The sequence below is a fragment of the Parcubacteria group bacterium genome, assembly GCA_041659505.1.
In the GTDB taxonomy this organism is placed as follows: Bacteria; Patescibacteriota; Minisyncoccia; order Moranbacterales; family UBA2206; genus UBA9630.
In genome coordinates this window covers 1-115,343 of the sequence record JBAZYF010000004.1, presented here as the reverse complement: position 1 = coordinate 115,343, position 115,343 = coordinate 1, and the positions used below count along the sequence as shown (strand labels likewise).

The window sequence follows — 115,343 nt, the reverse complement described above, 5'->3', positions numbered from 1 at the left end:
ACCTGTGGATAACTTTCTTGCAGCTTTTTTGAAAATATAGTATAGTTTAAGTAAGATTATTTATTGTAATTAAATCAATTCTTTAATTAGTTAAAAAAATAAATTGGAGGATAAAAAAATATGAAAAGTAAAATAGAAATGAAAACCGCAAAAAAACAGTTGGTTTTTTTGTGCATGCTTCTTGCTCTATTCGCTTTCGGAGCCGGGCAGGCCTTGGCTGGATCGGCGCACGTAACTTGGAACGCCAACTCCGAGGGTGATTTGGATGGCTACAAAATTTATTACGACACTGCTTCCCACTCGTCGGCGACTGATCCGGCCGATGATGATTATGCTAACTCCTATGATGTAACGGACAATGGAGTTTCGCATTGGTTTGATGCACTCACTCCCGGACAGACCTATTATTTCCGTCTGACGGCCTATGACACTTCGGCTAATGAGAGCAATTATAACGCGACTGAGGTTTCGAAATTGATTACTTATCGAGGAGATATAAATATCGATCGTGCGGTGGATGTTTCTGATTTGGGTATTATAGCCGGTTTATTCGGCCAAACTATTGAACACGCGGCGGATATTAATCGAAGTGGAACGGTTGATGTGAGTGATTTGAGTATTCTGGCGGGGGAATTTGGAAGTTCTTTCGAATAATCCTAAACAATATCTGTAAAAAATATGAAAAATATGAAAAATAAAAAAGTACTTTCCATGAAAACGTTCAAAACGCTTACTATCGCTGTTATTTTTACTCTCACAACCTGTTGGCAATTTTCCCAAATTAAAACTGCTCGCGCGACAGATGATGATGCGGAACTACTTTTTACTCCGGCAACAACGACAGTTGCGGCGGGCGCTGATTTCAATCTTGTTGCGAGTGTTGATCCTAATTCAAATGATGGAAGTGAGGGAAACCCCGGGATAAATGCAGTCGAGCTGCACATTACGTTTGATGAAACAGTGTTGCAGATTAATACTAATGGAATAACTGTCAATACGACTGCTTTCTCTTCCCTCGAAGGCTATCCGACCTTTGACAATGTCGCTGGAACAGCTACAGTAGTTGTTTATACGTCGACCCCTGAGATTATTCCGACGGACGTGGCGACAATTTCTTTTCATGCTGTTTCCGCGGCAACTAGTTCTCCTGTTGTTTTTACGACTGCGTCAAATGCAGCGGTTAATGACGGAAATGGAACGCAAGTTGTGTCAACACGGACTCCTGCCGCTGTTACGATTACTGGAACGGATGGTGTAGCACCGACGGTGACAGCCTTTGTAATTCCAGCCAATTCAGCCTCTCTCACTGTTCCGATTACCACATTCACAGCGACTGATGCGATTGGCGTGACCGCGTATCTGCTTACTGAATCATCTTCCGCTCCTGCGTCTGATGACGCTGATTGGGGTGCTGTTCCGACAGAATTTGTTTTCGGAACAACAGGCACCAAAACGCTGTATGCTTGGGCGAAAGATGCGGCGGATAATGTTTCCACAAGCCGGAATGATTCAGTCACAATTGATATGGCGGCACCGACCGGTGGATCCTTTACGATCAATAGCGATGCGGCACGTACGGCTTCAACTGCGGTGACTTTGAATGTGACTTGTCCGACGGACAGTTGGACTCCGGTTGAGATGGCTTTCGGTAATTCAGCTAATCCGACCAACTGGACGACTTGTGCAGCGACGACAGCGCATACGCTGTCTGCTGGAGATGGCACAAAGACAGTTTATATGAGTTTTCGAGATGGTGGACAGACTGTGACAGCGAGTGATGTGACCGACACGATTGAACTCGACACAACGGCACCGACGGGGGGATCTTTCACAATTGATAATGGTGCTACGGAAGCAGTTACGACTGCCGTTACGCTAAATATTACTTGTCCAACTGATGATTGGGCAACGGTGCAGATGGCTTTTGGGAACACCGCTAGTCCGACTAATTGGGCTACTTGTGCCACAACCGCGTCGCATACACTGACCAGTGGAAATGGATCAAAAACTGTCTATATGCGCTTTCGAGATGGCGGGCTAACTGTGACAAGCGATACTACAGATACAATCACTTTAAATATACCTGACACAACCCCGCCAGTGCTTTCCAATGGAACACCAAGCGGAACGTTGACTAAGGGAACGACTTCGGCGACTGTCGGGGTGACAACAAATGAAAATGCTACTTGCAAGTACTCTACTACCGCCGAGACGGCTTATGCTTCTATGACTGATGAATTTACTACCACTACCGGAACAACCACGCATTCTTTTTCCGCTACCGGATTGATTGACGGTGGTAGTTATACCTACTATGTGCGTTGTGCGGATGAAGCGTTGAATCCGACTGTCAGTGACTATGCAATTTCTTTCTCTATTTCAAATGCAACAGCAATTTCAGATAATCACAAATCAAAATCTTCAAGTTCAAAAAAGAAAGAGCAAACAAGAAAAATTACCAATTCGCGAAAAAACGTACCTCGAGGAGGATTGCTAATTGAGCGGGGAAATAAATTTACCAAAAATTCAATGGTAGCACTGTACTTCTCCAAATATGGCGGAGGGTATTATAAACCGATGTTGGTTAAGACTTCCAAGACTGGCTATTTTCGAGTGGATTATTATGCGGCCAAGCCGAAAGGAACCTATAATTGGTACGCGGTTAATCTAAAGACCGGGTGGAAAAGTAAAAAAATCTATTACCGGATAAAAAATTAAAGATAAGGGGAGAAAAGCGATTCAGAAAGGAAAAATATGAAGTTAAAGATTGAGAATAAAATTAAATTTTTCACAGTCATTGGGGCGGGCATAATTTTAATCGCTGGCTTGACCACACTAGCTGTTCAGATTAGCCGAAAACATTCATCATTAAAACCAGCTTCAGTTAATTCTGAAGCTGGTTCTGTTTCTATTCAAGATGAAGTTGTTATTCCTGATAAAAAATTGCTAGTGGTGGCAAACGATGCTGTGGAAAAAGTCGATCTTCTTTCTGGGAAAGTTGAGGCGACAAGTCTTTTGGAACAATCTAATTTTGACAGTTTTGAAGGTTTCCCGGTTCTGGGGGACAATAAAAATGAGGATGTTGAGCAGGGCGTAACCTTACTTTCTCCAGATGAACGCCAAGCACTTGTTACCGTTACAACTTATAAGTCAGTCGCGCTATTGCCTAAAGATGCAGACCAGCCCGTACTTTCTGTGAGTGATTATCTCTGTGAAATTGAAAATAAAAGCTGTTCTCCGTCTACGCTTCTTTCTGAAATATATCAAGGAATAGACCCTGAGCTACAAAAAAGAGGGACTTCTTTGTCTTGGTTCAGATGGAATTCACAGCGCAATTTATTATTTGGACATTTGACCTTTGGTGATTTGGGTGATGTTTCTCCTGTTTATGCTTGCGATACGCAAATTAAAATTTGCAACAAGACGGAAGGTTTCGATTCTTTGAAAGTTGGCGATGTGTCGGCAGTGGTTCCGGCGGGCGCATTCAGTCCATCGTTAAAAAGTTTTATTATGATCAACCAGCATGCCAAGCCCAATGTTGAGATAGGAAAACAATGGGAGCTTTTGCTGTATGCTAGTGATGATCTTTTGAAACCTGAAAAGACCTATGATATATCCGCAGCAATCAATCAGGATGAAGATTCGGGGTATGATAGCGTGCGTTCAGTGGCTTGGAGCAAAGACGAAAAACGGCTGGCATTGGCTACGAATAATCGAATTTTTATATTTAATTTCGAAACGGGAGTATTAGCTCCTATTTATACTGATCCAGCAACCGGAGAAGATGATCCGAGCTTGGACAGTAGCGCCCTGTTTATATCTTCTGATGGAAAATACGTTGCTTTTATTGATTCTGTCGATACGACAAATGAAATTGAGGATGAGGCTTATAATGTTTTGAAAAAAATTGATCTTGAAAATAATAATGAGGTAACGGAGATTTTGGGGGATTATGGTTTGAGTCTAAAGTCCCAGTGATCTTTTTTGTTTGAATACAGGGTTCAAAAAGACCCTGTTTTTGTGTCAAATCGAGCCAGCTGTAACTATAATTCCAACTAACGCATATGCAACAAAAAACAAAAATAACTTTTCTCTCGTTGCTGATTTTGAGCGTGGTCATCTGGCTTCTGGCTGGATCTAGCTGGTTGAAGGTTGATCCGCCAAAAGGAACAGCTAATCTTTCCTGGAATTTGAGCAGTGATGGAAATACGACCGGCTACAAAATCTATTATGGTACCAACCCAAGAAACGGCGATTGTCCGTCGGGAGGATATGCTAAAAATCAAACAGTCGGAAAGGTTGGTCAATTCAAATTGAGTAATCTTGAGCCCGGAAAGACTTACTATTTCTCTGTCAGCGCGCGAAATTCTTCCGGAAAAGAAAGTTGTTTTTCCGAGGAAATGCATAAAAAAATCTCTTCTGCGCCGGTTCTTTATCTGCAAGCGCTGTGGCAAAAAGTGCAGGGCAAGTAGCTTTTCTCGCATCTACAAATTTTCAATATAGTGCTATAATGGTTGTATAACTAGAAAATACAATATTTATGAATTTGGAAAAAATGTTCAATCCGCAGTCGATTGCCATTGTGGGCGCTTCGCCGGAAGTTGGGAAGGTAGGCAATGTGATTGCCAAAAATATTTTGGAGCTGGGATATGTCGGCAAGATTTATTTGGTTAATCCAAAATATGACCAGATTTTTGAGGCCAAGTGCTATAAAAAACTTTCTGAAGTGGAGGGCGAGATTGATTTGGTGATTATAGCAATTCCGGCCAAGTTCGTGGTGGCTGAGATTCGAGAAAATGTGGCGAAAGCAAAAAACTTTGTGATCGTCTCGGCTGGTTTTTCTGAGATGGGTGAAGAAGGCAAGGCGCGCGAAGCCGAGCTTTTGCAACTGGCCCAAGAGAATGGAATAAATATTTTAGGTCCGAACTGTTTGGGCTTTATTATTCCCAAATTGAAACTGAATGCGTCTTTTGCCAGCGGTCTTCCGGGCGCAGGCAATGTGGCGTTCGTGACCCAATCCGGAGCGCTCGCCGTAGCGCTTACAGATCTGGCTCAATCGGAGAAGATCTATTTTTCCAAACTGGTTTCTATTGGCAACAAACTTAATATTTCTGAAACCGAGATGCTGACATACTTGGAAAATGATCCTGATACGGCGGTAATCGGGATGTATCTGGAAGGGATCAAGAATGGCACGAAATTTATCGAAGTGGCGAGTAGAGTTTCAAAGAAAAAACCGATTGTAGTTTTGAAAGCGGGAAAGACGGAGCGTTCGCAAAAAGCCATTTCTTCCCACACAGGCGCTCTTGCCGGTAGTGATGTGATTATGGAAGCAGCTTTTCGCAAAGCGGGGATTATGCGTGCGCGGGACTTGGAGGAATTTTTCAATCTGATCGGATTTATTTCGCACAACAAAGCGATGGTTTGTAATCGGATTGCTGTTATCACCAATGCCGGAGGTTTAGGTGTACTTACGACCGATGCTTTTTCGCAAAAAGAAATTATCCTTGCTGAACTGAGTGATAAGACAAAATTGGCTCTGCGAAAAATTTTGCCTGAAGAGGCTTCAATAGAAAATCCGATTGATCTTTTGGGGGATGCGAAGGAAGATCGCTACAAAAAAGTCTTGCAAATTATTGACAAGGATCCGGAAATTGGCGCAATCATCTTTCTTTTGACACCGCAGGATCAGACGCCGGTGGAAAAAATTGCCCGAGTGATTGCAAAGTTCAACGCTAAAAGTACAAAAGCGATCGTGGCATCATTCGTCGGTGGAAAGAAAGTGGAAAAGGGCGTGAAAAAACTGCGCGCAGAAAATATTTTCAACTTCGCTTTTCCGGAAAGTGCCGTTTCCGTGTTGGATGCCTTTTTTCTCTGGAAGTGTAAAGAAAAAGTACAGGTTGAAAATCTAGCTGGCGGAATTAATCAAGAGCGAAAAGCCAAGGCCACGGCAATTATAGATTTGGCAAAAAAAGAAAATCGGCGCGCGCTTTATTTTTCCGAAAGCCAAAAGTTGATGGGGCTCTATGATATAAAGACAATTTCAGCTGTAGAAATAAATAGAGGTGCAGCGTTGTCTATGCAAAAAGATTTTCCCGTGGTACTTAAAGTTGATAGCGATGCGGTTTTGCATAAGACAGACAAGCAAGGATTAATGTTGAATCTAAGAAACCAGCTTGAATTAGAGATGGCCTTCCGGAAGATGCGGATTAATTTTCCTGAAGCGAAATTGATCATCCAGCCGATGCTGGTGCGGGATATGGAAATAATTTTGGGTGTAAAATATGACGTTAATTTTGGTCCGGTTGTCGTTTATGGCCTGGGCGGAATCTACACCGAAGTTTTCAAACTGGCCGAGATGCTTATTCCGCCATATTCAAGAGAAGCGGTAGAAAAATCACTTATTGAGGGAAAATTAGGCTTTCTTTTCCGGGAGACTCGCGGGCAAAAAGTCTACAATCTTTCAGAATTGGCGGGGATAATTACTGCTTTGGGAGAATTTTCGCAGGAACTGGGCAGTATCTCGGAGTTTGATATCAACCCGCTTTTAGTCTATAATAATGGCAGTGCGGCGGTGGCGGTGGATATTAAGGTAATTATTTAAATTTTAATTTTATGGAAAAAAAATATAAAATTTTAATTGTGGATGATGATGCGGATTCGCGCGGAATATTTGCCGAGGTTTTCAAGACGGAAGGCTTTAAAGTGATTGAAGCGGTAGATGGCCTTGATGGCGTGAATAAAGCAATGGCAAATGTGCCCGATGTAATTCTCACTGGGATTATTATGCCGAAAATGGATGGATTTGGCATGAAAGATGCGCTTTCTAAAAATGTTACGACGAATAATATCCCGGTTGTGATGTCATCGCATATGGGACGCGAAGAGGATCGCAAAAAAGCGGAACTGGCTGGCGTGAGGGATTTTTTTGTGTCTGGCATGGTTACGCCAAAAGAAGTGGTGTCGCGAGTGCTAAGCTTGTTCAGTTTGGAAAAATATAATTTGAAGCTGAACGTCAATGGCGGAGATATTTTCAGATTGACACGGGATTTGAAATTAAAAGAAGATTTTTCTTGTGCTAATTGTGGAGAAGATTTGGTAATAAACATAGAAATAACCAATGCGGAAAGAAGGGAATTCACGGGTAGAATAGTTTGCCTGAGATGCGACTATGGGAAATCTGAATAAAATAAACGATGCAAAAGAAATGGGAGCTGAAAGAAAAAATAACCACCGAAATTGATTTTTCTAAGTTTGGTGAGTCTGAAAAGTACAGTCCGCTTGTTTTAGAATTATTGGCCGGTCGTGGCATTGTGTCTCAAGAATCTCTTGAGGATTTTTTCAGTTTTAATTATGCGGTTTGCGAAAATCTGGAGAAAATTTCTGGAATGGCAGAAGCGGTGGAGCGGATCAAAAGAGCGCTAGAGAAAAAAGAAAAAATCGCTATTTTTGGTGACTATGATGCAGATGGAGTGACTGCGACAGCCCTCCTTTTTGAAACTTTGGAAAGCTTGGGTTTTACCGATCTGACTTATTATATCCCTGACCGTCAATTGGAGGGTTATGGAATGAATGATGCAGCAATTGAATTTTTAGCGCACGAGGGCGTAAGCCTGATCATTACGGTCGACTCAGGAATTACCGGTGTAGCTGAGGTAGAAAAGGCAGGAAATTTAGGGATGGATGTGATTATTACCGACCATCATCATGCTCCAGAAATTTTGCCTAAAGCCACGGCAATCATTAATCCGCACTTGAAAAATTCGGGTTTTAAATTTACTGATTTGGCTGGCGTCGGCGTGGCATTTACGCTGGCCCAAGCACTCTGCCAAAAATTTGCTCCGGAAAAAATCGATCAACTCAAATGGATGCTGGACTTGGTGGCCATCGGAACAATTGCCGATTGTGTTACATTACTCGGAGAAAATCGTATGTTAGTCAAATATGGTCTCGTGGTGTTGTCTAAGACGCGTCGTTCTGGGCTACTTGAGATGTTTAAAGTCGGTCGGATTGAAATTTCTGAAGACCATATCCCCGATACGCAAAAAGTTGCTTTTCAGATTGCGCCAAGAATTAATGCCGCTGGCCGGATGGATCATGCCAGTGTAGCCTATAAATTAATCATAGAAAAAGATCCAGTGCATGCGCGAGTGTTGGCGCTTGAAGTGGAGGGTAAAAATCAAGAGCGCCAAAAAATGACAGGGGAGATAGTGAAAGAGATTGAAGGGCTGGCTTTGCGTGATTTTTCCGATAAAAAATTTGTGTTTGCTAAAAGCGAACATTGGCCGGTGGGAATTTTGGGATTGGTGGCTGGCAAGGTGGTGGATAAATTCCAAAAACCGGCCGTTGTTTTCCAGATCCAGGAAAAAGAATATGTCGGATCGCTCCGGAGCATTCCGGAGATCAATATCGTGGAATGTTTGGAAAAATGTTCCGAATTACTTTCCAAATTTGGCGGCCATTCTCAGGCAGCCGGCGTGCGGATCTCGCCGGAAAACGTCGACCGCTTCTGCGAGAAAATGACAGAACTGATCGAGGCACAACTTGAGGAAAAAGAAATTATTTCCACCTTATCCATCGATCTGGAACTTAAGGCTCAAGATATCGATTGGGAGTTTATGACAGATCTAAAAAAGATGGAGCCGTTTGGAATGGGTAATAAAGAACCGATTTTTCTGCTTAGGCAGATGCGAGTGAGCGATGTGCGGATCGTGGGCAATGGGACGAAACATTTGAAACTGGCGCTAAGAGCAAATGACGGAAGTCCGAAAATATTTGATGCGATCGGATTTAAATTGGGTGATGAATTTATTAATTTAAAAAAAGATGATTTAATTGACATTGTTTTTAATCTTAACGAAGATGAATGGAATGGGAGTAAAAAAATTCAAATGAAGCTAGTCGACCTTAGATTGGTAAGTTAAATTTTATGGCTAAAAAAAAGTTGATCATTTTTGATTTTGATGGCACATTGGTGGACTCTTTTCAATTAGCTATCGCGGCCTTTAATAGTATTTCCAAAAGGTATGGTCTCAAAAAAGTGCCCCTGGATGAACTGGATCGTCTGCGCAATCTCTCTTCTCGGGAGCTTATAGCTAAATGGAATGTGCCCTTTTGGAAAATGCCTTTTGTGATTCGCGCTGCAAGAAAAGAATTTGGTACGCAGATAGACAAGGTGGAACTTTTTCCCAAAATGGAAACAACCCTTCTAGAACTAAAAAAGAGGGGCTACGCGCTTTGTCTTTTGACGGCTAACTCTCAGGTCAATGTTGATTATTTTTTGCAAAAACATAATTTAAATATGTTTGATTGGGTATATGGCGGATGCGGACTTTTCGAAAAAAGTAAAGTGATGCGAAAAATTTTGCAAAAATTCAATTGTGAAGCGAGTGAAGCATTGAATGTTGGGGATGAAACGCGGGATATTGAAGCAGCGAAAAAATGCCAGATTCCTTCCGTGGCAGTTAGCTATGGATTCAATGCGAAACAAATTTTGCAAAAATTCCAGCCAGATTTTTTGATTGATCGGCCGGAAGACTTATTAACCATAAACTTCTAAAAATATGTCAGAAAAAATCGTAATGTTTACCGATGGCGGATCGCGAGGTAATCCTGGTCAGGCTGGAATTGGCGTCTGGATAGAAACGCTAAATAAAAAATACGGCGAGTGTATCGGTGTCGCTACGAACAATGTGGCGGAATATGCCGCGCTAATTTTTGGTCTCAAAAAATTGAAACAGCTTTTAGGCAAAGACAAGGCTAGACAATATACCATTGAATGTTATTTGGACTCAGAATTGGTCGTCAAGCAACTCAATCATGAATATAAGTTGAAAGAGGAATATATTCAGAAAAATTTCATCGAAATATGGAATCTCACGCTTGATTTTAAATCGGTAAAGTTCTATCATATACCTAGGGAGAAAAATACTGTTGCCGATGCGTTGGTAAATCAGGCGCTAGACTGTGAAAAAACTCAAAAAAGTTATTATGAAAACTAAAATTTAATTCCTCCTCTCCCTTAGGGAGAGGATGTCCGGAGGACAGGTGAGGGAAAGGGCTAAAAATAAACAGTAACCTATCTATAAAATAAGTTTTTCCTACACAGAAAGGCTTCTCCCTCATCCGGCCTTCGGCCACCTTCTCCCTAAGGGAGAAGTGAGACTAAAAAAGATGCTAAAATACAAAAAAACCATTGCATTTATACTCATACTGATTATTGCTGTTGGCTACTTTTTCTACGCGCGGTCTAAAAAGCCAAAAGTTGAATATACGACCGCGACAGTGGAGAGGGGTAATTTGGCGCAAACAGTTTCTGCGACTGGGGATCTGAAAGATGATTCAGAGATTGTGCTCAATTTTGAATTGGGCGGTAGGATCAGTAAGATATATGTCAAAAAAGGCGACAAGGTAGCGATTGGTGATTCGATCGCGATGCTGGACAGCACAGATCTGTCTGGGCAAGTTGCTCAGGCGAAAGCGGCACTGGACAAAGCCACTGCCGATGCAGGCTCAAATAATGATGCAGTTCGCGAAGCTCAGGTGGCGGTTGATAATGCGGAAAACAGCTTGGATGACACAAAAGATCTGCAAAAGCAACAAGTCGACGCGGCAGATTCCGCCTATTCCAATGCTAAGGATTACTATGACGACGCGCAGGCTTTTTATGACGATACTCCGAGTAAGGCCAATAAATTGACCTTGACTCAAGCGCTTAATGCTAAGGAATCAGCTCAGGAAGCTCTCGATACGGCCAAAAAATCTCGTGATCTTTCAGTTACGCAGGCGGAAAATTCTGTCGATGCGGCGAAAGCCAGGCTCAAAACGACTCAGTCGGACTTTACACGTGATTCGAAGAATGCTCAGGTAAATAGTGCGAAAGCCGGATATGAAGTGGCACTTAATGATCTGTCCAAGGCCGTGCTCAAAGCGCCTGTCTCTGGAACGATTGTTGAGGTGAACAATAAGGTGGGAGAAATCTTGGGCACTGGCGTGATCAAGGAATCTTTCGCGCGCATCATCACTGATGATTTTATCATTGAATCAAATATCCCCGAATCGGACATCGTAAAATTGAAGTTGGGGCAAAAGGCAAATATCACTTTCGATGCGCTTCCGGCGGACACAAATTTTGATGCGGAATTAATCCAGATCGATCCGGCCGAAACCGTCATTCAAGATGTGGTTTATTATGGAGTTAAGTTGAGACTGGCAAATTTTGATCAACGGTTGAAGGTTGGCATGAGCGCGAACATCGATGTTAAGACGAATGACAAGGCGGACGCACTGATGATTCCTCTGCGCGCAATTAAAATTGTGAATGGGGAAAAATTCGTAGATGTTTTGAAAGCGGACAACACGACACAAGAAGTGAAAATTACTACCGGTCTCGAGGGTGATGGGGGAATGGTGGAAGTGAAATCTGGCCTGAACGCCGGGGACAAAGTGGTTACTTTTACAAAAGCGGTCTAATTATCAGAACCACTGATTAGCACATGATTTTACTGATTACACATGATTGAATTCTAAATTCAGTGAAATCACGTGCACTCAGTGAGAATCAGTGGTTCAGACAAAAAGAAAAAGCACATCCATGTTGTTCGTAGCAATTTTTTGCTGACGCATGGATATGCTCTTGTCGCTATTGGGCGACGGTTATTGGTGCGTTGATTTTTGCGGGTCATTTTGATTTGACCTGTCGTCGTTTGATTTTTCCGCAACGGTAGGAATATTATATGCACCGTGTGGCCATTGCGGAGTTTCTGGAATGCCATCTTTCCCCCCTCTGTCTTTGATGTAGAAGATTACGCCAGGCATAGATTACCTCCTTCACCTTAGTTTGTGTTTGTGTTAAAACAACTTTCCCCTTGACTTCATAATAGTCTAATCATTTTTTATGTCAAACCCCCTAATTCAAGTTCAAAATCTTTGTAAAACTTATTCCAGTGAAGGCGTGGAAACGCGGGCGCTTTGTGGCGCGACCTTTGAAATTCAAAAAGGGGAATTTATTTCCATCATGGGTCCGTCCGGTTCCGGTAAATCGACTTTGATGCAAATTTTGGGACTACTTGACCGGCCGACGGAAGGGAAATATTTTTTTGAAGGACGTGACACTTTTTCTTTCGATGATGATACGTTGGCGAAAATCCGGAACAAAAAGATTGGTTTTGTTTTTCAATCTTTTAATTTACTTTCTCGCACTTCGGTTTTTGAAAATGTGGAGTTGCCCTTGCTCTATGATGAAAAGCCGGGAAAAAGCAATGAAAAAAAAGTGATGGATGCGCTGTTGGCTGTTGGGATGGAGCATCGCGCGAAATATTTTTCCAATCAACTCTCGGGCGGCGAAAAGCAACGCGTGGCAATTGCGCGGGCGCTGGTCAATGATCCGGAAGTGATTTTTGCTGATGAACCGACAGGGAACTTGGACTCGAAATCCGGCCTCCAGGTGATGCGGATTTTACAAAAACTGAATGACACAGGACATACCGTAATTTTAGTCACGCATGAAACATATACTGCCGAACACGCCAAACGTATTATCTACGTCAAAGACGGCAGTATTATTGCTGATGACCCGGTGAAGCATCGGCGGATTGCGGATGGAGAGAATGAGTTATTGAAATAATCAGAACCACTGATTATCACTGATTACACTTGATTTCACTGAATTTTAAAAACCATAATCACGTGCAATCAGGAAAATCAGTGCTAATCTTGTGGTTCAGACTTTATGAATATATATTCTCCCATTAAAATTTCAGCGAAATATTTGTTGGCGGCCAAGCTCCGCTCTTTTTTGACGATTCTGGGAATCATTATCGGTATTGCCTCGGTAATTGTGGTGATGGCAATTGGTGGGAGTGCGCAAAAATTGATTCTCAATCAAGTTTCTGGTGTCGGATCGAATTTGATCGGAGTTTTGCCTGGTGCCTCAGACGAAAAAGGTCCACCAGCGTCGGCGATGGGAATTGTAGTGACCACTTTGAAATATGCTGATCTGGTCGCCTTGGAACAAAAACGCAATGTACCGAATTTGGTCGATGCTGTCGCTTATGTCAGTGGATCAGCCACGGTCAAAAATGCCAATGGCTCATATCAGACCAGCTATCAAGGCGTTTCATCCAGTCTCTTGGATGTTGAAGATATTAAATTGCAAGCTGGACGATTTTTTATGAAAGATGAAGATACGAATTTGGCACATGTTGCCGTGCTGGGATCGAATCGCGTACATGATCTTTTTCCGAATGTCGATCCGATTGGGAAAACGTTCACTTTGAAAGATGTGAATCTGACGGTAGTTGGAGTTTTGGCAGAGCGAGGGTCGGTCGGTTTTTCTAACACGGATGATATGATTTACGTCCCGCTTTTTACTGGGCAAAAGTTATTGCTCGGAATCGATTATCTCAACTTTATGCGCATCAAAGTTGATTCCAAGGACAATCTTGATCGCGCCGTGGCGGATGTTAAAACGACCTTGCGTGAACAACACCGGATTAAAGCCGATGCCAGTGATGATTTTTCTGTGCGCAACAGCGCTCAAGCAGTTGAGACGCTTACGACCGTAACTAATGTGCTCAAATATTTTCTCACCGCTGTTGCGGCCATTTCACTTGTTGTTGGCGGAGTGGGAATTATGAATATTATGCTTATCTCGGTCAATCAGCGGGTGCGGGAAGTAGGTTTGCGAAAAGCAGTCGGTGCCAGAAATGTGCACATCATCTCTCAGTTTTTGATCGAAGCGATTTTCATCACACTGATCGGCGGAATCCTGGGGATCATTTTTGGCATATTTGTTTCATTTTTAGCAGCCGTTATCATAAAAAGTCTCGGCTACGACTGGGAATTTATCGTCACGCTCAGTTCAATGCTCCTGGCCACATCTGTCTCAGTTGCGATTGGACTAATTTTTGGAATCTACCCTGCCCGCAAAGCATCAAAAATAAGTCCGATGGAAGCACTTAGATATGAGTAATATTTTTTATGCATGAACTAATCATTTCAATCAAACTAGCCTTCAAAAATCTTCGCTCTAATCTAGGGCGGACGATTTTGACTTTGGTTGGAGTGGTGATTGGTGTGATTGCTGTGATTTTGGTGAGCTCGTTGGGGCAGGGTGTGAAAAATTTTATTTTAGATCAAGTTGGTGCCTTCGGAACGGATCTGATTCAGATCGAAGTAAAAGTGCCGGCGACGGGAAAGGCGTCGACGCAAAATGCAGTTGGTCAAGCAACGGGAATTCAGATTACGACGATGACAATTGATGATGCGAAAGATATTGCCAAATTGCCTAATATTGCTGCATCTGCCCCAGGCACAATGACGCAAGAATTAGCCACCTATCAAAATACCAATAAACGCGTTTTTCTGTTTGGTGTCGGAGCGCAGTATAATCAAATTGATCAAAGTACGAAACTGTCCGAAGGCGCATTTTTTTCGCAGAGTGATGATGAGAGTTTGGCGCAAGTGGCCGTAATTGGTAGCAATATTCGCGATGCTTTTTTTGGTTCGGATGATCCGTTGGGGAAAAATATCCGCATTAGTAACCAAAACTATAAGGTGGTGGGCTTGGCTTCTGAGCGGGGAGCGGTGGCGGGTTTCAACTATGACGATTTGATTTATGTTCCGGTGCAGACGATGCAAAAAAAACTGCTCGGTATTGATTATGTCCGTTTTATCATGGTCAAAGTCAAGGACGAAAAAATGATTGATGTGACTGTGGCCGATCTAACGGATGAGATGCGACGACTGCATAAAATCACTGACCCGAACAAGGATGATTTTGGTGTAACTTCCATCAAAGAAGCGCAGGCGACGATTGCCAGTGTGTTTAGCACGATCAATATTTTACTCTTGGCACTGACTTCGATTTCTCTGGTGGTGGGCGGTGTGGGAATTATGAATGTGATGTATGTGGCAGTAACGGAGCGCACCTTCGAGATCGGTCTGCGAAAAGCGGTTGGCGCCAAAGCGAAAAATATTTTGCGCCAGTTTCTTTGGGAAGCGATTTTCATCACCTTTTTCGGTGGCCTCGTGGGAATAATTTTAGGTTATCTACTATTGCTATTGCTATCCTACATCGTCGCATCGTTCGGTTTTGCGATTAACTTTGGCCTGAGTGTGAGCTCAATTAGCCTGGCTGTTGGATTTTCCGTGGCAACTGGTGTAGTTTTTGGCTACTATCCCGCCCGCGCCGCTTCACGGCTCAGTCCGATGGAGGCGCTCAGGAAAGATTAGGAATAAAATTACACAATAAATCCCAAAAAGCGCAAGTTGTAGCGCTTTTTTGTTTGTGGTAGACTGCTAAAAAGGAAATCTTAATGTGTCATCCCCGCGAAGGCGGGGATCCAGGCACCTCAGGCTAAAAATATCGATAAAACAAATTATTTTGAAATAAACTTTATATAATAAAAAGCTAGAAGATTTATAATTCGGTTTTCTAAAATTTAAAACTAGTGGAACCTGGATTCCCGCCTTTGCGGGAATGACATGGACTGAAAATTATGGAAACTAACGAAGAGGGTAAGATTCAGGAAGCGCAAATCGTTTCTGGGACTGTAAATAATGGTGTGCAAAAGGATATAACTGAGAATGTAGAAAAACCGGAAGATGCTTTTGTTGGATTGGACGAATTGGATGAAGAAGACGTTGCTAAAAAAACTAAATCAGAATTTCGTTCACGTCTGATGTTGGTTTTTGTTTTAGGATTTCTCATCGGCATCGCACTCAAAACTGAGGCACTTAAAAAAATCACGATTGGCTATGATGATTATCTAATGAAGATTAAATCGCAGAGTTATAACATTAATGATGTTCAGGTGAAGTTGCAAGCAGAAAGAGACGCCGCGACGCAAGCGCAAACTCAGCAGCAAGGAACTCTGCCTGACTCTGGCGCTACGGATGATTCTGGTAATACGGCAGACCCAGGAAGCGCACCTGTTGATACTGATGGGCAATCTGATCAAGGCGGAGCAGTAAGTAACTCAACGGGAATTTAATTTTTTTTAAATAATAATCAATCCTAATTCAACTTTATGGAAGATGATATGCAAAAAGAGCTAGAAGCTGACGAAAAGGCGGAGCAGAAAAAAAAGCAGCAAAATTTAATTTCTGCCGTCATTTTACTTTTGGGAATGTTCCTCGGCAGCCTTTTTATTGACACTGCCCAACTTGTGCAAAAGAGCGGTTTTTCATCCAAAAATCTCAGTAAATCAGATATTTTTGAAGCCAACGGAAAAACGTGGGTGGCTTACAGCGAACCGGCCGTTACAGTGTCCGTGATCAATGATGACTCTTGTGAAAAATGTAATGTTTCTGAGGTTTTGGTGTGGCTGCGACGGATCGTACCGACCATCGCGACCGAGAAAGTGGACTATAAATCCGATCAAGGAAAAGATCTGATTGATAAGTTCGGCATTAAAACTTTGCCCGCGTTTGTTTTTGATGGTGCTGTTGCGAAGACTGATTTCTATGCTCAAGCGCAGACGCTTTTTGATCAGAAAGGTGATCAATATTCTTTGCGAACCGGAGATATTGGTATCCCAGTCGGTAAATATGTCACAACTCCAAAAATAAATGATGGCGATGCGGTAGCAGGAGCGAAAGATGCTAAGGTGAAAGTGGTGGTTTATTCTGATTTCCAATGTCCATATTGCAAGATTTTTCACAAAGCAATGGAAGATGCGATCAAAAATTATGGCGACCGCGTTGCCTTTGATTATAAATTCTATCCACTGACTGACACGCATCCGCAAGCCAACAACGCCGCATTGGCCGCAACTTGCGCCTTGGATCAAGGAAAATTCTGGGAATATGCTGACAAATTATATGCTGATCAGACTATCTGGGGAGCAACAAAAGATACGGCGAAATTCAAAGAATATGCCAGAGTTTTGAAACTAGATAGTGGCAAATTCAATGATTGCTTGGACAATAAAAAACATCAAGACATGATTGATGCTGACAAAAAAGAAGCGGAAAGTTTCGGTATCTCCGGAACACCTGGCGTTTTCGTCAATGATCAGTTCCAAGAAGGCGCAGTTTCCTATGATCAACTAAAAACTTCGATTGATGCGGAATTGGCAAAATAAAATATAAATATTAGGCTTATGTAGAGACGCCCCGTTGGGGCGTCTTTTTTGTGCCTAGCAATAATTGTAGAGACGAGGCACCACCTCGTCTAAAAAACAAACAATATTAGAGCATAAACCAATAATGCCAAGACGAGGCAATGCCTCGTCTCTACAACCAATTTAAATTTTATGCTATACTAATCCTATGAAATATCATAAAGACACAATGGAGATTATCTTTTTTGCGCGGGGTGGGCAAGGGGCGAAGACGGCCGCGGAAATTATTGCGCAGGCAGCGGTTGCTGAAGGCAATTTCGTGCAAACTTTTCCCAATTTTGGTCCTGAGCGGAGCGGTGCGCCGACCAAGACTTATTTGCGCATTTCTGACAAACCGATTCGCACCAAAGAACCGGTAGTTGATCCGGATGTGGTTGTGGTTTTGGATGATACACTTTTGGAGAGTCAAAAGGTGACGGAAGGCTTGGACAAGAATGAAGCACTGATTATTAATTCTACTAAACATCCGCACGAAATCAGAGATATTATCCGTTTTGAAGGAAAAATTCACGCCGTCGACGCTAATGGAATTTCTATGGCGATTGTCGGGCAACCCAGGCCGAACACAGTAATCTTGGGGAAAATCATCAAAGTGACGGAAATCGTGAAATTGGCAAGCATCTTGGAAGAATTCCGCAAAATTTTTGAAGATAAGATCGGCAAAGAGAATTGTGAAAAAAATATCCTGGCGATTGAGAAGGCGTACGACGCAATATAAATCAGAACCACTGATTAGCACCTGATTATCCTGATTTCACTGATTTTTATTCACGTAAAATCACGTGCCCTCAGTGCTAATCAGTGGTTCAGACGAATTTTATGGAAAAAGGCGCAATCATCAAACATAATATCAAAAAATCTCCCCGGACTGGTTCTTGGCGGTATATGAAGCCGGAAGTGGACAAGGACAAATGTATCGGTTGTACGACTTGTGTGCCGTTTTGTCCCGATGCCTGCATTGAGATGAAAAAACATAAAGACGATAAGAAGGATAAAGCGGATATTGATTATGAATTTTGCAAAGGCTGTGGTGTTTGCGCGCAAGTTTGCCCAGTGAAAGCGATAACTATGAAAAAGAACTAGTTTATGACAAATAATAACAACAAGGTGAATTCCGAAGGAAGAGAGGGTGCCCTGGGGCAAAAATTAGCATTGACCGGGGGATATGCCGCGGCTTATGCTCTCAGACAAATTGAGCCGGATGTGATGCCGGTTTATCCAATCACCCCACAGACGCCAATCATCGAAACGTATGCTAAATTTGTGGCGGACGGCGAGGTGGAGACGGAAATGATTGAGGTGGAATCAGAGCACAGCGCAATGAGCGCGGCCATCGGCGCATCAGCCGCCGGAGCACGCACCGTGACCGCTACAAGCTCACAGGGCTTGGCGTACATGCACGAAATGCTCTATGTGGCTTCCGGGATGCGTTTGCCGATTCTGATGGTTGTGGCGGCGCGTGCGCTCTCAGCTCCGCTTAGCATCCACGGTGATCACAGCGACGTGATGGGTTCTCGTGATTCGGGTTGGGTGCAGATTTTTTGCGAGAATCCGCAAGAAGTCTATGATAAAACAATTATTGGGATGAAATTGGCGGAAGCGTGTGGACTGCCGGTGATGGTGATTATGGATGGCTTCAATACTTCACACTCTGTGGAAAATTTAGAAATATTGGACGCCCAAATTGTCAAAAAATTTATTGGGGAATATCAGCCGGAACATTCACTGCTCGACATTGAAAATCCAGTAACTTATGGACCGGTGGCACTGCAAGAGTCCTATTTTGAATTCAAAATTGATCAAGAAGAGGCGATGGAGAAAGTGGCGGAAGAATATCTAAAGATCACCAAAGAGTATGAAAAAATTAGCGGAAGAAAATATACTTTGTTTGAAGAATACCAAACAGAAGATGCGAAAAAAGTTTTAGTATTGATCGGTTCAGTCGCCGGCACAGCCAAAGATGCGATTGATGAATTGCGCAAGAAAGGGGAGGAAGTTGGACTTTTGAAGGTTGAATTGTTTCGTCCGTTTCCGTTTTCGGAAATTGCAATTGCGTTAAAAAACGCCAAAGAAATAATTGTAATGGATCGCGCGCAATCAATTGGTTCGCATCCACCGCTCTATTCAGAAATTTCAGTCAGTTTGCGAGACAATAGCGACGCAAAAATTTCCAGTATAGTTTATGGCTTAGGCGGACGGGATGTATTCAAAAAACAGATTGAGAAAATTTTGGAGGGGAAATTTAAGGAGAAATATTTGACCTAGTAATAGCCTCTTCTCTCTCCGGGAGAGGATGTCACGTACTCGTGACAGGTGAGGGTTCTTGCCAATACAGAAAAAACAATCAATTAAATTAAGCTTTTGTGTTTCTGAGGGCACCCTCATCCGGCCTTTGGCCACCTTCTCCCGGAGGGAGAAGAGAATTTAAATAAAAAATCGCGATATATTTAGCAGAACTAATAGAAAATAGATGAACAAAAATTTAGCAAAAAACCTAGCCCCCGGTCATAGCGCTTGCGCGGGGTGTGCGTTTCCTTCAATTGTCAGGACGATTTTGGGCGAGGCGACTACGCCGGTAGTGATTTCCAATGCAACAGGATGTCTTGAGGTGACTTCGACTATCTATCCCTACACCGCCTGGAACGTACCATATATCCACAGCGCATTTGAAAACGCGGCGGCGACGATTTCTGGTGTGGAAAGAGCTTATCAGTTTATGCGAAAAAAAAGCAGGATCAAAAAGAAAATTAAGTTTGTTGCCTTTGGCGGAGACGGGGGAACCTACGACATTGGACTGCAAGCATTGTCCGGTGCACTTGAGCGCGGGCACAATTTTCTCTACGTTGTCTATGATAATGGGGGGTATATGAACACGGGCAATCAAAGATCGTCCGCGACGCCTTATGGCGCGGGAACAGAAACGACACCAGTCGGAAAAGAATCTTTTGGCAAAGTCGAGATGCGCAAAAATTTGATGGGCATTGTGGCGGCGCATAATATCTCCTATGCCGCACAAGCCAATATTGCAAACATTGCGGACCTCAAAATGAAAGCCAAAAAAGCCTTAGCAGTCGATGGGCCAAGCTTTCTCACAGTCTTTTCACCGTGCACGAATAATTGGAAATTTCCCACCTCGCAATATGTGGCGATTGCCAAATTGGCGACAGAAACAAATTTTTGGCCGCTCTATGAAATTTCCGCCCAAGGCGGATCCGCCTTGGGCGGAGAAAGCAGAAAGTATACGCTAAATTATGAACCAAAAACCCTAAAACCAGTGAGCGAATTTTTGAAAACCCAAGGCCGATTCAAACATCTTTTCTCGGAAAAAAATAAACCGGTTCTGGCGCGGATGCAAAAAATCGTGAATGAAGAATTTGCAAGACTTGCGAGTCTCAGTGAACTTTAAATTAGTATGAAGCGCATTTCTAATAAATCTACCAAATCTTTTTCTGATTTTGTTTACGCCAAAACTAAATTAATTCCACGCGGAAAAGTGGCAACTTATGGTCAGATTGCTCAGGCAATCGGAAGGCCCAATGCCTCGCGGGCGGTAGGCAACGCACTCAATTGCAATCCCTACGCACCGGTCGTTCCATGCCATCGTGTGGTGCGCTCTGACGGCCGAATCGGCGGTTTTGCGCAAGGGGCGAAGGTCAAGGCTGGACTTTTGGCCAAAGAAGGAGTAAAAGTAAGAGACGGGGAAGTGGTTGATTTTAAGGAGAAATTGTTTGATTTTAGAAGTTGAATTTTTTCTTTCGTGTCATTCCCGCGAAGGCGGTAATCCAGGTTCCACCAGCTATAATCTCTGAAAAATCGAGCTGCAAGTCGGATTAGTTTTCTACTTCAGTAAACCTTGAATTTTAGTAATTTGCTTTCTCTTTATTTTAAAACTTGAGGTGTCTGGATTCCCGCCTCCGCGGGAATGACACTAAATTATTTATGCAACTCGAAAAACTAAAAAAAATCCTCACTGACAATGGCGAGCTGAAATTTCGCTTGAGCCAGATCCAAAAAGCCATCTATCAGGATGGCGTTTCTGATTTTTCAGAAATCTCAACGATTTCCAAAAATTTACGCGAGACACTAGAGAAAGAAATGAAAATTTTATCCTTCGAGGTGGAAAAAGTTTTAGTATCAAAAGATAAGAGTTCTTTGAAAGCTCTTTTGAAATTAGCTGACGGAAACAAAATCGAATCTGTTTTGTTATCTCCAATGCCTGCCCGCAATGCTACGCATAGCGTTGCAGGCGGGGAAAAAAAGTGGTCGGTCTGCATTTCTTCGCAAGTTGGCTGTCCTTTGAACTGTAGTTTTTGTGCAACAGGAAAAGGCGGACTGCAAAGAAATCTGACGGCGGAAGAAATCACGGATCAGGTTTTGTTTTGGAGACAGTACATCAGAAAACAGGGAACAGGGAACAGTGAACAAGAAAAAAATGCACCTCACCCCTCTGATTCTGTCACCTGGCAGAATCAGAATCTCCTTATCAAGGAGAGGGGGCAGATTAGTAATATTGTTTATATGGGAATGGGGGAGCCTTTTTTGAATTGGGAGGAAGTGAAAAAAAGTTTGCGTGACCTCGTGGATAAAAATTTATTTGCATTTGGTTCGCGCAGCATTTCCGTTTCAACAGCTGGAATTCCTGAGGGGTTAAAAAACTTGGCCGAAGAATTTCCGCAAATCAATCTGGCAATTTCTCTGCATTTCGCGACCGATGAAAAAAGAAACCGGTTTATGCCGATCAATAAAAAATACAATTTAGAAGAGTTGAAAGGAGCACTCAAGGATTATTTTTCCAAAACAAATCGGCAGATATTTTTTGAGTATGTACTGCTTTCCGGCATCAACGACAGTGAAGAAGATGCCTACGCGCTTTCGACCTATCTCAAATCAATCGGTCATCGTCAACTTTTGCATGTAAACCTAATCGCTTATAATGAAACCGGAGAAGAATTTAAAGCATCATCTGGCAATAAAACACACCTTTTCAAAGACTTTTTAGAAAAAGGTGGAATGAGTGTAACAATCAGAAAAAGTCTGGGGCAAGAAGTGGCAGGGGCATGTGGGCAATTAGCTGGCAATAAACTCAAAATATTTTAGTGTAGGAAGAATATTCGGCGCTAGATTTTCTTTTTCTAGATCGGAAAGTGGAATCCATTTACACTCTCGGATGTCAGCGCCTGGTGTGATCTCGCCGCGGCGTTTGGCAAGATAGTGAACCAGAATAACATCAACAAGCCCATCCGTTGTTTCTTTTGTCGTGTGAATAAGAAAAGGTTTTTCATCCAGAATTTCGATTTTGATTCCTAGCTCTTCCTTGGCTCGCCTTTGCGCAGTTTCCTTAAGAGCTTCTCCTTCTTTAGTCTTTCCTCCACAAAACTTCCAAAAATTATCGTCTCCTTGCAAATCAAGAAGAACTTTATTATCTTCCACAATAACTGGACCAGACGCGATGATGATTTTTGAGTCCATAGTATTAAGTTAAAAATAGAAATTTATACTCCAGTGATTTTTTTCATTTACAATCTTCCCGGCAAACGCCTTTTTCTTTTTCGATCGGTTGACAAATTCCGTCTCCGCATTTTCCTTGTGTCGGCGTAGTCGGGGATATTGGCGTTTGGGATGTTGCTGTTGGAGGCATTGGTTTTTTGGTGTCGGTGGGTGCAGGGTTGGCAGGGGGCGTACTTGGAGTTGAGCCGTTTGTTAGATCTTGTTTTATGACAGAACTGGAAAGAAAGTCAGCTACGTAGAAAACATTGTTTTTAAAATCGAAAAACGTGTTGGCGATTTCTCCTAAGTCATCAATCGTCCATTCTTTTTTCGCAGTACCATCAGAATATTCAAAGATTTTCAAACTCATTTTGTTTTTACTATTTTTATCGGCAAGCAAGTCTTTCAAATAGACTGAACCGGTGGTAGTATTAATGGCTTCAACTTTTTGTCCGCGAGAAAAACTGCCGCTTTTTTCCAGAGTAGTCAGATTAAAAATGGTCCTGCCGAGGTATAGCTCGTTCTTTTGCGGATTAACCGTCAAGGTTTTCTCTCTTTTTTCAGTCTCTACTTCCATCACTTCCTTTTTTAGCTGAAAAGTGTTTCCGTCAAAAGCGAGTAGTTTTTTTTCATTGAATAGGTGGACAAAAAGGGAGCCATCTTTTTCACTGACTGCGATACTGATCTGGCCCGGTCCTCTATTGGCCGCTTTGGATTTATTGAAGCCGTAGTTTTCAAGGTTGATCGTGCCTAGAGTTTGGCTATTTTTTCCGTCAGCAATTCCAACTAATCCTAATTCGGGCCAGATCGCATAAATTCGATCCCTGGACTTGTCCAAGGTCATACTAGCAATGGAATCAGTTCTGGGCTTGAGTGTTGGGTTGAAGTTAATTTTGCTGGTCACCTTGTTAGAATTTGTATCAACAATATCAATCAGTGCACCGTAATGGCTCAAAACATAGAGTCTTTGTTCATCTCCACTTAGTGCCATATCTGTCGGCCACATTCCCAGTGCCATTTCGCCGTGCCAATTATTATTCCAAATCGAGGCATTTTTCGAAAGCTGATTTTCATTTTCAATTATGGTGAAAGTTTTGGTCGATTGGTCATATTTGAAAATTGTGCTTCCGCCCAAGCGATTTCGGACATAAAGATTACCATTCGAATCAGCAATTACTTGATCGGCAGAATCGCCGACATTGATTTCCTTGACTAGACAACTATTTTTTTCACAAAAATTGGTACTCTCCAGCTTGTTCAGATCAAAAACCGAAAGAGAGCCATCTCCTGTATTGGTCGCGTAGAGTTTATTCGTTTTAGAATCGATGGTGAAAAAATTGGCATCGGGACCGTGAACAATCTCGCCAACCTTTTTTCCAGCAGAATCACTTATTTCAATGACCCCATAGGCGCCGTTCAGATTTTGCGTCCAGTCTGTCGGGAAGCCGGTTGTTCCGTCAGAAAAAGATCGATAGCCGGTTTCCAAAAAGGAATAGCTACCGGCTTTTTTCGGTTTGTCCTTGTCTTGTGGCGCAAGGCTAGTGCAAGTGTCGAAGGAGATTTCCGTCGCTTTTTTATTTATCGTATCGATTGCATAACATTTACTCCGGCCAAAATCAAAGGAATAGAGTTTTTGGTCATTGAATATCAAGAAGCCTCCAAAAACACCGATGTCAAATGTGTCAATCAATTCATCTTTATTCAGATCAATGACACCTATGGAAGTTGTTTTTGAGCCAACAACATAGAGTTTTCGATTTTTTTCATCGATTACTGGGTTAAAAAGCTTTAAGATATTTCCAAATTCTTTTCCTGCAGAAAGTTTGTGAAAGTTAATCACTCCTGTCGCGGATAGCTCGTCTTTAGTTTGGGGCAGTTGCTTTTCAGAAATGCGTTTTGTGAAAAATAGATAACTGCCGATACTTAATGCGATGATAATTACTATGGCGCTAATATTTTTTTTCATTTTTTTCTGCAAATCATGTTGCTTAGTGTATGTATTTTACCATATAACTATCTTTTAAGCGATAACCAAGTTTGCGATAATATTCCCTCGCGCCGATGCCGGAAATGATGGCGATTTTTTTGAGGCCGAATTCCTGCCGGGCAATTTTTTCCGCTTCTGCGATCAGTTTTTTCCCGAGGCCGATATGTTGCGGGGATTTACTATTTTTCTTATCGATCTCGGTCATTGTTCCGTATGTATGCACTTCGCGGATGATGGCGGAATTTTTGAGAACTTGTGGAGGTTCGACCTCCGTTATGTAGGTCGAATCTCCATTTATCCTCAGGCGTAAAAGGGCGAATATTTTTTTTCTATCACTTGTTGTATATTCCAAAAATATTTCTTTTCCATCCGAGGCGTCATAGTCGATGCGGTTTAATATCAGTTCGTCTTGTAAATTGAAATTTCCACCGACTTCTCGACAGCGAATGCATTGGCACTGAGATTTTTCGGCGATCATTTGGCGCAAATTGGAAATGATCGGTCCTGCAATGATCGATTCGGCAGGCACATCCCGCACGAGTCGCGCGATGCGGACGTAGGGCGGGATGAGATTTTTTTTGACGCGCAAGATGAATTTTTCAAACTGCTGATCATCGAGGCCTCTATAGAGGCCTCTATTCCAGATGTCATAGAGCGTGCTGTCACGCAGAACGACTGTCGGATAAATTTTGAGCATATCCGGCTGAAAATCCGGTGAAGAAAAAAGCGTTTTGAACATCTGATAATCTTTCTTCTCGTCTGATCCATAGAGTCCGGGCATAATGTGATAGTTGATTTTGAAGCCGGCGTTTTTGAGAAGCTTGGTGGCGCGGATTGTTTCGGCCACATCGTGTCCGCGATTATTTTTCGTAAGCACGTCATCAAAAATGCTTTGCACACCGAGCTCCACTCGGGTGCAACCCAGCGTGCGAAAATTTAAAATTTCTTTTTCATCGATATAATCCGGGCGAGTCTCGAGGGTCAATCCAATGATCCGTCGCTGGGCCTTTTCGTTTTTTTTCTGTTCGCGGCCTAACGTGGTAGAGACGCATCGCAATGCGTCTCTACGGGCTACATGACCATAATCATTCACCGCGCGAAAACATTCTGTGACAAACCAATTTTGATATTTTTTGGGAAAATAGGAAAACGTTCCGCCCATCACGATCAGTTCGATTTTGTCCGTCTTGTGACCGTTCAGCTCTAGCGCGCGCAGGCGTTTTTGCACTTGCGCGTAGGGATTAAATTTGACCGAGATGGCGCGCATCACCGCCGGTTCGTTTTTTAGGTAACTCTTGGGCATGGCTTTTTCGCTCGGACAATAAAGACACTTTCCCGGACAAGGGTAGGGCTTGGTGAGCACAGCGATGACCGCCACGCCAGAACGGGTGCGGATTTTTTTGCTGATCAGGATGTTTTCAAATCCCAAGTCACGCTTAATTTTTTTCTGGGCGACTAATTTTTCATAAGCCTCGCGCAGATTGGCATTGGTTGGCACGGGGATTTGTAAAATTTTGGAAACATTTTTTTTAACACGCAAAAATTCTCCCGGCGTAGTGACGGACTCTTGCATTGCCAGTTTAACAAAATTGTCGTAAGCTTTAATCATGAGACTTTTTAATTTAAAAATGTTGTCATCCTGAGCGAAGTCCTGTACTCAGGACGAAGTCGAAGGATCTGCCTACCGATACCCCAAGCTTTGCAAATATAAATTAAGCTTTGGATAGTGTTAAGAAGATCCTTCGACTCCACTTCGTTTCGCTCAGGATGACATTATTTTTTTATGCAGCAAGAAATAATAAATAAAATACTGAACGAAACCGAATCTGGCTATGATCAAATGGCAGAGAAATTTTCCCATACGCGGAAAAATTTCTGGTGCGATCTGGCTTTTATCGCTGATTATGTTGAGGACGGGGACAAAATTCTGGATTATGGCTGTGGCAATGGCCGGCTTTTGGAAATTCTGAAAGACAAAAAAATAGAGTATGTCGGCGTGGATGTTTCCCAAAAACTGATTGATCTAGCAAAGGTAAAATATCCCGAGCACAAGGCGTCCTTTTCTAAGATTTCAAGTCTTGCCAGTCTAGCATTTCCCGACAATTATTTCAATAGGATTATTTCCGTGGCGGTTTTTCATCATTTTCCCGAAAAATATGCCAGAGAGATGGCTAGGGAACTGTTCCGCATTACAAAACCGGGCGGAACAATTGTCATCACAGCTTGGAACCTTTGGCAGAAAAAAAGACGGAAAAATATTTTTAATTTTTCCTCTCTCTTGGGAAAAATTTTTCAAATCGGAGCGTATCGCGGGTTTGGTTTTGGCGATATCTTGGTGCCGTTTCAAGATAATGAGGGTGGCGTTTTCAAGCGCTACCATCGGGTGTATACTAAAAGTAGCCTCGTAGAGATTTTTCAATCTGCTGGATTTGAAATTGAAAAATGTTTTTTGGCCAGCGGTAAAAATATTGTTTTGATTGCGAGAAAAAAATGAGTAAACTATTATCATGAAACTAAACCTAGAAATCAACAATACCGACAAGAGTCCGGTGAAAAAAACTTTTGTCAAAAAAGTTATCACGGAAACGCTTGCGAAGAGCGGTTATGTTGAGTTGGCTAAAAAAAGCCTAAGCTTGAGCCTCGCTTGGGTATCGGAAAAGGAAATTCGGCGGCTCAACAAGCTTTATCGCAAAAAAGATCGCACGACAGATGTGTTATCCTTTTGTGAATTTGAAGAAGCATCTGAATTGAAAAAAGCGACTGAGCAGGAGCTATTTCTCGGCGAATTGATTTTGTGTTATAATTATATCAAACAATCCGCAAGTGAATGTACCTCGGAAAATGATTTGCAAAAAGAACTGGCAAGAATCATTGCGCATGGCGTTTTGCATTTGCTCGGATTCTCGCATGGCAAAACAATGTTTGCTATTCAGGATGCTATTTATGATGAAGCTTTAAACTGAACACTAATCTCTTATAAAATAAAAATGAACCGGATCAATCAATTTGTGAAAAGCATGTCTTGTGCGATGCGAGGGCTGGGGTATATTTTGCGCAACGAAAAAAATTTTCAAAATGAGCTGGTAATATCAATCATGGTGATTATTGCCATGGTCTATTTCCATGTCACCCGGATGGAAACAGTCGCCCTAGTTTTGGTGATTGTGGGTGTTTTGATCATGGAACTTTTGAACACGGTCGTGGAGCGAGTAGTGGATATTTTGAAACCTCGGGTCCATCCTTATGCGCGACTCATCAAAGATATGATGGCGGCGGTGGTGCTTATTTCAGCCATTTTTGCGGTAGTTATCGGTCTGATCATTTTCCTGCCATATATTTCCGCTCGCCTGAGTTTCTGACTTAGGCTTCGCCACGCCATAGTCACGCAGTAGCGGGACGAAGGCGGGTTGTCGAATGTTGCCAGATGTAATATAATTTAAAAATGCAAGTTAAAAAATAAAAAGCAAAGCATGGCTAAAAAAGAGATTATTGTCGGATTGGATATTGGGTCTTCATTTGTGCGAACTGTCATTGCCCAAATTATCCCTTCCGAAGAAAATTTGCGAGTGATCGGTGTGGGAATCGCGCCGGCTTTTGGCGTGAGACGCGGAATTATTGTCGACTTAGAAGAGGTTATCAAATCGATCAATGAGTCCATCGCTCTAGCCGAAAGGACAGCTGGGGTGGAAGTGAAATATGTGATTTCCGGTGTCGGTGGCAACCATATTTCTTCCCAATATTCCAAAGGCGTAATCGCCGTCGGTCGGGCAGACGGTGAGGTTGTGTCAGATGATATTTCTCGCGTGATCAATGCAGCGCAAGCGATTTCGATTCCCGCCAATAAAGAGATTATTCATATTATTCCGCGAAGCTATTCCTTGGACGATCAAAAAAGTATCCGCGATCCATTAGGGATGAGCGGGGTGCGCCTGGAAGTTGATGCGATGATTATTGAAGGTTCGACGCCGCATATCAAAAATTTGAATAAATGCATCGAAGAAGCTGGAGTGCTGGCAGAAAGCTTTGTGCTTTCCCCTTTGGCTGCGGCCAAGGCAGTGCTTTCCAAAAGACAAAAAGAGCTAGGCGTGGTGTTGGTCGATATCGGTGGCGGATCAACCTCAGTGGCCGTTTTTGAAGAGAATGATCTCTTGCGTGTTTCCGTTATTCCGATCGGAGGCAATCACATCACCAATGACATCGCGATCGGCCTGCGTACTTCCATCGATGTGGCAGAGAAGATAAAATTGGAATTTGGCAATGCAAGTCCGCGAGAAATCAGTAAGAAAGAAAATATCGATTTGTCGCAGATGGATTCTAGCGAAGAGGGAATTGTTTCCCGCCACCACGTGGCAGAGATAATCGAAGCGCGGCTAGAAGAGATTTTCACGATGGTGAATAAAGAATTGAAATTGATCGGTAAGGAGCGGCTGCTTCCAGCCGGGGCGGTCATCACTGGCGGCACAGCAAAGCTGCCGGGTTGTGTGGATTTGGCAAAGAATATTTTGGCACTTCCGTCTCAGACTGGTTTTCCTGTTCCACTTGGCGGTTTGGTGGATAAGATTGACGATCCGGCTTTCGCGACAGCGGTCGGATTGCTTTTGTGGGGGCAAGAAGAGGAGCAAGGGCAGAAAAGAGGCGGGAATGGATTTGGAAACAAGATGGTCGGTGGCGTCATCTCGGAAATGGGCGGAAAAATGGAAGGAATGAAGAAGTGGTTTGGGAAATTTTTGCCTTAAAATAGGCCTTAAAAAGAGTTTTAGGTGTTTTTAATTCTTGGTTTGACATTCATTGCGCTATTATGCTAGATTTAATTAACGAAAAGAGGGCTAAATGCCGATGCCGATTGGCAGTAGATAAAACCAAAATAAAAATAAAATTTTCAGAATAGATTTTCCCAAAATCTCTGTTTTTGTTTATTTAAATTTTCTATACATCTATAAAAATATATGGCAGAAATAAAACCACCGGTAGAAACTTTTGCGCGCATCAAGGTGATTGGTGTCGGCGGATCAGGAGGACATGGAATCAGTCGCATGATTGAAACGAAAATCAAAGGTGTGGAATTTGTGGCGATCAATACGGATGCGCAAGATTTGCATCACAATAAAGCGGCCGAAAAAGTGCATATCGGAAAAAATTTGACCAAGGGCTTGGGTGCTGGAATGAATCCGGATATTGGACGCCAAGCAGCGGAAGAAAATCGCGATGAAATCCAGGAAGTCCTGAAGGGGACAGATATGGTTTTTGTCACGTGCGGACTGGGTGGCGGAACTGGAACAGGCGCCGCACCGATCGTAGCCGAATCTGCCAAAGAGCTAGGCGCATTGACTGTGGCGGTGGTCACGAAACCTTTCAGTTTTGAAGGCGCGCAAAGACGGGCGATTGCCGAAGAAGGTCTGGCCAATTTGCGCGAGCGCGTGGACACATTGATTACGATTCCTAATGATAAGCTCTTGCAAATCATCGACAAAAAAACGACTCTGATCAATTCTTTCAAGATTGTAGATGATGTGCTGCGCCAAGGCGTTCAGGGAATTTCCGATCTGATTACTAAACCAGGAATCGTGAATGTTGACTTTGCCGACGTGCGAGCGATTATGAGTAATAGCGGATCGGCTCTCATGGGAATCGGAATCGGAACAGGCGAGAACCGCGCGGCGGAAGCTGCCAAAGCCGCCATCAATAGTCCGCTTTTGGAACTTTCAATCGATGGAGCAAAGGGCGTGCTGTTTAATGTTTCTGGCTCTTCTGATCTTACTATGCTTGAAATTAATGAAGCGGCGAATATCATCACCGAAGCGATCGACCCGAATGCGAAAGTGATTTTTGGCGCCGTGGTTGATGAGACACTCAAAAAGGGCGAGGTGCAAATCACAGTTGTAGCGACAGGGTTTGATGAGGATCGAATAAATGAATCGCGGATGTCTCCGATGGAACGTTTGACAAGGAATAAACCGGTGATTGAACCGGAGATTGAAGTTGGCGAACCAGAAGAAGATCTGAGCCGTACTTTTGCCGTCAGAGAGGAACCGAAAATGATCATCGAAGAAAAAGTGCCACCAAAGATCCAAAGAACAACTAATTCCTTTATGCAAAAAGACAAAGTTTTGACTGACGAGGATGACGATGATGAGTTGGAAATTCCAGCTTTCATCCGCAGAAAGATGGGGAAATAGGCTGATTTTTATAAAACTTATAATTCAGGCCTCTCCGGCCTGAATTTTTTTGCCAAAGCGGATAAATTGTAATATGATTTAAAAGTCATTCGGAGATCGTCTAACGGCTCGCCTTCGTTCCGAGAGTACTCGGAACTACGGTGGCACGCCGCCAAAGGCTATGGCCGACGGAGCGCGGAGCGAGTTACGCCAATAGGGACTTAGGTTTATTGATTAGTTTGAGTTATAAAATATAATATTCGGAGATCGTCTAACGGTAGGACAACAGACTCTGACTCTGTTAATTGGGGTTCGAATCCCTATCTCCGAACACTTTAGTTTTTTTCGGCGCGAAAGCGCCTGTTTTAGTTTTGAATGAAGCCTTTCCTTCTGCCATTTAGCAATCTTGAGTAATTGCATGCTTGGTGGTATTATGAAAATAATTAAAGGTATAAAACCCCAGAGTTTTTCCTGGACCCTATTCGTGGCAAACTGCGGAGAATTTGCTCAAAATTAGCTCGTCCGTCGGAGCTTTAGCGTAGGTGGATTAAAAATTCAGGAACTAATTCAGTAATAAAAAATTAAAATAAATAAATGAAAAAAACATACAAACTCATTATCTCGCTTCTTGTCCCACAGTTGGCGGGAGGAATTGGGAGCATTTTTACTGTCGGTTCGGTGAAAGGTTGGTATCCGGTACTGGTGAAACCCGCTCTCAATCCGCCGAATTGGGTGTTTGGTCCGGTCTGGACGACGCTTTTTCTCTTGATGGGCTACGCACTCTATATTATTTGGACAGATGAGAGTGAAAAAAGCAAACGCTTGGCCTACTGGGCTTTTGGGATTCAAATGGTTTTGAATGCACTTTGGTCGATTATCTTTTTTGGCCTGCACAGTCCGGGCGGCGCGCTTTTCGAGATGATTTTCCTTTGGCTGGCCATTCTTGTCACTATCATTACTTTTGCTAAAATTTCTCGCCTGTCAGCCTGGCTTCTTCTGCCATATATTCTCTGGGTGAGTTTCGCCGGCTATTTAAATTATTCAATTTGGATTCTAAATTAAGATGCCAAAACAAAAAAGAAAAATAGTTATTGTCAATGATAAGATGCAGCGGGGTTATGCATATGAGTTGAGTGAGTCGACAGGCAGGAATTTTGATCCAGCATTCAAACCGGAACTGACTCCGAAAGAGATGCTGGCGCTGGGAGTTTTTGGTGGAAAATATATGACTGATTGCCGAAAAGAATTTCCGGCTGATTGGTTTGAAAAAGCCAAACTCAATTCCGAATTTAACGATCCAAAACTTAATTTCTTTGGCATCAATGCTTCACAACCCCTTTCAGTCTGGAAAAAGAAAGGTTGGATCTGGGCAGATGATCCACGGGGCTGGTTTCAATGGTACTGTCGATATTATCTGGGTCGCCGGTGCGAAGACGATGCGAGGCAAATCAAAAGATGGAAAGCTATCATTCGGCATATCGCGCAGATAAAAAAGAATTGTCCTTCGACGAGGCTCAGGACAAGCCGGAAGGGAGACTTGAATTGCCGAGCCCGTCAAAGACAAGCGGTTCTGCATTGGGCGTATGATTCCAGAAAAATGTAGCGCGAATTTATTTTTTGTGGTATAATATAGCCAGTCGATAAACAAAAAAATAAATGAAATATTTACGCGGAAAGGGGGTGTTCACATGAACAAACTAAACGCTATCGATTGGATCGCTGTCATTCTTTTGGCTGTCGGAGGACTCAACTGGGGATTGGTAGGAATTTTTAATTTTGATTTGGTGGCCGCAATTTTTGGAGATATGTCAGCCCTTTCCAGAATTGTCTATGCTGTTGTTGGAATCTGCGCTATCTATGTTTTGGCAATTTCCCCCAAACTCGGAAAAAGCTAAGCCTAAAAATCAAGAAAACAGTCCTTTTTATCTGGGACTGTTTTTGATTTTCCTTCAGTAATCACCCAATTGTCCAAAATCCCGACGTATGATAAGCTAAAATCGTTTAAGGAATAGAATGTAAATCGTATTGATACAATTATGGAAATAAAAATTGCCACGCATGCTGGGTTTTGTTTTGGGGTTCGCCGGGCGGTGGAGCTGGCGGAAAAAGCGCTGGAGAGCGGACGAAAAGTCTATTGCATGGGGTCGCTCATCCATAATCAACAAGTGATTGAAAAGCTGGAGCAAAAAGGATTAGTGACTGTGCGGGAGCTCGCGGAAATTCCGGCGGGTAGTCTGTTTCTCATTCGCAGTCACGGAATTGATCCAAGAATTGTGGAAAAAATTGTGGCACAAGGCGGTGAGATTTTGGACGCGACTTGTCCGTTCGTCAGGCGGGCACAGTTGGTGGCGAAAAAATTTCACGAGGAAAATTACGACGTTGTCATCTGTGGCGATCCCCAGCATGCCGAAGTGATTGGCATCAATGCGTGGGCGAGTGATTCAGCGAAAATAATTCACGATGCTGATGACGTGAAAAATCTGGAATTCGGTGGCAAGGTCGGTGTGCTCAGCCAGACGACGCAAAAAAAAGAGTTGTTAGATAATGTTATCAAGGGATTGGCAGAAAAAGTCAAGAACCTGGTTGTGGAAAATACCATTTGTCTGGATAGCTCAACTAAACAAGCGGAAGTTTCCGAATTGGCGAAGGTTGTGGATCTAATGATTGTGATTGGGGGAAAAAATTCGAGTAATACTGGAAAATTGGTCCAGTTAAGCGAAGCACAAAAAACTCCGACGCATCACATTGAAACCGCTTTGGAGTTACAATTAGAATGGTTCAAAGATGTACAAATAGTCGGCATCGCCGCTGGCGCTTCGACCGCGCAATTTTTGATCGATGAGGTGGTGGACAAAATTAATAATCTGTGCTAGATTTAAGTTTAATCTTTTGGCGTATTTCCATACCCCGTGTCATCCCCGCGAAGGCGGGGATCCAGGCACCTCAGGTTTTAAGAAAAAGAAAAACAGAATTTACTGGTTGGTAACAAGAAGTTAATGGATTTATAGTTCGATTGTTGTAATTTATAACTAGTGGAACCTGGATTCCCGCCTTCGCGGGAATGACACATCAATTAAATGAAAAAAGAAATCACTTATCCGATCCGGATCAATAAATACCTGGCCTATAACAATTTTTGCACCCGTCGGGCGGCGGATGAAATTATAAAATCCGGCCGGGTGAAAATCAACGGCCTGGTGGCTGCACTTGGGGCGAAAGTCAATGAGACAGATGAGGTGACGATCGACAAAGACATCCGCCGGAACAGAAAGCTGGTCTATTTGGCGTACAACAAACCGCAAGGTATTGTGACACACAGTCCGCAAAAAGGGGAGCGGAGCATCGAAGATATTTTCAATTATTCACAGAAAGTTTTTCCCGTGGGTCGGCTCGACAAAGATTCGCACGGTCTTATTTTGCTTACGAACGATGGACGTGTGACTGACCGATTACTTAATCCCGATCACTATCATGAAAAAGAATATTTGGTCAAAGTAGATCGCACCATCAGCCCTGGGTTTATCAAAAATATGTCAGAGGGCGTGGTGCTGGATGATGGATATAAAACCAGAAGTTGCGAAGTAAAAAAAGTGAATGAGTTGGCTTTTTCTATCGTACTTACTGAAGGTAAGAAAAGACAGATTCGCAGGATGTGTGAAAGATTGGAACGCAAGGTGACCGAACTCAAACGTACGCGGATCATGAACATTAAATTGGGTAGTCTAAAAACGCGTGAGTATCGAGAAATTGAAGGACCGGAGCAACTAGAACTTTTGAAAAGCATAGGCATTGATAAGCCAGAAATCTAACCTTATTTTGACTCTTGCGGATTGGTGGATATTTTTTTGACAGAATAACGGATAAATAATATAATATAGGCGAAAGTAAGAGAGTTCTGCCGGTGCTATTTTTAGCCTAGCGGACAACAGCGATGGTGGGGGTCGATCTTCCGAAGCCCTCTTACGAACAATTTAATAAGCATTAATCTAGAAATACGAAAATGACTACAATTCAAGTGACTGACAAAGAGTTTGTTGAGTATGTTGTGAAGCAGATTGTGAACAAGCCTGACGACGTGAAAGTCGAAAGGAAGATTGATGAAATGGGCGTGCTAATTACGCTAGATGTCAATCCTGAAGATATGGGGATGATCATCGGACGTGAAGGTGCGACAGCCAAAGCTCTTCGAACTTTGCTTCGCGTGATCGGAGCAAGAAACAACGCGCGAGTTAATCTCAAGATTAACGAACCGGAAGGCTCAGAGCGAAAACCACGAGAAGACCGCGAGCCGAGAGAAGAAGTGAGAAAAAGCATCGACGACGTTGTTGGTGATATTGTCTAATTTAGCTCAACTTTAGCAAAATTAAAAAGGCTGGCGAAAGTTAGCCTTTTTTGTTGTTGACAAATAAGTCAAAATGTGCTAAGATTATAAATCGTACTTTGACAATTTTTTGATTTGAATTGTCCGGTAAAAATGCTTATTTCCGCCACAGTCTGTGGCTATATTTTTTTCAACTCATTCACTCAAAAAGGAGAAGTTGTATGAAAAAATTAATTTGCGTATTATCCTTGGCAATGGCTATGTTTTGCTCTTCTGATGTTTTTGCGAAGAGCGAAATTGTTAGTAGTTTTTATTTCGGTAACAAAGTCCAGGACATTGCTGTTGATGGGAGTGGTATGATTTATGCCACGACTACCAATGCAGATCCGGCTTGGAATGGAGATTTTTTTAAACTCCAATTTATCGGAGACCAGCTCCAAAAAGTTTCCTCATTGCGAGGGAATGGTTATCAGGCCTGGGATGCTTTTTCCAAAATGACAGTCTTGAATGGCTACGGCTTTGTGCTTACGAGCTATTATAGTTCACCTGGAGCGGTTGTGAATTTAAGCTCGATGACCGCGCTATTTAACGGTATTGATTGGCAATTAAAAAATGCTAAAAGCATTGCCAATGATGGTATTGGTATTTTCATCGGTGGTGGAAGTGAAACGGTGTCACCGTATCTTCGCACCTATCTGCCCTTACCCTCGTCGGGAGAATTGAGCTTTATGGGCTCACGAAGTTTGGATGCAACTCCCGAGAGATCCTTTTCTCAAATGGATAAAAAGTATCTTTTCCTGGCAATGAGTACCGCAGGAATTGGCATTTGGGATACGACAAATACAGGAGAACCCTACAAGTTAGGCCAGTCGCGGAAGGAGTTTTATTCCGCTGATGGGTATATTACTTTTTCCAAGGCCATTGATATGGTCGCGGAAGGCCAGTATGTTTATGCGCTGGCCGGAGATGCTACTGGTTGGCGGGGAGTTCTAGCGATTATCAACTTGACAGATCCGTCATATGTGCAGACCTGGTTTAGCTTGGCCAAACAGGCGAGCGCGATGGATCTTGAATGCGGGTTGCTATTTATGAAAAAAAGCGGTAGCAGAATATACATCGCGACAAAAACAAAGATTCTAGTTGTTGATGTTTCGATTGTCACGGCTCCGCGACTGGTCGAAACGATCGCCATCATCGCAAATGCGATGGAGGTGGTAGGGGATAAATTGTTGGTCGCCGATGGCTATCATGTCAAAGTGGTAAAATTAATAGACCCGATAGCTGGAGACGTCAACGCCGACAACAAAGTTGATTTGTCGGACGCCATTTTGTCCCTGCAAGTTACGGCAGGGAAAAGCGTTTCCGTAGACGTCAGTGGCGACGTCAACGGCGACAAAAAAATCGGCATTGCAGAGGTCGTTCACGCCCTGCAGAAAACTGCAGGGCTAAGATAAGTTTCAAAAAAAGGCCTTCGGGGAAGAATTTTCCCCAGAGGCCTTTTTAGTTTTTTTAGGTATAATGTGTATTATAGCAAACAAAATTCAAGGCTGACGAAAGTTAGCCTTTTTTGATTTATTTTGCTATGATTAGATTATTATGCAATTTCATATTGTTACAATTTTTTCGTCTATTTTCGACTCCTATCTCAAAGAGTCAATTATTGGTCGTGCCCAAAAAAGTGGGGCGATCGAAGTTACCGCGCATAATTTGCGGGATCACACGACCGATAAGCATGGAAAAGTTGATGATACGCCTTATGGCGGAGGAGCAGGGATGGTGCTACAAGTTCAGCCGATTTATGCTTGCGTGGAAGCTGTGAAAAAGCTGATTGCAAAAAGCAGGGAAGAAAACCCGCCCAAGGCGGGTCCGCCTAGGGCGGAAACCAGAACAATTTTATTTTCTGCCAAAGGCAAAAAATATACCCAACGGACGGCGGAGCGACTCTCAAAATATGCCAATCTAATTTTGATCTGCGGGCGCTATGAGGGTGTGGACGAGCGGGTGGCAGAGCAAATTGCCGATGAAGAGATTTCGATCGGTGATTATGTTCTTACAGGTGGGGAGCTTCCGGCTATGGTACTTGTGGATTCGGTGACGCGGCTCTTGCCGGGAGTTTTAGGAAACGCGGAAAGTGCGAAGCATGAATCGCATAAAGAAAAAAACTATAAAGAGCATCCACAATACAGCAAGCCGGAAAATTTTAATGGCTGGCAAGTGCCAGAAGTGCTACTCAGCGGAAATCATAATGAGATAAAAAAATGGCGGGAAAAACAATAAACAAAAATTTATTATTTGTCGTTCTGACACTGCTCACTTTTGGTTTGGCGATGATCGCATCGGCGGGCATCGCTTATTCGCATAGTCGGTTTGGCGATTCCTACTATTTTTTCAAGCATCAATTATTCTATGGAGTTTTGCCGGGACTCCTAGTTCTCTATGCAGTGCAAAAAATCAACTATAATTTTTGGAAAAAAATTGCCTTTCCCTTGTTTATCTTAAGCATTTTTCTGCTTATTCTCGTTTTCGTGCCAGGTGTCGGTTCTCGGGTCTACGGAGCCAGTCGTTGGTTGCAACTCGGTCCGTTTTCTTTCCAGCCTTCAGAAATGTTGAAATTGTCGATTATTATTTATCTGGCGGCCTGGCTGGAAAGCCGGGCGGAAAAAGTGAAGGATTTCTATGAGGGACTTTTGCCGTTTCTAGCAGTGGTAGCGGTGGTTAGTTTTCTTTTGGAAAAACAGCCAGATATGGGAACGCTTGGCGTGATTATTTTTATTGCCATGTCGATTTTTTTCATTTCTGGCGCGAGGCTGTCTCATATGGCACTAATAGCAATTTCCGGTTTTGCCGCCTTGGGACTGCTCATCAAATTTGAGTCCTATCGGATGGATCGGTTCTTAGTATTTCTCCATCCTGAACTTGATCCGCGCGGGATCGGCTATCAGATCAATCAGGCGCTTCTGGCGATTGGTTCGGGTGGAATTTTTGGCGTGGGTCTGGGCCATAGCATGCAAAAATTTAATTATCTGCCGGAACCGGTTGGTGATTCGATCTTTGCGATTATCGGTGAGGAATTGGGCTTGATCGGCGTGGTTGTTATAGTTATTTTATTTTTAGCGTTGGCGATGATCGGTTTTCGCATAGCACAAAATGCCCCAGATCGCTTTTCGCAATTAGCTGCCGTCGGCATCACTTCCTGGATTGTTTTTCAGGCCTTCATCAACATCTCCGCCATTTCCGGCCTCATCCCGCTCACCGGCATTCCATTGCCCTTCATTAGCTATGGTGGAACGTCGCTCGTTTTTCTGATGGCAGGAATCGGCGTGCTTTTGAATATTTCCAAGCAAATTGGTAATAATTAATTTTTTATCAAATACGAAATTTATGCGTATCGTACTTACCGGAGGGGGGACTGGCGGACATCTGACTCCGCTCATAGCGGTGGCCAAGAAAATCAGAGAAATTGTGCCGGAGGTGGAATTCTATTTCATCGGTCCGAAGGGCAAGTTGGAAGATGAAATTATGGGGCGGGAAAATATCCCGATCCGCAATATCCAGGCGGGAAAATTGCGCCGTTATTTTTCTTTCCAGAATGTGACCGATTTTTTTAAGATTCCTTTTGGAATATTAAAATCAATGTGGCTTTTGTTGGTTTTGATGCCGGACGCGATTTTTTCCAAAGGCGGCTATGCTTCTTTTCCGGTCGTCGTCGTCGGTTGGCTTTATCGTATCCCGATTATGATCCACGAGTCAGATTCCAATCCGGGATTGGCCAACTCAATGTTGGGAAAATTTTCCGATCGCGTGGCGGTGTCTTATCCGGAAGCGGAAAAATATTTTCCGGCGGCGCAAGTGGTGCTTACGGGTAACCCTTTGAGTGAAAAAATTACGCAGGGCGATGTTAATCGCGCCAGACAAACGTTCAATCTCACAGAGTCAAAAAAAGTCATCTTTGTCACGGGCGGATCACAAGGGGCGAAAAGTATCAATGATAAAATTTTGCGGATCTTGCCTCAACTTTTGCACAAATATCAAATTATTCATCAAACAGGAGAACATGATTTTGAAAATGTTGTTCATATGGCGGGAGAACTTGGTTTTAAGGCGGGGCGCGAAGGTTATTATCCGATCGCCTTTATCAAGGAAAATATTGAAGACGTTCTTGCAGTGGCGGATCTGGTAATTTCTCGTGGTAGTGCAACGACTATTTCCGAGATTGCTGCCAACAAAAAACCAGCCATTCTCATTCCCCTGGAAACATCTGCGAGCGATCATCAACGGATGAACGCCTATTCTTTGGCGCGAATCGGTGGATGTATCGTGATGGAAGAAAGTAATATGGGCGAGCATATGCTCTTAGAAAAAATCGACGAGTTGATGGAGAATGAAGCATTGCGCGAGAAACTGGCTGAGAATATTGCGACATTCTATCATCCTGATGCGACAGAAAAAATTGCACAGGGGATCCTGGGAATGATCAAAGAATAATTTTTTTAGTTTTAAACATATGGCAATCGATCTGGAAAAAATCAAAAAAGTTTATGTGATTGGCATCAAAGGTTCTGGCGTGGTGGGTGTTGCGGAAATACTAAAGGCCGGGGGAATTGAGGTAATAGGCTCTGATACGGCGGAAAAGTTTTTCACCGATGCGGTGCTTCAGAAAAATCAGATCCAGTATTTCGAAAAATTTTCGGCGGACAATATTCCAGCCGATATTGATTTGGTAATTCATTCCAGCGCCTATAACGAAAATAATAATGTGGAGGTTCAGGAAATAATCAAAAGAAAATTACCAATAATCAGTTATCCGGAAATATTAGCGCAACTTTTTAATGGGCGCTATGGGATTGCGATTTGTGGGACGCATGGAAAAACCACTACTTCAGCCTGGCTCGCCAATACATTGAAAGAATTGGGTGCGGAGCCTGGAGCGGCAATTGGCAGTTGCGTGACGAATTGGGCAGGAAACGCACTTACTGGAACAGGGGAGATTTTCGTATTGGAAGCGGATGAGTATCAGAATAAATTAGCGCGCTACAATCCCAACAGCGTAATTTTGACCAGTTGTGATTACGATCACCCGGATTTTTTCCCGGATTTTGAGGCGTATAAAAAAGTCTTTAAGGATTTTGTAGCAAGAATTCCCAAAACTGGTTTTTTGGTCGTTTGCGGTGATGCAACCTCTACTCTAGAAGTTGCCAAGGAAGCGACCTGTGCAGTTTTGACCTATGGTTTTTCTGCCGATTGTGATTATCAGATAATTAATTTAGAATTAAAAAGAGAAGTCTCGATGCTTCCGAGTCAGATATTTGAGGTATTGCGTGGAGAAGAAAATTTGGGAAAATTTGAAATACAATTATTTGGAAAACATAATGTGCTAAATGCGCTGGCCGTAATTGCGGTTTGCCACAAGCTTAATTTTAGCGCGGAGAAAATCCAAGAGGCGCTCAAAACTTTTCGTGGGACGGCGCGCAGATTCGAATTTATCGGTGAACGCAACGGTGCAACGCTCATTGATGACTATGGTCATCATCCGGATGAAATTCGGGCGACACTCCAAGCGGCGCGCGAACTATATCCGGAGAAAAATATTTGGGCAATTTTTCATCCCCACACCTTCACGCGCACCAAAGCCTTGCTTTCGGAGTTTTCCCAAAGCTTTTCTGATGCAGATCATGTGATTATTCTCGATATCTATGGCAGTGCTCGTGAAGCGCAAGGTGGCGTGCATTCAAAAGATCTGGTGGATCTGGTCAATAAATATGATCGTGGCAAAGCGGAGCATATTGCGACGATTGATGAGGTGGTGGAATTTCTTAAAGATAAAATCGGCACGGACGATGTGGTGATTGCTATCGGTGCGGGGAATGGTTGGGAGGTGGTTAGTAAATTGTCTGAACCATGATTTGCAGGATTAAAGGATTGGCTTGATTTTTTCGAAGGAGGAACTATGTGAAATAATGAGAAGCTATTTTTCTAATAAAATTTTAAGTTGATAAAATTTATTTTATAATTCTACACAGTATGGATATAAAAGAACCAAAACAAAAACCTCAGGAACAAATAAGTCAAGAGTTTACTCCTGAGAAATATACACAAGACGAATTAAATCGCATGCTGGATGATTTGCGTGGTAGGGAAAAGCAAATTATGCCAGTGATAGAAGAAATGCGTCTGCAGGTTGAGACACTTAATAAGCAGAAGCGTGAAACAGAAAAACAACAACAACGGCTTATAATAGAATGGAGTTATGTGAAAGATTCAGTGGCTAAATCCAGAGAGTCCCATACTTTAAATACTAGCCAGCTGGAAGAGCAACTTTCTCAACTGCGAGCAAAACAAGCAGAGGATATTTTGGCGATCGAGAATAAAATACAGCAAACAAGGATTAGAACAGAGGAGCGCTTGGGCAAAAAAGAAGAGCTTCAGTCGATGAAAATTTCTCGTCTCAAATTTTGGAAAAGAAAAAAAGAAAAAGCTCAACGCGATGAATCTTTGACTGAGTTTAAAAAATTTTCAGAAGAAGATTCTAAATTACTGCAGTCCTATGAAAATAAATTAAGCGAGATAAAATTAGCACACAAAACTCAAGAAGAGCCGCTTATCACAACAATAGCTCAAGAACGAGAATTGGGTATCACAGAGGAACAAAAAGAAAATAGTTTTAAACAAAAATGTGCAGAACTTTCTCAAACGTCTTCTGAGTTATCTGTGAAGATTGGGGAAATAAGTAATGAATGTAATAAATTGAAGCCTCAATTGAGAGTCGTCACAGACAAAATTCGGATTCTAGAGAAAGAGCAGGCATATCGAGATAAGCCCAAAAAAAAGTATGAAGCGATTCCGCCAGCCCCCGAGGATAAAGATGAAGCGAGGCGCCTTATTCAAGAGTTACAAAATATGGGGCGAAATGATATTTTGGATTATATTAAGATGAATAGATGGGAGGACGCTTATCAGGAGCGTGTAGTAGGAAGAATATCAGAAATAGAAAAAAATCATAATCAATATGATGATTATTGTGAAGAGTTGCGACGTAATATCTGGTCTAATTTCAGTCAAGGTTATTTGCATGAATTATTTAGGGTGCAAACTTTTTTAAATGGCTATTTTTCCGATAGTAGCGAATCCACTGTTAATCCTAAGACGCGACAGTTAAGAGAAATGATTAATAAGCGGGTAGACTGGTTGAGAATTGTTTTTGAACGTGCTGAAGTAGGTATAAAAACAATGGAAATATTCGAGGTGCCATCAAAAGAATTCATAACAGCACTTCCCAGTAGAATGATTTATATGATAGACCTTTCGATTACCAAAATCCCAGAAGCAAAAAAACAAGTTTTAAGCAAATACGATAATGGCAACTTTCTTAATTTTGTCGTCCAATTAGATTGTGCTGGCATAAGTATTTCCACGAGACATGATGAAATAAATACAGAGCCAAAACCAAATCTTTTAAACCCCAGTGATTGGATGCGTAATTACTGACATATTGAAGCAACATGCGAAAAACAGAATTTGCCAATGGCGAATATTATCATATCTACAATCGCGGAGTGGATAAGCGGGAGGTGTTCTTGAGTGATGGAGATTATACTCGGTTTATTGTGGGTATGAATGAATTTAATCGTATTGAAGCGATTGGAAGTTTGTATGAAAAAAATTATCGAGAAAAGTTAGTGGCAATTCAAGGGGCTAAGTCCCCTATAGGGGACTTAGCCCCTAATGCCGTTAACAATCCCGAAATCAAAAAATTAGTAGAAATAATTTATTACTGTCTTAATCCAAACCATTACCATTTTGTTTTGAGGCAGCTACAAAAAAACGGAATAAGTAAATTCATGTTGAAAATTAGCTCTGGGTATACAGCATATTTCAATAAAAAACACGCCCGTTCCGGTTCTCTTTTTCAAGGACCATTCAAATCCATCCATATCGATTCTAATGAATATCTTTTGCATCTCTCGGTTTATGTAAACGCTAATCATGCGATTCATAACTATCCTGAAAAAGACTGGCCATGTTCTAGTTATTTAGACTATACTGGAAAGAGGGATGGGAAACTCTGCGTGAAAGAAACAATCCTCGGTCAGTTTGATAATGATCCATTGGAATATGAAAAGTTTATGCAAAATAACATCGATTATTTCAGGGAGAAAAAAGAATTAGAAAAATATATTTTGGAATAGTTTTAAAATAAAATGCCAAAACACGCATCCGCCTTGGGCGGAAAAAACAAAAAACAAATTTATAATCTTTCGCCGGAAGAAATCTTGAAAAAGTTTGGTTCAAGTCTAGAAGGCTTGAGTGTAGATGAAGCGAAACAGAAGCTCCAAGAATTTGGTGAAAATAAGTTGATTAAAAAGCAGAACTGGAAATGGTTGAAATTAATTTTCGCCCAGTTTGATGATGCGCTGGTTTGGATCCTTCTGGTTGCATCTGGGTTGGCTTTGGCGTTCTCAGAATATCGCGACGCAACGATTATCGGCATCATTGTTTTGCTTAACGCGACGGTCGGATTTTTTCAGGAATTCAAGGCCGATCGCGTCCTGGAGAGCATCAAAAAATTAACAGCCAGTTATGCGCTGGTGTTTCGAGATGGAGAGAAAAAACAACTCGACACGAAATTGGTCGTGCCCGGTGATGTCATTTTCATCGCTGCCGGAGACAGTATCGCAGCAGACGGATATCTTTTAGAAAGCTATGATCTTAAGGTTAATAGTTTTATCTTCACCGGCGAATCAAAACCAAAAAGGAAGGAAGCAAAAATCATCAAAGAAACCGGCATCGCTTTTACAGATATTGATAATATGGTGTTTATGGGAGAAACAGTGGCGACCGGTGAAGCGCGTTTTGTGGTGACGGGGACGGGGATGGATACGGAATTAGGTCGGATTGCTCATTTGACGCAAGAGGTGGCATCTGACGCGACGCCACTCCAGAAACAAATGCGCACGCTCGGCCGGGATGTGACGGTCCTCTCGGTTTTTATCGGCATTGTTGTGCTCATTGCGGGTCAATATTTCAAGATGTCGCTCTATCAAAATTTTCTGTTTGCTTTAGCGCTGTCCGTTTCGGTCGTGCCGGAAGGTCTTCCTGCTGCTATCTCTGTCGCCTTGTCTTTTGGGATGAAGCGGCTTATCAATGAGAATGTCCTGGCGAAAAAATTGAATGCCGTGGAGACACTAGGTTCCGTTTCGCTCATTTGTACAGATAAGACCGGTACGATTACCCGCAACGAATTGTCTGTGACAAAAATTGTGATTAATGGTGAAGTTTTGGAGGTCGATGGTACTGGCTATGAACCGGTGGGAAATTTTTATCGTAACGAAGCAAAAATAAATCCGAAAGAGGTGGCGAATTTGGAGCTGCTTTTTCGTGTCGGTTCGTTGTGCAATGACGCCAGTCTGACGACGGACAAGAAAAATTATAAAATAATCGGTGATCCGACGGAGGGGGCGATCATTGTGGCGGGGCAAAAATATAACAAGGCTAAAAAATTCTATGAGCGTGGAGAGAAAAAAATTACAGAAAATCCTTTTTCCTCAGAGCGGATGCGGATGAGTGTGATTTACCGCAACGCTAAAACGATTTCTTTCGTCAAGGGTTCGCCAGACGTAATGATCGACCTTTGTAATTTCACCAAGGTTGGTGAGCGGATCTTGCCCTTTAACGCTGAGGAAAAAAATAAAGCTAAGGCGTTATACGACCAGATGTCCAAGGATGCTCTGCGCGTCCTAGCTTTTGCCTATCGCGAGCTGGATGGATTTTCGCAAGATAAATATCTTGTCGAAGCGGAAAAAGGCCTAGTCTGGGTCGGGATGATGGCAATGATTGATCCGCCACGTGCCAATGTTGGCAAGGCGATTGCGGAGTGTCGAGATTTGGGGATTGATGTTGTTATGATTACTGGTGATTATGAAATAACCGCACGCGCAATTGCGGAAAATGTCGGTCTGATAAAACCGGAGCCTGGCTCCGATCCCAAGGGAGCTAGCCTGGTCATTAATGGCAAGCAGCTTGACGAGCTTTCTGATAAAATATTATATCAAAGAATCAAAAATGGCGCCTGTGTTTTTGCGCGGATCGCGCCGGAACAAAAATTGCGGATTGCGACCGTGCTCAAAAAAAATGGCGAAGTGATTGCGATGACAGGGGACGGCGTGAATGATGCACCGGCACTGAAAAAAGCCGATATCGGCGTGGCGATGGGCATTATCGGAACGGATGTTTCCAAAGAAGCGGCCAGCATGATCCTAATGGACGACAATTTTGCATCGATCGTGAAAGGGGTGCGGACGGGACGGACCGTTTTTCAAAATCTCAAAAAATTTGTGCACTATGTTTTCACATCGAACGCCAGTGAACTTTTCACGGTAATTTTTGGCGTGCTCTTGCAAATTCCCTCGCCAATTTCAGCCGTGCAGATTTTAGCAATTGATTTAGGGACAGATATTTTTCCTTCTTTTGCGCTCGGTCTTGAGCCGGAAGAGCCTGGTGCTTCAAAGACAAACTTGAACTCTAGAAATAGTGTGATGAGTTTTGGCGGATTTCGCCGGATAATTTACCTTGGGCTGATTATGGCAACGGGTGCGGTGGTGGCATTTCTTTGGTCGATGCTTCGCGGTGGCTGGCATTTTGGTCAGAGCTTTTCCGTTGATAGTATACTTTATCTCAAATCAACTACAGCCGCTTATGCCGTCCTTTCAATGACGCAGATGGCCAATCTTTTGCAGGCGCGCAGTGAAACGCTTTCACCTTTTCGGCTGGGATTTTTCAAAAATAGGTACGCGATTGGAGCGGTTTTGATTTCGGTTGTGATATTGTTGGTGTTTATGTATTTGCCATTTTGCCAAGCATATCTGCGGATGCTTCCGATTGATTGGATAGACTGGCTGGTTGTTCTAGGTTCATTTTTGGCGGTCTTTTTTTGGGAAGAAGTGCGGAAAGAGGATGCTCAAAACGGTGGAAAATCAGCTTGAATGAAAGCTAGTTTTATGCTAGAATTATAGTATTCTAGTTTGATGTCATCCCCGCGAAGGCGGGGATCCAGGCACCTCAAGCTAAAAATAAAGAGAAAACGAATTATTAAAATTCAAGACTTTTTGAGGTAGAGAGTTTTCAGGCTCGTAGCTCAATTTTCTATGGTTTATAATTAGTGGAACCTGGATTCCCGCCTCCGTGGGAATGACACATATTTTTCAATTATGTCCAAGATAATCATCCAAAAAAACATCCCCTTAGCACCACTCACTACTTTCAAAATCGGCGGACCGGCGAAGTTTTTTGCGGAGGTGAAAAATGAAACGGAGCTTTTGGAGGCGTTGGATTTTGCTCGAGAAAATAAATTGGAAATTTTTATGTTAGGCGGTGGGAGCAATATTCTTTTTAGCGACCAGGGCTTTGATGGACTAATCATCAAGGTACAAGAAACAAGAGACCTGCCTGCGCTAAAGATTTGGCAGGCAAGCAAGAAACAAACGGGAATTAAAGTTGTAGGAGAATCAATTGAATGCTGGGCGGGGGAAAGTTTGTCGAGTGTTGTTAATTTTGCTAGGGAAAATAGTTTGACTGGAATGGAGTGGGCGATGGGAATTCCTGGGACGGTTGGCGGAGCGGTGCGGGGCAATGCCGGAGCCTTTGGCGGGGAAATGGCGGATAATTTGGAAAGTGTGCGTGCGCTAAAAATCTCCGATAATCGTAGTAAGGTTGAGGAATACAAAAGAGCGGATTGTGATTATGCCTATCGCACTAGCCTTTTTAAGAAAAATCCAAACCTGGTGGTCCTATCAGTCAAGTTAAAATTAGAAAAAGGGGACAAAAAAACAATCACAGAGAGGATGAAGGAAATCGCAAAAAAACGCATCGAGCATCAGCCAAAAGGTTTCAGCTCGGGCAGTTTTTTCCAAAATCCAGTCGTAGATAATCCAGAAGTTTTGCAAGAATTTGAAAAAGAAACTGGAGCAAAAGCGCCAAATGGAAAAATTCCGGCTGGCTGGTTGATCGAAGAGGCTGGATTTAAGGGGAAGAAAATCGGTGGAGTGATGGTGAGTGAAAAACATGCCAATTTTTTCATCAATGACGGAACAGCTACAGCGGAAGACGTGATCATTCTGGCTGGAATCATCAAGCAAAAATTACGAGAAGGTTATGATACGCAAATCAAAGAAGAGATAATGTATGTTGGTTTTTAGTCCTAAGAAAGTTAATTAATCGGTTTTTTAGAGAATATGTCAGTTTCTCTTCAATACTGATCAAAACATATGGTAGTGAAAAAACCGCAAAGTATGAGATTTATGTTTAAGGGCCTGGACTCGAACAAAAAAGCCCAGGAGTATATTGAAAAAAGATTACAAAAAGTGAACAGAATTATCAAGAATGTTTTGGAGTTTGAGGTGGAAATATCTCTGGACAAAAAAGGCAAGTATCGTGTCGAGCTGATGGTGAAAACTCCCTACGCGCTCTATCGGGCGGAAGAAATTTCGGAGAGTATTGAAGGTTCAGCCGACATCGCTTGCGAGGAGTTGACATTGCAAATTGTCAAAGATAAAAGTAAAATGGTTGATCTCAAGAGACGTGGAGCGAGATCGCTTAAGAAAAAAATTGTGATTGACGGAGACGCACGGTTCAAAAAATAGGTTTGACAAAAATAACCATTTCTTGCTAGAGTGAAAGCGTAAATATTTTAAACACATGCAAAAGGCCAAACGCACAATTTCCCAAGGTTTTCCGGTTCCGGCAAGGGCAGGCTCTTTTTGTGTGTTTGGAATCGGGGATTAGACGAAACTATTGCAAACACTCAAAAACAGCTTGCCTTCCGCGAGCTGTTTTTTTGTTCTTTGGATGAGGTCATTGTTTTTACTTTATTATTTCAACGAAAATGAAAGGAAAAAGCTATGGACTATGAAATTGAAAAACTCAACCGAGTGCAGGCAGGGGAGGCAACCAGTCTTTTGGGAAAAAATGGAATCGAAATAACTGTTGATAGAATTTTGTCCTCGCGCTGTCTTGTTGCGACTAATGAAAATGAAGAAATCATTGCTTTTGCCCAAGTAGCTGGTCAAGACAGGGCCGATGTGTTTTATTTCATTAAGCTCAGTAAAAAGAAAAAGACAGAAATTAAGGCCAGTTTTTTCTCGGTAATTTTCAGCAAAAAGACCTGGGAAAGTGAAAGTCATGTAAAAACTGGAATTGCTGAAAAACAAAGACAGTGGATGTTCCCTGGAGGATGAAATTTTTCCGAGTAAAAACAGAAAAATTATGAGAGCGGTCAACGCTCCGCTCTCATAACTAATCTTTGACAAATAGGCAAATAAAACCTATTCTTAAACTAAATAATCATAATAATTACTATCATGAAACAATCACAACTATTTTCCAAAACCAACAAAGTCGCGCCCAAAGATGAGGAAAGCATCAATGCTCAACTGCTGATCCGCGGAGGCTATGTCGACAAGCTAATGGCGGGCACCTATACCTATCTGCCGCTCGGTTGGCGCACTTGCAAAAAAATAGAAGAGATTATCCGAGAAGAAATGAACGCTGTTTCCGGCCAAGAACTTTTTATGCCTTCAATGCATCCAAAGGAGAACTGGGAAAAGACCGGGCGTTGGGATGACCTTGATGTTTTGGTGAAAGTCGGACTGGGCGAAGAAAAAAATATGGCGCTCGCGCCGACCCATGAGGAAGTTGTAGCGCCGCTCGCCAAAAAAATCATCGAGTCCTACAAAGATATGCCCAAAGCCGTCTATCATTTTCAAAACAAATTCCGCGGAGAAAAAAGAGCCAAATCAGGCATCTTGCGTTTGCGCGAATTTATCATGAAAGATCTTTATTCTTTCCATGTCGATCAAGCGGATTTGGATAAATATTATGACCGCGTTGCACAAGCCTACAAAAATATTTTTGAGCGTGCTGGCATCGGAGCGAGAACATATTTCACTTATGCCTCTGGTGGAACATTTGCCAAATATTCCCACGAATTTCAAGCCGAAACTGAAGCGGGTGAAGACACGATCTATGTTTGCGATGCTTGCCACATCGCTATCAACAAAGAAATTATTGAAGACTTGGAACACAAATGCCCGCTCTGTGGCAATGCCGATTTACGTGAAACGAAAGCGGTCGAAGTAGGCAACATCTTCAAACTGGGTACAAAATATTCCAAGCCCTTCAATCTGACCTATAAGGATCAAAATGGCGAAGAGCAACTGATTGTTATGGGTTGCTATGGAATTGGCCTGGCGCGGCTTATGGGCACAATCGTGGAGATTTTTCATGACGAAAAAGGGATTATCTGGCCAGAAGCGGTGGCACCGTTTAAAGTGCATTTGATCAGTTTGGGCAAGGACGCATCAGCGGCAGAAGAGCTCTATCAAAAACTGAACACCGAAAAAATTGAAGTGCTCTTTGATGACCGCGAGGTTTCGGCTGGAGAAAAATTCGCCGACGCGGATCTTTTAGGCTTGCCCTATCGCGTCATTATCAGCGAAAAATCCCTCACTGCCGGCGGAGTAGAACTCAAAAAACGTAATGAAACAGACAGTAAAATTGTGAAAATTGATGAGCTTTTGGGAATGGTGAAATAATCCGGGCTCATTCTAATAGGGTTTTCAAAAAGCGCTCCGATTTCTGGAGCGCTTTTTTTTGTGAATTTCTTCGCATGTCCCGTTTTCGTAGTACGGGTTCGCGAAGCGAATAACATTATTTCCTCCCAATCCCACGATATTTGATGCCGAGTTTTTTGATTTTGTTTTTGTCTAGGCAGTTCATTCCATCGACAATTGCTTTGACATTATTCTTCTTGAATTCTTTTGGATCAAGTTCTGCAAATTCTTGGTGGTTGGTGACTAAAATTATCGCGGTGCATTTTTTGAGGAAGGTTTTGAGATCGGCGACATCAGACATTGATTTGATGAAGGGGTCATAACGGATGATTTTGGCTTTTTTCTTTTTGAGTTCCAAAATGATTTTGATGGCCGGGGATTCGCGCAAATCATCTACGTTGGCTTTGTAGGACAGTCCCATCACGCCGATGGCCGTGTCTTTCATCGGGAGTTTGATTTCATTTAAAAGATCTTGCATCGATTCAACAGTATAGGCTGGCATAGAATTATTGATTTCTCTGGCGACGCGCAAGAATTTGTGGTCAAAGCCAGACGCTTTGGCTTTTTCAATCAGATAGTAAGGATCGACCGGGATGCAGTGACCGCCCACGCCACGGCCGGGGTAGTGCGCCATAAAAGCGAAGGGTTTGGTGGCGGCGCCATCAATCACGTTTTTGACGTCGATTTCCAATTTGTCAAAACTTTTCGCTAGTTCGTTGACAAAGGCAATGTTGATGTCGCGGAAAGAATTTTCCACCACTTTGCATGCTTCGGCTTCTTTGATCGAACCCATCAGTTTGATCGGTGCGTCGATGATTGATTCATAGAAATTTTTAGCGATAGCGAGTCCGGCCGGGGAAGATGCGCCCAGCACTCGTGGGATATTGGTGACGTTCCATTTCTTATCACCTGGATTGATCCGCTCCGGACAATGGCCGAGGTAGAAATCTTTGCCTTCTTTGAGTCCCGCTTCAATGAGAATTGGCGCAATCACATCATCGCAGATACCTGGGTTGATGGTTGATTCGATCATGATCAGTTGGCCGGTTTTGTGGTTTTTGACAATCATCTCTGTCGCGGAAGTGAGGGGAGTGAGGATGGGAAAAAATTTTTCATCGACGGGTGTTGGTACGCAGACCACAATAATGTCGGCCTTTTTGAGAATGGCCGGATCAGTCGTAGCAGTGATTTTTTTGAGTAGAGTTTTTCTGTCTTCAATGAATTCTTCCTTGAACGGGCTTTGACCTTTTTTGATTAAATCCACTTTCCGTTTATCGAGATCAAGTCCATAAGTCGCATAGCCCTTTTCCACACAACGCATCGCGAGCGGTAACCCGACATAACCCAGACCGATAATTGCCACAGACTCGAGCTTTTTTTTATTCGCCGAAGCTTTGGCGGAGGCGGACTTTTCGTTTGCCATATTTTTTTAAAGTTATTAGTTAATTTAGCACTAACTTATGAATAATAGCTAAAAAGGTAAATTTTAGCAAAAGAGTTGATTTTTTCTACTACTGCGCTATAATTCAAAAGTGACTAATTATGGCACAGAAGCGCCCATTTAATAATAGCTTAAAATAAAATATGACGAAAATTCTTATTGCAGAGGATGACTCAATGATCTCTGAGATTTATGAGCGTAAATTTAAGGAAATAGGTTATGAAGTTTTAACTGTTTTTTCTGGCGATCAAGTTCTGGAAATAGTTAAAAAACAAAAAGTGGATATAATACTTTTGGACTTGATGCTTCCCAGAATTGATGGTTTTGGTGTAATTAAAAGTTTGCGGGATGGAAACTATGACAAAAACATCAAAATTATTGTCTCTAGCAATTTGAGTCAAAAAGAAGAGAGGAACAAGGTGATGGCACTTGGAGCTAATGGGTTTATCACAAAGTCGCAATACACTCCGAGCGAAATGGTAGAAGAAATTAAGAGATTAACTAATATTACCGAGTAAATTTATGGAACGAACGCTTATTGTCGATGCGCCGAGAATGATTGGCCAATATGTTAAGCTGGCAGGCTGGGTCAACTCCCGGCGTGACCATGGGAAATTAATTTTTATCGATTTGCGCGACCGGAGTGGGGTGGTCCAGGTCGTGGTCATTCCTGACAAGGAAAGCGCCTACCAAAATGCGAAAGATGTCCGTATTGAATTTGTGGTAGAAATCGAAGGCTTAGTGAAAGAACGTCCTGGTGGGCAGGGGAAAGAGGATAAAATTGGGAAAATTGAAGTAGAGGCGGCGAAAATAACGATTATTTCAAAAGTAGAAGCGGAGTTGCCTTTTGATGTAGCAAAAAATGAGTTGGATGTCAATCTGAATACGCTTTTGGACAACCGTAATCTGGTCTTGCGCAACAAGAAAGTCAATGATATTTTCAAGGTCAATGCGGAACTTCTGAAATCATACTCTGAGGTGATGCGGGAAAACTCCTTTTTGGAAATTAAAACACCTAAAATTGTAGCTGCCGCCACCGAGGGAGGTGCGAATTTTTTCAAAATAAAATATTTCGATCGGGATGCGTTTTTAGCTCAAAGTCCGCAGTTCTACAAGCAAGCCGGAGTGGGCGCATTTGAACGGGTATTTGAAATTGGCACTGTCTTTCGCGCCGAACCGCATTTTACTACGCGCCACGTCAACGAATATACCGGGCTTGATGCTGAAATGGGTTTCATCGATAGTTTCTCTGATGTGATGGATGCTTTGGAAAAGGTGATGCGGCGGATGCTTTCAGATGTCTCTAAGAATTGCCAGAATGAGTTGGCGGAATATGCTGCGGGAGAACTTTTGTTTTTGGAGAAATTTCCGCGTTTGCGCCTGACTGAAGCGCTAGAGATTTTGGAAAAGGAATATGGCAAAAAGACGGAAGACGTGGATATTGATCCGGAAGGCGAGCGCTTGATCTGTGAATGGGCGAAAAAGACGCACAATAGTGATTTTGTTTTTCTCACGCATTATCCTGTCAATGTTCGACCGTTCTACTCGATGCCGAGTGCGGACGGACAATACACAGAAACTTTCGACCTGATTTTTCGCGGAGTGGAAATTGCCAGTGGCGGACAACGGATCCATATCTATGAAGAATTGAAAAAAAGCATCTTGAAACACGGCCTGGTGCCGGATGAATTTGAGTCTTATTTGGATATTTTCAAATTAGGCATGCCGGCGCATGGCGGCTGGGGTCTTGGTTCAGAGCGGATCGTACAAAAGATCCTAAATCTTGGCAGTATCAAAGAAGCGATCCTTTTTCCACGCGATGTGAAAAGAATTACGCCATAATTCAATAGTAAAATTAAAAACAAAAAAGTACGATGCCAAAACACAAAGAACATTTGGATCACAAAAAAACTAAAGCGATCAATTTCATTTCATTTTTCCTAGGCTTTTCACAGGCCGTCTTGATCTATGTGATGTCGAGTTATTTCAGAGAAGCTTCCGGCACGGAAAATGTCGGAGGCTTTTATCTTATCGCCTACGCAATCTCGCTGCTTATCCTTTTGAATCTGTATAAATTGACGAGAACATTGGGGAAAACTAGTATTTTTTTGGTAATTTTGGCCCTTAAGATTGTCAGCCTAGTTTTTTTGGCTAATTCGCAGCCGTCCGGTTGGGGCATCTTTCTTTTGATGCTCTATGTGATTTTTTCCGGTTTGGAGTGGGTCAGTCTGGACACGATTTTGGAATCTTTTTCTTGCGACAAAGAGTCGGGACGGATCCGCGGGATGCACCTCACGATTCTTAATACGGGTTTTCTATTGGGTCCGTTTATTTCGACCCGAATCTTGGAGCATTTTGATTTTTCCGGTATTTTTATTTTTCTCTTGCTTTTTAACATAGTGGTTTTTTTCTATGCACTGACCAAGCTGAGGGATACGAATGAAAAACCGCAAAGGGATATTTCCATATCCAATCTGCTGAGAAAAGTTTATCAGCGGAAAAATGTGATGGCGATCTATTATATTTCTTTTGTCTTGGAATTTTTTTACGCGCTGATGATCATCTATATGCCTCTATACCTCATCGATCTAGGTTTAGACTGGAACCAGATCGGCATTATTTTTTCCGCAATGCTTCTGCCGTTTGTTTTTTTGCAATACCCGATGGGTTTTCTAGCGGATAAAAAAACCGGTGAAAAAAAACTTTTGATTTTTGCTCTGTTCATCATGGTGATTGCTTCAGTCGTAGTTTTTCTGACTCATTCGCCGAATGTCCTCTTGTGGTCGTTGGTCCTGCTTCTGACCAGGATCGGCGCGGCGATGGTGGAAATTTTGCGCGATTCCTATTTTTATAAACGGATCGACGGGGATGATGTTGATCTGATCGGTTTTTTTCGCACAGCGATGCCGGTCGGCTATATCGTAGCCGCCAGTTTGTCTTTTGCTCTTTTGCTATTTTTACCACTTTCCGCCATTTTTATCTTGTTGGCACTGGTGGTTTTTTCCGCTTTGATCCCCGCTTATCGCTTGTCGGGGAAGCGGAAATAGGGAGGTGGCCATTTTGAAAAAAAGGTGCTAAGATAGTGAGGTTAAAAAGATTAGCGTATAATTTTGTGTACCAGGTCAAGTTAGAAAAATTTGAGGGCCCGTTGGAATTGCTTTTGGAGCTGATTGAGAAAGAAAAATTGAGCATCACCGAGCTGAACTTGGCTCGAGTGGCGGATCAATATCTGGACTATATCCGGGATAATCAAAATATCCACCTGGAGCATTTGGCGGATTTTTTGTCTGTGGCGGCTAAATTGATCCTCATCAAATCGCGCGCTCTTTTGCCGATCCTTAAATTTACTGATGAAGAGGAGGAGGAAATTGAAGATTTGGCGGAGCAGTTGGCGGAGTATAAGCGGTTCAAAGACATCTCCGCCAAAATCAAGAAACTGGCGGTGGAAAACCACGTTTGCTATTCCAAGCCGCCGTATTTGGGAATCCGGTCAGTTTTCTATCCGCCAGAAGGCATCAATGCTTATGATCTGAAAAAATATTTCCAAAAAGTGCTTTGTGAAGTCCCGATCGTTTCCGTGTTGCAAGAAGAGATTGTGGGAGAAGTCATTACCCTGGAAGAACGAATCAGTGACCTGGAAGTGGCCTTGCGCAACAAGATAGAAACCTGCTTTTCCGAACTGGTGGCTGAGGCGAAGGACAAAATTGATGTAATTATTTCCTTTTTGGCGATGCTGGAGATGGTGAAGCAACGGATCATCCGAGTAGAACAACAGGAGTTGTTTCAGGAAATTAAACTAAGCATGCAGAGCGGAACGGGTGAGTAAATTTTTAATTTTTAATTTCTAAACAATTTCCAATTCATCAATTTTATAATGCCGAATTTATTAGCTTAAATTCTAATAATCCAATCTTATGCAACCGGAAAAAATCAAATCAATCATCGAAAGTATCCTTTTTGTCAGCGGTGAACCGATGAAGCTTCTGAAGTTGGCGAAAGTTTCTGACGCGACCGAAGCGGAAGTGGAGGAGGCAATTGCAAAACTAAATGAAGATTATGCCAAGGGCCGCGGACTTTTGATTGTTAGGATCAAGGATGAACTTCAGTTGGTAACCAATCCTGAGAATGCCGAGTTTGTGGCGGAACTGGTCAAGAGTGAGATCCAAGAAAATTTGAGCCAAGCAGCCCTAGAAGTTCTTTCGATCGTCGCTTATCGCGGACCGATGACGCGAGCAGAGATAGAGGCGATCCGCGGGGTGAATTGCAGTTTTACTATACGCGCATTGCTCATCCGGGGCCTTATGGACCGGACAGAAAATATCAAAGATAATCGCCGCTATATTTACAGCGTTTCTCTGGATTTTTTGAAAAAATTGGGAATGGACAGTGTCGAGAAATTGCCGGATTGGGAAGTTTTAAATAAGAAAATTGAAGAAAATACTCAAGAAGTTCCTTCAGCGCCGGAAAAAAATAGTGCTGAGGTAGTAGAGAAGGCGGGGGAGAAAAATGATGACGAGATCGAAAAGACAGCCGAGGCTGAAAGTTAGGATTTAAAATTTTACCGTCCACCACTTACGATGTTTAATATGCTTTATACAATTTTGTTTGTCCTGATGTTGCCTAGCATTTTTTCTGGGAATTTTTCACGTGATCTAGGGCAGATGAAGGAGCGGCTTTTCGCCGGCGGTCAAAGCCAGAAAGTTTTGGGTGAGGAAGTCATAATGACAAGTAGTGATGGAGCTGCTGCGGAAAAGAATTTTGATTTGACGCAAAAGCCGGATTTTTCCTCTCTCGATCTATCCAGCTCAGGGTTGGTGCCAAAACGAAAAACCAATTGTACCGATCTGCAGGTCTGGGCCGGTTCGTCAGTGGCCATCGATGTAGACAGCGGAACAATTTTGCACTATGATAATGGTCGCAAGCAGACCCAGATCGCTTCACTTACCAAGATGATGACGGCAATCTTGACGATCGAAAATATTCCCGATCTTACTGCGGAAGTGACGATAAAAAAGGAAGGGTTGCGTGTTGACGGGACGGTGGTGGGTTGTCCGACCAGTGTGTTTTGTAATGGCAATCAAATGTATGCAGGGGAGAAGGTGCATGCTATCGATCTTTTGAAAGCGATGCTTTTGAATAGTGCCAATGACGCGGCAACATCTTTGGGGATATATATTTCAGGCACGCCAGAAAAATTCGTGGAAGAGATGAATCAAAAAGCTAAGAACATGGGACTTATCGATACGCATTTTTGCACCCCGTCGGGCTTGGAGATTGACGGTCGGGAAAATGAGTGCTATTCTTCCGCCTACGATATCGCACGGATCGCTGCTGCTTCTATGCAATATGAGTTGATCTGGGATATAATGAAAATACCAGAAGGTCAGTTCTATTCCACCGACGGAAAGTATATGCATCAGCTGAAAAATACCGATCTGCTTTTGGGCAATATTTCCAATTGCTTAGGCGGCAAAACCGGGTTTACTCCGCTGGCTGGCAAGTCGCTCCTTATGGGATCGACTGATCCAACCGGCAAGCATAAGGTGATTACCGTACTTCTGAATGACGAAAAGCGCTGGGATGATATGCGGGTACTTCTAAGTTGGGTGTATAATAACTATGAATGGAAATAAAATATTATGGAACTAGCGCAAATCCAAACTATTCCTGCTGTGCTTGATATGCTTAAGGTTTTATTCACCGGTTTTTTAGCCTTTCTGCTGGCGTTTTTTTTGACGCCGCTACTCACTCATTTCTTATATAAATACAAAATCGGAATCAGGATCAAAACTAATGGAGTGGACGGAGAAAAATTGACCTATGTTAGTGAGTTGCATAAACATAAAAACGGAACACCTAGTATGGGCGGGGTACTGGTATGGTTTTCTGTTTTAGTTTTAGTTTATGCCTCGCATTATCTTTTTCCTTTGTTTGCGGAGTGGACCGGAGTTAATTTTTTGGCACGGCTGGATTTTTTTAGCAGAAAGCAAGTCTGGCTTCCATTATTCGCTTTGATTTCGGCTGGCATTTTGGGGCTTTGCGATGATTGGGCAAGCGTGCGAGGGATCGGTAAGAATAAGGGCGGAGGTATCCGTTTTCTTTATCGATTCGGTTGGCTGATTTTGATTTCCGCTCTTGGCGCCTGGTGGTTTTATTATAAGTTGGGTTGGGATAATATCCATATTCCAGCCGTAGGCGATTTTAATATTGGTCTTTGGTACCTTCCGCTGTTTATGTTTGTCATTCTTTTTACAGCAATTTCTTCCAATGAAACTGACGGATTGGACGGACTTAATGCCGGGGTGCTTTTGATCGCTTTCAGTTCTTTCGGGCTCATTTCTTTTTTTCAAAATAAGATCGACTTGGCCGCTTTTTGCGTAGCGATTGCCGGGGCACTTCTGGCATTTCTTTGGTTCAATATCCATCCGGCCCGTTTTTTTATGGGAGACACGGGAGCGATTTCGCTTGGCGCAACGTTGGGTGTTGTGGCAATGCTGACTAATTCAACGCTAGTTTTGTTCATAATCGTGTTCATCTATCTTTTGGAATCTGGCTCGGTGGCGATCCAATTGACTTCCAAAAGATTTTTCCATCGCAAAGTCTTTTTGGCAGCGCCGATTCATCATCATTTTGAAGCCAAGGGCTGGCCGGAGACCAAAGTGACGATGCGTGTCTGGATCTTTACCGCCGTCACGGCGCTTATCGGTATAATCGTGGGAATTGTCGGGATGGGGAAATACCACTAATTACAAAAAGATAACATAGAAACACCGGAGCTTTTTTGCCGGTGTTTTTTTATTTGACAAGATTTCCAGGTGCGAGTATATTATACCTAGGGGGGAGGTAACCCGCTAAGGCGGAATTTAAAATTTAAAATTTTTAATTTTAAAAAATACGAATCAGAATAATTTCCTAAACTTATAACAATATGCAAAAAGAAGATGGGCAAATTTTGATTGGGCTTAAAAAGGCGCGAACGCATTTGGCGAAAGTGATTACGATGGTCGAGGGTGGGGAATATTGTGTTTCGATCATGCAACAGAATTTGGCTGTGATGGGACTTTTAAAATCTGCTAATGATAAGCTGTTAGCGCGCCATCTCAATAGTTGTTTTATAAATGCTATGAAAGGAACGAACGAGAAAAGAAAGCAAGAAATGATCGATGAGATTTTGCGATTGAATAAGATGTCTAAGTAAGTTTATCCCCCACCACTTTTTCGCTTTTATGATTACGTTTTTTATTTTAATAAATCACATGATATGTCAATAGCATAATTTAATAAATTACCTCTAGCTTAATCGCGGATGCGAGCGAAAAAGTGGTGGGGGATGAATATGCAAACAAAAATAATCTATATCCAAGGGATGCATTGTGTTAGTTGCGAGAAGTTGCTCGATGATGAATTGGCTGGCGTTCCGGGCGTAAAAAAGATTCGTGCCGATCGAAAAAAAGGCAGTGTGGAACTTGATTATGCAGATACCGAGCCGGATTTTTCTGAAGTTAAAAAGATAGTAGAGAAATTTGGTCATACTGCATCGGAGCGAAAAACGATCATGTCTATAGAGAAGGCTGGAAAGAGTTCTTGGCAATCTTGGCTTTGGGCCGTGGCTTTTGTTATTTTAATAATTTTTGGTTTTCAACTGTTTCAAGGTTCTAGTTTCGGGCAAAAAATCGGTGTCACTGGTTCTGGCGCTGATTTTGGAACAGCCTTTCTCATCGGACTTGTCGCTTCTGTTTCTAGTTGCTTGGTCGTAGTGGGATCGGTGGTGATTGCTTTTTCAGAAAAATATAAAGGTGATAAGCGCGGGTTTTTAGGTGGAGCCGTGAAGCCGAACTTATTTTTCCATCTTGGCCGGTTAGGCGGATTTTTTGTCCTAGGTGGACTGCTCGGTGCGATTGGCGGAGAGATAAATATCAGTGGAAATTTTGTCGCGGTCTACACTATCATTATTGCAGTGGTTTTAGCAATTTTGGGTCTTAATGTATTGGGATTATTTCCTGATATCGCCAGTCTGGGAATGCGGATGCCGAGATTTTTCAGCGCGCCCTGGAATAGGCTGAAAAAATCTCAAAATCCAGCCGCGCCTTTTCTCTTAGGAATTATGACTTTTTTTCTGCCCTGTGGTTTTACGCAAAGTATGCAGATCCTTGCCATTGCTTCGGGCAGTTTTATGCGCGGAGGGCTTGGGATGTTTCTTTTTGCACTCGGCACTGTGCCGTCCCTTCTCACTCTTGGCGTGACTACCGCTTGGAGCAAGGGTAAAAATGCGGCGATTTTTCAAAAGGTAGCTGGCATGCTAGTTGTTATTTTTGCCTTTTATACGTTCAATTCCGGCTTGGCGTTGGTTGGCGTATCGGGCAATGTGTTCGGCGATCAAAGTAATCAAAAAGAACAAATGGGAACGGCAAAAACTGATGTGGCAGAGCAAGTGGTGGAAATGCATGTGACTAACGCAGGATTCTCACCAAATACCTTACATTTGAAAAAGGGCGTGCCGGTGCGTTGGGTGATCAAAGGGGATAGTGTGACAAGCTGTACGAATAAAATTATTGTGCCTAGTCTCAAGATTTCGCAAAGTATCAGCTCTGGAGATAATGTCGTGAATTTTACTCCTCCTGATAAAGTCGGCGAAATCCCGTTTAGTTGTTGGATGGGGATGGTTCGTGGTAAATTTATAGTAGAGTAGAAATATTGTCATTCTGAGCGAAACGTAGTGGAGTCGAAGAATCTGCCTTGCGCTATCCTAAGTTTAGTCTATATCTTCAAAACTAGAGGTTTTGGTAAGTAGATCCCTGCCTACCGGCAGGCAGGCTTCGACTGCGTTCTGAGTACAGAATTTCGCTCAGGATGACAATTAGTTTATGTAGTAACCTTAGAATAAGAATCAATTAATTTAGTTAAACTTATGCCAACAAAGAAAATTATTTTTGAAATCACCGGAATGACCTGCGCCAGCTGTGCGGCGAGTAATGAACGGGTGCTGGTGAAAACGCCAGGAATCAAAAAAGCTTCGATTAATTTTGCGACCAAAAAAGCCTTGGTGGAATATGATGATAAGCTGCTTAGCGAAAGTGATGTCAAAAAGATCATCCTTTCCAATGGTTATGGAATTGGCAGTGAACGTTCGCGCAGGTATCAGATAGTTAATAAGTATGCGCAGTATAAAAATGAACTTTTTGGTAATATTAAAGTCCGGCTAGTTTTATCGGCACTTTTTTCTTTACCGATCCTTTTGGGGATGTTTTTTAAGATTAAGTCTGGTTTTTTGATTGCAGGAATTGATTTTGTGATGTGGGTGCATATTGTTTTGGCAACAATTGTGGTGTTCATTTTGGGTTGGCCGTTTCATCGCATGGCTTATCTTCAGGCTAGAAAAAAAGAAGCTAATATGGATAGTTTGATTTCAATGGGTACGCTCGTCGCCTATTTTTTCAGCCTCTGGGCGGTTTTCCACGGGCAAAAGGACTATTTTGAAACCGCGGCAATGATCATCATGTTTATCCTTTTAGGGAAATATCTGGAGGATATCAGTGTGCAAAAAACGGGTGAAGCGATGCGAAAACTTTTGGAGTTGGGTGCCAAGCGGGCACGGATATTGATTAGTGGGGAAGAAAAAGAAGTGGAGATTTCTGAGCTCAAAATTGGAGATGTGGTGGTGGTGCGACCGGGCGAAAAAATTCCACTGGACGGCTACATTGTTGAGGGACATTCATCGGTGGATGAATCGATGCTTACAGGAGAGTCATTACTGGTTGAAAAAAAAGTGGGCGATTATGTTTTTGGCGCGATGCTCAATGAAGACGGTATTCTCAAGGTGCGGGTAGCGCAGACGGGCGAAGGGACGGCGCTGGCACAGATCATTCGAACAGTTGAAGAGGCACAGAATTCCAAACCGCCCATTCAAAAATTAGCAGACAAGGTGGCGCGAGTTTTTGTGCCGACGGTACTTTTGCTTACGCTCATTACTTTTCTTGCGTGGTACTTTTTTACGGAAAAGGGCGTCCAAGCGGTCATCTATGCGGTTTCTGTTTTAGTTATTGCTTGTCCTTGTGCTCTCGGCCTGGCTACGCCGACAGCCATTATGGTGGGGGCGGGGCGCGGGGCGAAACAGGGAATTTTGTTTAAAAGCGGAGAAAGCTTTGAACGGATCAAGGATATTTCGATGGTTATTTTCGACAAAACTGGGACATTGACCAAAGGTAGGCCGGTCGTCAAAGTGATCCTTAAAAATCCGGAAGTAAAAACATCAGAGACGGATTTTTTGAGTATCGCCTATAGCTTGGCGCTAAATTCTGAGCATCCCTATTCCAAGGCGATCGTAGCTTATGCCAATAGCTTGAATCTCGCTATGGAAAAACGAAAGCTAAAAAGTACGTTGGAGTATAAAGGGCGGGGAATTTCGGGAATCGATGGAGAAAGAAAAACAGTTCTTTTGGGTAATGCAAAAATTATGGCAGAAAATGAGTTGAGCGGAAAGTGGATTTCTAAGATGGAGGCTGACCCTAAAAATCAAACAGGCGCGCTTCTTTTTGTGGCTCAAGGCGGCACTGTTCTAGGGGCATTCTTGATCGAAGATGAAATTCGCGATGAAGCGAAAAAAGTTGTCGATACGTTGAAAAAAATGCGTCTCAAGGTGGGAATAATTTCCGGTGATCGCGAAGTGGTGGCGCAGTCTGTGGCTGAGCATTTGGGAATTGAAAATGTCATTGCTGATGTATTGCCGCATGAGAAACTGGAAGCGATCAGACGGCTTCAAGTGCGGGGAGAAAAAATTGTTTTTGTCGGCGATGGGATCAATGACGCGCCAAGTCTTATCCAGGCCGATCTGGGGATTGCGATGGGTAGCGCGATGGATATCGCCAAGGAAGCTGGGCAGATCGTGATGCTGGAGAATAATCTGAAAAAAGTCGTGGAGGCGATTTTAATTTCCCGCAAAACTTTCCGTGCAATCAGGCAAAATCTTTTTTGGGCTTTTTTCTACAACATCATTGCCATACCGCTCGCGATGTTTGGCTTTCTCACGCCGGCAATCGCGGCGATAGCGATGTCTTTCAGTTCGGTTTCTGTGGTTCTCAATAGTCTGCGTGTTTCGAAGTAGGATGGTTTGATTTATTTGTGGTACAATCAGGAAGTGGTTCAAGGGGGAGTTAATTATGTCTGTAAGCTTAAAAAAATGAGAGAAGAAATTTTAAAACAGGAGAGTTCTGATGGGAAAAAGGAACTGCAAAAATCTCATGAGGATATAGAAAAGGAAAGGGAGTATGTCGTGGTAAAAACCAAAATCGGTGTCATTTTTAAGACTTATCAGAAAGGGAAGGAGCGAGTAGATTCCATGAAAGAGAATTTGGCGAGGATTATGAAACTACATGGAGTTGAAAACACGATCGGCGTAGAATTAGATCAATGCGCGAACATAAAAGATAAGAGAGAATTTATCGAACAAGTGTTTAAATTGATTAAGCCATTGGTTGATTTAACAATCAAATACCCGGAACTTAACGAGAAGGATCCTTTGGATGATTTTGAACGAATACAAATCAATGAATTGCTCGTCTGTCATATGAAGAAAAATATCGCGGAGATACATATACGGCCGAGAGAATCTTTGGGTGAAACTATTGTGAAACTTAAAAACGGGTTGGAAATATTAGCTGAGATTGTGAATAAAAATAAAGATATAGAAATGGTCAAAGGAGAATCATGGATTATTGCAAGACATCCAAAAATTATAGAGAAGTTTGGTTTTGTCATTGATGAAACTGATGGATCTGCGATAGGTAAAACTACTAGGAGTGCTCACATGACGAGAGAAGATTTTTTAAAAAAATACCTAAATCAATCTGAAAATGGTGGCGTACAAAAAAGAATCTAATGATTGGGCTGTTTGACTCACGAGCCAGCAGCGCGTTTATTTGTTGTTATAGTTGATAAATAGGTAGTGGTAATATGATTCTGCAATAGAATCTGATCAAAAGCACTCTTTTTTGGGAGTGTTTTTGTTTGCAAGGCGAAGGAAAACTAGTAAACCCTTGACACCCCCAGGGGGTGTATGTTAGACTTGGAATCACTAAGTATTAACTTTTAAAAAAATATGTCAAAAAGTAACGAGCAGTTGATCAATAATGTCATCGGTCAGCTGGAGGGAATCAAAAAGATGCTTACGGAAAAAAACCAGGATTGTTTTTCCGTGCTGATCCAGATGAAAGCGGCCAAGGCGGCGTTTGAACGTGTGATGACTGGATATACCGAACAGAGTTTAGTTGATTGCGCTGCGAAAATGAAAACCAGTGATAGGAATAAGTTGGGCAGACTTTTGAAAGAAATAATTAAAAAATAAATTACCATCGGAATTTACTCATTTAACCTCGCAATCGTATTTTCTAAAAAAATGACTCGAACGCTCTTTTTTCTTTTCAAAACTTTCCCTCAATCAACGGCATCCGGTGGAAAATTTTGAAGAAAAAAGGCATTCTCAGACAGTATTTTTTTAGAAAATACGGCTGACTCGGGTAAGTGCGTAAGCCTCAATCATTATGAAAAAAAGATATCTCATCGGAACGCTAGCTATGTTTGCATTTTTTTATCTTATTCGAGGCGCTTTTTTTGCCAAGGGAGAGGAGACATCTGAAACTAGTAACTCGATTAAAAACGTCAAGACCATTGTTGCGACGGAGTCCGATTTTCAGCCGACGCGAGATTTCTCAGGGTTTGTCAGCGGCGCAAAACAAGCTGATGTTTCGCCTAAGGCTGGCGGGTATGTGACGAAGCTCTTGAAAGAAGAGGGTGACGTGGTGCGCGCGGGAGAGGTGCTTGCTGTGCTTGATGGTAGTGAACTTGCGGCGATGGATCAGAGTGCGCTAATGACGCTTGATGCAATCAAAAAAACTGTTCGGGACACAAAAGATTTCTATGATCAAAAAGTGGATGAAGCCGAGGCGTCGCTCAAAAAAACCAAGGAAAGCTATTCCAATAGCGATGTGACAAAAAAAGACGTAAAAATTGCCGAAGAAGGATTGGATAGCGCAAAAAAAATGCGTGATTTGCAAAATTCCGGTGCGAAGGCGAATGAGGCCGCGGCTCAAGGCGGGGAATTGGTAGCGCATATTGCGGCGAAAAACGCCACTATTACCGCGCCTTTTTCCGGAGTTATCACAAGAAAATATTTTTCCGTTGGTTCTTTTGCCGCTCCGGGGACACCGCTCTATGCGATTGCTTCGCCAACTGAGTTGGAAGTAAGTGTTTCGGTTCCCAGTTCGGTGGCGGGAAATAGCTCAAAAAACATTTCCGTATCAGTTTATCCCGAAGGACAAAAAAACTTGTCATTGTCCGGCTACGTTTTTTCTACTGCGCAATCAGTCGGAACGGCGACGCAAAAATCTATCATGCGGATCCGATTTTCCGCCGCAGAAAACATTCGAGCGCTTTCGCTTGGGCAATATGCAACCGTGGCTGTGCCTGTGGGAAGTTCGCGCGCGGTTATTCTTATTCCCGAAGAAGCAATTTTGCGCGAGTATGATGATACTTTTGTGTTTAGCTTAAAAGCAGATGGAACAGTTACGAAAAATAAAATTACGCTAGGTGATTCGTTCGGCGAATTGCGCGAGGTACTTTCCGGGATTACGGCAGGCGAAAAAATCATCATAGAAGGGCAGTATTTTTTGCTGGATGGAGATGTGGTTTCAGATGAATAATGAGTACTAAGTCAGATAGGGCTACAAAACTCAGGAGTTACGCTTTTCACCTCGCAGCCGGTATTTTTCTAAAAAAATAACTCGAAGGCTCTTTTTTCTTCAAAATTTTCCCTCTATCAAAGGCAACCAATGGAAAATTTTGAAGAAAAAAGGCCTTCTCAGGCAGGATTTTTTTAGAAAAATACGGCTGACTCGAGTAAACGCTTAAATCGTGAAATTAAAATAATATGCATAATAATGACCAATCTTTTGATGATACGCACAAAGAAAAATTAGGCTTGGCGGGGAAAATTACCCGGTTGTTTTTGCAAAAAAAAGAGTTGTCCATCTTAGCTATCATTGTGATTGCGGTTTGGGGGACATTTTCTTTTATTCTCACGCCCAAGCAGTATAATCCGGAAATCGTCGCCCCGGCGTTTATCATCACGACCGATTTTCCCAATGCGGACGCGTCTGAGATTTATGAGCTGATCACCCGTCCTATGGAGGATAAAATTTCCGAGTTGACGAAGATTGACAATATTTCTTCGCAAACTTTTCCGGGTGGGCGGAGTATGGTGATGGTGAAATTTTTAGTCGGGTCTGATTTAGAGAATGCTAAAGTTGAGCTGAACCAAAAATTACAGGATAATATTGGACTGAAACCAGCGGGCGCGATGGATCCCGTCGTCCAAGCGATTGATCCGGATGATGTGCCAATTTTGGATATTGGATTATCTTCTGGTATATTATCGGAAAGTACTTTGCGGAAATTAGCTTTTGATGTTTCTGATGAACTCAAGCAGGCGAAGGGCATATCAAAAGTCGAGATTAAAGGTGGGCGGATCAATAATCTTTTTGTGGAACCGCGCGCGGGGGAACTGTCAGCAAGGAATATTTCTCTTTTTGAAATTATGGGAGCGATAACTAGTGCAAACGGTGTTTTTAGTGTCAATCCAATCGAAGGAGCAAAAAGAAATCCACTTTTGGATGTTTCTGGAAATATTCGGAATGTGGAAGATTTGAAAAATTTAGTTTTGCGTCAAGAGGGAGGTGCGATTTTGCGTTTGGGAGATATCGCGGAGATTACTTACGGTCCGGGAGAAATTACTAGTTTTGTTTCAGTGGCAAAGAAAAACGAGGCGGATGTGCCAGTGGTGCACATTGCTCTTTCTAAGCTTAAGGGAACCAATGCCACAACCGTTTCTTCTGATGTTATAGGGAAATTGGAAAAATTCAAAGGCACGATGATCTCTCAAGATGTCAAAGTTGAAGTGCTGCGCGATGAAGGCAAAACTTCGAGTGAAGAAATTAGCAAACTGACTTTCGATCTGACCAAATCGATCCTCGTTGTGGCGGTACTCCTTATGCTGTTTTTGGGTTTTCGTAACGCAATGACGGCGGCGGTTTCTATCCCCTTGGTTCTTTTGGCCGTGTTTGGTGTGGGACTTTTGGCTGGGCAAACTGTTAACCGCATTACACTGTTTGCCCTCATTCTTTCCTTAGGGCTTTTAGTCGATGACGCAATCGTGGTGATTGAAAATGTGGCGCGCTATTTTCGACTCTACCCGCAGGAGAATCGGATAAAATTAATTGTACGAGCGGTGGATGAAGTGGGTGGGGCACTGGCGCTTTCCACACTCACGATGGCGATCGCTTTCATCCCGATGGCGTTTGTGACCGGAATGATGGGACCATACATGGCGCCGATTCCGTTTTTCGTGCCGGCCGCTTTGTTTGCTTCACTTATTTTTTCTGTTTCGATCAATCCCTATCTCGCGTTGATTTTTACACCAAAAAATGATCCCAATATTAAGAGAAAAAGCTATGAGGAAGGTTTTTTCTTCCGCCAGTTTAAAAAATTGGAAGAGCGCTATACAAAATGGCTCAAATATTTTTTAGCAACGGCCGGGAGAAGGAAAAAAATAATTAGCGTGGTCGCGGTTATTTTTGTTTTTTCTCTCATCTTGCCACTCACTCCGCTTGTGCCTTTTCGGATGCTTCCGAAAGCGGACAAAAATCAAGTCTATGTTTATATCAATCTGCCCAATGGCACAGCTGTGGGTGAGACGCAAGCTGACGCTAAATCTATCGAGGAGCTGATTTTGGAAAATTCGGAAGTGCAAAATGTGGAGAGCTTTGTGGGTGAGGCGCCCGTGGTGGATTTCAATGGACTTTTCCGGGGTAGTTCTTTCCGTCTGTTTCAAAACCAAGCGACGCTCAGGGTGAATCTGACCGAAAGCAATGAGCGCAATATTAGTTCAGAAAAGCTTGCGCAGGAATTTGTTAATGTGACCAGTCCATATCTGAGCGAACATCCGAATATTAAGATGCGCATCGTCGAGGATCCGCCGGGACCGCCGGTATTGGCGACATTTTTGCTAAAAATTGAGAGTAGGGACGAAAAAAATCGTGAACAGATGGCGCGCGATTTCGAAGCAGAAATTGAAAATATCCCAGGTGTCATTGATCTCGACCTTTCTACTCCCGAGCGGACATTGGATTATACTTATCGCATCCGGACCGATAAAGCGGAGCTTTTAGGCGTCGCTCCGACTGACATCTCGACGCTTTTGCATGTGGCGCTATCTGGCTTTGCGGTCGGACAATATCATGAAGTGACGCCGGGCAACTCGCGCAAACCGGAGCAAGAATATATCATCTTGCGTTTGCCAAAAGATGATCGCAACACAGAGGAGGATCTAGCGAAAATTGAAATTCCCTCACGAAATGGTACGAGTGTGCCACTTTTGGAAATTATTGAAAAAACCGACAGTGCAACCGATCTGCCAATTTTGTCTGATGATCGCCGGCAAGCGACCTATCTTTCCGCCGAGATGAATAATCGCAGTATTGTGTATGCTGTTTTGGATTTTTTCCCCAAGCTTCTCAAATATAAATTGCCGGATGGCAATGGGAAAGTAGTAGCTTGGAATCTGCTCGGTGCGGAATATGAAAACACGCAGACGCATGAGCATTATTTTGTCAAAATCGACGGCGAGTGGAAATTGACCTTGGAAGTTTTTCGCGACTTGGGACTGGCGATGGGGGTGGCGATTTTTCTCATCTATTTTGTCTTGGCCGCCAAATCCGAATCACTCTTTGTGCCGCTTCTTTTGATGGTAAGTATTCCGCTTGGTCTCATTGGAGTTTTTCCCGGCTTTGCAATCCTTAACGCCCTCAAAGGCACCTATTTTAATGCAACGTCGATGATTGGCGTCATTGCACTTGCGGGGCTTTCCGTCAAAAATACGGTCATATATCTCGAATATCTCGAACCGCTCAAAAAGCTTGGCAAGCCAATGATTGAGGCTTTGGTTGAAACAGGTAGAATTCGTTTGCTTCCGATCACCCTGACCTCGCTTACGGCCATTTTGGGATCGCTCACAATCATAACTGATCCGGTCTGGGAAGGGCTGGCCTGGGCGCTCATCTTCGGTCTCACGGCTTCAACTTTTCTCACTTTGGTGGTTTTTCCAATCATCTATTATATGGTTGAACATAAAAAATGGGACACTTCAATGCGAGCTAAACATTTAGACTAGGAGTTATGCATTTCACCTCACAGCCGTATTGGCTAAAAAAATTACTCGAACGCTCTTTTTTCTTTTTAAAATTTCCCCTCAAGAAGCGGCAACCAATGGAAAATTTTGAAGAAAAAAGGCATTCTCAAACAGGATTTTTTAGCCAATACGGCTGACTTGGGCAAATGCGTAAGTCATTCAGAATAAAAATATGCAAAAGAAAATTTATCGTCAAGAAACCGATCGTTGGTATGTGGAAAGAATCGTTTTTTTGATTGCCGGAATTTTTGTAGTGCTTTCGGAAGTAATGTCCTTGGCCGGTCATCCTAATTTTCGCTATTTCACACTCTTGGTCGGCGCGATGCTGATTAACTTTTCCTTGACCGGTTATTGTCCATTAGCAGTTATCGTTGCGAAATTTGGGGTGCGGGGAAAATAATCAAAATTCCCCCCTGTGGATAACTCTTGTTTTTGGCTTGAAATGTGCCCCTTGTCAGGAATTTCGGTTGTGGTATAATTCTATGGCGGTACACTATATATAGTATAAAAAGAGAAAAAAGTATGAATTGTCCGTTTTGTAATAATACTGAAACCAAGGTCGTCGATTCGCGGGAAACCAATGAGGGCAAGATTACACGCCGAAGGCGCGAATGCCTGAAATGTGAAGCGCGTTTTAGTACTTACGAGGAAGTCGAACTCTTGCGCCTCTCAGTACTAAAGAGGAATGGCACACGGGTGGACTATTCCCGGCCAAAGATCGAGACAGGAGTGCGTAAGGCGCTTGAGAAACGTCCAGTCTCGGAAGAGAAGATTGCCAAATTTATCGGAGAAATTGAGTACGAAATTCGTTCAAGAGAAAAACCAGAAATCACTTCGCGCGAAATCGGCAAGCTCATTCTCAAAAAACTGCGCGAGTTGGATGAAGTGGCCTATGTGCGGTTTGCTAGTGTCTATAAATCATTTGCGAATATCGAAAGTTTTAAGCGGGAGTTGGATACATTTGATAAATAATTTTTTAGGGGGCTAATTGAAATAAAAAATAACAAAAACTGTATGGCAAAAAAAGTGAAAAAAAGCGGCAAGGGGAATGAAGTGAAGAAATCAGGCGGGCCCGCCCGCAACGCTTCGCGTAGCGATGCGGGCGGGGATATAGAAATCAAAAAAGTCATCAAGCGTAATGGCAATGTGGCGAATTTTGACCAGGCGAAAATTACTAAAGGAGTGGCGAAGGCTTTTGTGACGACCAAAGAAGGTACGGCGGATGATGCCAAGAAAGTGACGGAAAAAGTGGTGAAGCTTTTGGGGCGAAAACATAAAAAAGGTTATGTGCCGGAGATCGAAGAGATCCAGGATCTGGTGGAAAGAGTGCTGATGATTTTGGATTTTGAAGAAACTGCCAAGGCCTATATCCTTTATCGCGAACAACATCGCAAAAATCGCGAAGCGCAGGAATCATTGGATGAGGCGGTCAATCTGGTGGATAAATATATCCAAGAAATCGACTGGAAAGTGAAAGAAAACGCCAATATGGCTTATTCGCTCCAAGGTCTTAATAATTACATTTCCTCGATTGTCAGCTCGAAATATTGGATGAATCGTGTGTACACCAGAGCGATCCGTGAGGCACATGAGGGCGGAGATTTCCACATTCATGATTTGCAACTGTTGGCAGCCTATTGTTGCGGTTGGGATTTGCAAGATCTTTTGCGCCGTGGGTTTACTGGTGTGCCAGGAAAAGTGGCTTGCAAACCAGCCAAACACTTGGGTTCAATTTTGGGACAAATGGTCAATTTTACCTATACGACGCAAGGTGAAGTGGCCGGCGCGCAAGCTTTTTCCAATTTTGACACCTTGCTCGCTCCATTCGTGCGCTATGATAAATTGACTTATGCTGAGGTTAAGCAAGAAATTCAGTCTTACGTGTTTAATATGAATGTGTCGACGCGCGTGGGATTCCAAACGCCATTTTCTAATATCACGATGGACATCACTTGTCCCAAGAACTTGAAAAATGAAGCAGTGATTTTTGGCGGTTTTCCCCAGAAAGAAACTTATGGTGAATTCCAAGAAGAGATGAATCTGATCAATAAGGCATTTGCCGAAGTGATGACAGAGGGGGACGCTGCCAGCCGGATTTTCACTTTCCCCATCCCGACCTATAACATCGGCAAAGATTTTGACTGGACAGATAAGCGTTTCGATGCGATTTGGGAAATGACTGCTAAATATGGTATTCCGTACTTTGCCAACTTTGTGAACTCAGATATGGATCCTGATGATGCGCGTTCGATGTGTTGCCGGTTGCGTTTGGATAATCGGGAATTGCACAAGCGCGGTGGCGGACTGTTTGGTGCCAATCCACTGACTGGATCGATCGGCGTGGTGACAATCAATCTGCCTCGCTTGGGATATATTGCAAAAAACAAACAAGAATTTTTGGCAAAACTCAATCATCTAATGGATCTGGCGCAAGAGAGTCTTGAGACAAAACGCACGATGGTAGAAAAACTGACCGAGGGCGGACTTTATCCTTATACCAAATTCTATCTGGCACCGATCAAAATGCGCCGTGGACAATATTGGGCGAATCATTTCTCGACAATCGGTCTAGTCGGCATGAACGAAGCGCTCCTTAATCTGATTGGGAAAGATATTACGACTCCGGCTGGACAAAAAATGGCAGAAGAAATCCTGACGCATATGCGCAAAAGAATCATCGGCTATCAAAAAGAAACCGGTAATCTCTATAATCTCGAAGCAACGCCGGCCGAAGGTACTTCGTACCGCTTGGCGCGGATGGACAAGAAAAAGCATCCGGATATTATTTTTGCCAACGACCAGAAAGTTAAGGAGAAGAATGCTGAACCATATTACACCAATTCATCGCAATTGCCAGTCCAGCACACAGAAGATATTTTTGAAGCGTTGGATCTGCAGGATAAATTGCAGACGAAATATACCGGCGGAACGGTGCTGCATGGATTTTTGGGAGAGCGCATTTGGGACATCGAAACGACCAAGCAATTAGTGCGCAAGATTGCGGAAAACTATGCCCTTCCATATTTCACCCTCACGCCAACTTTCAGTATCTGCCCGGTGCATGGCTACATCAATGGTGAGCATCCATATTGTCCTAAGTGCGTCGCAGAGCAAAAAGCCGAAGTGTATTCCCGTGTTGTAGGGTACATTCGACCGGTCGAGCAATGGAACAGTGGCAAGCAAGCAGAGTTCGATGATCGCAAGGAATTTAAAGTAGAAAAGAAAAAATAATTTTTTTCAAAATAAAATAATAAATTAAAAAAACAATATGCAAAAACAAATTTGCCACGATTGTGGCCGAGAGCTGAAGATGGACGAAGAGTATATGAGTTATGTCGTAGAGAGTGGAGAGTTTTGTAAGTGTAAGAGTTGTCATGAGGCCGATCCAGTGCTACGTAATTTTCAAAGAACCGAAGTCTATTCTCGAGTAGTAGGCTATATCCGACCGGTAGCGCAATGGAACGGAGGCAAACAAGCGGAATTTGATGATCGCAAGGAATTCAAGCTGGACGGCGTTGCTTGTTGCTAAATAATAGAAAGATAGCGGGGCAATCTTGAATTTTTCGGGATTGCCCTGAATTATATTTATTTTCCTCCTCGCCCCTCGGGAGAGGATGTCACGAGCACGTGACAGGTTAGGGCAAGGGCTATAAATCAAAAACAGTCTGTGCTAATTTAGCTTTTGCCTAATATTAAGCCCTTTCCCTCATCCGGCCTTCGGCCACCTTCTCCCGGAGGGCGAAGGGGATATAAACAAAATTTTCTAACATAAATTATTAGTATGAACATCGGCGGCTATCAAAAATTAACTTTGATTGATTTTCCCGGAACCTTGGCAACCACCGTTTTTACTGTTGGCTGTAATTTTCGGTGTCCGTTTTGTCATAATCCGGAATTGGTTTTGGGCGCGGGTATCAAGACATCAGGAATGGAGAATAAAACGGAACGGGAGTTTTTCGCATTTTTGAAAAAAAGAATCGGCAAACTGGAAGGAGTTTGCATTACGGGCGGTGAGCCAACTTTGCAACCGGATTTGATCGAGTTTGTCCAAAAAGTGCGCGCATTGGGTTTTCGCATAAAACTGGACACAAACGGCGCACGACCGGATATTTTGAAAAAACTGCTAGATGAAAAACTGTTGGATTTTGTGGCGATGGATATTAAAAATCAGCTTGGACGATATGGCGAAACGGTCGGTGTGAAAGTGGACACGGAGCGGATAAAATTAAGCGTTGAGTTGATCAAAAATAGTCGTCTGCCCTATGAATTTCGTACGACGGTCGTGCCGGGTATCCATAGGGAAAAAGATTTTTTGGTGATTGCTGAGTGGCTAAAAGGCGCTATGGCCTACTATTTACAAGAATATCGCGAGGACGTGATTTTGGATAAAAATCTGAAGCAAAAGACGAAAGGCCAGAAAATCAATCTGGAAAAGATCCAAGCGCAAATTGGGGATAATTTTGAGAAGATGGGAATTAGACGCTAGCAAAGGATTGCGGACAGACCATTGCCAGCAATATCGATTTCTGCTATAATTTTGCGGAGGTTTCAGGCTCATGTCATTCCCGCGAAGGCGGGAATCTAGGCACCTCAGATTCAAAATTAAGAAAAAACGAATTATTAAAATTCAAGACTATCTGAAACGGGAAGGCACCAAGACTTGTATCTCGATTTTATAGAGTTTATAACTAGTGGAACCTGGATTCCCGCCTTCGCGGGAATGACAGATAAATATTTATGCAAAAACATCTTACTAAAATTTTAGTCTTTACGATCAATATCCTACTGATGATTATCGCAGTTTTTGTGATTAAAAATCAGGATCAGAAAAATTTGGCACTGGAGACGAGCACAGATGCAACGCTTGATCCGCTTGACGCAAAAATTCTGGATACGCAAAATGCCATTTCGGCTGACCGAGAGAATAAGTTGCGTCAACTGAACAGCACTCCGCAAGCGTTGCAAACTCAACAGGTAACGACAACAACCAACACCGCAGTGACTAAACCAAGCCCAAGCAAAAGTAGTAGTACAACAAAAAAATCGTAAAATTATGAACGAAAAAAAAGCAAAAATATTTCTAGCGATTTTTCTTTTTCTGGTTATTTTTTTGGCTACGGTCAATTTGACCTTGGCAGATGATGACGAGGAGGAAGAAGATCGTCCAACAACAAGCACCTCAACTTCAACCAGTGGCTCGACAAAAACTGAGGTAACGACTAATGTGAGTACAAAAACAATTGTCCAAAAAGACAGTGATGGTGATGGTCTCCTGGATCCCAATGACCCGCATCCGAATATTCCGGAAATGTATATCGTAACTGATAACGATGGCAATGGCATTGTGGATCAATTTGAAAAATAACCAAATGGAAAAACAGCTGGTGGTGGAAAAAAGATTCAAAGCGCTCGGGACGGATATCTATTTTCAGCTGGTTTGCAATGAGAGCTTAAAGGAAGCGGCAGAAAAAGATTTGGTGGCTCTGCGAGATTTCTATCTTTCGGCTGAGCATATTTTTAGCCGTTTTGAGGAAAATAGCGAGCTGAATCAGCTGAATAACAGTTTGGGAAAATTTTCAAAAGCCTCGTCACATTTTCTCGCTGTGGCAAAAAAAATATTACATTATCATGATTTGAGCGAAGGTCTGTTTGATCCGCGAGTGATTACGATTTTAGAACAAATTGGATATGCGAAGGATTTTGGGCAAGTGGAGAATTTGCTTTCAATCAGAGAAGAAAAGGCCATTCCCAAAATTAATGCGCACAGACTGGAGGATGATTTGGTCATTTGGGATGAAGAAATTTCTTTCAATGCGCGGATGGATTTTGCGGGAATTGCTAAGGGATATATCACAGACAATGCTGGCGAGATGCTGAAACAATTCGGGTGGAAAAATTTTCTTATTGATTCGGGCGGCGATATGCTAGCCTGGGGCAAGGATAAGAAAGGAGAGGATTGGAAAATTGATATTGAGGGAATTGCGGAAGAAAAAATATTATTGATTTTGAAAAATGAGGCCGTGGCCACATCAGGGATCGGAAAACGCAAATGGCAAAGAGGCGAAAAAAGATTCCATCATTTGGTGGATCCGCAAGCTCCGGAAAGTTTTTCTTTTGATCTGCAATCAGTGACAGTCATGGCTAGGACAGTAGTGGAGGCGGATTTTTGGGCGAAAGTATTATTTATTAAAGGCAGAGAGAATGGAAAAAAATTTGCACTCGAGCATAGTTTGAGAGCTATTTTTCTAGATTATCGTGGTAATGCTTGGGTTTCGGGAGAGATGAAAAGGAATTTTTATTTGGTATAACTGGCAAGAATAGTTTATGAAAAAACTACTCCTCATCATCGCAATAATTATTTTAGGAACGCATTTCGGCGTGGCCTTGGCGCAAGAGTCAAAGGTGGATTATGGAAATGATCCAGTTCTTGACAATGATTTGGACGGCCTGACCGATGAAGGCGAAAAGCAGATTTATAAAACTGATCCTAATCTTGCCGATTCGGATGGTGATGGAATTTTGGATGGTACGGAAGTTTTGAATGGCACTAATCCCCTGGATAATACTAGCCCGAGCGCGGTGCAAAATATAACCGTTCGGGAATCGACGCAAACGGCAGCGGAAAAATGGGCGTGGTATCTCACCAGAGCCGGCGGTCTTGTTTCTTTTTTGCTTTTATATTTAGCAATTTTTTTCGGCATCGCGATTCGTTTTCCGGGTTTGAAAAATTTTTTTCAACCAATTAATTCTTTGAATTTTCATGCCTGGATTTCTGTCCAAGCCTTGCTTTTTACCCTCATCCACGGTTTGGTGCTACTGGGCGATGAATATCTTAAATTTAGCTTCAAGGATATTTTTGTGCCGTTCGCATCAAGCTATCATCCGGAAGCAGTCACGCTGGGTGTGCTTGGGATGTATCTAATGCTTGCGCTTATTCTTACATCATTCTTTCGCAAATATCTGTCCTATCGCGTTTGGCGCGTCACGCATTTTTTGAACATCGTGCTTTATGCTTTTGCTTTTTTTCATGCTATCAACCTGGGAACTGATTTGAAGACTGGGATTGTGCGGGATATTTTTCTGGGAATGAATATTTTACTCGTCATTCTTATGGTAGTAAGTCTGCTTTTGAAGTTAAAGAATGTTTTCTTCCCAAAAACCAATGAGAATATATCTTAAGGTCAGTCCACGCTCTTCGCAAAACAGTGTGGAGAAAATCAGTGAGGGAGAATATCGCGTGCGCCTTACTGCTCCGCCGGTGGATGGTAAAGCGAATGATGCGCTGATTAAAATCTTGGCGGAACATTTTGGCGTGGCTAAAAGTTTCATCACGATTGTTGGGGGAAAGAGTACGCAGAGGAAGATGGTGGATGTCCTGGGGGTTAAGTAGTTTTTAGGTTTATTTTAATACATGGAGGGCTTCATTACGGTCTTTTTGGTTTTTTGGTTTGACAAAAACCTAAAAATGTGCTAGTATTAATAGTTGAACATTAAAAACCGAATATTGCTCCGTTATAGCTATGAAATTATTATTTTAGTCGTTTTGTGGCCATAGCGAGTAGCGAAAATCAATTGATTGTACGTTCTATATTTGAAACAAAGGAGGTTATTATGATGATTAATGAAAAGAAATGTAATGCAATCATGGATATGGAGCATCCAATTATCTGCATTAACCGCAGCGTATCGCCAAAATATCCTGATTTTGTAAAAAAACTTGCAAATCCTGAGCTTGAGTTGCAAGGACCGACAAGTTTTCTGGTAACTAAACTTAGCCTTTGGCTACATCCTATACAGGAGGGCAAGCTCAAAGCTGTTGCTTATGATGAGGAGAGGGATGATGCGGCAAGGGGCTATGATATTTATAAGTATTTGGAAAAAAATAAGATGCTCGAATCTTGCTGCAATCTTGTTGACCTTAAAGCTATTCAGGACAGAGGCATTGTTTTCTTCCGAAAATATTTTGCCAAAAAATTTGTATTTGGCTGGGGGTCGGTCGTTGTAGACAACAGGGGTTACCTTGTTCCGTATCTTTATACAGATAGTGTCCGTGTGAAGTTGGGTTGGCGCTATCTCTCTGACTACTTTGTTTTCCGCGATTTTGCCTTGTTAATGTTGAGAAATTAAGTCCTCCTCAACAAGGAATAGGAGCCAGCATAGATTTATTATGCTGGCTCTTTTTAGTGGCTTGGATAATTTCTGTTATAATATTTTCATGGACAAAGCGAAAATATTTTTGACTGTGTCGGGAAGTTTTATTGGGGGCGTTTTTGGCGCTTCTTTTTTTTATCCGAATTATATTCCTGCGATTTTTGCGCAGCTTGCTTTGCTTTCGGCGGTTATCATCTTTTTTGTCTGTTACAAAAATAAAAACGCGATTTTCATAACACTCGCGCTTTTGTTTTTTGCAGCTGGTTTTTTTGTCACGCAAATTAGGATTGATAAAATAGCAGCATTTGAAGCTGCGCCGGAGGAAGTGGATTTTTCCAGGAGGGGAATGATCGTGGCGGAGCCGAAAATAAAAGACAACCAGCAAGACCTAGTTTTTTCTTCAACTTCGCCACGCCAAAGCAATATTGCGACGGCGGGGGAGATAAATTACAACATTCTCATCCAAGAGAGCGCTTATCAGAAATATGTCTATGGTGAAGAATTGGATTTGCAATGTAAGCTTACGTTGCCAAAAAATATGGCGGACAGTGATTTTGACTACCGGGCCTATTTGGCCAGGCAAGATATTTTCTACATTTGTCAAAAACCGCAGTTGGAAAAGACTGGTCAGAATTTGGGTAATCGGTTTTATAGTGCGGTGGTTATGTTGAAAAATAAATTTAGCAAAAATATTTACGCCCTTATTCCTTCGCCGGAAGCTGCCCTTTTGGAAGGCCTCATTATCGGCGGAAGTGGTAATTTGTCCAAAGAAATCCAGGCCAATTTTTCGCGCACTGGCATGACGCATATTGTGGCGGTTTCCGGGTACAATATTACCATCGTGGCGCAATATCTGATGCTTTTGGGATTCTTTTTGGGGTTGTGGCGGCGGCAAGCGTTTTGGTTTGCGCTCATCGGTATTTGGGTTTTTATCCTTATGACTGGCTTTCCCGCCTCGGCGATCCGCGCGGGGGTGATGGGAACGCTTTTGCTCTATGCGATGAAAAATGGACGGCTGGCGAATGCGGGCAATGCGATTTTATGTTCGGCGGCAGTGATGCTTTTCTGGAATCCGCTGCTTCTGCGCTATGACGTCGGATTCCAGTTGTCGTTTCTAGCTACGATCGGTATCGTCTATTTCTATCCGTTGATGGATAAATATTTCGGTGAAAAATTAAAAAAATATCCGGCCGGCGTTCCCTTTATTGCTGAGATTTTGTTTATGTCGCTCAGTGCGCAAATTTTTGTCTTACCGATCATTCTTTTCAACTTTCAAACCCTCTCGCTCATTTCGCCCGTGACCAATATCTTAGTCCTGCCGATTTTGCCCATCACGATGCTCATCGGTTTTTTGGCGATTGCCATTAGTTTCATTTTTCAGCCACTAGCGATCCTTTTTTCTTGGCTGGCATATTTGCCACTGCGCTATGAAATTCTCGTAATCAATTATTTCGCCAATCTCAAATTTTCTGCTCTCACAGTCGGGCTCTCGTGGCAAGGAATGCTTGTTTGGTATATAATTTTAGTGGGCGTAATCTATTTCATAAAAAAAGAATCCGGTAAGGAATATTTTTCTCCCACTCAAGAGATTGTGACTAGGGGGCGAGTGCGGGATCGGCTATATAGCAGTTCAGACGAGAATTCATAGGACAAATAAAGAATTATGCCAAACCGCAAACTAATCTATTTTTCACTAAGCGCGCTTTTAGCTTTTGGTCTGATATTCTTTGGCGTGACTTCTCACGCGCAGAGTCAAAAGTTGCAAGTAGCGTTTTTGGACGTGGGGCAAGGTGACGCCATTTTGATTTCGCAGGGCGAAAAACAAATCCTCATTGATGGCGGACCGAGCGGGACGAAACTTTTGGAGAAGCTGGGAGAATATGTACCGTTTTGGGATCGCAAGATTGACGTGGTGATTGCGACGCATCCGGACGCGGATCACATCTCCGGCCTCGTTGATGTGCTCAAAAACTATTCTGTGGATCAATTGATTGAAAGTGGGGCGCAGAGTGAGTCACAAATTTTTGCGGCTCTGGAAAAAACGGCGGAGGATAAAAAAGTGGAAAAACAAAAGGCTCGGCGGGGGATGAAAATAAAATTGGATGATGATGCGCAACTGGAAATTTTTAGCCCGACTGATGGCATAATTTCTGGCCTGAAAAAAGACGATACAAATTCCGCCAGTGTCGTGGCGAAACTGACGTTTGGGGAAAATAGTTTTCTGTTTACGGGAGATTTTCCGCTAGAAATGGAAAGTCAATTGGTCGGCGCCAAATTACCGCTCAATTCCGATGTACTGAAAGTTGCTCATCACGGATCAAAATCAGCTACAAGTGAGCAATTTTTGAAGTTTGTGCATCCTAGTGAAGCCGTGATTTCGGTGGGGAAAAATAATCGTTATGGCCATCCGACGGCGGAAGTTTTGGAACGATTGAAAAACGAGAATGTTAAAATTTTGCGAACAGATGTGTCGAGTGATGTGGTTTATGATTGCGCGAGTACTAAGAACAAATGCGAGGTGGTTGTGACAAAGTAGTGCTTCTCGACATTTTTTAAAATTAAAGTTAAAATAAGAAGAGTGCAGAACTTACGTAATCACCAAAAAATTATTCTCGAAAGCGCGGTTTCCTCAATTTGGCTTTCCCTTACTGGTTTACCGGAAGCCTGGGATGCTAAAAGAAATAAACGTGCGAACAACTTTTTGGCGATTACGTAAGTTCCAGGATAAAAAATTAATTTTAAAATTCATGCAAACAAAGAAAATTTTAGGTTTATGTGGAGTGTTGCTTTTGGCAGTCATATTAGCTGGCTGTTCCAATGGGGACGGGAGCGCGGCGGACAAGGCGGCGGACCAATTGACTGGGACCGTAACTAAGCCGTTGGATATCAGTAAAAAGGCGAAGGAAGATATTGCCAAAGCGACCGACGCGGAAAATGCGCGGTTAAATAATTCATTAAACGAAGATAAAGCTATGAGTACAAATGCACCGACAGCGCCAGTGGTCAATTCGGATTTGATCAAGAAATATCCTTTCGCTACGATCAAGACGAGTTTGGGGGATATTAAAGTAAAATTTAATGGCACAGCGACACCACTCACGGTGACGAATTTTTTGCAGTTAGCTCAGGCGAATTTCTATGACAATACTAAATTTCATCGGGTGATCAAAGGGTTTATGATCCAAGCCGGTGATCCGCTCTCAAAAGATGCTGCAATGAAAAATCGCTGGGGAACAGGTGATCCAGGCTATAAATTTAAAGACGAGCTCGCAGGCACAGAAACCTATCCGCAAGGAACTTTGGCAATGGCCAACTCTGGACCAAACACCAATGGCAGTCAATTTTTTATCGTAACTGCTAGTCCTTCGGCACCGCTTACAGCAAATTATACAGTTTTTGGCTCAGTCGTCAGTGGTCTTGATGTTGCATTGAAGATTGAAAACGTCCCAACGACAACACCCGATCGACCAGTGGATGATGTGACAATCGTAAGTGTTACGCCTTCGGAAAAATAGTCTAAAAATTAATTGCAACAAGCCAAGACGCCCCAGCGGGGCGTCTCCACAGTGCGTGTATTTGCCAAATAGTAATATTGGTGATATATTACGTAGGTGAAATTAACCATTATATTTAAACTATGCCAGTAGCAAGAAAACGCCATACTAAGGCCCGCAGAGACCGAGCTCGAGTGTTCTATAAACTTAGCCCAAAAAATCTAGTAGAATGTCCTAATTGCAAGACCAAGATTGAAGCCCATATGGTTTGTAGCAATTGTGGCCAATATAAAGGCAAAGAAGTGGTCGATACGACCAAAAAGCTCGCCAGAAAAGCGAAGAAAAAATAAGTATGCGAAAAGCGCACTGCGAAAGCGCACATGCGAATTAGTTTTTTCATAAAAACAAGAATGGCAAATCGGCACTTATCCAGGTCAATAGCGATGCAATCTCTCTATGAGTGGGATTTTAAGGGTGGAGTAAAAGAGGCGATGAGTGAGATTATGCGAAAGAACATTAAGGAATTTGCGCCTGGAATGGACGATTGTACGTTCGTGGAAACCTTAGTCAATACAACGTTGGACAACCAGGATAAAATCGACCCGCTCATTGAGAAGTGTGCTCCCGAATGGCCGCTTGATCAAGTGACGCTGGTCGACCGCAACATCTTGCGCTTGGGAATTTGCGAATTACTTTTCGGCAACTACGAAGAAGTCCCGCCGAAAGTGGCGATCAACGAAGCGATTGAGCTGGCCAAATCTTTTGGTGGAGACGCTTCCGGACGGTTTGTGAATGGTGTGCTGGGAACGATTTATCGCGAACTGGGCGAGCCGATGAAAGACGACCAAACAAAAAAGAAAAAGACCATCAAGAAAGAAAGTGATAAAAAAGTTGAGGAGAAATAATTTTTAATATTAATTCTCAATTCACAATTCTCAATTTGCAATCAATTTTCAGTTAGCTAATTTTCAATAAATTTTGAAATTGGAAATTAAAAAATTGGAAATTCAATGAAAATTGAAAATTGAAAATTGAAAATTCTATTCTCGTGATCGAAGAACTAGCGAAAAAAATCGGGGTAAAATTTAACGATTTGGATCTTTTGCAACAAGCCGTTACCCATCGGTCCTATTTGAACGAGCATCGGGATTATAAACTGGAGCATAATGAGCGATTGGAATTTTTGGGTGATGCAGTTTTGGAGCTGGTTGTGACGGAATATCTCTATAATAATTATCCCAATAATCCGGAAGGGGAAATGACTAACTGGCGAGCAGCCTTGGTGAATGGCGAGATGCTCGCGACCATTTCCACGGAAATCGGCGTGGAGGAATTTTTAATGATGAGTCGTGGCGAAGCGAAAGACAAAGGACGCGCCCGGCAATATCTGCTGGCAAATGCATTTGAAGCAATCACTGGGGCGATCTATCTTGACCAGAAAACCAAAGGCTATGATGCTTGCAAAAAATTTATCCTGAAACATGTTGTGACCAAGTTGCCCAATATCATCGAAAAGAAACTATACCTTGATGCCAAAAGCCGTTTCCAAGAAGAAGCGCAAGAACGCGCTGGCGTGACGCCGTCCTATCGCGTCTTGGAAGAAACTGGTCCAGATCATGACAAGAAATTTATCGTCGGTGCCTATGTTGGGGAAGAAATGGTCGCCAAGGGTGAAGGACTTTCTAAGCAAGAGGCGCAACGCAATGCGGCTGAAAAAGCCTTGGAAGAAAAAGGCTGGTAAGAAACATTTTTCTATTTTGATTATTGATTTAAATCTCGTGAAAACGAGGTTTATTTTTTTGTGATTTTTTGCTATAATTAGGATAGTTTATAAACTGTTTTTTAGGTATAAAAAATGCAAAAACTAAAAATCTTTTTTCTCATAATTTTTTTCTACGGGGTTTTCGGATTAGTAAAAAATTCTTTTGCGGCAACTATAAATATTGCGGATTATGGTGACGGGGACTGCTCATTGGAAAACGCCCAGTCAGCCTACGATGCTGCTTCGAGTGGAGACACGATTGTTTTTCCTGCATTTACGGTGTGTACTTGGTCATCAGCGTTTACGGTCAGCAAGGCTTTGACAATTTCAGGTAACAATACGAATTTAATCTCTGACGGCGCTATGAGTAATGGCTTTTTCAACATTACCGGTTTTACCGCCAGTAGCCTTGTTCGTGTCAGTGGCTTTACTTTTCAAATGATGGATTGGACTCCTGCCACCGCTGTATATGTGCACGATATGCAGGGCGGAGTAGATGGGGGAAATATTAGAATCGACAATAATACTTTTTACTATGGGAACAAGGCCATAGTGTTTGATCATATAAAAGGCCTAATTGATCATAACTACTTTCATAATTCAATCCAAGGAGTTGTGATAAGCGCCGGTAGTAGAACCAATGCAGATGCCGCTTGGGTTTCGCTGGCAGCTGGCACTGTGGACGCAATTTTTATCGAAGACAATCATTTTGTTTCTGATGCAAATTATACTCTGGGGTATACTCAAGAACAAATCGGCACAAATAATGGTGGAAAATTAGTTGTAAGGTATAATGAGTTTGATTGTGATAATGTGCCGGATGGCCTGGAAACTTGCACGCCTTTCATGGCGCACGGAAGCGCGGATGGTGGTTGTGGTGGAGCAGGCTATTGGGAAGCCAGTTCTTGCCAGCGAAGAGGCCAATCTGTCATTGAGTTTTATAATAATATCGAACATGGAAAACGGATCGATTTTATGTTTATCTCCCGTGGTTCAGCAAATTTAGTTTATAATAACTCCATTTCAAGTATAGTAAGTAATAATCCGCGGATATATTTTTCCGAAGAAGAATATATTAGTGATAATTGGTCAATACATCGAACTGCTTGGCCAGCAGAAGATCAGGTGCATAACACTTTTGTTTGGGATAATATTTATGCCGGGCATGATTTTAATGATGGCCTGGTTGGCTCTATCGGGACATACCCGACCAACTATGACTGTACCGGCAATGGTGTTCCGATGGCTTGTTGCACGGGAAGTGGAACTGGTACTTGTGGTGATGAACTTGTCACGACATCCAACCCGTTTCTGCGCCAGGATCGCGACTATTTCCTCCACGCTCCCTGCGCAGCAGGAGACACGACTGATGGACATGGAAATGTTTGCACTCACGGTAAGGAAACATTCATTGGGCAAAATGGCGCATCAGCTAGTTATCCGACCGATGATAGTGTCTATCCTAACGCAGGTGATATGATTTTTTCGGCTACGGGCGATAACGCTTACGTTGATTACACCCCATATATTTATCCGCATCCATTACAAGGAGAAACTGATATCACTCCGCCAGTTTCACCGAGCGGATTGAGCGTAGATTAAAACTGGAGTAAGTACCTTGTTACGTAACAAGGTAAGTAACACTGGTAGCAATTTATTTTTTAATAAAATGCAAAAGCTAAAACTAAAAATGTTTTTTCTGGTAGTGCTTTTTTGCGGAATTTTTGGATTGATGGAGGATTCTCACGCGGAAGAGTTGTATATTGCTCAAAATGTATCAGGCTCCGATACTGGCGCGGATTGCGTGAATGCGCATTCGGTCTCATGGCTCAACACTTCTGGCAATTGGGGAAGTGGCACAAATAAAATCAGTGCTGGAGACACCGCGCATCTTTGCGGAACTTTTTCATCCCCAATCACAATCCAAGGATCGGGAACGTCAGAGAGTCCCATTACCATATTCTTTGAAACTGGCGCGAAAATGTCCAAAAATCATTGGTACCAAAGTGGAAGCAATGGGGATGCGGCGATTTATGGAAGTAACAAATCCTACATCACAATTGATGGCGGAACCAACGGCCTTATTGAAGCAACGGACAACGGGACGGCCAGAACTTTTCAGTACGACATAGCCGGAGTATTTTTCAATAACGGTTCGAATGTTACAGTTAAAAATTTAGCCGTTTATCCGTTGTATGAAAGAGTGGAAGGAACGGATGCCAATAATATTTGTATCGGCATCGGGTTTGATGGAATTTCTACCAACCTAACGTTACAGGACAATATTTTGAAAGACGCATCTAATGGAATGTATATTGGCTATCGCGCCGGTTCGAGTGGTGCAGAAATCAGCGGAAATGTTTGTGATGATTGCGGACACAGTTGTGTGACGGTCGGTTCGCAAAATACCAACGAAACAATGTCTGATGTGCAAATTCACGACAACACTTTCCATAAAAGTCGCAAATGGAGCGGTGCGCCGGAAATTCACACAAACCTAATTCATGCTTGGGCGGTGCATGAGGGATCGAGACTAGAGGGATTGGAAATATATTCAAATAACTTTTCAGGAATGTGTGGAACAAATTCAACCGCATTGGTTTTTCTGGAAGGCTATATTTATTCTCCCGAGATTTATAATAATGTTTTAGTCAAAGAAGTTGATCCTGATGGTGCTTGCGGAAATGGATTGATGAATTTAAAGGGCAGTAATTATGCCGTTGTGGCAAATAATACTTTCATCGGCTTAGATGGGGGATTGTCATTGCAAGTCGGTGGTTGGGGTGGAGGGATGGACATCGGGCATATTATTAAAAATAATCTGATTTACAACACCTCCTTTGTTGTGGAACCTTATGATTATGATGCAGTAGCGCAGTGTGATTATAATGTATATTACGGAGATGGAGTTTTTTCTTACGGTAGTTGGGCGCAATATGATTTTGCTGGTTGGAAAGCAGCTACCGCCAGTCATGGCTACAATTTTGATGCGCACAGCACAGTCAGTCAGCCAACACTGGATGCGAATTATGCGTCGACTGCAACAGATGTGGTTGCTAAGGATCACGGCGTTTCCCTGTCCTCCTATTTCACAGCAGACAATTTAGGTGTCCCTCGTCCGCAAGGCAGTGCCTGGGACATTGGCGCCTATGAATATGTTTCTGGAGAAAGTGATATGACTGCGCCCGGAGCACCGAGCGGACTTATGGTAGATTAAAAAGTGTAAAAATGAAAATGCGAAATGACAATTTAAAACTAAAAATATTTTTGTTGGCAATTATCTTTGGCGGGATTTTTGGATTGGTGGAAAATTCTCAAGCTACGATAATTAATGTGACAAACTGTTCCCAAGCGAATGTTCAGTCTGCTGTTGATGCTGCTGTTGCTGGTGATACGGTCTATCTTAACTGCACATCGGCGACATGGTCGTCTTATGTCTCGGTGACAAAGGGGATAACAATAAAAGGCAATGGAAGCGATGCCACAACCTTGACGGCTAATAATACAACCTTGTTCAGCGTTTCGCTTACAAGTGGGGCGAATTTTAGAATTACCGATCTGGGGTTTGCAGGAACTGTGGGTGGCGGTGGAGGGCTAGAAGAACAACTTATCCGCCTGAGTGGGGATGAAAGCACAATCTGGAATTCTCTTCGAGCGGATCATCTAAAATTTACCAACATTAATGGACACGCTTTCACGATTGATCCATGGTGGCTCATCCCATCTCATCCAAAGGCGTTGTTTGATCATATCACCCTTCTAAGCAATCAATGGTCAAGGCTTCTTAAGATAGCTGGCAATAATTCTACTTGGCAAAGTGCAGATCAGTATGGCACTGATTGGGCTATTTTTATCGAAGACTCGACCTTCACTTGGACAGGTGGTGCTAACGGTGATCTGACAGACACTGAGCATGGCGTCAGGCTGGTTGTGAGGCATAATATTATTAACGGTGGTGATATCCAGATGCATGATACGGGGAGCACTCCTGCTGCGCGCGGTCAAAGAATGACAGAAGTCTACAACAATACAATAAATTGTGTCGGGGGTAATTGTAATAATTTAACAGCTGTTGCTCTGCGGGGCGGGGGTGCGATTGTGTACGACAACACGATTACTGGCGATTTTTGGACTCCGGGTTTCGCCCAAGTTTGGCGCGCAACTGTTGGGTCTGGATTTTTGGGTGCGGCTTGCACAGGAGCAATAGTAAGAGCTTGTAATACTCCTACTTTTATGCATTGCAGCGGTGGAAACCATGCAGTATGCTCAGGCGATGGAGACTGTTATGGAAGTGCAAGTGGATCGTGCATAGTAGCTTGTACGAGTAATTCGGATTGTCCTATCGGTACAGATGGGAGCGCAATTTGCCTTGCTACTGTGGATAATGTAGATGGAAGCAGTGGAGGAAATGGCTATCCTTGTCGGGATCAGACGGGCTGGGGTCAGGAGTATGGAGCTGGAGGAAGGAATCAATATCCCTCCCCAGTCTATTGGTATAATAATGGGACTACGGCAACTTGTGCGACGGGTGGCGCGTGTAATGATTCTGCGACTATCGCAGGGGACAGTGCGTGGTTTGCTCAAGATAGAGATTTTTGTTATCACGATCCGTCGATTGATTGTGGAACGAAAACAAGTTGGAATTATATTCCTTACGCCTATCCACATCCGTTGCAAGGAGAAATTGACATTACTCCGCCAAATATTCCTAGCGGACTTATGGTAAATTAAAAAGTGTAAAAATGCAAAATTACAAATTAAAATTTAAAATTATTTTTCTTGCAATTCTTTTTTGCGGGGTTTTTGGAATGGCAGGAGAGTCTTTCGCGGCGGATGTTTATTTTGCTTCATCGGCAGCAGGCAGTGAGAATGGGACAGACTGTGCCAATGCCTATGACTTGGGTGATTCTTATTATGGTATTAATAATGCTTCCAATTGGATCGCTGGGAATACACTGCACATATGCGGCACCATAACGGAGCCCTATAATACTAACGCGATCACTTCGGCTGGCGATGGCTCATTCGGCGCACCGATCACGGTCAAATTCGAAACGGATGCTGTTTTGACTTCTCCGGCTTGGCCAAATGCCACGGGAGCAATTTATATTTCTCACAACTATGTTAATGTAGATGGCGGTACGAACGGGAAAATCGTCGCGACTCTGGATGGTACCATTGGCCAAGCTTGTCCTGGCGGGACTTGCGCCTACCAATCAGAAGGTACAGGTATTAATGTAGCTGGCTCCCACTGCAGCGTTACTAAAATGGACATCGAAAATCTTCAGATACATATTGCCAATACTGATGACGGAGATTTTTATACGGCGACAGGAATCGTAACGACAGGGGATAATAATACGATTTACAGTAACACGATCAAAAACGCTGAATGCGCGGTTTATATTTCTGGCAGCGGAACAGAGGTGAAAAACAATTACAGCCAATATATCAATCGGCACATCAAAATCGGAGCTTCTAGCAACAGCTCGATCCACGATAATGAAATGAGCGATTGCTATAATTGGGACGAGCCGTCCAATTTCTATCATCACAACGGAATCCACGCCTTCTGTAGCGGCACATCGTCTAATGTCAAAATCTATGACAACTATTTTGACGGTTATTATTCCAAATATCCGTCAGTAGATAGCCACACAACTAGCTTTGGCATATTCTTAAATCCTGATGGCGGAGAGGGGTGTATCATGGACGGGTATAAGATATTCAACAATCTTTTCATCTCGTCTTATGACCCGATAAATTATCCCGCCAATGGGAGGATCGTTACAGGCGCTTGGAATCATGACCTGCTTACTAATCTTTTGGTGGTCAATAATACCATAATTGACAATGGGGTTGGTGGAATAGGAATTAGTCTTACTGATCCCGATGGGACAACAATTGTCAAAAACAATTTGATCAGAAATGATGCCGGCACTTTCATTTCTCTTTATGGATCGGAAATTCCTTGGCCGGACTTGTCTGCTATTGACTATAATTTCTATTGCGGAGACGCTGATAACTGGTCCAATCAAACCGGCGCCATCTATTCCTTTAGTAACTGGAATACGGTCGGCGTCTATCCGGCCGGAGAATGTGGTTTTGACCAGCATGGTAGTCAGCCGACAGTTTCCGCTCTCAACCTTCAAGCGAACGGTACGTTGGGCGTCGGATCAGCTGCCATCAGCGCCGGGTTTAATCTGACTGCATTGTGCTCAGAAACACCGGAGATTTGTTTTGACAAAAACGGCGTCGCTCGTCCATCCTCTGGTCTCTGGGACATTGGTGCCTATGAATATGTTTCTGGAGAAAGTGACACGACGCCGCCTACTGTGCCTTCGGGGCTGGCAGTGGAATAAATTTTAATCCGCCAGCTGGCGGACAAATTCCAAATGAATTTCAAAATCCAAAACCTAAAACTAAAAATATTTTTTCTCACGATAATCTTTTGCGGTATTTTTGGTATGGCGGAGAAATCTTGGGCGGCTTGCGTGGGACCGGCTCAGGAGGCTGTGGTTTCTGCTGTGGTCGCCGCAACTTATGGAGATACAGTGGAAGTTTGTGCGGGAAGCGCAACTTGGACGGCCGGAGTGCAAGGATGCGCTGGTAACACAGCGTTGTGTATGAAAAAGGGAATTAATTTGAAAGGTGGCATAGGCGGAACGACAAGCATAACTCTTGCTGGCGCTGCGCCATATGGAGCGATTCTTTACGAACCTGACACGACTTCAATTTCCAACGACACTCCATTTGAATTTAGTGGGTTTACTGTTGATGCAAATAACATAACTTATTACGAAGGAGTGCTGGATGTCAGTAATTCGGGAACAACTCCGTTGTCGAATATAAAAATCCATGACAATATTTTCAAAAATGAACGCCAGGAAACAATCAACTTGAACGGACCGGTCTATGGCGTGGCATATGCCAACACATTTATCGAATGCGAAACGGTCATTCGGGAAGAGGGACGTAATGAAAAATCTTGGGATCTGGGGCAACGGGAATATGGCACGGGCAATAATTTTTTCTTTGAAGATAATGTGATATCGGCAACTACGGTTCCATCGGCTGGTGCATTTTCAGCTGGACAGGGTGGAAGTATGATTATTCGCTATAACACATATGATTTGGGACAAGTGCTTTTGGATGGAAATCAGTGGCAAGATTTGCATGGATTGCAAAGCATGACAACAGATGATAATGATAGCTTTGTGAATTTGCAGTGTGGCTATGCGCCTTTTAATGTTCCCAATTCTTGTTATCCAGAAAGACGAAGTTGTGAGCAGTGGTCGCAGATAAAAACAGAGTGGTACGGGAATATCCATTCTAATCTTTACAATCCTTATAGCACGCCGCAAGAATGGATGCGTTTGCGGGGTAGTTGGATGCTGATGTTCAATAATGTAGTAACAGGAACGGGGCATATGCCACTTCCTGATATTTATCAATATTCTTGCGATAGTTGCCAGAATGGAACTGGAACTAGATACTCGATGCATGTCCAAAATACTTATGTCTGGAATAATTTGGGCAATGGTACTAATCGCCCGATCTATGTCTCGGAAGACAATTGCGCGCATTATGCAGTCGGTTCACCATATGCTATTACGGAAAATGTGGATTATTGGAATTATAATCCCAATACTTTAGATGGCAATGTGCAAAAGGGGATCAATTGTGGAAGTGCTGTCCCGACAAGTTCTTGTGCAATTGGCGACGGCTATTGGCAGACTTCCTACTCGCCTTGCTCTGAAGTCCCTGAAGAAATGGGTGATATGAAAACATATACACAAGCCGGAAGATTTTATAAATGCACAGCACCGAATACTTGGACGCTCTATTATCAACCATATACCTACCCACATCCACTGAGAGGCGGAGAGGATACTATTTCTCCGACTTCTCCGACAGGACTCATGGTAAATTAAAAAGTGTAAAAATAAAAATGCAAAATGACAAATTAAAATTAAAAATTATTTTTCTTGCAATAATCTTTGGCGGTATTTTTGGGGTGGCTGGGAATTCTTTGGCGGCTTGTGTTGGCCCTGCTCAACCTGCAGTTGTTGCGGCCGTGGCAGCGGCTAGCAAGGGAGACACAATTCAAGTTTGTGCCGGAACAGCTACTTGGTCGACGGAAACAACAGGAGCCGACGGCTATGGCCATTTATTGAATATTACCAAAGGCATAGCGCTGGAAGGCGGAATCGGCGGAACAACTAAAATCATTGCTGCTGGCGCGACTGACCGAGGACAAATTTTATACTATCCCGACCTGGATTCTATTACTTCAGATGCGACCTTTGAGTTTAGTGGATTTACTTTGGATGGCGATTCAACCTATAAAGCTCAAGGCTCATTGCGGATAATAAATTCAAGCAATAGCAACGCAATATCCAATATTAAAATTCATAATAATATATTGCAAAATAGCGGAGTTAACGGAACGATGATAATGGTGGATGGCCCAGTCTACGGTGTAATTTATTTGAATCATTTCATAAATGTTGATTATCTGGTCAGGCCGAGCGGAAATGACAGCATTTCATGGGGAATTGTTCCGAGAGAATACGGAACGGACGTAGGATTATTTGTAGAGGACAATTTAGTCAGTTTGACCACAACCATGGAAGGAGGGCTTTTTGATGACGGGCAAGGTTCGCCTGGTTTGGTGTTTCGGTACAATACTGAAGATTTGACCAATGCCACTCTATCCGGTCTTTGGGTTAATCATGGCTTGCAATCGATGAAATCATCACTCGTCACGACTGGAACGGCTACGGGTGGATCAACAACTACTTTGATTGATACTGCCAAAAATTTTGTTGCGCTGGGAGCAAAAGTCGGTACGTTGGTTTATAACACAACTAAGGGGCAATATGATTTGATCACATCTATTACTACCACGACCAATACCAATGACACTTTGCATTTTAACGCTATGGGTTCAGCCAATGCGTCCGGAGATTCCTACCGGGTGGGCAGGGATTGGGATTGCGGTTATGAGGGACATGATTTGTGTGATCCAACTTATATCAATTGCCAAGAATGGTCCAATATCAAGCTGGAAGTATATGGAAACAAAATAGTCAACGCTCCGGCTTTTTCAAATTGGATAGCACATCGCGGCAGTTGGTTATTGATGTTTTATAACGATAATGATTCATATTACAAACCGACGATTACCTATAATCAATATTCTTGCGATTCCTGCCAGGATCCTGCCGGTCAAAATGACGGATCAAACTATTCTCAACATGTCCAAAATACATATACCTGGATCAATTATTCCGGCGGCAGCCTGATGCCGATGACAAAAGGTTTTGATTTTTGTAGTGATGCTTCAGTCGGTTCGCCGTATACGATCACTCAAAATGTTGATTATTGGAATTATACCAGTAGTTTCGACGGAACATCTGGTGTAGGTTGCGGGACATTGGCGCAAATGAACGCGATCAATCCAGGCAGCGGAACTAATGTAGGAGTTGGTTTTTGGGTCACCAATCAATCTTGTTCCAATGTCTCAACTCTGATTGGGGCCAAAGGCGTCGGTTCAGAAAATAGGAGTGATGATATTTCAGGAACGCTTTATAAATGGAATGGAAATGCCTGGTCTGTTTATTACACGCCATACACCTATCCTCATCCACTCCGAGGCGAAGCCGATACCACTTCGCCAACATCTCCGACCGGACTGGCAGTAGAATAATTTTTAACTAAAAAATGTCAATCAAAAATCTAAAACTAAAAATATTCTTTCTCGCAATCATTTTTTGTGGGGTGTTTGGGGTGGCAAGGAATTCTCTTGCAGACACGCATACTGCCGGCAGTTGCTCCTTGGCGGATGTCACAACGGCTTACAATGCCGCATCAACTGGAGACACAATTGCTTTTCCAGTCAGCGGAGCGTGCACTTGGTCATCAGCGCTTACAGTAGGGAAGGCGGTGACTATTTTGGGTAATGAAACAACGCTCACCGCCGGCGGAACAATGCCGAACGGATTTTTCAACATTACCGGTTTCACTGCGAGCAGTCTGGTGCGCATCACTGATTTTACCTTTCAAATGGTAAACGCGACTCCAGAAGCTGCTATTTTTGTGCATGAAATGCAAGGTGGTATTTCTGGTGGTGAAATTAGAATTGATAATAATATTTTTCACTTTGGCAGCAAGCCAATATTGTTTGATCATCTAAAAGGACTGATTGATCATAACTATTTTTATAATCCGGTAATTGGCGTCGAGTTTAGTTCGGGCAGTCGAACCAATGCTGATGCATCTTGGAGCTCGCTAGCAGCTGGAACATCCGACGCTCTGTATGTTGAGGATAATCATTTTGTTACCAATGCCAGTTACACTCTTGGCTACACGCAAGAGCAAATAGCGACTTTCAATGGCGGAAAACTGGTTGTTCGGCATAATGAGTTTGATGCTGATGATATACCGGATGAAGTAGGCACTTATACACCTTTTATGGCTCATGGCAGTGCTGATGGTGGCTGTGGCGGAGCAGGCTATTGGGAAGCCGGTTCTTGTCAGAGAAGGGGTCAATCAGTTATCGAGTTCTATAATAACGTCGAGCATGGCAAGCGAATTGATTTTATGTTTTTGACTCGGGGCTCTGCCAATCTGATTTTTAATAATTCCATCACGGGAACGGTTCAATATAATCCAAGGATCTATTTTCAAGAGGAGGAATATTACAGCGATAATTGGTCAATCCTGCGAACAGCTTGGCCGGCCGAAGACCAGGTGCATAATTCTTTTATGTGGAACAATACTTATCGGGGAGCTGATTTTAATGATGGAGAGTATGGCTATGTTGAAGCTTCGCCTCATGTTAGTGCCGGACTCTTGCAAGATCGCGATTTTTTCCTCCACGCCCCATGCGCAGCAGGTGACACCACCGATGGATATGGCAATGTCTGCACACATGGCAAAGAAACTTTCACCGGAGCGAATGGCGCATCAGCCAGCTATCCGACTGACGGCAGTGTTTACCCTAACGCAGGCAATATGGTTTTTACTGCGACAGGAGATAATGCATATTTGGGATACGCTCCATATACTTATCCGCATCCATTGCAAGGAGAGGCTGATACTGTTTCGCCAACTGCGCCGAGCGGATTGAGTGTGGAATAGATTGAAAATAGGAGGGTGAGCGAAATTGGCTTGACGGGTTCACATAATTTATGTATAATACTAATGTTGATATGCTTAAATTATCAACATTACTAAAGTTAATAATATTATGCTAGATTTAGGCTTTTTGGGACGGGTAATCAGCGATCAAGCAGAAACGTTTCGTGAAAAAAAACCGGGAACATTGCGTGATGTTGATTTTGAAAAATATCTGAAAACAAAACAAATAACCGTGATCTCGGGAATTCGGCGCGCTGGTAAGTCAACTTTACTCAAGCAATTTTCCTTGCATTATCCGGCCTTCCACTATCTTAATTTCGATGATGAAAGATTAGTAGATTTTACCGTGGCGGATTTTCAAAATCTGATGGTTGCTTTTCAAAAGAGATCAAACACAAAAGTGATCTTGCTCGATGAGATCCAAAATGTGCCGAAATGGGAACGCTTTGTGCGGAGAATTTTCGAAGAAGGTTATAAAATTTTTCTAACCGGATCAAATGCGAAATTGCTTAGTGGCGAATTGGCGACGCACCTCACCGGGCGGTATTTGAAAATAGAACTGTACCCTTTTTCCTTCAAGGAATTCCTGCATTTCCATTCTGTTTCGATTGAACAGGAAGGAACGAAAAAAGAAGTGGAAGTGCTGAAATATTTTGAGCAATATCTGTTCGGTGGTGGATTTCCCGAGTTTGTCAAAACTAAAGATGGTGAAATAACCAAGCAGATATTTGAGGATATTGTTTATCGCGATCTTCTGGCACGCTTTAAGATCCGGGAAACCAAAAATTTCAAATCGCTGGTCAATTATTTGTTCACCAATATCACGAGCGAGATTAGCTATAATTCGCTTAAGAATTTTTTGGGGATAAAGAGCGCCACAACGGTGAAAAATTACATCGAATTTATTGCGGAAAGCTATTTAGCCTTCGAGCTTTTCAAGTATGATTTTTCTTTGAAAAAGCAGTATGTTTCAAACAAGAAAATGTATGCTATTGATAATGGTCTGCGAAATTCCGTGGCATTTTCCTTTTCCGGCGATTCCGGAAAGATGTTGGAAAATCTGATTTTTTTAGAGCTAAAAAGACGAGGGATGGAGGTCTATTATTATAAGGGCAAAAAAGAATGTGATTTTATTGTCAAAAAAGGCCTGAAAATTAGTGAAGCGATTCAGGTGACGCTGAGCTTGGCGGAGCCAAAAACTGCGGACAGGGAGGTGTCCGGTCTCTTGGAGGCAATGGAAAAATTCAAACTCACAAAAGGCATAATTATCACTGAGAGCCTGGAAGGGGAAAGAAAAAGCGGAAAGAAAAAAATCGAAATAATTCCTGCTTGGAAATGGCTCTTGGATTTGAAATAAATCCAAGGAAGTATTTTGTCAACGCTGTTGGGGGTTTATTTTTCTCTAAAAGTGTAGTACTATAATAATGTAGTAAGATGGGTGGAATTAGTTAGAAAATAATTCTTTAGACAGGATTGGTTTAATGTTTCTCAAAAAACTGGAAATCAATGGATTCAAATCTTTCGCATCAAAAACGGTGTTGGATTTTTCGGCGTCTGCAAGCGACGGCGGAGCGCAAGGGATAACCGCGATTGTCGGACCGAACGGTTCGGGGAAATCCAATATTGCTGACGCGATGCGTTGGGTGATTGGGGAGCAATCGATGAAAAATCTGCGCAGTAAAAAATCGGAAGACATCATTTTTGCCGGATCGGGAAAAAAAGCTAAATTGGGCAGTGCGCAAGTCACGCTCTATTTTGACAACAGCGAAAAACGTTTGCCACTCGAATTTGATGAGGTAGCGATTTGTCGCAAAATTTTTCGCAGTGGTGAGAGTGAATATTTGGTCAACAATTCTCGAGTTAGACTGCAAGATATCGTGGATATTTTAGCCAAGGCCGGCGTGGGGAAAGAAAGCCATGCCATTATCAATCAAGGTATGGCGGACTCAGTCTTGAATGCCACCCCGCTTGATCGCCGGTTTGTGATTGAGGAAGCGGCGGGAGTGAAGCAGTATCAGATCAAAAAAGAACGGTCACTGCGGAAACTGGAAACAACCAAGGCGAATTTGGTACGCGTAGGCGAACTGATTGAAGAAATCAAGCCGCACCTCAAGGTTCTCAAACGCCAAGCAGAAAAAGCGGCGCAAAGCGAGATAGTTTCCAAAGATCTGAAAGAAAAGCAGACCAAGCTCTATACTTATCTTTGGAACAAATTTAATGATGACAAGGTCAGGCTCAATGAAGAAAAAGACACATTTGGGGCGAGAATGATGAATATTCAGCGCGAAGCGGATAAGCTAATGGATGAAGTTAATCGGCGTTCCAAGGAGGAAAAGACTAATGAAACTTTGCAGGAATTGGAAAAAATCCAACGGGAAAAAAGAAGTCGCCTGAACGAGTTGGAGCGCGAGTTGATCATTTCTGAGGGACGGATCGAGTTGGAAAAGGAAAAGCAAAAAAGCATCCAAATTATCGAAGAAATCAAGATTCAGAGCCAGCCGGTCGATCTGAGCTATGTCAAAGGCAATTTGGAAGAGATCAGGCGGGATCAAGAAATTTTGGTGCAAAAGTTAAACGTGGCCAAAGATTTGAAAGATATTGAAGTAGTGCGGGAATTGGCGAAGAAGATCCAACAGAAACTGACTGAGTTACGCGGGGATATTGAAAAAGGCAAAAAGGAAACGCCTGCTCCAGTGAAAAAAGTGGAAACAAAACCGGTGGAAGTTGTTGTTTCCGTTGATTCGCAAGCCATCATTGACCTTAAGGCCAAATCAGTGCGAGTACGCGCGGAAATTAAAACGCTCGAAGAAGAATTGCGAAAAATTGTAGGGGAAATTCAAGCGGAAATTACCTTGGATCGTCAAAAACGTCAGCAATTTTTTCAGCTTGAGCGAGAGTTGCGCTTGAAACAAGATGAGGCTAATTCTTTCAAGGATAAGTTTAATGATTTTAAGATTTCATTGGCTAAGATCGAGGTGCGTGAGGAAGATCTACGGGCGCGTATCTTGGAAGAATTGAAAGTGGAAGCGGAACTGCTGGAAAAGAAGCTGGAAATTGTCGACCAATTTTCTTTGGAACGAGAAATTGCCAAGTTGAAATTTCAGATGGAACAGATCGGTGGCATCGATCCATTGGTGGTGACAGAATATGATGAGACGGAAAAACGCTTCCAATTTTTGACGACCGAATCAGCCGATTTGGAAAATGCATTGGTGTCGCTGCGCGAAGTAATCAAAGAAATGGAGAAAAAAGTGAATGAGAAATTTCACGAAACCTTTGATGAAATCAACCGGGAATTTTCCAAATATTTCCGCATCATTTTTGGCGGAGGGGACGCGCATCTGACGAAAGTTAAAATTAAAGCGCGGCGGACAAAAGAAGATCTTTCGGAAGAAGAAGTTGCCCAGCAGGAAGGTGAAGTGGAAGGGGCGCCAGATGCAATCGAGGAAGATGCTGACAACAAAGATGAAATCGGTATTGATATCACCGCTTGTCCGGCCGGCAAAAAAATCGCCAGTCTTGCGATGCTTTCTGGCGGAGAGCGCTCACTGACATCTTTGGCCTTACTATTTGCGATTATTGCCCACAATCCACCACCATTTTCTATCCTGGATGAAGTGGAAGCGGCATTGGACGAGGCGAATTCCAAGCGTTTCGGCCGGATCATCCAAGATCTTTCTGACTCGACACAATTTATAATCATCACACACAACCGCGAAACAATGCGTCAAGCGTCGCTCCTGTATGGCGTGACGATGGGGGAAGACGGAATGTCGAAATTGCTTTCGGTTAAGATTGATCAAGTGGGTAAAGGAGGAAAGATAATTCAATAGCTTCAATATTTTTCTGACTTGCATATTTACCTGAAAAAAGTTCTCGAGAGCACGGTTTCCTAGCATTGGCTATCCCTTGCTGGTCTACCGGACACTTTGGATGCTAAGAAGGATGAACGTGCGAACTTTTTTTAGGCAAATACGCAAGCCTTGTGTTAATAAAAAATCAGTATTCCCCTCAAGATGATGATTTTTTTATATTATGCAAAAAAAAGACACGAAAATATTTTATTTTTTAGTCATCCTAATTCTCACTGCGGGAATTTTTTTGCGTTTTTGGAAGTTGGATGTGCTTCCGCCGGGCATTCAATATGATGAGGCGTATAATGGAATCGATGCGATCCGTGCGATTGAAACCGGGGATTACAAAATATTTTATCCGGAAAATACTGGTCGGGAAGGATTGCACATCAATGTTACTGCCATGTTTATTAAATTGTTCGGTGTGAGCAGTCTTTCGCTGCGCCTGGCCAATGCGATGTGGGGTTCGCTGACACTAATTGGTTTTTATTTTCTTTTGCGCGAACTCAAACTGTCCCGCCTTTCTGTGCTGTTGGGAATTTTTATGCTATCTTTTTCTTTCTGGCATTTGGATTTTTCTCGTACTGCCTTTCGCGCGATCATGGTTCCATTCTGCTTGGTTTGGGCGCTCTTTTTTCTCTTGCGCGGGCTAAATAGAAAGAGCTATTGGCTGTTTATTTCGTCGGGGATTTTCCTTGGTTTGGGTTTCTATTCCTACATCGCTTTTCGCGTGGCGCCACTCATTTTTATCATCTTTGGCTTATTCTATATTTTATTTGAAAAGGGTTGGCTCAAGAAAAATTGGAAAGTAATCTTATTGTTTATTTCTATCAGTATCGCTTGCGCCCTGCCTATTTTTTTCTATTTCTATACGCATTGGGCCGAATTTTTATTCCGAAGCCAGACCGTTTCTGTTTTTCATCCAGGAAAATTGACTGCTACGCAAGCGTTTTTCAAAAGTCTCTGGAGTCATCTGCAAGCTTTTTTTGTACACGGAGACAATAATCCACGCCACAACTATAACGGCCAACCGCTCATTCCCGCCGGTTGGGTGGCCTTTTTCGTGCTGGGTTTTATTATCAGCGTGAAAGAAATCATTGAAAATACGATCCGGAAAATAAAACTTAGAAAAAACACCGAAAAAGGTACGGAATTTAGTCCTTCTGGCTTATTTTATCCCGCCATCCTAGCGCAGGCTATCTTTTGGGTGATGCTTATTCCGGGAGTCCTTAGCATTGAAGGCATTCCTCATTCTTTGCGGATCATCGGGATGATTCCGGGCGTGTTTCTGTTTTGTGTTTTTCCGATGGAATATATTCTGAAGATTTATCGCAAGATGCGCGATTCAAGCGACGTGACTTTACGAGGGAAAAGTACCAATATGACATTAACATTTATGCTTGGGCTTGTCGCGGTGATTATTGTTAGTGGCTTTCTCCAGGTTTACGTCTATTTCGGACCTTGGGCGAATGATCTGCGCACGGCTGGCGGTTTTGAACGGAAACTCTATCTGATGGGACTTTTGATCAAAGATCTGGATGTGCATAAAAATAATTATGTCATTACGGCCTATAATACTTCGATCAAAGCGGGCGGTAAAGACACGAGTCTCAAAACGACAGAATATATCGCTTATCCGAAAATAAAAGAATATATATTTTATCGTCCGTTCGACGGACTGAATCAGATTAACTGTGAGGACGTGCAACTTGTTTTTCAAGAATCCGACCAATGGATCCGCGACCAATATCGAGCGAAATGCCCGAATCTAATAACAGACAAGTATACTTTCAATAAAAACAAGTATATTTTTTATGTAATGTCGGTCAGGGAATGATTATTCGGTAGGGACACAGACGTAGCAATGCTACGTCTCTACTTGATAAATCTTTCGATTGCTGATAAACTGAATTTTAGGTATTTTGCCCGCCTGCAACGCTATGCGTAGCATTGCGGGCAGGGCCAATTTATATGCCGCGTTCGTCTAGCCCGGTCAGGACGCCAGGTTCTCATCCTGGAAATCATGGGTTCGAATCCCATACGCGGTACAATCATTTCAGCGGGCAGGTTATCCTGGAAAGAGGAGTTCCCTGCCTGCCGGTAGGCAGGGACTCTCCTTGGGGCTACCAAGTAAAAAATCCCAATTATTTGGGATTTTTTTGTTTTGCCAAAAAGTGAAAAGCCGAGTAAAATTGAGAGGTAAGTAATAGATTACGTAATAACATGGACAAAACTCGACCAATCACAACGCTATTCATGCTTTCGTCCCTTGATGGAAAAATTTCCACAGGGGATACTGACGCCATGGATACTGACACGGATTACCAAAAAATCAAGGGCGTAAAGGAGGGGAGACAGCAATACTATGATTTAGAGAAAAAGACGGATTTGCATTTTCTAATCACAGGAAAAGTAATGACAAAAAAATGCCCGTCGCTCGATGTGAATAATAGAAAGGATAAACCAAAAAAGCTTTGCGCCAACTGCATTATCGTGGATAATCATAATTTGCAAATGCGTGGCATAAAATATCTTTTAAAAAAATTTAACTCTTTGACGGTAGTAACAGCAGAAAAGTCACATCCAGCAATTAAAATGAAACTGGATGGGTTGAGGGTGCTTCAGTGTCCAAAAAAGATCGATTTCCCTGATTTATTCAGAAAATTAAAAAGTAAGTACGGAATAAAAAAGCTAACTATTCAATCAGGCGGGACGCTCAATGCGGTGCTTTTGAGAAACAATCTGATCGATCGGGTGTCTATTGTTATCGCTCCCTGTCTTATCGGAGGAAAAGAAACAGCAAGTCTAATTGACGGAGAATCGTTGCATACTCAAAAAGAATTAAAACATATAAAAGCGTTGAAACTGAAGGAATGTAATGTTTTGAAAAATTCATTTATTCATTTGGTTTATGATGTGATAAATGACACTAAGATAATTTGAAAATTTAAATTCAAAGCCATGATTATAAAAGAAATAATACAAATAGGTAATCCGATTTTAACCCGTCCATCTAAATTTGTTGCCAAGGTTGATGCGAAAGAAACGCAATGAGTAATAACGAACTTAGTTGATTCGATGCGTTATCATGACTTAATTGGTATAGCAGCTTCGCAAATAGGGGAAAAGCTTAGAATATTTGTTACCGAGGTTCGTAAAACTAAATACCGAAATCTGCCCACCGACAAACTTCGCATATATATCAACCCTGAGATTGTCTGGTCATCTAAAAAGCAAGTCGTGATTTATGAGGGCTGTGGTAGCGTTGCCTATGCTAAGCTTTTCGCTCCCATCCGCCGTCCAGAAAAAATAATTATCGAGGCTAGTGATGAAAATGGCAACAAATTTAGACTTGATGCGGGTGGCATGCTTGGTCGTGTAATCCAGCACGAGTATGATCATTTGGATGGCATTGAATTTACTGAAAAAATCACAGATATGAGAAAGATTATGAGTTCAGAGGAATATAAAAAGATGGTGGATTTTAAAACATAAAAATTGTCAGACACATCGCACACGGAATATGCGATTCCGCTCCGCTACATCTAAATGCTTTGCACTTCGGATGATGCTAAAACATTAAATGAAATTTTAAATTTTGATTCACGTTTGATATCAGATCTAAATATTTTTATAAAAAATATGGACATAAAAGTATTTCAACATGAAATTTTAGATGTGTTTTCTAGGATGGATAAAGTACCAAATCGCCGGCCTCATACAAAACAAAGTGCGGTTATTCATCTTGTGGAAGAAATAGGAGAAGTTGCTCGACAAGTTACAAATGAATATCATTGGCCTGAAAAATTTGATAAAGAAAATTTCGGTTCAGAACTTGCTGACGTTTTGATGTTTATAGTGTTGTTGGCGAAACTTTACGATGTGGATATTTCAAAAGAGATGGAGACTAGCATTCAGCGAGTAAAAGATAAAGTGGCTAAAGTTTCAAATATCGCTTAATATGGTGTATCTGATTCTGTTGCGCCTAATCGCACCTTAGATAATGTTGAAATGTTAGGAGAAATAAGTCTATAAGGCAATCAATATGGTTTGTGATATAATTCAGTTAAACGAAATTTTGTTCAAAAATATTTTTATTTAAATAGCCCTTTTAAAATTTTAAAAAAGAGGCCCAAGGAATTATTCCATTGGGCCACAAAGATTTGTGTCGAGATGTTTCATTCAACTACTTCCAATTTTCTCCATCTCTTTTTTGTAAATGGTTCAATCGCTATCAGCAAAAACGTAAACCAGATAGGTGAAGAGCTAACAACGACAAACGGAATTGGGAACTCTGTCAATTTTGCAAAGAACCAATTAAGGCTGTTTGCCACGATAAAACCCAAAAACACGACCGCAAAAGGTAATAATACCCAGGAAAGAAAAAGCGCGAGCCACACTTCGGCAATGTAAGCCATTGTGTCAGTATTGTTGGGTTCCGGACTGGAAACGAACGATTTGTGCTGCACTAACTTATAGTGCCAACATCCTTTCTTTACACGCATTTTTGCCTCCTTGATTTTTGATTATTCTTGGCGTTACTCTCATGTTTATGATTTTGCATCTTATCATACCCATAGAAAAAGTCAACTAATGCTGGCGAAATAATTTTTAAAGGGCTTTTTTAATGCTAGAAAAAGCTTAGCTGAAGGAGAAGAAATAAAATTATGAAATGGAAATTGCCGCCAAAAATAAAAATATATGAAGCGCTAGGAAGTCTTGGGGACGGAAGAATTGAAATATCAGGAAACACAGGAAAGGTTTATTCTTCCAGTGGCCAGAAGTTTTATGCTGTAGTTTTTGACCCAGAACAGAAATCCATCATGGCTAATGATAATGGATCTTATTGGCAAGGATACCTCGGCTATCCATCAATTGCTTTTTTGATGAAAACTGGGATAATTAAGTTTAACTCTGTTTATTCTGAAGCATTGAAAGGGATTGCTTGGAAAGACATAAACACGGAGTTTGAGAATGATTTCGGAAAGACTGCTGATTATGTCCATGAGATGTTAAAAGAGCGAGGAATTGCATCGAGCGATTTTTTAGAGGAAGTCGATTCAATTTATGGTCAAATTGAAAAACTCGATTTAGCATTATTAGGAAGCAAAACGAAACCGCCACAAGGATACTAATTTTAAAAATAAAGAAGTTTATAAGTGGATAAATTTTATTTGAGATTTGCGGAACTTATTGATTGGGGACAAAAATAATATGAGCAATGAAATTGCAAATGCATTGATTCTGGGTTTAATTGGCGGGGTAATACCGGGTCCAGTTCTGACTGCTACCTTTACGGAAATTTTACAGTCTGGTTTTTTGAAAAGCCTGCGGATTGTTTTTTGGGCTATGTTTACAGAAACTGTAGTGGCATTGCTAAGTTTACTGATTCTTTCATCAATGGGGTTTTCAGAAGCTGTTTTCAGTGGAATATCATTTGTCGGAGCAGGTATCCTTATTTGGATTGCTACTTCAATATGGAAAGTTAAAAGAATCGACAGCGATAAAAAAGTCCATTTTAGTTTAGGAAAAATATCCGCTATGATTATGGCTAATGGTGTGTTGTGGACTTTCTGGATAACGGTTTGTGTGCCAAGGGCGATATCACTAAGCGAAAAAATACATCTTGGTCAATTTCTATTTCTAATACTTGTCGAGATTGGTTGGCTGGTGTCTACTGTGACTGTAGCAATTATATTTTCTCGTTTCAGAACGATACTTTCAAATCCCAAAGTAGTGCCAATTATATTTAAAATATTTGCCCTGACCTTTCTATATTTTGCCATTGATATGATATATAAAAGTATTAAATATTTTTCATCATAATAAAGTAAGACAAATTTATGGCAACTGTACACAAAAAAGTTTGGAAAGAATATTTTGATAAATTGGCTTCAGGCAAGAAAAGGTTTGAACTTCGGCTGGCTGATTTTGAGATCAAGGAAGGTGATACGCTGGCTTTAGAGGAATGGGATAATGATAAAAAAGAATATACTGGCAGAAAACTGGAAACCACAGCTAGTTATGTTGCCAAAATTAAAGACTTTCCATTCTGGTCGAAAGAGGATATCGATAAATATGGGTTTCAGATAATTCAGTTTGATGTAAAAAATAAGTCATAAAATTTATGATTAATTCAGTGCTTATAATATTTATCCAATAGAGAATTTGTAAATTAATTTTCAAAATTATGTTCAAAAATAAAGTTGTTATAGTAACTGGTGCATCAAGTGGCATTGGAGCCGAAATTGCTTTGATGTTTGCTAGCGAAGGCGCAAATCTAGTTATTACCTATAAGGAAAATAAGACAGGAGCGGAGGAAGTTGCTTCTAAAATAATAAAAGTAGGGGGTGGGGCTATTATTGCCCAAGCTGACCTAATCAATGAACTGGACGCCAAAAATGTTATTAAAAAGGCTAGATCGGAATATGGCAAGATTGATGTTTTAGTGAATAATGCTGGCGGGTATATTGATGGTGATGAGTGGAACGGAACTTCTGATATATGGACAAGAAGCTTGCAGCAAAATCTTGTGTCAGTAATGAATGTGTCAAAATATGCTATTGAAATTTTCCAGGAGCAAAAGTCAGGGGTTATGGTTAATATTTCCTCACGACATTCCATGCAGGGTCAATTTGGTTCGTTGGCATATGCAGCAGCAAAGGCAGGGGTTGTGAATATTACTCAGGCTTATGCAAAATTACTCGCGCCATTTGGAAGGGCTAACGCGGTTTCTCCGGGCGCAGTTAATGCTGGTTACTGGCTTACGGCACCGAAAGAAGAACTTGAAAGTACGCTTGAGAACATGCCACTTAAAAAACTTATTGAGACAAAAGATGTTGCAGAAATAGTTTTGTTTTTGGCGTCTGATAAAGCTAAAAATGTTACAGGGCAGAATATTCTCGTTGATGGTGGTGGTGCTTTGAAATAATCTTATTTACAAATTACTTAATAAATGTAAAATTGGTCAACCTACAAAAATCCATGGCACTCACAATCTTATTTTTCTTAATTTATATTGTTGTCGTTGTGATTATTGGAATTGTATCATCACGAAAAGAAACCGAGGAAGATTTTATGATTGCCAATCGCAAAGTTTCGGGTGTGCAGGTTGCCGCAACCATGAGCGCAGGCTTTTTTGATGGAGCAGTACTTTCTATCTATTTGGCCTACATTTACCAATACGGGATGTCTGCGGCATGGATGTTTGTCGGATTGGCAATCGGGTTTATTTTACTTCGCAAGCGTTACGCACTTATCATTAAACGCAAGGCTGACGAAGTACAGGCATACACAATGCCGGAATATTTTTTCAAAATATTTGGTAAGCATAACGGACTAATGTTTTCTTTTTTATTGGTGTTTCAATATTTTCTGTTGATGATAGTCAACTTTATTATCGCCGGGAAAGTATTGTCTATTATTTTCCCTTTGCCATATTACTTTTCTGTAATTATCGGCGGTGTAGTTATTCTTTCTTATTTGCTATTAGCAGGATTCAAGGCGGTAATTAAAACTGATTTTTTCCAGTTGGTGATAATGTTTGTAATGAGTTTGACTGTGGCTATCTTTCTATTTGGCAAAACTTCAATCCCCGTGTCGGAATTTAATCCAATCACGCTTGGATTTGGCAACTTAATTGGTTTTCTATTGTTAGGCAGTATAGGAATTTTAGTCGCGCCTGATTTGTGGCAACGTATTTTTGCGACCAAAGACGAAGCGAATCTCAAACGTGGCCTTGGATATTCAGCAATAATTTTACCACTTTTGGCCATCATCATAAGTATTGTTGGTTTAGCGACAAAACAATTTTTTCCTAATATTTTACCAGAAGATGCGTTAATCACTGGCTTCTCAAAATTATTGCCGTTTGGCTTAAAGGAATTTGGCATGGTACTGCTATATGCCGTCGCACTTTCATCATCAGATACTATTACTTTCATGATTTCCTCTATCTTCACACGCGACTTAAAAAATTACACAAAAAAATACAGCGAAGAATCCATGAAAAAATTGACAAGATTTTTTATGTTGTTATTTGTCGTTGTGACAGTAATCATTGCAATAGCCTACCAAAATATTATCGCTCTTGGATTATCAATGGGTAGTTTGTCTTTGGCATTATTTCCAGCTATCCTAGGATCATTTTATTGGAAACTCAACGAACGAGCAGTATTTTGGAGTTTGGTTTTATCTTTTGTAAGTGTAATAATCATTTTTATTGCCGACAAAGTCACTCCAGAAAATGCAGTGATTTCTCTGCCAGTCGCGCTAATAGCGCTGGTTGTTTTACAAAAAATATTTAATCGAAAGAAATTGACAGTCGTACCAAACCAATTTGAAAAAGGCTCGGTATAGACAATTGCTTGGTTTCATGCAATTATCAACGTACAGATAAAGCTCTTTGAAAAATTGAAAAAGAACTAGAATATTGACGCCTATTTCTTACTGTCAAAAACGTTGCAAAGCAACTTTCGAGTCAACAAGAATGTTTTTCGGAAAGGGAGGGATATCATATGCGAAATGATCTATATGAAAGGCTAAGGGAAGGGAAATTGTTGGTGAAAATACCAATGCATGAAATTGAAGAGGAGATATTAGGAATCCGGGCGGATGATTTCGAAGAGCAGGCAGGGAGGAATAAACTTATAACAGACAGTCTTCTCAATGCCAATTTGGATAACCCTTTTGTTTTTTGGAAGATAGGCACAACAACAAAAGATCTGGTGCTGAAAGTTATTTTCTTAATCGCCACGTTACTTTCCGTGATCGGTTGGCTGCACATGATTGCTATAAAATCATTCATGGGATCTCAATATGGTTTTCTGTTTTCCGTGTTGTCGCTTTTTACCGTGTGGTTTATCCAGAAAAACGAAATCACACCAGGAGAGGCGATTGATCGTTATGATCGAGCTAGGAAAGAGTCTCGCAATGAAAAATCATTTCTTGAAGCGACAATTCAGAGATACAATTTGGCAAACTAAAATGACTATTGAAAAGGAGGTAGAAGAATGGTGCAATATGACATCGTAACAAGGATAGCAAGTATTATAGGCACCGACGAAGTTGTCCATGTCGGCGCTGTACTTTGCTTAATACTCACGGCGATTATCGCTCTTGCCATGTTATGGGGCATTGTACGCGGGATCTATGTCAGCATTTTGCCTTTTTTAAAAGAAAAAAGGTTGATAAAAGTACGCCAGAAGTGCTACAGATCATAGAGGGGGAAATATGGAAAAATTTACGCTGTTTTTGCAAGAAATTGCTGCTCCTGTATTATGGCCAACATTGATTTACATGGTGGTACTGGTTCTTGTTTTAGTGTAAATTTATTTTTTCCGTCCCGATGAATGGAAAAAGCATTTCTGAAAATTCACTACTTAATATTGCGAATAGGAGGTTAAAATGAATAATTCCGATATTGTTGTAAGAATTGCAAGTATTGTTGGTTCGGATTACGTTATGCATATTGTTTTTATGCTTTGGCGTGTATCGGTTGTGTTAATCATTCTTTGTTGTGCATGGCGCACCATGCGTGAGATCTATATTCATGGGATCCTGCCTTTTATAAAAAGGTGAACAAAATTGCGCCAAAGTGCTATGAATAATAAAAGGGGACAGCGCATCCCCTTTTTTTAATTGATATAGACTGGAACTGATTGCAAAAAAGAAGATAGTATGTAGTTTTTGTTTTGCCAAAAAAGAGAATTTCAAGTAAGATTAAGAGGTAAGTAAGGGATTACGTAATTAATTACGTAATAAAAACATAAATTTTCAAAAAACAATGGATCGATCAAATCTGATTTTTCTCGATACGGAAACGACCGGAATCGGGCCGGAAGACCGCTTGTGCCAGGTAGCGTATAAGTTTCAAGGAGTGGAAAAAGAAGCACTATTCAAGCCGCCGGTTCCGATTGGAATCGATGCGATGGCCGTGGCGCATATCACTAATAAGATGGTGGCAGATAAAGAGGTTTTTGCGGGCTCCGAAATGCATCGGGCGCTCGAGGAAATTTTTTCTGCCGGACATATCTTGGTGGCGCATAATGCCGGGTTTGATGCGGAAATGCTCAAAAGGGAAAACCTGCAGCCAAACAGCCTGATTGATACATTTAAGTTGGCGCAGTATCTTGATGTAAATGGGGAAATTCCCAAATATGCCTTGCAGTATTTGCGCTATTATTTCGAGCTGGAGGTCTTGGACGCGCCGGCGCATGACGCGCTTGGAGATATCCGTGTCTTAGAAAAGCTGTTTGATTATTATTTCGCCAAAATGTCAATCGGAGAAAAAGGCGAGTTGGCTGTGATCGAAGAGATGTTGGCAGTTTCTGCCCGTCCGGTCTTGGTCAAAAAGTTCAATTTTGGAAAATATATCGGGATGAGCGTGGCGGATGTTGCGCAAAGAGATCGAAATTATTTACAGTGGCTTTTGAATGAAAAAATAAAAACACGTGATTCTGGCGGAGAGAATGATGAAAATTGGATCTATACCTTGCAACATTATCTAATCTAATGTTGGGTAATTTTGGCAATTTGAGGCACCTTCTCGACAGCGGACTGGTTTTTTAGTATAGTGAAGGAACGGAGTTAAGAGATGAATCTAAGGCATAATCGGATGGAAAATGATCTGGTAGTTATTGAGATGTTAAAAAAATATAAGCAACGGATCGAGCCTCTTTTAGGGGAATATTTTTTGCTGAAGACGGAGCAGGCGGAAAAAATCGATCCATTGGCAGTGGAAACGGTTGAAATAATCCGGCGGTTTGTACTTTCTGGCGGCAAAAGGATCCGCCCTGCTCTGGTATATTATGGTTATTTGGCAGCTGGAGGAAAAGATGAAGAAAGTGTAGTTCGGGCTTCGATGGCGATTGAATTGGCGCACGCCTTTCTCCTTATTCATGATGATATCATTGATCGTGACGCTACGCGGCACGGAATTGAAACGGTGCATGAAACCTACAAGGCACACGGTAGAAAAATAGGACTAAGTGACAGCGAAGCGACGCATTTTGGCAATTCAATGGCCATTACAGCTGGAGACTACACTCATACGATGGCAAATGAGATTCTTTACGACATTGATTTTGAGCCGGAAATCACTCTTGCTGCTCTGCGAAAAATTCAGGCAATTGTGACGCGGACCATTCCCGGAGAGATGCTGGATGTTCTGATGGGGGCTAAAGGGACAGCTACGGAGGAGGAGATATTGCGGATGTATGAAGGAAAGACTGCGCGGTATACTTTCGAGGGACCACTCCATCTCGGGTGCGTTTTGGCGGGACAGCAAAAAAATGCTAAACTGTTAGCATCACTGTCGGCCTACTCTTTGCCGGTCGGAAACGCTTTTCAGATCCGGGATGATATTTTGGGAGTTTTTGGCAACGAACACAAATTGGGCAAATCGGTCGGAGCTGATATAATAGAAGGCAAGCAGACACTTTTGGTTTCAAGAGCGTTTAGGACTGGCAATGGGAATCAAAAAAAAGAGCTAGATAGGCTTTTGGGCAAAAAAGATTTGACGGAACAGGAAGTGGAAATTTTTCGCCAAATCATCAGAGAGACGGGATCACTGGAATATTCCCAAAAATTGGCATCCAAGCTGGTGAGTGAGTCGCTTTCGGCCTTGGGTCAGATTGAATTTGAAAACAGCGAAGCGAGACAGTTTCTGGAAGGTATTGCTGAGTATATAATTAAAAGGGAAGTTTAAATTTAAATTATGGAACAGGAGTTGGATAATTTACCAAAGCATGTGGCGATTATTCCCGATGCCAATCGGCGCTGGGCGCGAGAAAGGGGATTGCCGCCTTGGAAAGGGCACGAAGTTGGTGCGGAAAATTTTGAAAAATTAATCAGCTATTCATTAAAAAAAGGCATTAAGTGTCTTTCTATCTGGGGATCATCGATCGATAATTTGACGAAACGCCCATTAGACGAGAAGAAGGCACTCCTGGAGATTTATAAAAAATATTTTACCAAGATGTTGGAGGGGAGTGAGATCCATGAGAATGAAGTGCAAGTGAATTTTATCGGGCGTTGGGAGGAGCAATTTCCGGATTCGCTAAAAAAGATCATTTACGCCGTGATTGAAAAGACGAAGAATTATCAAAAGCGGGTCCTAAATTTTTTGCTGGCGTATAGTGGTACAGATGAGATGCTCCTGGCGATGGAAAAAATCAATGCTAAGTGTGAAAAAGGAGCGAGAATTACAGCGGAAATGCTCAAAGAAAACTTGATGACAGCAAAACTTCCCGCGGTGGACTATATGATCCGCACGGGCGGTGAACCGCATAATAGCGCCGGGTTTATGATGTGGGATATGGCGGACGCGCAATTGTTTTTTTCTCCGGAAAAATTTCCTGATTTTAATGAAGAGAAGTTTGAAGAAGCGCTTGTGGAATTTGCGAGAAGGCAGCGAAGGTTTGGGGGATAAAAACATCGTCATTCTGAGCGAAGCGGAGCGGAGTCGAAGAATCTGCTTTTGCTTATCGCTAGCGTTGTGAGAATAGTAAAAACTTCGATTATTGCCGGCAGATCCTTCGACTTCGTCCGAGTACGGACTGCGCTCAGGATGACAACTTAAATTATTTGTTAATTTTTAATTTAAAAAATATATGGAACAAGTTTTTACCGATCAAAATTTTGATCAGGAAGTGTTAAAAAGCGACAAAGTAGTTTTGGTAGATTTTTGGGCGCCTTGGTGCGGGCCGTGTCTTGCAATGGGACCGATCATCGAGGAGTTAGCCAAAGAGCTGGATGGTAAAATTAAGGTGGGTAAGATCAATGTGGATGAAAATTCCAAGACTGCCCAGGATTTTGCCATTATGTCTATTCCGGCGCTGAAAATTTTTAAGGGTGGAAAAGTGGTACAGGAATTTATAGGGATGCAAGCGAAAGAGGTCTTGAAGGAGGCGTTGGAGAAGGCGTAATATTTGTGTCATCCTCGCGACCGCGTGCCGCCTTAGCTTTAGCGGTGGAGCAAGGCGGGGATCCAGGCACCTCGGGCTTAGTATATAGAAAAACGAGCTATTAAATGCAGAGCTGACTGAAATATGAGGCAAAAAGATTTATAATTCGATTTTCCAGAGTTTAAAACTAGTGGAACCTGGATTCCCGCCTTCGCGGGAATGACACTATGAAAAAATTATGCAAGAAACCTACGACTTAATCATCATCGGTGCGGGACCGGCTGGACTGTCTGCTTCGATTTATGCTTCGCGCTATAAGCTTAATCACTTGCTATTAGGAGCGACGATTGGCGGGCAGATCAACGAGATTCGGCAGTTGGAAAATTGGCCAGGGGATAAGTCTGTCTCTGGCTTTGACCTGCTTTCGCGTTTTGTCGAGCATACGAAAAGTCTCGGGATTTCTCCGCAAAATGAATCGGTCGTGGAAATCAAAAAATCGGACGAAGATGTTTTTGAAGTAGTGACAGGAAAAACTACGCACAAGACACGTGCCATTATTATGGCGATGGGGACGGAATATCGCAAGCTAAATGTTCCCGGCGAAAAAGAATTGACCGGCAAGGGTGTTTCCTATTGCGCGACGTGCGATGCGATGTTTTTTCGAAACAAGGTCGTTTCGGTGATTGGCGGAGGCAATGCGGCGGCTACTTCTGCCTTGGGACTAACGGATTTTGCTTCCAAGGTCTATCTGGTTTATCGCGGTGATCGTTTGCCAGCCGAACCGATCTGGCTTGACAAAATTGCGGCCAATCCAAAGATCGAAGTGATTAAAAATACCAATATCATCGAAATCAAAGGGGAGCAGAAAGTGGAAAAAGTTATCCTAGACAAAGCTTATAACGATAAAACATACCTCGAAACAGATGGTGTTTTTGTGGAAATCGGATCGGAGCCGGGCATCGAATTAGCGGAGCGTCTGGGAGTGGAAATTGATGAGCAGGGCTATATCAAAGTCAATGCGGATATGGGGACAAATATTCCTGGCATTTTTGCAGCCGGTGACATTACGACCGGATCGAACAAATTTCGCCAGATTATTACCGCTTCAGCCGAAGGCGCTGTGGCGGCGAATGGGGTGTATAAGATGCTGAAACTGAAATAATTCAGAGCCACTGACTTTGCCACGCCGAGCAGGCGGGTTAGCACTGATTACACTTGATTGCACTGATTTTTGGAAATAAAAAAACCACCTTGACTCCTGGCTGGGAATCAAGGTGATGCTGAGTGAGATAGGGGCTCATTGCTTCATGAAAGCCGCTATATTTTTTTCGTAGTCAAGGTTTGATTTTTTGCAGACAGCATATCTTGTCGGCAGGTTCTCCTTAAAAATTTCAAAAGATACCCTCGCATTTGAATTTTGAACGCGTACGCTACGGGGATATGTCGTGATTATGCGGAAGATTACTTCTTCACTTTCTCCGATAAGTAGGTCTCCTATTTTGAGATCAAGTTTGATTTGTGTGTTCATGCGGCCCTCCTCTTGGTAGATGCGTTGATTTTTTAAGCCATTTGCGTTGAAATAGCGACAATATTTACGATTTATAATTATACACCTAAACCTATGAAAAGTCAAGAGTTTGCGTCGATTAGGCTTTCCAAAAAAATTGGCGGGAAGATTGAAATTTGTAGCAAGGAAAAGCTGACGGAGAAAAATCTGGCGGTTTTGTATACTCCGGGGGTGGCGGAAGTTTCCAAGGCGATTGCCAAGGATAAGAAATTATCTTTTTCCTATACTATGCGTAAAAATACCGTGGCGGTCATTTCGGACGGTTCGGCCGTTTTGGGATTGGGCAATATCGGACCGGAAGCGGCTTTGCCTGTGATGGAAGGCAAGGCTTTGCTTTTCAAGGAACTTGCCGGAGTGGATGCAATTCCAATCGTGCTTGATACGCAAGATACCCAAGAAATTATAAAAATAGTTAAAGCCTTGGCGCCGACTTTTGGCGGGATCAATTTGGAGGATATTTGCGCTCCGCGTTGCTTTGATGTGGAGGAAGCGTTGAAAAAAGAATTGGATATTCCCGTTTTTCATGATGATCAGCATGGCACAGCGATTGTGGTTTTGGCCGGACTTTTGAATGCACTAAAAGTCGTCAAAAAAGATCTGGCGAAAATCAGAATTGTTATTTCCGGCACGGGTGCGGCGGGCGTGGCGATTGCTAAGTTGCTTTTGAAGGCCGGAGCGAAACATATCGTTATGCTTGATCGAATGGGGATAATTCACAAAGAAAGAGATGGCGGGCTTAATGATTCAAAGATGGAGATTGCGAGGATTACCAATCCGGAAAATATCCGTGGCAATGTGCGCGACGCACTGACCGGCGCGGATGTGTTTATCGGAGTTTCAGCGCCAAATATTCTCACGGAAGAAGACATCCACCAGATGAATAAAAACTCAATCGTGTTTGCAATGGCGAATCCTATTCCGGAAATTATGCCCGACCGGGCCAAAGCGGGCGGAGCACGCATCGTGGCCACTGGTCGCTCTGACTTTGCTAATCAGATCAACAATGTTTTGGCCTTTCCGGGAATCTTTCGCGGAGTGCTCGACAATCATGTCAAAAAAATTACCGAAGAACACAAAATTAAAGTAGCGTATGCGATTGCCAGTTTGATAAAAAAACCGACTCATGATAAAATAATACCAAGGGCGCTGGATAAAAATGTCGTAAAAAAAGTGGCCAGCGTCTTTAAGAAATAAAATAAAAAAATGAAGATTTATCGCAAAAAAATTGAAGTAAAAAGTACCAGCAGTATGGAGTTTATTGATATCACTAGCAGGGTGGCGGAAATAGTCAGCCAATCTGGCGTGCGGGAGGGAACGGTGCTTGTCTATTCCCCACATACTTCAGCCGGGATTTTAGTTAATCACAATGAACCGATGTTGCTTCAGGATTTTGCCCGCGTTCTTTATCGAGTAGCGCCGATTGAAGATCGTTATTCTCATGATCTTTTCGAATTAGCCAGGAGGAATAAGTCTGATGGTCGCAGTAATGGACATTCTCATTGCAAAGTGATGCTTTTGGGAATAAGTGAAACAATACCACTTGAGAAAGGGCATATGTTGATCACTGAGAAGCAAAATATCTTCATGGCGGAAATGGACGGAGCACGGACGAGAGAAATAATCATCCAAGTGATGGGGCTTTGACATTCTCTACGAATTACCTGCCCGCAATGCTATACACAGCGTTGCAGGCGGAAGAATTTATACGAATGTATGAATAAAGATAGTAGCGTAGAGGTTGAACCTCTAGCCGCTGGTTATTGTAAAATCAATGCGTAAAAAAATTATTTTAGGTTTTCTTTTGGTTTTTATCCTCGCAATTTTGGGCGGATTTTTTTATGTCCGCAATCAGATTTACTATTCACACGGCGTCCAAAAACAAGTCATTCTTTTTGAGATTAAAAAAGGGGAGGGAAATGAGGTGATTGCGACTAATTTGGGGAATAAGGGATTGATTTCGGGCAAGGTTTATTTCTATTATTACATCTATCGAGCCAAGTTGATAAACAGAATAATGCCCGGGTCGTATTTGCTTAGTGGCAATCTGACTATTCCGGAAATTGCCCATGCCATCACCAATCCTGAGACACAGGCCGTACGGATCACTTTTCCGGAAGGGTTGACGGCGAAGAATATGGCGGAAATTATCAGAAAAAATAATTTTGATGGCGATGGATTTTCAGCCCTCACTAGTAGTATCCCGGATAGTTTCCGAAAACGTTATGCTTTTCTTGCCGATCCTGAAGTCACCAGTCTTGAGGGTTATCTTTTTCCGGATACTTATTTTTTCAAAAAAGATCTGACCGCCGAAGCAATTGCCAAAAAAATGCTGGATAATTTTGAGAATAAATTAGATGAAACATTACTGACTGAAATTAAAAAGCAAAACAAAAAACTCTCCGACGTAATCACTCTTGCTAGCATCGTAGAAAAAGAAGTTCCGACGGAGGCGGATATGAAAATTGTAGCCGGCATTTTTGAAAATCGTTTAGCGGTCGACATGCCACTTCAGAGCGATGCGACGTTGTCATATATTTTGAATGACACGATTGACAGCCATTCTCTCGAACAGCTCAAAACTATTTCGCCATATAATACCTATACGAACAAAGGTTTGCCACCAGGACCAATTGCTAATCCGGGATCGCAAGCTATTTTAGCGGTTATTTATCCGCAAAAAACCGATTATACCTATTTTCTAACCGCGGGAACTGGCGAGGACAAGAAGACTTATTATGCTAAAACATATGACGAGCATTTGGCGAATAAACAGAAAGCGGAGCTATGAGAGCGAAAGTAATATTTATTTGTGGTGATGAATTTGAGCTTTTTGTTTTTCTTGAATTTATGATATATTATTAGCATTAAAACTAACAAAACAAAAATGAAAACAAAACTACTCAGCCTAATTATCGTTTCGGTTTTGATCTTTTCTTTTCTGTCTCTCAGTTCAAACAAAGCTCAATCGAGTACTTGTGGTAATGGGACTAAAGAAGATGGTGAAGAATGTGATTTTAATTCCGCTTTCGGACCGTATCCGAACCAGTGTCCTGATAATGGGCCGTGCAATCAGGCGACTTGTACCTGTGGCGCGCCTAGTCCGGATCCGGTGGATCCAAATGATCCTACTTGTCTTCCGGATTGTGCTTGTTCTGCGGACACCTATATCGGCTCTTATTGCATGGATAAATGCAATACGCGCTGTTATGGACAAAAGGTGGATCCGGTCTATGGACCAGGAGTGGGCAATCCGACGGAATACGTGACTTTTCATAATCGTTATACTCGGGTGCCGGAAGATGCGAAGATAGGTGATGACCCTGGCTATGCATTTGCAAATCCAATTACAAGAAATGGTGGATATGAGCCATATTACAGAGTATTTATTCCGCCAGGTGCAACACATATAAATGTTCAACAGATAGCTTTTACGGCCAGTGGTTCGGTTAATGATGGTTCTGTTACTCATTTCAATACTCCACCAACTGGCAGTCCTGAACCGGGAGGTTGGCCAGATATTCCCGCTAACCTGGACTATGATTGCAGTACATTCAAGCAAGATCAGGATGCATATCTCAAACTTGATTTAATCGAAAGTAAAGAATGCCACGCTCGCTTTAATATGGAGGGCTATCTTGACACTATAAAAATGGTTGGTTTTGATCCGGCCAAGCTTGATCAAGGAGGTTGGTTGTATATTAAATTGAGTGATGTAAATGGCAACTTTGATTCAGTTAAGTGGCCTTTCAATTCTGTTTCAGTCAGAGTCGACCCAAAAACCTACAATGACTGGTGGGACCATTATGGTTCCAGCCCAGACGGCTCCATCAACTGGGATAAAGACGTCGAAAGTGTCATCACCTATGTTGCCCCCACCAAACCCACCGACCCTATCAACGATCCCATTCTCCCCACTGGCCCCGACTGCGCCCAAAAAGTTTGCTCTGGTAATTCTTGTTGGAACGGAGAGGAATATATCGCGGGCACCAAAACCCAAGACTGCGCCACAGGATCAGCTAAGGCCAATCCCACTTCAATCAAACCAGCAACGATTGATGGTGAACCGAAAGAAGGAGAGATTTCCTATCTCACCTGGAGTTCTAGCAATG

Annotated in this window: 109 protein-coding genes and 2 tRNA genes; 105 read left to right on the top strand and 6 right to left on the bottom strand. The window is 42.4% G+C overall.

Annotation, left to right across the window (positions count from 1 at the left end):
• Positions 1-120 precede the first annotated feature (120 nt).
• The 10 genes from WC848_05965 (at position 121) to WC848_05920 (ending at position 11,472) form a co-directional block, all read left to right on the top strand.
• Positions 121-654 carry a fibronectin type III domain-containing protein gene (locus WC848_05965; protein MFA5962202.1) on the top strand — a complete coding sequence of 178 codons (534 nt, stop codon included), beginning with the start codon at positions 121-123 and terminating at the stop codon, positions 652-654.
• A 33-nt stretch (positions 655-687) separates the two neighbouring features.
• Entirely contained in the window at positions 688-2,718 is a 2,031-nt protein-coding gene (locus WC848_05960) for a hypothetical protein (GenBank protein MFA5962201.1), read from the top strand.
• A 36-nt stretch (positions 2,719-2,754) separates the two neighbouring features.
• Positions 2,755-3,978, top strand: coding sequence for a hypothetical protein (locus WC848_05955; protein ID MFA5962200.1), 1,224 nt, complete (start codon positions 2,755-2,757; stop codon positions 3,976-3,978).
• 86 nt (positions 3,979-4,064) lie between these two features.
• Entirely contained in the window at positions 4,065-4,472 is a 408-nt protein-coding gene (locus tag WC848_05950; GenBank protein MFA5962199.1) for a fibronectin type III domain-containing protein, read from the top strand.
• A 68-nt stretch (positions 4,473-4,540) separates the two neighbouring features.
• Positions 4,541-6,604: an acetate--CoA ligase family protein gene (locus WC848_05945; protein ID MFA5962198.1), complete on the top strand. Its 2,064-nt coding sequence runs from the start codon at positions 4,541-4,543 to the stop codon at positions 6,602-6,604.
• 11 nt (positions 6,605-6,615) lie between these two features.
• Positions 6,616-7,188: a response regulator gene (locus tag WC848_05940; GenBank protein ID MFA5962197.1), complete on the top strand. Its 573-nt coding sequence runs from the start codon at positions 6,616-6,618 to the stop codon at positions 7,186-7,188.
• 8 nt (positions 7,189-7,196) lie between these two features.
• Positions 7,197-8,924 carry a single-stranded-DNA-specific exonuclease RecJ gene (gene recJ / locus WC848_05935; GenBank protein ID MFA5962196.1) on the top strand — a complete coding sequence of 576 codons (1,728 nt, stop codon included), beginning with the start codon at positions 7,197-7,199 and terminating at the stop codon, positions 8,922-8,924.
• Positions 8,925-8,929: 5 nt separating this feature from the next.
• Positions 8,930-9,559: an HAD hydrolase-like protein gene (locus WC848_05930; GenBank protein MFA5962195.1), complete on the top strand. Its 630-nt coding sequence runs from the start codon at positions 8,930-8,932 to the stop codon at positions 9,557-9,559.
• Positions 9,560-9,563: 4 nt separating this feature from the next.
• Positions 9,564-10,001 (top strand): ribonuclease HI family protein, encoded by a 438-nt coding sequence (locus WC848_05925; protein ID MFA5962194.1) that lies wholly within the window; start codon positions 9,564-9,566, stop codon positions 9,999-10,001.
• 172 nt (positions 10,002-10,173) lie between these two features.
• Positions 10,174-11,472: an efflux RND transporter periplasmic adaptor subunit gene (locus WC848_05920; GenBank protein ID MFA5962193.1), complete on the top strand. Its 1,299-nt coding sequence runs from the start codon at positions 10,174-10,176 to the stop codon at positions 11,470-11,472.
• Positions 11,473-11,655: 183 nt separating this feature from the next.
• On the opposite strand, the gene WC848_05915 is transcribed toward WC848_05920, so the two are convergent.
• Positions 11,656-11,817 carry a hypothetical protein gene (locus WC848_05915; protein MFA5962192.1) on the bottom strand — a complete coding sequence of 54 codons (162 nt, stop codon included), beginning with the start codon at positions 11,815-11,817 and terminating at the stop codon, positions 11,656-11,658.
• Between the two features lie 79 nt (positions 11,818-11,896).
• Between WC848_05915 and WC848_05910 the strand changes: the two genes are divergently transcribed.
• The 11 genes from WC848_05910 to rlmN all read left to right on the top strand — a co-directional run bounded on the left by WC848_05910 (position 11,897) and on the right by rlmN (position 22,223).
• Positions 11,897-12,625, top strand: a complete 729-nt coding sequence (locus WC848_05910; protein MFA5962191.1) for an ABC transporter ATP-binding protein — start codon at positions 11,897-11,899, stop codon at positions 12,623-12,625.
• A 105-nt stretch (positions 12,626-12,730) separates the two neighbouring features.
• Positions 12,731-13,972, top strand: coding sequence for an ABC transporter permease (locus tag WC848_05905; protein MFA5962190.1), 1,242 nt, complete (start codon positions 12,731-12,733; stop codon positions 13,970-13,972).
• A gap of 8 nt (positions 13,973-13,980) precedes the next feature.
• Positions 13,981-15,234: an ABC transporter permease gene (locus WC848_05900; GenBank protein MFA5962189.1), complete on the top strand. Its 1,254-nt coding sequence runs from the start codon at positions 13,981-13,983 to the stop codon at positions 15,232-15,234.
• Between the two features lie 266 nt (positions 15,235-15,500).
• Entirely contained in the window at positions 15,501-15,995 is a 495-nt protein-coding gene (locus WC848_05895) for a hypothetical protein (GenBank protein ID MFA5962188.1), read from the top strand.
• Positions 15,996-16,043: 48 nt separating this feature from the next.
• On the top strand, positions 16,044-17,087 hold the full coding sequence (locus tag WC848_05890; GenBank protein MFA5962187.1) for a thioredoxin domain-containing protein: 1,044 nt from the start codon (positions 16,044-16,046) through the stop codon (positions 17,085-17,087).
• Positions 17,088-17,274: 187 nt separating this feature from the next.
• Positions 17,275-17,844: a 2-oxoacid:acceptor oxidoreductase family protein gene (locus WC848_05885; protein MFA5962186.1), complete on the top strand. Its 570-nt coding sequence runs from the start codon at positions 17,275-17,277 to the stop codon at positions 17,842-17,844.
• Positions 17,845-17,945: 101 nt separating this feature from the next.
• The gene (locus WC848_05880; protein ID MFA5962185.1) at positions 17,946-18,209 is read left to right on the top strand and encodes a 4Fe-4S binding protein; all 264 of its coding nucleotides are present in this window, start codon (positions 17,946-17,948) and stop codon (positions 18,207-18,209) included.
• A 3-nt stretch (positions 18,210-18,212) separates the two neighbouring features.
• Positions 18,213-19,391 (top strand): pyruvate ferredoxin oxidoreductase, encoded by a 1,179-nt coding sequence (gene porA / locus WC848_05875; GenBank protein ID MFA5962184.1) that lies wholly within the window; start codon positions 18,213-18,215, stop codon positions 19,389-19,391.
• 205 nt (positions 19,392-19,596) lie between these two features.
• Positions 19,597-20,532, top strand: a complete 936-nt coding sequence (locus tag WC848_05870) for a thiamine pyrophosphate-dependent enzyme (protein MFA5962183.1) — start codon at positions 19,597-19,599, stop codon at positions 20,530-20,532.
• Positions 20,533-20,538: 6 nt separating this feature from the next.
• Entirely contained in the window at positions 20,539-20,871 is a 333-nt protein-coding gene (locus WC848_05865) for an MGMT family protein (GenBank protein MFA5962182.1), read from the top strand.
• A gap of 194 nt (positions 20,872-21,065) precedes the next feature.
• The gene (rlmN, locus tag WC848_05860) at positions 21,066-22,223 is read left to right on the top strand and encodes a 23S rRNA (adenine(2503)-C(2))-methyltransferase RlmN (protein MFA5962181.1); all 1,158 of its coding nucleotides are present in this window, start codon (positions 21,066-21,068) and stop codon (positions 22,221-22,223) included.
• On the opposite strand, the gene WC848_05855 is transcribed toward rlmN, so the two are convergent.
• The 3 genes from WC848_05855 to WC848_05845 are packed head-to-tail and all read right to left on the bottom strand — an operon-like array spanning position 22,194 to position 26,209.
• Complete coding sequence (locus WC848_05855) at positions 22,194-22,595, bottom strand: NUDIX hydrolase (GenBank protein ID MFA5962180.1); 402 nt, start codon at positions 22,593-22,595, stop codon at positions 22,194-22,196. The two genes, rlmN and WC848_05855, sit on opposite strands and share 30 nt — an antisense overlap.
• A 43-nt stretch (positions 22,596-22,638) precedes the next feature.
• Positions 22,639-24,579, bottom strand: coding sequence for a hypothetical protein (locus tag WC848_05850; GenBank protein ID MFA5962179.1), 1,941 nt, complete (start codon positions 24,577-24,579; stop codon positions 22,639-22,641).
• Between the two features lie 22 nt (positions 24,580-24,601).
• Positions 24,602-26,209, bottom strand: coding sequence for an elongator complex protein 3 (locus WC848_05845; GenBank protein ID MFA5962178.1), 1,608 nt, complete (start codon positions 26,207-26,209; stop codon positions 24,602-24,604).
• Positions 26,210-26,383: 174 nt separating this feature from the next.
• Between WC848_05845 and WC848_05840 the strand changes: the two genes are divergently transcribed.
• The 24 genes from WC848_05840 (at position 26,384) to WC848_05725 (ending at position 49,661) form a co-directional block, all read left to right on the top strand.
• Positions 26,384-27,094: a class I SAM-dependent methyltransferase gene (locus tag WC848_05840; GenBank protein MFA5962177.1), complete on the top strand. Its 711-nt coding sequence runs from the start codon at positions 26,384-26,386 to the stop codon at positions 27,092-27,094.
• 13 nt (positions 27,095-27,107) lie between these two features.
• A complete protein-coding gene (gene ybeY / locus WC848_05835) occupies positions 27,108-27,563 on the top strand; it encodes an rRNA maturation RNase YbeY (protein ID MFA5962176.1) in 456 nt (151 codons plus the stop codon).
• 24 nt (positions 27,564-27,587) lie between these two features.
• Entirely contained in the window at positions 27,588-27,959 is a 372-nt protein-coding gene (locus WC848_05830; protein ID MFA5962175.1) for a diacylglycerol kinase family protein, read from the top strand.
• Positions 27,960-28,070: 111 nt separating this feature from the next.
• Positions 28,071-29,336, top strand: a complete 1,266-nt coding sequence (gene ftsA, locus WC848_05825; protein ID MFA5962174.1) for a cell division protein FtsA — start codon at positions 28,071-28,073, stop codon at positions 29,334-29,336.
• 210 nt (positions 29,337-29,546) lie between these two features.
• Positions 29,547-30,776, top strand: coding sequence for a cell division protein FtsZ (gene ftsZ / locus WC848_05820; GenBank protein ID MFA5962173.1), 1,230 nt, complete (start codon positions 29,547-29,549; stop codon positions 30,774-30,776).
• Between the two features lie 239 nt (positions 30,777-31,015).
• Positions 31,016-31,086, top strand: a tRNA-Gln gene (locus tag WC848_05815).
• Between the two features lie 263 nt (positions 31,087-31,349).
• Complete coding sequence (locus tag WC848_05810) at positions 31,350-31,817, top strand: TspO/MBR family protein (protein ID MFA5962172.1); 468 nt, start codon at positions 31,350-31,352, stop codon at positions 31,815-31,817.
• A gap of 1 nt (position 31,818) precedes the next feature.
• A complete protein-coding gene (locus WC848_05805; GenBank protein MFA5962171.1) occupies positions 31,819-32,358 on the top strand; it encodes a hypothetical protein in 540 nt (179 codons plus the stop codon).
• Positions 32,359-32,443: 85 nt separating this feature from the next.
• A complete protein-coding gene (locus WC848_05800; protein MFA5962170.1) occupies positions 32,444-32,650 on the top strand; it encodes a DUF378 domain-containing protein in 207 nt (68 codons plus the stop codon).
• Between the two features lie 141 nt (positions 32,651-32,791).
• Positions 32,792-33,628, top strand: coding sequence for a 4-hydroxy-3-methylbut-2-enyl diphosphate reductase (locus WC848_05795; protein ID MFA5962169.1), 837 nt, complete (start codon positions 32,792-32,794; stop codon positions 33,626-33,628).
• 204 nt (positions 33,629-33,832) lie between these two features.
• Entirely contained in the window at positions 33,833-34,564 is a 732-nt protein-coding gene (locus tag WC848_05790) for a pseudouridine synthase (GenBank protein ID MFA5962168.1), read from the top strand.
• 191 nt (positions 34,565-34,755) lie between these two features.
• On the top strand, positions 34,756-35,097 hold the full coding sequence (locus tag WC848_05785) for a KH domain-containing protein (GenBank protein MFA5962167.1): 342 nt from the start codon (positions 34,756-34,758) through the stop codon (positions 35,095-35,097).
• 200 nt (positions 35,098-35,297) lie between these two features.
• Positions 35,298-36,530, top strand: a complete 1,233-nt coding sequence (locus tag WC848_05780) for a hypothetical protein (protein MFA5962166.1) — start codon at positions 35,298-35,300, stop codon at positions 36,528-36,530.
• A 142-nt stretch (positions 36,531-36,672) separates the two neighbouring features.
• Positions 36,673-37,353: a tRNA (guanosine(37)-N1)-methyltransferase TrmD gene (gene trmD / locus WC848_05775; protein ID MFA5962165.1), complete on the top strand. Its 681-nt coding sequence runs from the start codon at positions 36,673-36,675 to the stop codon at positions 37,351-37,353.
• Positions 37,335-38,435: a putative lipid II flippase FtsW gene (ftsW, locus tag WC848_05770; GenBank protein MFA5962164.1), complete on the top strand. Its 1,101-nt coding sequence runs from the start codon at positions 37,335-37,337 to the stop codon at positions 38,433-38,435. The genes trmD and ftsW overlap by 19 nt, the downstream gene beginning before the upstream one ends.
• 22 nt (positions 38,436-38,457) lie before the next feature.
• Positions 38,458-39,561 carry an undecaprenyldiphospho-muramoylpentapeptide beta-N-acetylglucosaminyltransferase gene (gene murG / locus WC848_05765; GenBank protein ID MFA5962163.1) on the top strand — a complete coding sequence of 368 codons (1,104 nt, stop codon included), beginning with the start codon at positions 38,458-38,460 and terminating at the stop codon, positions 39,559-39,561.
• Positions 39,562-39,580: 19 nt separating this feature from the next.
• Positions 39,581-40,978 carry a UDP-N-acetylmuramate--L-alanine ligase gene (gene murC / locus WC848_05760; protein MFA5962162.1) on the top strand — a complete coding sequence of 466 codons (1,398 nt, stop codon included), beginning with the start codon at positions 39,581-39,583 and terminating at the stop codon, positions 40,976-40,978.
• Positions 40,979-41,097: 119 nt separating this feature from the next.
• Positions 41,098-42,561, top strand: a complete 1,464-nt coding sequence (locus tag WC848_05755) for a hypothetical protein (protein MFA5962161.1) — start codon at positions 41,098-41,100, stop codon at positions 42,559-42,561.
• A 14-nt stretch (positions 42,562-42,575) separates the two neighbouring features.
• Positions 42,576-43,262, top strand: coding sequence for a transposase (locus WC848_05750; protein ID MFA5962160.1), 687 nt, complete (start codon positions 42,576-42,578; stop codon positions 43,260-43,262).
• Positions 43,263-43,274: 12 nt separating this feature from the next.
• Complete coding sequence (locus tag WC848_05745) at positions 43,275-46,055, top strand: cation-transporting P-type ATPase (protein ID MFA5962159.1); 2,781 nt, start codon at positions 43,275-43,277, stop codon at positions 46,053-46,055.
• A gap of 225 nt (positions 46,056-46,280) precedes the next feature.
• Positions 46,281-47,267, top strand: a complete 987-nt coding sequence (murB, locus tag WC848_05740) for a UDP-N-acetylmuramate dehydrogenase (GenBank protein ID MFA5962158.1) — start codon at positions 46,281-46,283, stop codon at positions 47,265-47,267.
• A 69-nt stretch (positions 47,268-47,336) separates the two neighbouring features.
• Positions 47,337-47,711, top strand: a complete 375-nt coding sequence (locus tag WC848_05735; protein MFA5962157.1) for an HPF/RaiA family ribosome-associated protein — start codon at positions 47,337-47,339, stop codon at positions 47,709-47,711.
• A 258-nt stretch (positions 47,712-47,969) separates the two neighbouring features.
• Positions 47,970-48,305, top strand: a complete 336-nt coding sequence (locus WC848_05730; protein MFA5962156.1) for a hypothetical protein — start codon at positions 47,970-47,972, stop codon at positions 48,303-48,305.
• A 123-nt stretch (positions 48,306-48,428) separates the two neighbouring features.
• Positions 48,429-49,661 (top strand): aminoacyl--tRNA ligase-related protein, encoded by a 1,233-nt coding sequence (locus tag WC848_05725; protein ID MFA5962155.1) that lies wholly within the window; start codon positions 48,429-48,431, stop codon positions 49,659-49,661.
• Between the two features lie 115 nt (positions 49,662-49,776).
• Here WC848_05725 and WC848_05720 read toward each other — a convergent pair whose 3' ends face one another.
• Positions 49,777-51,102, bottom strand: coding sequence for a nucleotide sugar dehydrogenase (locus WC848_05720; GenBank protein ID MFA5962154.1), 1,326 nt, complete (start codon positions 51,100-51,102; stop codon positions 49,777-49,779).
• A gap of 161 nt (positions 51,103-51,263) precedes the next feature.
• Here WC848_05720 and WC848_05715 point away from each other — a divergent pair, with 161 nt between their 5' ends.
• The 45 genes from WC848_05715 to WC848_05495 all read left to right on the top strand — a co-directional run bounded on the left by WC848_05715 (position 51,264) and on the right by WC848_05495 (position 100,722).
• Complete coding sequence (locus WC848_05715) at positions 51,264-51,638, top strand: response regulator (protein MFA5962153.1); 375 nt, start codon at positions 51,264-51,266, stop codon at positions 51,636-51,638.
• Between the two features lie 4 nt (positions 51,639-51,642).
• A complete protein-coding gene (gene aspS, locus WC848_05710) occupies positions 51,643-52,962 on the top strand; it encodes an aspartate--tRNA(Asn) ligase (GenBank protein ID MFA5962152.1) in 1,320 nt (439 codons plus the stop codon).
• A gap of 32 nt (positions 52,963-52,994) precedes the next feature.
• The gene (locus tag WC848_05705; protein MFA5962151.1) at positions 52,995-54,167 is read left to right on the top strand and encodes an MFS transporter; all 1,173 of its coding nucleotides are present in this window, start codon (positions 52,995-52,997) and stop codon (positions 54,165-54,167) included.
• 35 nt (positions 54,168-54,202) lie between these two features.
• Positions 54,203-54,946 (top strand): segregation/condensation protein A, encoded by a 744-nt coding sequence (locus tag WC848_05700; protein MFA5962150.1) that lies wholly within the window; start codon positions 54,203-54,205, stop codon positions 54,944-54,946.
• 88 nt (positions 54,947-55,034) lie between these two features.
• Positions 55,035-55,667 (top strand): SMC-Scp complex subunit ScpB, encoded by a 633-nt coding sequence (gene scpB / locus WC848_05695; protein ID MFA5962149.1) that lies wholly within the window; start codon positions 55,035-55,037, stop codon positions 55,665-55,667.
• Between the two features lie 39 nt (positions 55,668-55,706).
• A complete protein-coding gene (locus tag WC848_05690) occupies positions 55,707-56,753 on the top strand; it encodes a hypothetical protein (GenBank protein MFA5962148.1) in 1,047 nt (348 codons plus the stop codon).
• Between the two features lie 6 nt (positions 56,754-56,759).
• Complete coding sequence (locus tag WC848_05685; protein ID MFA5962147.1) at positions 56,760-57,866, top strand: phospho-N-acetylmuramoyl-pentapeptide-transferase; 1,107 nt, start codon at positions 56,760-56,762, stop codon at positions 57,864-57,866.
• A gap of 182 nt (positions 57,867-58,048) precedes the next feature.
• Positions 58,049-58,318, top strand: a complete 270-nt coding sequence (locus WC848_05680) for a metal-sensing transcriptional repressor (GenBank protein MFA5962146.1) — start codon at positions 58,049-58,051, stop codon at positions 58,316-58,318.
• Positions 58,319-58,456: 138 nt separating this feature from the next.
• Positions 58,457-59,809, top strand: a complete 1,353-nt coding sequence (locus WC848_05675; protein MFA5962145.1) for a sulfite exporter TauE/SafE family protein — start codon at positions 58,457-58,459, stop codon at positions 59,807-59,809.
• Between the two features lie 219 nt (positions 59,810-60,028).
• A complete protein-coding gene (locus WC848_05670) occupies positions 60,029-62,221 on the top strand; it encodes a heavy metal translocating P-type ATPase (GenBank protein ID MFA5962144.1) in 2,193 nt (730 codons plus the stop codon).
• Positions 62,222-62,296: 75 nt separating this feature from the next.
• Positions 62,297-62,995: a hypothetical protein gene (locus WC848_05665; protein MFA5962143.1), complete on the top strand. Its 699-nt coding sequence runs from the start codon at positions 62,297-62,299 to the stop codon at positions 62,993-62,995.
• 219 nt (positions 62,996-63,214) lie between these two features.
• The gene (locus WC848_05660; protein ID MFA5962142.1) at positions 63,215-63,460 is read left to right on the top strand and encodes a metal-sensing transcriptional repressor; all 246 of its coding nucleotides are present in this window, start codon (positions 63,215-63,217) and stop codon (positions 63,458-63,460) included.
• A 196-nt stretch (positions 63,461-63,656) separates the two neighbouring features.
• A complete protein-coding gene (locus WC848_05655) occupies positions 63,657-64,814 on the top strand; it encodes an efflux RND transporter periplasmic adaptor subunit (protein MFA5962141.1) in 1,158 nt (385 codons plus the stop codon).
• A gap of 227 nt (positions 64,815-65,041) precedes the next feature.
• Positions 65,042-68,338, top strand: coding sequence for an efflux RND transporter permease subunit (locus WC848_05650; protein MFA5962140.1), 3,297 nt, complete (start codon positions 65,042-65,044; stop codon positions 68,336-68,338).
• A 190-nt stretch (positions 68,339-68,528) separates the two neighbouring features.
• The gene (locus WC848_05645) at positions 68,529-68,756 is read left to right on the top strand and encodes a DUF2892 domain-containing protein (GenBank protein MFA5962139.1); all 228 of its coding nucleotides are present in this window, start codon (positions 68,529-68,531) and stop codon (positions 68,754-68,756) included.
• Between the two features lie 122 nt (positions 68,757-68,878).
• Complete coding sequence (gene nrdR, locus WC848_05640; GenBank protein MFA5962138.1) at positions 68,879-69,328, top strand: transcriptional regulator NrdR; 450 nt, start codon at positions 68,879-68,881, stop codon at positions 69,326-69,328.
• Positions 69,329-69,370: 42 nt separating this feature from the next.
• A complete protein-coding gene (locus tag WC848_05635; GenBank protein MFA5962137.1) occupies positions 69,371-71,587 on the top strand; it encodes a ribonucleoside triphosphate reductase in 2,217 nt (738 codons plus the stop codon).
• A 37-nt stretch (positions 71,588-71,624) separates the two neighbouring features.
• Positions 71,625-71,885: an anaerobic ribonucleoside-triphosphate reductase gene (gene nrdD / locus WC848_05630; protein MFA5962136.1), complete on the top strand. Its 261-nt coding sequence runs from the start codon at positions 71,625-71,627 to the stop codon at positions 71,883-71,885.
• Positions 71,886-72,137: 252 nt separating this feature from the next.
• A complete protein-coding gene (locus tag WC848_05625) occupies positions 72,138-72,842 on the top strand; it encodes an anaerobic ribonucleoside-triphosphate reductase activating protein (protein MFA5962135.1) in 705 nt (234 codons plus the stop codon).
• Positions 72,843-73,093: 251 nt separating this feature from the next.
• On the top strand, positions 73,094-73,405 hold the full coding sequence (locus tag WC848_05620; GenBank protein MFA5962134.1) for a hypothetical protein: 312 nt from the start codon (positions 73,094-73,096) through the stop codon (positions 73,403-73,405).
• A gap of 4 nt (positions 73,406-73,409) precedes the next feature.
• Positions 73,410-73,721 carry a hypothetical protein gene (locus WC848_05615; protein ID MFA5962133.1) on the top strand — a complete coding sequence of 104 codons (312 nt, stop codon included), beginning with the start codon at positions 73,410-73,412 and terminating at the stop codon, positions 73,719-73,721.
• Complete coding sequence (locus WC848_05610; protein ID MFA5962132.1) at positions 73,687-74,664, top strand: FAD:protein FMN transferase; 978 nt, start codon at positions 73,687-73,689, stop codon at positions 74,662-74,664. The genes WC848_05615 and WC848_05610 overlap by 35 nt, the downstream gene beginning before the upstream one ends.
• Positions 74,665-74,680: 16 nt before the next feature.
• Positions 74,681-75,535: a ferric reductase-like transmembrane domain-containing protein gene (locus WC848_05605; GenBank protein MFA5962131.1), complete on the top strand. Its 855-nt coding sequence runs from the start codon at positions 74,681-74,683 to the stop codon at positions 75,533-75,535.
• Positions 75,519-75,746 carry a DUF167 domain-containing protein gene (locus WC848_05600; protein MFA5962130.1) on the top strand — a complete coding sequence of 76 codons (228 nt, stop codon included), beginning with the start codon at positions 75,519-75,521 and terminating at the stop codon, positions 75,744-75,746. Before WC848_05605 ends, WC848_05600 begins: the two co-directional genes overlap by 17 nt.
• Before the next feature lie 221 nt (positions 75,747-75,967).
• Entirely contained in the window at positions 75,968-76,483 is a 516-nt protein-coding gene (locus WC848_05595; protein ID MFA5962129.1) for a hypothetical protein, read from the top strand.
• An 88-nt stretch (positions 76,484-76,571) separates the two neighbouring features.
• Positions 76,572-78,155 carry a ComEC/Rec2 family competence protein gene (locus WC848_05590; protein ID MFA5962128.1) on the top strand — a complete coding sequence of 528 codons (1,584 nt, stop codon included), beginning with the start codon at positions 76,572-76,574 and terminating at the stop codon, positions 78,153-78,155.
• Between the two features lie 15 nt (positions 78,156-78,170).
• Positions 78,171-79,043 carry a ComEC/Rec2 family competence protein gene (locus tag WC848_05585; protein MFA5962127.1) on the top strand — a complete coding sequence of 291 codons (873 nt, stop codon included), beginning with the start codon at positions 78,171-78,173 and terminating at the stop codon, positions 79,041-79,043.
• 211 nt (positions 79,044-79,254) lie between these two features.
• Positions 79,255-80,022 carry a peptidylprolyl isomerase gene (locus WC848_05580; protein MFA5962126.1) on the top strand — a complete coding sequence of 256 codons (768 nt, stop codon included), beginning with the start codon at positions 79,255-79,257 and terminating at the stop codon, positions 80,020-80,022.
• A gap of 122 nt (positions 80,023-80,144) precedes the next feature.
• Positions 80,145-80,351, top strand: coding sequence for a 50S ribosomal protein L32 (gene rpmF, locus WC848_05575; protein ID MFA5962125.1), 207 nt, complete (start codon positions 80,145-80,147; stop codon positions 80,349-80,351).
• A 60-nt stretch (positions 80,352-80,411) separates the two neighbouring features.
• Complete coding sequence (gene nusB / locus WC848_05570; GenBank protein ID MFA5962124.1) at positions 80,412-80,906, top strand: transcription antitermination factor NusB; 495 nt, start codon at positions 80,412-80,414, stop codon at positions 80,904-80,906.
• 119 nt (positions 80,907-81,025) lie between these two features.
• Positions 81,026-81,742, top strand: a complete 717-nt coding sequence (rnc, locus tag WC848_05565) for a ribonuclease III (GenBank protein MFA5962123.1) — start codon at positions 81,026-81,028, stop codon at positions 81,740-81,742.
• A 114-nt stretch (positions 81,743-81,856) separates the two neighbouring features.
• Positions 81,857-83,365, top strand: coding sequence for a hypothetical protein (locus WC848_05560; protein ID MFA5962122.1), 1,509 nt, complete (start codon positions 81,857-81,859; stop codon positions 83,363-83,365).
• 67 nt (positions 83,366-83,432) lie between these two features.
• Positions 83,433-84,980: a choice-of-anchor Q domain-containing protein gene (locus WC848_05555; GenBank protein MFA5962121.1), complete on the top strand. Its 1,548-nt coding sequence runs from the start codon at positions 83,433-83,435 to the stop codon at positions 84,978-84,980.
• Positions 84,981-84,991: 11 nt separating this feature from the next.
• Positions 84,992-86,494, top strand: coding sequence for a hypothetical protein (locus WC848_05550; GenBank protein MFA5962120.1), 1,503 nt, complete (start codon positions 84,992-84,994; stop codon positions 86,492-86,494).
• An 11-nt stretch (positions 86,495-86,505) separates the two neighbouring features.
• Positions 86,506-88,125 (top strand): choice-of-anchor Q domain-containing protein, encoded by a 1,620-nt coding sequence (locus tag WC848_05545; GenBank protein MFA5962119.1) that lies wholly within the window; start codon positions 86,506-86,508, stop codon positions 88,123-88,125.
• A gap of 33 nt (positions 88,126-88,158) precedes the next feature.
• Positions 88,159-89,697 carry a hypothetical protein gene (locus tag WC848_05540; GenBank protein ID MFA5962118.1) on the top strand — a complete coding sequence of 513 codons (1,539 nt, stop codon included), beginning with the start codon at positions 88,159-88,161 and terminating at the stop codon, positions 89,695-89,697.
• 17 nt (positions 89,698-89,714) lie between these two features.
• A complete protein-coding gene (locus tag WC848_05535; GenBank protein ID MFA5962117.1) occupies positions 89,715-91,475 on the top strand; it encodes a hypothetical protein in 1,761 nt (586 codons plus the stop codon).
• Positions 91,476-91,489: 14 nt separating this feature from the next.
• Positions 91,490-92,908, top strand: a complete 1,419-nt coding sequence (locus WC848_05530; GenBank protein ID MFA5962116.1) for a hypothetical protein — start codon at positions 91,490-91,492, stop codon at positions 92,906-92,908.
• A 109-nt stretch (positions 92,909-93,017) separates the two neighbouring features.
• A complete protein-coding gene (locus WC848_05525) occupies positions 93,018-94,265 on the top strand; it encodes an ATP-binding protein (protein MFA5962115.1) in 1,248 nt (415 codons plus the stop codon).
• A gap of 124 nt (positions 94,266-94,389) precedes the next feature.
• The gene (locus WC848_05520) at positions 94,390-96,741 is read left to right on the top strand and encodes an AAA family ATPase (GenBank protein ID MFA5962114.1); all 2,352 of its coding nucleotides are present in this window, start codon (positions 94,390-94,392) and stop codon (positions 96,739-96,741) included.
• 202 nt (positions 96,742-96,943) lie between these two features.
• A complete protein-coding gene (locus WC848_05515) occupies positions 96,944-98,599 on the top strand; it encodes a glycosyltransferase family 39 protein (protein ID MFA5962113.1) in 1,656 nt (551 codons plus the stop codon).
• A 136-nt stretch (positions 98,600-98,735) separates the two neighbouring features.
• Positions 98,736-98,810: transfer RNA gene (locus tag WC848_05510), tRNA-Glu, on the top strand.
• A gap of 175 nt (positions 98,811-98,985) precedes the next feature.
• Positions 98,986-99,705, top strand: coding sequence for a dihydrofolate reductase family protein (locus WC848_05505; GenBank protein ID MFA5962112.1), 720 nt, complete (start codon positions 98,986-98,988; stop codon positions 99,703-99,705).
• A gap of 114 nt (positions 99,706-99,819) precedes the next feature.
• Positions 99,820-100,257, top strand: a complete 438-nt coding sequence (locus WC848_05500) for a peptide deformylase (protein MFA5962111.1) — start codon at positions 99,820-99,822, stop codon at positions 100,255-100,257.
• A gap of 147 nt (positions 100,258-100,404) precedes the next feature.
• On the top strand, positions 100,405-100,722 hold the full coding sequence (locus tag WC848_05495; GenBank protein ID MFA5962110.1) for a MazG nucleotide pyrophosphohydrolase domain-containing protein: 318 nt from the start codon (positions 100,405-100,407) through the stop codon (positions 100,720-100,722).
• A 218-nt stretch (positions 100,723-100,940) separates the two neighbouring features.
• Here WC848_05495 and WC848_05490 read toward each other — a convergent pair whose 3' ends face one another.
• Positions 100,941-101,267 (bottom strand): hypothetical protein, encoded by a 327-nt coding sequence (locus WC848_05490; protein MFA5962109.1) that lies wholly within the window; start codon positions 101,265-101,267, stop codon positions 100,941-100,943.
• Between the two features lie 162 nt (positions 101,268-101,429).
• On the opposite strand from WC848_05490, the gene WC848_05485 reads away from it, so the two are divergent.
• The 15 genes from WC848_05485 to WC848_05415 form a co-directional block, all read left to right on the top strand.
• Positions 101,430-101,897: a hypothetical protein gene (locus WC848_05485; GenBank protein ID MFA5962108.1), complete on the top strand. Its 468-nt coding sequence runs from the start codon at positions 101,430-101,432 to the stop codon at positions 101,895-101,897.
• 79 nt (positions 101,898-101,976) lie between these two features.
• Positions 101,977-102,588, top strand: coding sequence for a LysE family transporter (locus tag WC848_05480; GenBank protein ID MFA5962107.1), 612 nt, complete (start codon positions 101,977-101,979; stop codon positions 102,586-102,588).
• A gap of 17 nt (positions 102,589-102,605) precedes the next feature.
• Positions 102,606-102,884, top strand: coding sequence for a DUF3850 domain-containing protein (locus WC848_05475; protein MFA5962106.1), 279 nt, complete (start codon positions 102,606-102,608; stop codon positions 102,882-102,884).
• A gap of 68 nt (positions 102,885-102,952) precedes the next feature.
• Positions 102,953-103,693 carry an SDR family oxidoreductase gene (locus WC848_05470; protein MFA5962105.1) on the top strand — a complete coding sequence of 247 codons (741 nt, stop codon included), beginning with the start codon at positions 102,953-102,955 and terminating at the stop codon, positions 103,691-103,693.
• A gap of 53 nt (positions 103,694-103,746) precedes the next feature.
• Positions 103,747-105,120, top strand: a complete 1,374-nt coding sequence (locus tag WC848_05465) for a sodium:solute symporter family protein (GenBank protein ID MFA5962104.1) — start codon at positions 103,747-103,749, stop codon at positions 105,118-105,120.
• Between the two features lie 158 nt (positions 105,121-105,278).
• A complete protein-coding gene (locus WC848_05460; protein ID MFA5962103.1) occupies positions 105,279-105,746 on the top strand; it encodes a hypothetical protein in 468 nt (155 codons plus the stop codon).
• 800 nt (positions 105,747-106,546) lie between these two features.
• A complete protein-coding gene (locus WC848_05455; protein MFA5962102.1) occupies positions 106,547-107,275 on the top strand; it encodes an exonuclease domain-containing protein in 729 nt (242 codons plus the stop codon).
• An 81-nt stretch (positions 107,276-107,356) separates the two neighbouring features.
• Entirely contained in the window at positions 107,357-108,469 is a 1,113-nt protein-coding gene (locus tag WC848_05450) for a polyprenyl synthetase family protein (protein MFA5962101.1), read from the top strand.
• A gap of 9 nt (positions 108,470-108,478) precedes the next feature.
• Complete coding sequence (gene uppS, locus WC848_05445) at positions 108,479-109,192, top strand: polyprenyl diphosphate synthase (protein MFA5962100.1); 714 nt, start codon at positions 108,479-108,481, stop codon at positions 109,190-109,192.
• A 181-nt stretch (positions 109,193-109,373) separates the two neighbouring features.
• Entirely contained in the window at positions 109,374-109,688 is a 315-nt protein-coding gene (gene trxA / locus WC848_05440) for a thioredoxin (protein MFA5962099.1), read from the top strand.
• A 217-nt stretch (positions 109,689-109,905) separates the two neighbouring features.
• The gene (locus tag WC848_05435) at positions 109,906-110,829 is read left to right on the top strand and encodes an FAD-dependent oxidoreductase (GenBank protein ID MFA5962098.1); all 924 of its coding nucleotides are present in this window, start codon (positions 109,906-109,908) and stop codon (positions 110,827-110,829) included.
• 459 nt (positions 110,830-111,288) lie between these two features.
• The gene (locus WC848_05430) at positions 111,289-112,428 is read left to right on the top strand and encodes an NADP-dependent malic enzyme (protein MFA5962097.1); all 1,140 of its coding nucleotides are present in this window, start codon (positions 111,289-111,291) and stop codon (positions 112,426-112,428) included.
• Between the two features lie 9 nt (positions 112,429-112,437).
• Positions 112,438-112,878 (top strand): secondary thiamine-phosphate synthase enzyme YjbQ, encoded by a 441-nt coding sequence (locus WC848_05425; GenBank protein MFA5962096.1) that lies wholly within the window; start codon positions 112,438-112,440, stop codon positions 112,876-112,878.
• Positions 112,879-113,005: 127 nt separating this feature from the next.
• Positions 113,006-114,022 carry an endolytic transglycosylase MltG gene (mltG, locus tag WC848_05420; GenBank protein ID MFA5962095.1) on the top strand — a complete coding sequence of 339 codons (1,017 nt, stop codon included), beginning with the start codon at positions 113,006-113,008 and terminating at the stop codon, positions 114,020-114,022.
• A gap of 96 nt (positions 114,023-114,118) precedes the next feature.
• On the top strand, positions 114,119-115,343 hold a 1,225-nt coding region (locus WC848_05415), incomplete at its 3' end, for a hypothetical protein (GenBank protein ID MFA5962094.1).

Bases quoted from the DNA above. Each gene is read 5' to 3' on its own strand.
- WC848_05965 (MFA5962202.1), top strand. From the start codon at position 121: ATGAAAAGTAAAATAGAAATGAAAACCGCAAAAAAACAGTTGGTTTTT.
- WC848_05960 (MFA5962201.1), top strand. From the start codon at position 688: ATGAAAAATAAAAAAGTACTTTCCATGAAAACGTTCAAAACGCTTACT.
- WC848_05955 (MFA5962200.1), top strand. From the start codon at position 2,755: ATGAAGTTAAAGATTGAGAATAAAATTAAATTTTTCACAGTCATTGGG.
- WC848_05950 (MFA5962199.1), top strand. From the start codon at position 4,065: ATGCAACAAAAAACAAAAATAACTTTTCTCTCGTTGCTGATTTTGAGC.
- WC848_05945 (MFA5962198.1), top strand. From the start codon at position 4,541: ATGAATTTGGAAAAAATGTTCAATCCGCAGTCGATTGCCATTGTGGGC.
- WC848_05940 (MFA5962197.1), top strand. From the start codon at position 6,616: ATGGAAAAAAAATATAAAATTTTAATTGTGGATGATGATGCGGATTCG.
- recJ (MFA5962196.1), top strand. From the start codon at position 7,197: ATGCAAAAGAAATGGGAGCTGAAAGAAAAAATAACCACCGAAATTGAT.
- WC848_05930 (MFA5962195.1), top strand. From the start codon at position 8,930: ATGGCTAAAAAAAAGTTGATCATTTTTGATTTTGATGGCACATTGGTG.
- WC848_05925 (MFA5962194.1), top strand. From the start codon at position 9,564: ATGTCAGAAAAAATCGTAATGTTTACCGATGGCGGATCGCGAGGTAAT.
- WC848_05920 (MFA5962193.1), top strand. From the start codon at position 10,174: ATGCTAAAATACAAAAAAACCATTGCATTTATACTCATACTGATTATT.
- WC848_05915 (MFA5962192.1), bottom strand. From the start codon at position 11,817: ATGCCTGGCGTAATCTTCTACATCAAAGACAGAGGGGGGAAAGATGGC.
- WC848_05910 (MFA5962191.1), top strand. From the start codon at position 11,897: ATGTCAAACCCCCTAATTCAAGTTCAAAATCTTTGTAAAACTTATTCC.
- WC848_05905 (MFA5962190.1), top strand. From the start codon at position 12,731: ATGAATATATATTCTCCCATTAAAATTTCAGCGAAATATTTGTTGGCG.
- WC848_05900 (MFA5962189.1), top strand. From the start codon at position 13,981: ATGCATGAACTAATCATTTCAATCAAACTAGCCTTCAAAAATCTTCGC.
- WC848_05895 (MFA5962188.1), top strand. From the start codon at position 15,501: ATGGAAACTAACGAAGAGGGTAAGATTCAGGAAGCGCAAATCGTTTCT.
- WC848_05890 (MFA5962187.1), top strand. From the start codon at position 16,044: ATGCAAAAAGAGCTAGAAGCTGACGAAAAGGCGGAGCAGAAAAAAAAG.
- WC848_05885 (MFA5962186.1), top strand. From the start codon at position 17,275: ATGAAATATCATAAAGACACAATGGAGATTATCTTTTTTGCGCGGGGT.
- WC848_05880 (MFA5962185.1), top strand. From the start codon at position 17,946: ATGGAAAAAGGCGCAATCATCAAACATAATATCAAAAAATCTCCCCGG.
- porA (MFA5962184.1), top strand. From the start codon at position 18,213: ATGACAAATAATAACAACAAGGTGAATTCCGAAGGAAGAGAGGGTGCC.
- WC848_05870 (MFA5962183.1), top strand. From the start codon at position 19,597: ATGAACAAAAATTTAGCAAAAAACCTAGCCCCCGGTCATAGCGCTTGC.
- WC848_05865 (MFA5962182.1), top strand. From the start codon at position 20,539: ATGAAGCGCATTTCTAATAAATCTACCAAATCTTTTTCTGATTTTGTT.
- rlmN (MFA5962181.1), top strand. From the start codon at position 21,066: ATGCAACTCGAAAAACTAAAAAAAATCCTCACTGACAATGGCGAGCTG.
- WC848_05855 (MFA5962180.1), bottom strand. From the start codon at position 22,595: ATGGACTCAAAAATCATCATCGCGTCTGGTCCAGTTATTGTGGAAGAT.
- WC848_05850 (MFA5962179.1), bottom strand. From the start codon at position 24,579: ATGAAAAAAAATATTAGCGCCATAGTAATTATCATCGCATTAAGTATC.
- WC848_05845 (MFA5962178.1), bottom strand. From the start codon at position 26,209: ATGATTAAAGCTTACGACAATTTTGTTAAACTGGCAATGCAAGAGTCC.
- WC848_05840 (MFA5962177.1), top strand. From the start codon at position 26,384: ATGCAGCAAGAAATAATAAATAAAATACTGAACGAAACCGAATCTGGC.
- ybeY (MFA5962176.1), top strand. From the start codon at position 27,108: ATGAAACTAAACCTAGAAATCAACAATACCGACAAGAGTCCGGTGAAA.
- WC848_05830 (MFA5962175.1), top strand. From the start codon at position 27,588: ATGAACCGGATCAATCAATTTGTGAAAAGCATGTCTTGTGCGATGCGA.
- ftsA (MFA5962174.1), top strand. From the start codon at position 28,071: ATGGCTAAAAAAGAGATTATTGTCGGATTGGATATTGGGTCTTCATTT.
- ftsZ (MFA5962173.1), top strand. From the start codon at position 29,547: ATGGCAGAAATAAAACCACCGGTAGAAACTTTTGCGCGCATCAAGGTG.
- WC848_05810 (MFA5962172.1), top strand. From the start codon at position 31,350: ATGAAAAAAACATACAAACTCATTATCTCGCTTCTTGTCCCACAGTTG.
- WC848_05805 (MFA5962171.1), top strand. From the start codon at position 31,819: ATGCCAAAACAAAAAAGAAAAATAGTTATTGTCAATGATAAGATGCAG.
- WC848_05800 (MFA5962170.1), top strand. From the start codon at position 32,444: ATGAACAAACTAAACGCTATCGATTGGATCGCTGTCATTCTTTTGGCT.
- WC848_05795 (MFA5962169.1), top strand. From the start codon at position 32,792: ATGGAAATAAAAATTGCCACGCATGCTGGGTTTTGTTTTGGGGTTCGC.
- WC848_05790 (MFA5962168.1), top strand. From the start codon at position 33,833: ATGAAAAAAGAAATCACTTATCCGATCCGGATCAATAAATACCTGGCC.
- WC848_05785 (MFA5962167.1), top strand. From the start codon at position 34,756: ATGACTACAATTCAAGTGACTGACAAAGAGTTTGTTGAGTATGTTGTG.
- WC848_05780 (MFA5962166.1), top strand. From the start codon at position 35,298: ATGAAAAAATTAATTTGCGTATTATCCTTGGCAATGGCTATGTTTTGC.
- trmD (MFA5962165.1), top strand. From the start codon at position 36,673: ATGCAATTTCATATTGTTACAATTTTTTCGTCTATTTTCGACTCCTAT.
- ftsW (MFA5962164.1), top strand. From the start codon at position 37,335: ATGGCGGGAAAAACAATAAACAAAAATTTATTATTTGTCGTTCTGACA.
- murG (MFA5962163.1), top strand. From the start codon at position 38,458: ATGCGTATCGTACTTACCGGAGGGGGGACTGGCGGACATCTGACTCCG.
- murC (MFA5962162.1), top strand. From the start codon at position 39,581: ATGGCAATCGATCTGGAAAAAATCAAAAAAGTTTATGTGATTGGCATC.
- WC848_05755 (MFA5962161.1), top strand. From the start codon at position 41,098: ATGGATATAAAAGAACCAAAACAAAAACCTCAGGAACAAATAAGTCAA.
- WC848_05750 (MFA5962160.1), top strand. From the start codon at position 42,576: ATGCGAAAAACAGAATTTGCCAATGGCGAATATTATCATATCTACAAT.
- WC848_05745 (MFA5962159.1), top strand. From the start codon at position 43,275: ATGCCAAAACACGCATCCGCCTTGGGCGGAAAAAACAAAAAACAAATT.
- murB (MFA5962158.1), top strand. From the start codon at position 46,281: ATGTCCAAGATAATCATCCAAAAAAACATCCCCTTAGCACCACTCACT.
- WC848_05735 (MFA5962157.1), top strand. From the start codon at position 47,337: ATGGTAGTGAAAAAACCGCAAAGTATGAGATTTATGTTTAAGGGCCTG.
- WC848_05730 (MFA5962156.1), top strand. From the start codon at position 47,970: ATGGACTATGAAATTGAAAAACTCAACCGAGTGCAGGCAGGGGAGGCA.
- WC848_05725 (MFA5962155.1), top strand. From the start codon at position 48,429: ATGAAACAATCACAACTATTTTCCAAAACCAACAAAGTCGCGCCCAAA.
- WC848_05720 (MFA5962154.1), bottom strand. From the start codon at position 51,102: ATGGCAAACGAAAAGTCCGCCTCCGCCAAAGCTTCGGCGAATAAAAAA.
- WC848_05715 (MFA5962153.1), top strand. From the start codon at position 51,264: ATGACGAAAATTCTTATTGCAGAGGATGACTCAATGATCTCTGAGATT.
- aspS (MFA5962152.1), top strand. From the start codon at position 51,643: ATGGAACGAACGCTTATTGTCGATGCGCCGAGAATGATTGGCCAATAT.
- WC848_05705 (MFA5962151.1), top strand. From the start codon at position 52,995: ATGCCAAAACACAAAGAACATTTGGATCACAAAAAAACTAAAGCGATC.
- scpB (MFA5962149.1), top strand. From the start codon at position 55,035: ATGCAACCGGAAAAAATCAAATCAATCATCGAAAGTATCCTTTTTGTC.
- WC848_05690 (MFA5962148.1), top strand. From the start codon at position 55,707: ATGCTTTATACAATTTTGTTTGTCCTGATGTTGCCTAGCATTTTTTCT.
- WC848_05685 (MFA5962147.1), top strand. From the start codon at position 56,760: ATGGAACTAGCGCAAATCCAAACTATTCCTGCTGTGCTTGATATGCTT.
- WC848_05680 (MFA5962146.1), top strand. From the start codon at position 58,049: ATGCAAAAAGAAGATGGGCAAATTTTGATTGGGCTTAAAAAGGCGCGA.
- WC848_05675 (MFA5962145.1), top strand. From the start codon at position 58,457: ATGCAAACAAAAATAATCTATATCCAAGGGATGCATTGTGTTAGTTGC.
- WC848_05670 (MFA5962144.1), top strand. From the start codon at position 60,029: ATGCCAACAAAGAAAATTATTTTTGAAATCACCGGAATGACCTGCGCC.
- WC848_05665 (MFA5962143.1), top strand. From the start codon at position 62,297: ATGAGAGAAGAAATTTTAAAACAGGAGAGTTCTGATGGGAAAAAGGAA.
- WC848_05660 (MFA5962142.1), top strand. From the start codon at position 63,215: ATGTCAAAAAGTAACGAGCAGTTGATCAATAATGTCATCGGTCAGCTG.
- WC848_05655 (MFA5962141.1), top strand. From the start codon at position 63,657: ATGAAAAAAAGATATCTCATCGGAACGCTAGCTATGTTTGCATTTTTT.
- WC848_05650 (MFA5962140.1), top strand. From the start codon at position 65,042: ATGCATAATAATGACCAATCTTTTGATGATACGCACAAAGAAAAATTA.
- WC848_05645 (MFA5962139.1), top strand. From the start codon at position 68,529: ATGCAAAAGAAAATTTATCGTCAAGAAACCGATCGTTGGTATGTGGAA.
- nrdR (MFA5962138.1), top strand. From the start codon at position 68,879: ATGAATTGTCCGTTTTGTAATAATACTGAAACCAAGGTCGTCGATTCG.
- WC848_05635 (MFA5962137.1), top strand. From the start codon at position 69,371: ATGGCAAAAAAAGTGAAAAAAAGCGGCAAGGGGAATGAAGTGAAGAAA.
- nrdD (MFA5962136.1), top strand. From the start codon at position 71,625: ATGCAAAAACAAATTTGCCACGATTGTGGCCGAGAGCTGAAGATGGAC.
- WC848_05625 (MFA5962135.1), top strand. From the start codon at position 72,138: ATGAACATCGGCGGCTATCAAAAATTAACTTTGATTGATTTTCCCGGA.
- WC848_05620 (MFA5962134.1), top strand. From the start codon at position 73,094: ATGCAAAAACATCTTACTAAAATTTTAGTCTTTACGATCAATATCCTA.
- WC848_05615 (MFA5962133.1), top strand. From the start codon at position 73,410: ATGAACGAAAAAAAAGCAAAAATATTTCTAGCGATTTTTCTTTTTCTG.
- WC848_05610 (MFA5962132.1), top strand. From the start codon at position 73,687: ATGGCAATGGCATTGTGGATCAATTTGAAAAATAACCAAATGGAAAAA.
- WC848_05605 (MFA5962131.1), top strand. From the start codon at position 74,681: ATGAAAAAACTACTCCTCATCATCGCAATAATTATTTTAGGAACGCAT.
- WC848_05600 (MFA5962130.1), top strand. From the start codon at position 75,519: ATGAGAATATATCTTAAGGTCAGTCCACGCTCTTCGCAAAACAGTGTG.
- WC848_05595 (MFA5962129.1), top strand. From the start codon at position 75,968: ATGATGATTAATGAAAAGAAATGTAATGCAATCATGGATATGGAGCAT.
- WC848_05590 (MFA5962128.1), top strand. From the start codon at position 76,572: ATGGACAAAGCGAAAATATTTTTGACTGTGTCGGGAAGTTTTATTGGG.
- WC848_05585 (MFA5962127.1), top strand. From the start codon at position 78,171: ATGCCAAACCGCAAACTAATCTATTTTTCACTAAGCGCGCTTTTAGCT.
- WC848_05580 (MFA5962126.1), top strand. From the start codon at position 79,255: ATGCAAACAAAGAAAATTTTAGGTTTATGTGGAGTGTTGCTTTTGGCA.
- rpmF (MFA5962125.1), top strand. From the start codon at position 80,145: ATGCCAGTAGCAAGAAAACGCCATACTAAGGCCCGCAGAGACCGAGCT.
- nusB (MFA5962124.1), top strand. From the start codon at position 80,412: ATGGCAAATCGGCACTTATCCAGGTCAATAGCGATGCAATCTCTCTAT.
- WC848_05560 (MFA5962122.1), top strand. From the start codon at position 81,857: ATGCAAAAACTAAAAATCTTTTTTCTCATAATTTTTTTCTACGGGGTT.
- WC848_05555 (MFA5962121.1), top strand. From the start codon at position 83,433: ATGCAAAAGCTAAAACTAAAAATGTTTTTTCTGGTAGTGCTTTTTTGC.
- WC848_05550 (MFA5962120.1), top strand. From the start codon at position 84,992: ATGAAAATGCGAAATGACAATTTAAAACTAAAAATATTTTTGTTGGCA.
- WC848_05545 (MFA5962119.1), top strand. From the start codon at position 86,506: ATGCAAAATTACAAATTAAAATTTAAAATTATTTTTCTTGCAATTCTT.
- WC848_05540 (MFA5962118.1), top strand. From the start codon at position 88,159: ATGAATTTCAAAATCCAAAACCTAAAACTAAAAATATTTTTTCTCACG.
- WC848_05535 (MFA5962117.1), top strand. From the start codon at position 89,715: ATGCAAAATGACAAATTAAAATTAAAAATTATTTTTCTTGCAATAATC.
- WC848_05530 (MFA5962116.1), top strand. From the start codon at position 91,490: ATGTCAATCAAAAATCTAAAACTAAAAATATTCTTTCTCGCAATCATT.
- WC848_05525 (MFA5962115.1), top strand. From the start codon at position 93,018: ATGCTAGATTTAGGCTTTTTGGGACGGGTAATCAGCGATCAAGCAGAA.
- WC848_05520 (MFA5962114.1), top strand. From the start codon at position 94,390: ATGTTTCTCAAAAAACTGGAAATCAATGGATTCAAATCTTTCGCATCA.
- WC848_05515 (MFA5962113.1), top strand. From the start codon at position 96,944: ATGCAAAAAAAAGACACGAAAATATTTTATTTTTTAGTCATCCTAATT.
- WC848_05505 (MFA5962112.1), top strand. From the start codon at position 98,986: ATGGACAAAACTCGACCAATCACAACGCTATTCATGCTTTCGTCCCTT.
- WC848_05495 (MFA5962110.1), top strand. From the start codon at position 100,405: ATGGACATAAAAGTATTTCAACATGAAATTTTAGATGTGTTTTCTAGG.
- WC848_05490 (MFA5962109.1), bottom strand. From the start codon at position 101,267: ATGCGTGTAAAGAAAGGATGTTGGCACTATAAGTTAGTGCAGCACAAA.
- WC848_05485 (MFA5962108.1), top strand. From the start codon at position 101,430: ATGAAATGGAAATTGCCGCCAAAAATAAAAATATATGAAGCGCTAGGA.
- WC848_05480 (MFA5962107.1), top strand. From the start codon at position 101,977: ATGAGCAATGAAATTGCAAATGCATTGATTCTGGGTTTAATTGGCGGG.
- WC848_05475 (MFA5962106.1), top strand. From the start codon at position 102,606: ATGGCAACTGTACACAAAAAAGTTTGGAAAGAATATTTTGATAAATTG.
- WC848_05470 (MFA5962105.1), top strand. From the start codon at position 102,953: ATGTTCAAAAATAAAGTTGTTATAGTAACTGGTGCATCAAGTGGCATT.
- WC848_05465 (MFA5962104.1), top strand. From the start codon at position 103,747: ATGGCACTCACAATCTTATTTTTCTTAATTTATATTGTTGTCGTTGTG.
- WC848_05460 (MFA5962103.1), top strand. From the start codon at position 105,279: ATGCGAAATGATCTATATGAAAGGCTAAGGGAAGGGAAATTGTTGGTG.
- WC848_05455 (MFA5962102.1), top strand. From the start codon at position 106,547: ATGGATCGATCAAATCTGATTTTTCTCGATACGGAAACGACCGGAATC.
- WC848_05450 (MFA5962101.1), top strand. From the start codon at position 107,357: ATGAATCTAAGGCATAATCGGATGGAAAATGATCTGGTAGTTATTGAG.
- uppS (MFA5962100.1), top strand. From the start codon at position 108,479: ATGGAACAGGAGTTGGATAATTTACCAAAGCATGTGGCGATTATTCCC.
- trxA (MFA5962099.1), top strand. From the start codon at position 109,374: ATGGAACAAGTTTTTACCGATCAAAATTTTGATCAGGAAGTGTTAAAA.
- WC848_05435 (MFA5962098.1), top strand. From the start codon at position 109,906: ATGCAAGAAACCTACGACTTAATCATCATCGGTGCGGGACCGGCTGGA.
- WC848_05430 (MFA5962097.1), top strand. From the start codon at position 111,289: ATGAAAAGTCAAGAGTTTGCGTCGATTAGGCTTTCCAAAAAAATTGGC.
- WC848_05425 (MFA5962096.1), top strand. From the start codon at position 112,438: ATGAAGATTTATCGCAAAAAAATTGAAGTAAAAAGTACCAGCAGTATG.
- mltG (MFA5962095.1), top strand. From the start codon at position 113,006: ATGCGTAAAAAAATTATTTTAGGTTTTCTTTTGGTTTTTATCCTCGCA.